The sequence below is a fragment of the Ralstonia nicotianae genome, from assembly GCF_018243235.1.
Taxonomy (GTDB): domain Bacteria; phylum Pseudomonadota; class Gammaproteobacteria; order Burkholderiales; family Burkholderiaceae; genus Ralstonia; species Ralstonia nicotianae.
This window is the reverse complement of record NZ_CP046674.1, coordinates 2,898,220-3,008,552: the sequence shown is the minus strand read 5'-3', so window position 1 is coordinate 3,008,552 and position 110,333 is coordinate 2,898,220. Positions and strand designations below refer to the sequence as shown.

Sequence of the window (110,333 nt, the reverse complement as noted above, 5' to 3'; positions counted from 1 at the left end):
GGCCTTCTGCTTGAGCGTGCGCAGGAACATGCGGGTGTAGAGCATGCCGACGCCCTGGGACAGCGCCGCGCCGCCCGCCATCATGTCCAGTGGGGCGGAGACGGTGGCGGCGGCGCTCAGCTGGCGCGCATCGGCGCCGCGCTCGCCCAGGTGGCGCAGCAGCATGTTGCCGCCCAGCGAGATGCCCACCGCCAGCAGCTTGCGGCCGTGCGGCGCGCAGTGCGTCCGGTAGAGCCGGTCGAGGATCCACGCGATCTCGGCCGAGTCGCCGGAGTGATACATGCGCGGCGCGCGGTTCAGTTCGCCCGAGCAGCCGCGGAAATGCGGCACCACGCCGGGCCAGCGGCGCGCGCGCAGCGCATCCATCATCAATTGGGCGTAGTGGCTGCGCGAGTCGCCTTCCAGGCCGTGGAACAGTACCACCAGCGGCGTGTGCGCATCGGCTTCGTGCGTGGTCCAGTCGAGATCGATGAAGTCGCCGTCGGGCGTGTCCCAGCGCTCGCGCCGGTACGCGATGCGCGGGAAGCGCCACAGCCGCGCCGGGACGATGGTCTGCGCGTTGCCGCCGATCAGCCACCAGGGCGAGCGGAACGCGTGCGGCTCGAACGGGCCGATGAGCAGCGCGCCCAGGTTGAGGTCGGCGGGAGCGGCGGAGCGGAACGGGCGGATCATCGTCTCAGGCAGAGTCACCTGCGCCCGTCGCCGGGCGGGGATCAGTGCAGGGAATGCGCGACGCTGGCGATCGATGCGGCCACGCGCTCCTCTGCCGCCTGGCTGGAGTGGACGTGCGCGATGCGCCAGCCCTCGTGGTTCTGCATCAGCACGTAGGTGGTGTGCACGTACAGGCTGGCTTCGGTGGCGTCTTCGGAGAAGCGCAGGGCCTCGGTCGCCTCGAAGATCGACACGCCGAGCGAGGAGTGCACCTGCTGGTCCAGGCATTCGATCCACACCGGCTGCTTCTCGACGAGGGCGTCGAGACAGCCGCGCAGCTGCTCGTGGCCGTGCAGCCGCTGGCCGTCGGGCAGGATGAAGCTGACGGAGTCCTCGTCCAGCCAGAGCTTGAGTGCGCTGTCGGCATCGCGGCGCCGCAGCGCTTCGCGGTAGGCGTCGAGGATGTCCTCGGCGGCTTCGAACAGTCGGGCAAATCGTGGCATGGCGGCAGGACGTGAAGGGAATGGCTGACGGTGACAGCGTTACACCGGCTGCAGCAGCCGGCGCAATTCATGAAACACCATCTCGGGACCGATGTCGCGCAGGCAGCGCAGATGGCCGAGCGGGCATTCGCGGGCGAAGCACGGGCTGCATTCGAGATGGAGCCACATGATACTCGCAGCGGGTGACAGCGGCGGCGTGTGGCGCGGGTCGCTCGAGCCGAACACGGCCACCTGCGGGCGCCCCAGGGCAGCCGTGACGTGCATCAGGCCCGAGTCGTTGCAGATGGCGGCCTCGGCGCGGGCGAGCAGCTCGATGGCCTCGTCCAGCGAGGTCTCGCCGCACAGGTTGCGCACGAAAGGCGCGCGCTCGGCGATGGCGTCGGCGGTCTCGCGATCCTTGGCCGAGCCGAGCGTGACGATGTGCGCGTACGGGAACGAGCGCCGCAGCATCTGCGCCAGCTCGGCGAAGTGCTCGGCGGGCCAGCGCTTGGCGGTGCCGTATTCCGCGCCCGGGCAGAAGGCGATCAGCCGGGCGTTGCCGGGAATGCCGAACTTGGCCGAGGTGGCGGCCACGCGCGGCAGGTCCACCCGCAGCTGCGGGTCGGGCAGGGTCTCGGGCAGCTTGGCGCCGGGCTTGAAGGCCAGCGCCGCATAGTGCTGCACCATCGGCGGCCGTTCGCGCTTGGGCGGGTTCGGGTAGCGCACGTTGAGCACGCCCAGTCGCGATTCGCCCTTGTAGCCGATGCGCAGCGGAATGCCGGCCAGCCACGGGATCAGCGCGCTCTTGAACGAGTTCGGCAGCACATAGGCGGCATCGAACGATTCCCCCTTGAGCTGCTGGGCGAACATCGTGCGGCTGCCGAGCTGCAGCTTGCCGTGCGCCAGTTCAGTCGGCAGCACGCGCGTGATCTCGGGCATGCGCGCGAGCACCGGCGCCACCCACTTCGGGGCGATGGCATGGATCTGCGCGCGCGGATGCCGCGCCTTGATCTGCGCGAACAGCGGCTGCGCCATCAGCGCGTCGCCGATCCAGTTGGGGGCGACGACCAGGATCTTGCGCATCATCGGAGCGCCGCGGGCAGGGGGCTCGCGGCGTACGGCAGGTCCGGACGGCTCAATGGTGGCCCTTCACTTCGACGCCGGGGGCCAGCTTGTAGACGGTGCCGCAGTATGGGCACTTGGCTTCGCCGGTGTCGGCCACGTCGAGGAAGACGCGCGGGTGGTAGTTCCACGCCGGCGTCTTGCTGGTGGGGCAGTGCAGCGGCAGGTCGTCTGCGCCGATTTCGATGATGGGTGCGGTTTGCGTGGTCATGATGATGAGGGTCAGCGGGCGCGGTCAGGCCAGGGTTAGCCACGCCTTGTACTTTTCGATGGTGCTCTTGCCGTTGACGATGTCGAAGAACGTCGACTGCAGCTGCGTGGTGATCGGGCCGCGCGAGCCCGCGCCGATCACGCGGTCATCCAGTTCGCGGATCGGGGTGACTTCCGCCGCGGTGCCGGTGAAGAAGGCTTCGTCCGCGCAGTACATCTCGTCGCGGGTGATGCGCTTCTCGCGCACCTCGATGCCGAGGTCGCGCGCGATGGTGATGATTGCGTCGCGGGTGATGCCGTCCAGGCACGAGGCCAGGTCGGGCGTGTAGATCACGCCGTTGCGGACGATGAAGACGTTCTCGCCCGAGCCTTCGCTCACATAGCCCTCGGTGTCGAGCAGCAGGGCTTCATCGTAGCCCAGGCCGGTGGCTTCCTGGTTGGCGAGGATCGAGTTGATGTAGTAGCCGCTGGCCTTGGCGCGCACCAGCGACACGTTCACATGGTGGCGCGTGAAGGACGACGTCTTGACGCGGATGCCGCGCTGCATGCCTTCTTCGCCCAGGTAGGCGCCCCAAGGCCAGGCGGCGATCGCCACGTGGACGGTGTTGCCGCGGGCGGACACGCCCATCTTCTCGGAGCCGAGCCACGCCAGCGGGCGGATGTAGCAGGACGCCAGCGCGTTGGCACGCACGACTTCGCGCTGCGCGTCCATCAGCTGCTGTTCCGAGAACGGAATCTGCATCTGGAAGATCTTGGCCGAATTGAACAGCCGGCGCGTGTGCTCGGACAGGCGGAAGATGGCGGGGCCGGCCGGCGTCTGGTACGCGCGCACGCCCTCGAACACGCCCATGCCGTAGTGCAGGGTGTGGGTGAGCACGTGGAGTTGCGCGTCGCGCCATTCGATCAGCTTGCCGTCTTTCCAGATCTTGCCGTCGCGGTCAGCCATGCTGGTCATGGAGGGCTCCTGTGAGTGTCCGGGCTCAAATGCCGACAAAGGCGGAATTGTAAGGGGTGGGGGCAGGGACGCCAACGCCGATCTTGGCGGCGGTTTCCGTGCGTTGCGAATTCGTGTTGCGCGTGTTTTACACGTTAAGCAACTGCTTAACATCAAAAGTATAATCAGATGTTTACTACGAGCCACCCATGTCGCCCCCGCTGTTCCCGCGCCCCCGCTGTTCCCGCGCCACCGCGCGGCCGTGCCTTCCTGGCCGGCCGTCCAAAAAGAGATGATGACGCCACTTGCGAGGGTGCCATGGCGCTAGCCCGCTGGGGCGCGGCGCTGCAGCGCCGGTGGCAGGCCATCGACCCGGCCGAGCGCGCCGGCTTTGTCGCCGGTGCCCGCTTCTATGTCGGCTCGCTGCCGCCGGTGTTTGCCTGGGGACTGGTGACCGGCGTGGCGATGAGCAAGTCGGTCCTGACCATCCCGCAGGCGATCGGCATGACGCTGCTGGTCTATGCAGGTTCGTCGCAACTGGCCGTGTTGCCGCTGATGGCCGCCGGCCTGCCGGTCTGGACTGTGCTGTTGACGGCGTTCATCGTCAACGTGCGCTTCATCATCTTCAGCGCGGGGCTCATGCAGCATTTCAGCCATCTGCCCTTCGGGCGGCGGGTCCTGATCGGTTTCTTCAATGGCGATCTGCCGTTCGTGCTGTTCTCGCAGCGCTACCCGGGGCCGGGCCCGGAGCGCGGCAAGGAAGGCTATCTCTGGGGCATGGCGCTGGCCAACTGGACGATCTGGCAGGTGTCGTCTCTCCTGGGCATCGTCGGCGCGAGCCTGTTCCCGGATGCATGGGGCCTGGCGCTGGCGGGCACGCTGGCGCTGATTCCGGTGATGGTGTCGACCATCCGCTCGCGCGCCACGCTGATGGCCGTGGCGGTCGCCGCGGTGCTGGCGCTGGTCGCCTTCAAGCTGCCGTACCGGCTGAGCCTGGTGATCGCCGTGGTGGGCGCGATGGCGGCCGGCCTGGCCGGCGACGAAGCCACCGCTCGCCTGCAATGGCAGCGCCGCGGCGCGCAGCCGGCGCCGTCCGAGCCGAAGGAGGGGCCGTGAGCACGCTAGATATCTGGCTGACCATCTTCGGCATGACGATCGTGACCATCGTCACGCGCGCCCTCTTCCTGATGGTGGGCGACCGCCTCACGCTGCCGATGCGCGTGCAGCACGCGCTGCGCTTCGCGCCGGCGGCGGCGCTGGCGGCCATCGTGCTGCCCGATCTGCTGTGGAACCACGGCGGTTTCGACGCCAGCTGGACCAATCCGCGCCTGATGGCCGGCATCGCGGCCACCGCGTTCTATGTGGCGACGCGGCGGATGCTCGGCATGATCTGCGTCGGCATGGGCGTTTATACCGTGCTGCGTCTCTGGGGATAAAACGTGTCGGCCCATGTCCGCGGCGGCGTCATCTTTGCCTTCCTGGCCTACACGATGTGGGGCCTGTTTCCGCTGTACTTCAAGCTGCTGAAGGCCGTCACGCCGCTGGAGATCCTGTCGCACCGGGTGATCTGGTCGCTGGCGGTGATGGTGGTGGTGCTGGCCGTCAAGCGGCACTGGGCGTGGCTGTGGGCGCTGCGCCGCCAGCCGCGCGTGGTGGGGCGGCACCTGGCCTGCACCGGCATGCTGGCGCTCAACTGGTGCACCTACATCTGGGCGGTCAATCACGATCACGTGCTCGACGCGAGCCTGGGCTATTTCATCAACCCGCTGGTGGTGGTGCTGCTGGCGCTGCTGGTGCTGGGCGAGCGGCTGCGGCCGGGGCAGTGGTTCGCGCTGGCGCTGGCCGTCGCCGGGGTGGTCTGGCTGACCTGGCAGGCCGGGCACCTGCCGTGGATCGCGCTGGTGCTGGCGACGACCTTCGGCCTGTACGGCCTGCTGCGCAAGACTTCGCCGCTGGGCGCGCTGGAAGGGCTGGCGCTGGAGACGCTGCTGCTGTTTCCGCTCGCGCTGGCCTACCTGGGCTGGCTGGCCGCGCAGCAGCAGAACGTTTTCCTGGTCGCGCCGCCGGGCATCCAACTGCTGCTGGTGCTGGCCGGCCCGCTGACCGCCGTGCCGCTGCTGCTGTTCGGGGCCGGGGCGCGGCGCATTCCGCTGTCGCTGCTGGGCCTGCTGCAGTACGTCAGCCCGACGCTGCAGCTGCTGCTGGGTGTGTGGCTCTACAACGAGCCGTTCGGCGGGCCGAAGGTGCTCGGCTACGCGTTGATCTGGTGCGGCCTGGTTGTGTATTCGGCCGAAGGGTGGCTGCGGCTGCGGCGGCGCGCGCCGGTGGCGGCCTGACCGGCGCGTGCGCCATCCAGCCGGCTTCGCCGCGATGGACGGGCGCGTCAGGTTTCCGGGCGGAAACGCGCGTTCCGACCGGTGGCATCGGGTAAAATCGCCGCTTTCCGTGATTTCTCCGCTGCTGCCATGCCCAACGTCCTGCGTCTGACCGATCTCATCTCCGAAGGCAAGCTTGCCGGCAAGCGTGTCTTCATCCGCGCCGATCTCAACGTGCCGCAAGACGATGCCGGCGACATCACCGAAGACACGCGCATCCGCGCTTCGGTGCCGGCCATCCGCGCCGCGCTCGACGCCGGTGCCGCCGTGATGGTCACCTCGCATCTGGGCCGTCCGACCGAAGGCGAGTTCAAGCCGGAAGATTCGCTGGCCCCGGTGGCCGTGCGCCTGTCCGAGTTGCTCGGCTGTGAGGTGAAGCTGGTGCAGAACTGGGTCGACGGCGTGGATGTCGCGCCCGGCCAGGTGGTGCTGCTGGAAAACTGCCGCGTCAACAAGGGCGAGAAGAAGAACAGCGACGAACTGGCCCAGAAGATGGCCAAGCTGTGCGACGTCTACGTCAACGACGCCTTCGGCACCGCCCACCGCGCCGAGGCCACCACGCACGGCATCGCCAAGTTCGCCCCCATCGCCTGCGCCGGCCCGCTGCTGGGCGCCGAGCTGGACGCGCTGGGCAAGGCGCTGGGCCAACCGGCCCGTCCGCTGGTCGCTATCGTGGCCGGCTCCAAGGTGTCGACCAAGCTGACCATCCTGAAATCGCTGGCCGACAAGGTGGACAACCTGATCGTCGGCGGCGGCATCGCCAACACGTTCATGCTGGCCGCGGGCCTGAAGATCGGCAAGTCGCTGGCCGAGGCGGATCTGGTGGGCGATGCCAAGGCGATCATCGACCTGATGGCTGCCCGTGGCGCCTCGGTGCCCATTCCTGTCGATGTGGTCTGCGCCAAGGAATTCAGCGCTACCGCTGCCGCCACCGTCAAGGACGTGAAGGACGTGGCGGATGACGACATGATTCTCGACATCGGCCCGAAGACCGCCGCGCAACTGGCCGACCAGCTCAAGGCCTCCGGCACCATCGTGTGGAACGGCCCGGTCGGCGTGTTCGAGTTCGACCAGTTCGGCAACGGCACCAAGGTGCTGGCCGAGGCGATCGCGGCCTCGTCGGGCTTCTCGATCGCCGGCGGCGGCGATACGCTGGCGGCGATCGCCAAGTACGGCATCGCCGACCGCGTGGGCTACATCTCCACCGGCGGCGGCGCATTCCTGGAATTCCTGGAAGGCAAGACGCTGCCGGCCGTGGAGATCCTGGAGCAGCGTGCCCAGCGCCAGGAAGCGCTGGCCTGAAGCGCCAGGCACGTCGCCTGCGTCGTCAACGTCCCCCAAACGTCACCGGTACCCCTTGCCCATGACTCGCGCCACCAAGATCGTCGCCACACTCGGCCCTTCGTCCAATACGCTGGAGATCCTGACGCGCATGATCGCGGCGGGGGTGGACGTGGTGCGGCTGAACTTCTCGCACGGCACCGCGCAGGACCACGTGGCGCGCGCCGAGCTGGTGCGCGAGACGGCGCGCGCGGTGGGCCGCGAGGTCGGCATCATGGCCGACCTGCAGGGCCCGAAGATCCGCGTCGGCAAGTTCGAGAGCGGCAAGATCACCCTGAGCCCGGGCGAGCGCTTCACGCTGGATGCCCGCTGCGAGCTGGGCAACCAGGAGCGCGTCGGTCTGGACTACAAGGAGCTGCCGCGCGACGTCGGCCCCGGTGACCTGCTGCTGCTCAACGACGGCCTGATCGTGCTGCAGGTCGAGCGCGTGGTGGGCGAGGAGATCGAGACCGCCGTCAAGGTCGGCGGCGATCTGTCCAACAACAAGGGCATCAACCGCCAGGGCGGCGGGCTGTCGGCGCCGGCGCTGACGGCCAAGGACATGGAAGACATCAAGACCGCGATGGCGCTGGGCGCCGACTACATCGCGGTCAGCTTCCCCAAGAACGCCACCGACATGGAAATGGCGCGCCAGCTGGCCGCCGTGGCCGGCGCGCCGCACAGCCACAAGACCAAGATGATCGCCAAGATCGAGCGTGCCGAGGCCATCCGCCCGGGCGTGCTGGAAGAGATCCTGGCGGCGTCCGACGGCATCATGGTGGCGCGCGGCGACCTCGCGGTGGAGGTCGGCAACGCGGCCGTGCCGGCGCTGCAGAAGCGCATGATCAAGCTCGCGCGCGAGGCCAACAAGCTGGCCATCACGGCCACGCAGATGATGGAGTCGATGATCGTCAACCCGGTGCCGACGCGCGCCGAGGTGTCGGACGTCGCCAACGCCGTGCTCGACGGCACCGATGCGGTGATGCTGTCGGCCGAGACCGCCGCCGGCCGCTACCCGGTCGAGACCATCGAGGCCATGGCCGCCATCTGCGTGGAGGCCGAGAAGTCGCAGCCGGTGCACCTCGACACGGATTTCCTCGACCAGACCTTCAGCCGCATCGACCAGTCGATCGCCATGGGGGCGCTGTTTACGGCCTACCATCTGCAGGTCAAGGCGATTGCCGCGCTGACCGACTCAGGTGCCACCGCGCTGTGGATGAGCCGCCACGGCATCAATGTGCCGATCTATGCGATCACGCCCAACGTCGCGTCGCAGCGCAAGATGGCCCTGTACCGCAACGTGCAGCCGCTGCCGCTGGCCATCAGCCTGGACCGCGACGAGGCGCTGCGGCAGGCCGAGGAACTGCTGGTCGCGCGCGGCGTGGTGCAGCGTGGCGACTTCATCGTCCTGACCGTCGGCGAGCCGATGGGGCAGGCGGGCGGGACCAACACACTCAAGATCGTGCGCGTCGGCATGCACTGACGCGCCACCGGGAATGCCGGTTGCTACCGGCATCCGTGAGACCGAATACAGATCGACCCATAGGAGAAAACCATGCCACTCGTCTCGATGCGCCAACTGCTCGACCATGCCGCTGAAAACGGCTACGGCCTGCCGGCGTTCAACGTCAACAACCTGGAGCAGGTCCAGGCCGTGATGGAAGCTGCCAAGGAAACCGGCGCGCCGGTGATCCTGCAGGCCAGCGCGGGCGCCCGCAAGTACGCCGGCGAGTCCTTCATCAAGCACCTGATCCAGGCCGCTGTTGAAGCCTATCCGGAAATCCCGCTGGTCATGCACCAGGATCACGGTCAGAGCCCGGCAATCTGCCAGGGCGCGATCGACCTGGGCTTCGGCTCGGTCATGATGGACGGCTCGCTGCACGAGGATGGCAAGACCCCGGCCTCGTTCGACTACAACGTCGACGTCACGCGCCGCGTGGTCGACATGGCGCACAAGGTTGGCGTGACGGTCGAGGGCGAGCTCGGCTGCCTGGGCTCGCTGGAAACCGGCGAGGCGGGCGAGGAAGATGGCCACGGCGCCGTCGGCAAGCTCGACCATTCGGCCCTGCTGACCGACCCCGAGGAAGCCGCGCAGTTCGTCAAGGCCACCCAGCTCGACGCCCTGGCCATCGCCATCGGCACCAGCCACGGCGCCTACAAGTTCTCGCGCAAGCCCACCGGCGACATCCTGGCGATCAGCCGCGTCAAGGAAATTCACGCGCGCATCCCGAATACCCACCTGGTGATGCACGGCTCGTCGAGCGTGCCGCAGGAGCTGCTGGCCATCATCAACCAGTACGGCGGCAAGATGAAGGAAACCTACGGCGTGCCGGTCGAGGAAATCCAGGAGGCCATCAAGTACGGCGTGCGCAAGATCAACATCGACACCGACATCCGCCTGGCAATGACCGGCGCGGTGCGCAAGTTCCTGGCCGAAAACCCCGAGAAGTTCGACGCCCGCGAATGGCTCAAGCCCGCGCGCGAGGCTGCCAAGGCGGTTTGCAAGGCACGCTACATCGAGTTCGGTTGCGAAGGCCAGGCCGGCAAGATCAAGCCGATCGGCCTGTCGGTCATCGCTTCGCAGTACCAGAGCGGCGCGCTGGCGCAAGTGGTGCAGTAAGCCGCATTCCGCCCGCAAGAACGGCTGGCCCCGCGCCAGCCGTTTTTCATGGGGCCGGCCACGTATAATGTCGGCCTTCCACATTTTTTCTTCCTCTTTGGGTTTCGCCGTGTCCGCCACCCCCGCCGTGTCTTCCGCACTCTATGAATCGTCGATCACCAGCCTGCCGCTGCTCGGCCGCGGCAAGGTGCGCGAAAACTACGCCGTGGGCGACGACAAGCTGCTGATGGTCACCACCGACCGCCTGTCGGCCTTCGACGTGATCCTCGGCCAGCCGATCCCGGACAAGGGCCGCGTCCTGGCGCAGATGTCGGATTTCTGGTTCCGCAAGCTGCGCCACATCGTGCCGACGCACGAGACGGGCATTGCGCCGGAAGCGGTGGTGCAGCCCGGCGAAGCCGACCAGGTGCGCGGCCGCGCCATCGTGGTCAAGCGTCTCAAGCCGATCCTGGTGGAAGCCGTGGTGCGCGGCTACCTGGCCGGCAGCGGCTGGAAGGACTACCAGGCCACCGGCAAGGTCTGCGGCGTGCAGCTCGCCCCCGGCCTGCGCAACGCCGAGAAGCTGCCCGAGCCCATCTTCACCCCCGCCGCCAAGGCCGACGTGGGCGAGCACGACGAGAACATCTCGTTCGACGAAGTCGAGCGCCGCATCGGCCCCGAGTTGGCCGCGCAGATTCGCGACGTCAGCATCCGCCTGTACAAGGAAGCCTCCGACTTTGCCGCCACGCGCGGCATCATCATCGCCGACACCAAGTTCGAGTTCGGCCTGGACGAGAACGGCACGCTCACGCTGATGGACGAAGCGCTGACCGCCGATTCGTCGCGCTTCTGGCCGGCCGATTCGTACCAGGTGGGCACCAACCCGCCGTCGTTCGACAAGCAGTTCGTGCGCGACTGGCTGGAGGCTGTGCGCATCGACGGCCAGCCGTGGCCGAAGACCGCGCCGGCGCCGCAGCTGCCCGCCGACATCATCGAGAAGACCGCGGACAAGTACCGCGAAGCGCTGACCCGCCTGACCGGCGAGACGCTGCGCTGAGGGAGCAACGACGATGACCGCACCGCAATCCGCACCGCTCGTCGGCGTCGTCATGGGTTCCAGCTCCGACTGGGACGTCATGCAGCACGCCGTGGTCCTGCTCAAGGAATTCGACATTCCGTTCGAAGCGCAGGTGGTCTCGGCGCACCGCATGCCGGACGACATGTTCCGCTACGCCGAGGCCGCACGCGGCCGGGGCCTGCGCGCCATCATCGCCGGTGCCGGCGGCGCGGCGCACCTGCCGGGCATGATTGCCGCCAAGACCATCGTGCCGGTGTTCGGCGTGCCGGTGCCGTCCAAGTACCTGCGCGGCGAAGACTCGCTGCTGTCCATCGTGCAGATGCCCAAGGGCATTCCGGTGGCGACCTTTGCCATCGGCGAGGCGGGCGCGGCCAACGCGGCGCTGTCGGCCATCGCCATGCTGGCGACCACCGACGACGCGCTGTCGGCCAAGCTCGAAGCCTTCCGCGCCCGGCAGACCGAAGTGGCGCGCGGCATGACGCTGCCCGTGCACAGTGCTTAAGTCCTTCGCCCAACCGCCCATGGCCGACGACCTGAATCCGCGCCTCGCGCAGGCCCACACGCCCGAATCCCGCGCGCTGAACGTTCCCGACGCGATCCTGCCCGACAGCTGGCTGGGCATGCTCGGCGGCGGCCAGCTCGGCCGCATGTTCACGCACGCCGCGCAGGCGATGGGCTACAAGGTGTGCGTGCTGGACCCGGACCCGAACAGCCCCGCCGGCACCGTCGCCGAGCGCCACCTGTGCGCGGCCTACACGGATGAGGCCGCGCTGGCCGAGCTGGCCGCGCTGTGCCCGGCGGTCACCACCGAATTCGAGAACGTGCCGGCACAGGCGCTCGACCGCCTGGAGCACCTCGGCGCCTTCGTCGCGCCGCGCGCCCACTGTGTGTCGATCGCACAGAACCGCATTGCCGAGAAGAAATTCTTTGCGCTGTGCGCCGCCCGCACCGGCATCCACCCCGCACCGAGCTGGGTGATCGAGCACGACGCCGACATCGACCAGCTGCCGGCCGACCTGCTGCCCGGCATCCTGAAGATCGCCCGCATGGGCTACGACGGCAAGGGCCAGGCGCGCGTCTCCACGGTCGGCGAGCTGCGCGCGGCCTGGGGCGCGATGCAGCACGTGCCGTGCGTGCTGGAGAAGATGCTGCCGCTGGCCTACGAGGTGTCCGTGCTGGCCGCCCGCGCCGCCGACGGCAGCACCGTCACCTGGCCGCTGGCCGAGAACATTCACCGCGACGGCATCCTGTTCTCCACGGTCATGCCCTCGCGCAGCGTGTCGGACGACATCGCCACGCGCACCCGCGCCGCCGCCGCAATGATCACCGAGGAGATGGGCTACGTGGGCGTGCTGTGCATCGAGTTCTTCGTGCTGCAGGACGGTTCGCTGATCGCCAACGAGATGGCGCCGCGCCCGCACAACTCGGGCCATATCACCATGGATGTGTGCGAGACCAGCCAGTTCGAGCAGCAGGTGCGTACCATGGCCCGCCTGCCGCTGGGCAGCACGCGCCAGCATTCGCCGGGGCGCATGCTCAACGTGCTGGGCGACGTGTGGTTCGAGTACGGCCTGGAACGCACGCCCGCGTGGCACGATGTGATGCGGCATTCCGGCACCAAGGTGCACCTGTACGGCAAGGCCGACGCGCGTCCGGGCCGCAAGATGGGCCATGTCAATTGCGTCGGCACGTCGCCCGAGGTGGCGGACGAGGCGTTCCACCATGCCGTGCAGGTGCTCGGCCTGCAATCGGCCCCGGCCTGACGGCCGCCACATCCGCAGCCATGCACAAGTCGACCACGCCCTTCGTCATGCCTCCCGCCGCGCGCCTCGATGAGGCCGCGCGCCGGCTGGAAGCGGGCGAGCTGGTCGCCTTCCCGACCGAGACCGTCTACGGCCTCGGCGCCGATGCCGAGAACCCTCAGGCCATTGCCCGGATCTACGCGCTGAAGGGCCGGCCGTCGAACCATCCGGTGATCGTGCACGTGGTCGACGGCGCGGACCTGACGTACTGGGCCGACGACGTGCCCGGCATCGCGCTGCAGCTGGTCGAGGCGTTCTGGCCGGGCCCGCTCACGCTGATCCTCAAGCGCGCGCCGCACATCCCGGCGGCGGTCGCGGGCGGGCAGGACAGCGTCGGATTGCGCTGTCCGTCGCATCCGGTGGCGCAGGCGCTGCTGTCGCGCTTCAAGCGCGGTCGCGGCGGCATCGCGGCGCCGTCGGCCAACAAGTTTGGCCAGGTCAGCCCGACCACCGCGCAGCATGTGCGCGACGAGTTCGGCGATGCCGTGTTCGTGCTCGAAGGCGATGGGGTGGATGTCGGCATCGAGTCCACCATCGTCGACCTGTCGCGGCTGGACCAGGGCGTCGGGCCGGTACTGCTGCGCCCCGGCGCCATCACGCCGGAGGACATCGGGCGCGTGACCGGCGTGATGCCGTTGCTGCCCGATGCCGCCGCGCCGCGCGCGTCCGGAACGCTGCGCGCGCATTACGCGCCGCGCACGCCGCTGTATCTGCTGGCCGCTGCCGATGTGCCCGCGCGGCTGGCCGCGCTGCCGGCCGGTCAGCGCATCGTGTGGGTGGGGGCGCCTGTCGACCTGCCGCCCGGCTGCGACCAGCATGCCGCACCCGCCACGCCGGCGGCCTACGCCAATGCGCTGTACGCCTTGCTGCGCGAACTGGATCGCGGCGGCTATCACGCCATCTGGGTGGAAACCCTGCCTGACACCTCCGCCTGGGCGGCGGTCAACGACCGCCTGCGTCGCGCTGCCGCCGCGTTCGAAGCCGGCCTCTAATTCGGGCCGGGCACGGCGCCGCCGCATGGGCGGCAACCTCGCTACACTTGCCCCTGTGCGTCGGCCCGCGTCTGCCTGAATTGCACGCCGGCACCGCAACACACATCAAAAAGCCCACAGGGAGACACACATGAACCTGCGTCAATGGATGGGCGCCGCCACGGCTGCCCTTGCCTTGGGCTTGGCCGCGTGCGGGGGCGGTGGGACCGACCAGAGCGGCAATCCCAATGTCGCCAAGGTGCAGCGCATGGTGGTGTTCGGCGACAGCCTGAGCGATATCGGCACCTACACCCCCGTCGCGCAGGCGGTGGGCGGCGGCAAGTTCACCACCAACCCGGGCCCGATCTGGGCCGAGACCGTGGCCGCGCAACTGGGCGTGACGCTCACGCCGGCGGTGATGGGCTACGCCACCTCCGTGCAGAATTGCCCCAAGGCCGGCTGCTTCGACTATGCGCAGGGCGGCTCGCGCGTGACCGATCCGAACGGCATCGGCCACAACGGCGGCGCGGGGGCGCTGACCTACCCGGTTCAGCAGCAGCTCGCCAACTTCTACGCGGCCAGCAACAACACATTCAACGGCAATAACGATGTCGTCTTCGTGCTGGCCGGCAGCAACGACATTTTCTTCTGGACCACTGCGGCGGCCACCAGCGGCTCCGGCGTGACGCCCGCCATTGCCACGGCCCAGGTGCAGCAGGCCGCGACGGACCTGGTCGGCTATGTCAAGGACATGATCGCCAAGGGTGCGACGCAGGTCTACGTGTTCAACCTGCCCGACAGCAGCCTGACGCCGGACGGCGTGGCAAGCGGCACGACCGGCCAGGCGCTGCTGCACGCGCTGGTGGGCACGTTCAACACGACGCTGCAAAGCGGGCTGGCCGGCACCTCGGCGCGCATCATCGACTTCAACGCACAACTGACTGCGGCGATCCAGAATGGCGCCTCGTTCGGCTTCGCCAACACCAGCGCCCGGGCCTGCGACGCCACCAAGATCAATGCCCTGGTGCCGAGCGCCGGCGGCAGCTCGCTGTTCTGCTCGGCCAACACGCTGGTGGCTTCCGGTGCGGACCAGAGCTACCTGTTCGCCGACGGCGTGCACCCGACCACGGCCGGCCATCGCCTGATCGCCAGCAACGTGCTGGCGCGCCTGCTGGCGGATAACGTCGCGCACTGAGGGGTGTCCGGTCGCGCCATGCAGAATGCCCGCTTGGATCGCGGGCATTTTGCTTTCGGGGGGCGCAACTGGACGGACCGCTGGTGCTCCGACCCGTATTGGGCGCCACGGTCATGCAACCGCGTTCGTCTCCACGAAGGGGATTCCGGTGGTCACGCGTCCTGATCGGCAAGACGGCAGAACGGCCGCAGTTGATGCAGGCCGTCAATGAAGCCATCGACGTGGGTGCGGCTGCGGGATTCACCATGGTGATACCCGTACTTCACCAGCACGACCCGGCAGCCGGCCGCCTTCGCGGCCAGCGCGTCGTTGTTCGAGTCCCCGACCATCAGCGTCCGGGACGGCGCGGTACCGAGTGCCTCGCATGTCCTGATGACCGGTAGCGGATCGGGTTTCTGGCACGGGAAGGCGTCTCCCCCGAACACCACGCTGAAGAAGCCATCGAGCTGTTTCTCCTTGAGCAATGCACGTGCGAACGAACCCGGCTTGTTGGTCAGGCAGGCGAGTTTTATCCCGAGGGCCCGGAGTTCCGCCAGGCTCTCCCCGACGCCGGGATAGACGCGAGCATATTTGCCGTTGATCTCGCCATAGGCCTTTCTATACAGCTGCAGGCAGCGCTCGTAGAGCGCCATGTCGGTACCGGCGTCGCCGAGCGCCGCTCGCACAAGGTGTTCGGGCCCCTTGTTGATCATCCGCTCCACGAATGCCGTCGCGACAGGCGCCAGCCCCAGCTGGTTCAGGGCGGTATTGAACGCGATGGCCAGATCGTCGATGGTGTCGACCATCGTTCCATCGAGATCGATGATGAACGCCTCTACCGGCTGATGATGGAAATGGGTGGACATATTGGGCATGGCATGAACCCGATTGCATTCAGAGTTTGTGCGCGACCCGGCAAACGATATTGGTATTGCAGAAGATGCAGAATACATCGGCGCTGCGCCAATAATCATTTCCCAATTTCAATTTCTTCGAATTATCCAGCCTGACATAGAGCGGCTGTGGCATGTTGCATTCCGGAATTCCGGAAAAAAGGGTCATTGAGATTTTTCGCATCCACAGGGTATTGCTTGCTTCACGGACGATGCCGTCCAGGTTGTACAGGAGCGCTTGTCCGACCTGCGCCACGGATGCAAAACAGTCCGACAGCGACCAACTGTCGTCATGGCTTTCCTGAAAAGGCAGCACAATGGCCGAGGCTGTCAATGCGTTCCGGTTGAGCGTGACATTCTCGATCGATATCGGATTCCTGTTTTCGCCGGTCATCCGCGGCCTGCCTTCTTCCCGCGCCGAGAAAGTGACGTCGACGCTCATGCTGGAGATCTGCGCCCGCAGATGGTACGCCCCGTCCGGCAGCCGGCTGGCCACACCGGTGATCGAGATGGCGTCCAGCGCCTCTTCCACGGGCTCGCTGCCCGCACCAACCAGGAGCTTTCGGATGGACTCCAGAGAAAACTCGCGTCCGCCGAAGACCTGGTGAAAGACCCTGCGCGTGCACTCGGTCGCCAGTTCGATCACATCGATGCTGCTCAGATGCGGTTTTTGCTTTGAATCGCCCTTTGCCGACCATAGGGAAGGGAGTTCCAGTGCCGCGACGCACGAGAATTGCAATCCTGTATCGGTCTCGATGCATTAAAAATCGGAAACGGACCGTGTGGTGTTGATGTATCCGTTTCCAAAATAGCGGGTTTCACGGCGTCCCAGGAGGTCGTCGATCGAATTGTAATAACTCAGTGCCATGTCGATGCGTCTTGCGGGTATTGATGCCTCGCATGTTTTGGCGAGGCCGGGTTTAAAGAGGATCGCCATGCTACCGAGGGTCTGGCCGGTTTTTGTATGAAAAATATTTAAATCATATTATTCGAGGGGCTTTTCGTGCTCTTTTTATGCGAAAAATGCTTTTATTCTGTGTTCTTGCTTAATTGATTAACTAAATCTCAACTTATTCAAATCCATTTGAGATTCGTGATTTTGAAATATTGGATTGGATCCGGCCCGGAATCCGTTTGCCCGCGGTCAAGCCGATCTTCCGCGCGGGGCCGATTGGCATGTTGGCGGAACCGCTGGTTTGCCCCAGGGTTTGGATGGTGCGGCCGGCCGGATCAGGGGCGGACCTGAAGGCCCGTGTGTTCCAGTGTGAACCGGTACACCGCTTCCACATCGTTCAGATCCAGCACCGCCATGCCGCGGGGCACCTCCGTTTCCAGTTGAATCGGCGCATCCGTTGCCACCGCCACCACGCTGCCGATTTCCGGCCACAGCGGCGCCCGGCCCAGCGCGGGCCGGAATACTTCGATCTTGGGGAAGTCGCTGCGCTTGTAGCCTTCGACGATGACGACGTCGATCCCGGGCGACAGCAGCGCGAGCACATCGGCCAGCTCGGGCTCGTGCGCGGGGGCGTATTCGCGCATCAGCACCAGGCGCCGGTCGCCGACCAGCACGACCTCGGCGCCGCCGGCCGCGCGCATGCGATACGAGTCCTTGCCGGGTGTATCGAGGTCGAAGCCGTGATGCGCATGCTTGACCGCGGCCACGCGCCGGCCGTCGCGCACGAAGCACGCGATCAGCTGCTCGATCAGGGTGGTCTTGCCGCTGCCGGAGGTACCGGTGACGCCGACGACGGCGGTCATTGCGGCGCCCCCTGGTAGATCCATTGCAGCAGGGCGTCGTGTGCGGCCTGGCCGCCGCCGGCGTTGGGGTGGTTGATCATGCTGACCACCACGTAGCGCTGGCCGCCTTCGCCTTCCACGTAGCCGGCGATGGCGCGCACGTCGTTGAGGGTGCCGGTCTTGATCTCGGCGTTGCCGGCCACGCCCGCGCGCGTGAGGCGGTTGCGCATGGTGCCGTCCACGCCCACCACCGGCAGCGCGTCGCGCAGGATGGCGCCGTTGGGGTTGGCATCGGCCTGCTGCAGCAGGCGGCCCAGGTTGCGGGCGCTGATGCGCTCGATGCGCGAGAGGCCCGAGCCGTTCTCCAGCACCAGCTCCGGCATGGACAGGTTCTGCCGGGCGAGCCAGCGGCTGATGATGTCCGCCGATTGCTGCACCGACGCGGGCTTGCGGCCGATCTCGGCGCCGATGGTCAGGAACAGCTGGCGCGCCATCACGTTGTTCGAATACTTGTCGATGTCGTGCACGACCTCGGCGAGGGTCGGGCCGTAGTGCGTCGCCAGCAGGACGGCCGGATGCGGCACCTTGCCCTCGCGCAGGCCTGGCGTGGCGCGGAAGGTGCCGCCTGCCTGCCGCCACAGCGCCAGGAAGCCGCCCCAGATGAAGTCGGCATGGGTGAGCGCGGCGACATTGAAGATGCGCTCGCCGCAGGCGCCGGCGTAGCGCCCGTCGAAGCTGGCGCGCACCGTGCCGTCGGCCTGCGTGGCGATGTCGAAGTTGGCATGCGAGCGCCAGTCGCCGCAGTTGCCGTGCGTCACGTGCAGCTGGTTGTCGACCTGCAGCTGGGCCAGCGGCGGCGACACGTCGACGTTGACCGCGTCGGTGGCGGCGTCGGGCGCGAGCGTGAAGGTCAGCGTCTTGAACGCGTAGAGCAGCGCATCGGGCGCGACGTTGTAGGCGCGGCCGGTGTCGCCGTCCAGCGGCGGCGCGTCGGACAGGCCGTTCTCGAAATAGGAGCGGTCCAGCACGATGTTGCCGGCCAGCTCGTCCACGCCGGCGCGGCGCACGTCGGTGACCAGCTTGATCAGCTCTTCGGGAATCAGCTTCGGATCGCCCTGGCCGCGCAGGTAGAGGTTGCCGCTGAGCACGCCGCCCGCCGGAGGCCTGTCGGCGTAGGCGGAGGTCTTCCAGCGGAAATCGGGGCCCAGCAGGTCGAGGCCGGCGAAGGTGGTCAGCAGCTTCATGGTCGAGGCCGGATTCATGCCAGCGTCGGCGTTCCACTGCAGGATGGGCGTGGCGGTGCCGGTGCGGATGACGAACACGCTGACCGCATCGAGCGGGATATGCGCCCGCGCGAACGCCAGCGCCACATTGGCGGGCAGCCCGGCAGGATTGTGCGCGGCCTGCCGCTTCTGGGCGACGGTGGCGGCGGGAGCGGCATGGGCGCGGGCGGGTTTTCTGGCCTGCGCCAGCGGTGCGGCGGTGAGGGCAAGGAGGGCCGCGCAGGCAACGGCACAGCGCGACAGGCGGAGCAAACGGGTCAGGCGGATGATTCGGGCCATGAACGGGGATGGGGCACGAGGAGGGAAGGCACAGGCGTGCGCCGAGTGCGGACGCCCGCATGTTAACGCAGCCATCCCCGGCGCCAGCCGACAAGCTGCGTTGCTTTGCGTGCCCAATTTGCGGTGCTCGGCGCAGGGTGGTGACCGCGTCACCCCTGGCTGATCGAGGCCGGTGCGGCCTCGCGGGCGGCATGTCCGATGCGGCAGCGGGGTGATGGCGGGCCGCAACACATCCGTCGGGGCAGCGCGGTAGCATGGCGGTTTTGTGGCGCACCGGCGCCGCGCGTGCTTTTCTGCCGTGTATGACCTCTGAACTGATCCGATCCGCCGGTGCCATGCGCACGCAGCGTCTGCCGTTGTCGGCGCGCGCGGCCACCATGGCGCTTTTTTTCGTCAACGGCGCAACGATTGCGACGTGGGGCGTCCACATTCCCACCGTGAAGGCGCGCTTCGGACTGTCGGAGGCGTCGCTGTCGCTGGCGATGTTCATGGTGGCGGCCGGCGCCATCGCCGCGATGAAATTCGCCGGCGGCTGGGCGGCGCGGGTGAGCACCCGGCGCGCCAGCGTGCAGGCGGGCGTGGTCTTCGGCCTGATGACCGGGCTGCTGATGCTGATGCCAAGCTATGCGCTGCTGCTGGGGCTGCTGGTGCTGTTCGGCATCGCCAACGCCGGCTTCGATGTGGCGATCAATGCGCAGGCGACCACCGTGGAGGCGCACTCCCACAAGCCGATCATTTCGTCGCTGCACGGCATGTTCAGCCTGGGCGGCATGGTGGGCGCGGCGGCAGGCGGTGTCCTGCTGGACCTGGGCGTGCCGGCGGCCGTGCACTGCGCGGGCATGGGGCTGATCACCGCGGGCATGGCGCTGTGCGCGGGGCCGTTCATGCTGCCCGACCACGTCCATGCGCCCGGCGAGCCGGCGCATCCGACCACCGGCCGCACGCTGCTCGTGCTCGGCCTGCTGGCGTTCCTCGGGCTGGTGGGCGAAGGCGCGATGTACGACTGGACCACGGTCTATATGCGCGAAGTGGCGCAATCGCCCGAGGCACAGGCCAGTGCGGGCTATGCGGCGTTCTCGGGCGGGATGGCGCTGGCGCGCTTCGGCGGGGATGCCGCACGCGCGCGCTGGGGCAATACCAGGGTGCTCGGCGTGAGCGGCGTGCTGGCCACCGGGGGCATCCTGCTCGCCCTGCTGTGGCCCGATCCGGCGGCGGTACTGGCCGGCTTTGCGCTGATGGGCGTGGGCGCGGCGAACATGGTGCCGATCTTCTTTGTCACCGCATCGCGCATGCCGGGGGTGCCCGCGGCCGAGGGTATCGCCGCGGTGGCGCGCTTCGCTTATGTCGGCATGCTGATCGGCCCGGTGTTCATCGGCATGATCGCGCACCATTCCAACCTGCGCTGGGGCCTGTCGCTGGTGGCGCTGACCATGATGCTGATCGCGGTGGCGGGGCCGCGCGCCATCCGTCCGCCGGGCTGAATTCGCGTCATGCGGGGGCCGTTCCTTTGCGTTGACTTTCGCTTGCCGTTGCCATAGCGTACGCGGAGGAGAGGGGGTTCTCCGGCGGATTGGCGCGCGTCGCATCCGGGGTGCGCGCGGTCGGTCGGGATTCGTTCAAATCGAGGCTGTCGATCAGCTCAAACGACCCAAGGAAAGGAGCCGCAGATGCCGTACAACCGTCTCACCCTAGTGGCAGCGACTGTCGTCGTGGCCATCACCGCAGGCGTGGCCCACGCGCAGACAGACGACAAGAAGTTCGACCCGTATTCGCAGGGCGCCAAGTCCGGCGACAAGTTCGATCCCTACACGCAAGGCGCCGACAGCACCGCCAACGCACTGAACCCCGGCGCGCAGCCCGCCAATGTGGAGCAGGGCAAATACGATCCGTACACGCAAGGCGCGAAGGCCGGCGACAAGTTCGACCCGTATTCGCAGGGCGCCAAGTCCGGCGGCAAGTTCGATCCGTACTCCGAAGGCGCCGACAAGGACGGCTCGGGCGCAGCCAAGCAATAGGCCGCCGGGAACAGGCACGGTGCGGCAAGACCTGCCGATCCGCACGCCGATGTACCGCCAGGTGCATCGGCGTTTCTCTTTGTGCGCGGCCCTTCTCGTCGGTCTCGCCCGTCTTGCGCTGCTTGCGCTGGCGGCCGGGGGCCTGGCCGCGCCCGCCCGGGCAGCGGGCTTGTGCACTGCACCCTGGATGCACGACGGCACCCGCCTGCGTCTGGACGGCAACGGCAAGACGCCGATGATCGTCGAGTTCACCCTGCACGACATCAACCGCGACATCGTGGACGGCTGCGAGATCGGCCTGCATATCTACGCCAAGTCGGGCCTGGTGGCGCTGGGCGGGCGGCCGATCGAGACAGTGCAGGATCACCGCCTGATGGTGGACGAGGCCGGCGTGGTCACGCGCGTGGTCAGCACCAACGGGCGGGTGTTCGCGCAAAGCGAGCATGCGGACCTGGTGGGCACGGTCAGTACCGCCATCTCCGGCATGTTCCTCTATGGCGCGGGGCTGGCGCCCGAAGCCGAGATGCTGCCGGGCGACAGCTACGACTCCAGCTTCGATTTCGACGTGGTGTCGCCCCGGCTGGGCATCAGCATCGGGCACATGCAGGCGGCGCATGCGCGCGTGGACGTGTCCGAGCGCGAGGTCGGCCCGCCGCAGACCATCCCGACGCCGGTCGGCCCGCAGCCGTGCCGTCCGATCCGCTATACGCGCACGGCCACGCTGGGCGTGCTGCGGCTGGGCAGCGAAACCCTCGAGCCCGCGCCGACCGTGGCGCACGTCACCGACTGGTATTGCCCGGCCCTGTCGGTGGTGGTGCGGCAGGAGGTCGAGCAGCATGGCGAGACGCAGGTGATCAACGTGGTCGAGCTCCAGCGCTGAGCGGCGCACGTGCGCGATCAAGCCTCCGCGGTCGCCGTCCGCGAGCCGCGTGCGGCGCGGGACGATGGCGGCGAGACCGGGCGTGGCAGGCAAAAACGATTGAATCTGGCCAGGGCAAGCACGCATGGCGTACGATCGGACGAATGCGTGCCAGCGGAGGTTGCGGCATTGTGCCGCAAGCGCGCGCCTGTCCGGTGCGCTGTGCGCCATCTGACGCAGGCGCGGCCCACTCTGAAGTAGGGGGGATGGTCTAGACACCTCAACTTTCCGGACACCCCGGTCGTTATCGGAAGAAACAAGACGGGAGATTGCCCAGGGCGGCCGCCGCCCGGATACCCATATGGACGCCACTTCCACCGGGCGGCCCGGGTCACCCGGTACTCCAGAGGAGTCCGCGGCCCGGCCGTTGCCGCTCGCCGACGATCGCTACGAGGCGCTGGTCCGGCAGATGCCCGACGCGCTCTACATCGTGGCGGATGACATCATCGTTTTCATCAACGAGGCGGGCGTGCGGCTGCTCGGCGCGGACAGCGCGAGCGACATCGTCGGGCACGAGCTGGACGCATTCGTCCACGAGGACTCGGTGCAACTGGCGCGCCAGCGCCGCGAGTGGATGATCGAGCACGGCGCGGGCCTGCCGCCGGTCGAGCAGACGCTGCTGCGCTGCGACGGCACGCCGGTGGACGTGGAGATCCTGTCCGCGCCGGTGCAGCTCGGCTGGCGCACCGCCGTCCAGGTGGTCGCGCGCGACATCCGCCAGCGCAAGCATGCCGAGCAGGCGCTGCGCGAATCCGAGGCCAACTACCGGACGCTCGCCGCCGAGACCGCGCGGGCGAAGGAGCTGCTGCGCTGCGAAAAGACCGTGCTCGAAATGAGCTCGCGCAATGTGCCGCTGCCGGACCTGCTGGCCGAGGTGTGCCACATCGTCGATACCCTGCTCGACGACGGCGCGATGTGCTCCATCCTGCTGTGCGGCGACGGCGAGCACGTGACGCTGGCGGCGGCGCCGTCGCTGCCGTCGGCGCTGAGCAAGGCGCTGGTCGGGCTGACGATCGGCCCGGCCGCCGGGTCGTGCGGCACGGCCATGTTCCGCAATGCCCGCGTGGTGGTCGAAGACATCGAGACCGATCCGCTATGGGACGACTACCGCGCGCTGGTTGTCCCGATGGGCTTGCGGGCCTGCTGGTCGACGCCGATCCGCGGCGACAACGCGCAGATGATCGGCGCGGTGGGCGTCTACTACGACACGCCGCGCGCGCCCACGCGGCCGGCGATGCAACTGCTGGACGACATCACCGACATCGTCGGCGTGGCGGTCCAGAAGGCTCACATCGCGCGCGAGCTGCAGGAAAGCGAAGAGCGCTACCGCCTGGCCGTCGACAACCTGACCGAGGGCATCCTCGTGCAGGCCGCGGACGGCACCATCCTCGCGTGCAACCCGAGCGCGCGGCGCATCCTGCGCGCCGGCGACCAGTCGCCGGTGGGCGCGAGCCACCTGACGCTGATGCGCCGCTCGCTGCGCGAGGACGGCAGCGAGATCCCCTTCCTGGAGCGGCCCACGCGCGTGGTGCTGACCACGGGGCGGCCGCTGCTGGGGCTGACCATTGGCCTGGAGCTGATCAACGGCGACGTGGTGTGGGTGTATGAGAACGTGCTGCCCATCATGCGTCCCGGCGACGCCACGCCCAGCGCCGTGCTGATCTCGTTCAACGACATCGGCCCGGCGCGCGCGGCCGAGCAGCAGCTCAAGTTCCTCGCCCAGCGCGATGCGCTCACGGGTTTGTACAACCGTGCCTACTTCCTGCAGCGCATGCAGGCCGTGCTCGACGAGGCGGTCACCGACGGCCGGCAGGCGGCGGTGTTGTTCCTCGACCTGGACGGCTTCAAGAAGGTCAATGACACCGCGGGGCACGAGGCCGGCGACCACCTGCTGCGCATCGTGGCGCAGCGGCTGTCGGCCTGCGTGCGCCAGACCGACACGCTGGCGCGGCTGGGCGGCGACGAATTCGTCGTGCTGCTCGACCAGGTGCGCTCGCTGGCGGAGGCCGAGCAACTGGCCCGGCGCATCATCGCGGCCATCGCGCAGCCGTTCTCGACCGGCGGCACCGAGTATTACCTGGGCGCCTCGATCGGCATCGCGGTGCATCCCGATCATGGCCAGGACGCGGCCACGCTGCTGCGCTGCGCCGACGCCGCCATGTACAACGCCAAGCAGAACGGCCGCAACCAGCACCGCGTCTTCACCGCGCAGCTCTCGCAGCGGGCGCAGCGGCGCTTCCAGCTGGAGCAGCACCTGCGGCGCGCCCTGTCGGCGCAGGAGCTGTCGCTGCGCTTCCAGCCCATCGTCGATGCCGCCTCGATGGGCATCGTCGGCGCGGAGGTGCTGCTGCGCTGGCACAGCGCCGAGCTGGGCGAGGTGTCGCCCGCCGAGTTCATTCCCGTGGCCGAGGACGCCGGGCTCATCATCGCCATCGGCGAATGGGTGCTGGAGCAGGCCTGCCGCCAGGCGGCCCACTGGCGCCGGACCTGCGCGCCGGATTTCTTCATCGCCGTGAACCTGTCGCCGCGCCAGTTCGGCGACGCCCTGGTGCCCATGTTGTCGCGCTGCCTGGCCGAGAGCGGGCTGCCCGCGTGCGCGCTGGAGATGGAGATCACCGAAGGGCTGCTGATGCGCGACACCGCAGCCGTGATGCCGGTGCTCGACGCGCTGACGGCGCTGGGGGTGCGCATCTCCATCGACGATTTCGGCACGGGATATTCGTCGCTGTCGTACCTGCAGCGCTTTCCGATCGACAACCTCAAGGTGGACCGCTCGTTCGTCTCGGGCATCCCGCGCCACCGGGATTCGGTGGTGATCTCGCGCGCGGTGGTGGCGATGGCGGCGTCGCTCGATATGACCGTCACCGCCGAGGGCGTGGAGACGCTCGCGCAGGCCGAATTCCTGCAGGCGGCCGGCTGCGACAAGCTGCAGGGCTTCCTGTTCGGCGCACCCATGTCGGCTGCCGCCTACGAGGAACGCCTGCGCCGCGCGCAGTTGGGCGGACCGGCGTAGCGGCGCGCCACGCGCGGCGCCGGCGCACCGGTGTCGCGCAACACGTCGACCGGGCGCGCCACGCGGCCCGGCCGTGTCGATCACGATCACCATGGGCAACGGCACCTTCGCGATGATGCAGGACGTGTCCGTGCCGCGCCTTGTCGGCGGCCGCCATTGGGGGGGCTGCGCATGGGCTACAAGGCGACGGTCCAGGCTGCCCGGCGCGCTAGCGCAGCGCGGTCTCCACCGCCCGCCCGACGCGCAGGATGCGCGCATCGTCGTCGGCCAGCCCGCACAGCGACAGGCCGACCGGCAGCTCGCCGGCGGCGTGGATCGGCAGCGTCAGCGCGCAGCCGTCGAGGAAGTTGATCGCGCTCGGGTTGCGCAGCACCCGCGCGTTGGTGTGGAAGAACCGCGCGTCGTCGGCCTCCAGCGGCGCCACTTCGGGCGGCACGACGGCGACGGTCGGCATCAGCCAGGCATCGAGGTTGCCCAGCCGCTTGCGCGCGGCCGCGATCATGCGCACGCGCGCGGCCATCACGTCGAGGTAGGCGGCGGCGCTCATCTGCTCGCCGCGGCGGATGCGCGCGGCGACGCGGCGGTCGTATTGGGCTTCGGCGCGCGCCAGGTGCGGGCGGTGCCAGGCCCAGGCCTCGGCCGCGGGCAGGCCGCCGCCGCCGTTGATCTCGGGCAGCTGCAGCAGCTCGGGAAACTCGAAGCGGACGATGTGCGCGCCCGCCCGCTCCAGCCGTGCCACGGCGCGCGCGAACGCGGTGGCGACGGTGTCGTCCAGGTCCGCGGCCACGTAGTCGCGCGTGAGTCCCAGGCGCAGGCCGGCCAGCGGCACGGCGTCGGTGTCGAGCGCCTGGCCGCTGAGCACGGCATCGACGATGGCGCAGCAGTCCACCGAGTTGGCCAGCGGCCCACCCGAATCGAGCGAGGTGGACAGCGGCACGCCGCCGGCCATCGGCACGCGGCGCGCGGTGGGCTTGAAGCCGGTCAGCGCGCAGAAGGCGGCCGGAATGCGGATCGAGCCGCCGGTGTCGGTGCCCAGCGCGGCGACGGCCATGCCGCCGGCCACTGTCACCGCGCCGCCGGAGGTCGAGCCGCCCGCGGCGCGCGTGCCGTCCGCCGGCGTGCGCGGCGTGCCGTAGTGCGGGTTCAGGCCCAGGCCCGAGAACGCGAATTCGCTCATGTTGGTGCGGCCGAGCAGCACCGCGCCGGCCGCGCGCAGCCGTGCCACGGCGGTTGCGTCCGAGGTCGCGGCGCTCTGGTGCGCCAGCGCGCGCGAGCCGGCGGCCGTCACCTGGCCCGCTACGTCGAACAGATCCTTGATCGACACCGGCAGTCCCGCCAGCAGCGACGGCACGTTGCCCGCGGCGCGCGCGGCGTCGGCGGCGCGCGCCATGTCCAGCGCCGCCCGCGCATCGATATCGATGTAGGCCGCGCCGCCGGCCGCGCGGTGCGACTGCGCACGCGCCAGCGCGGCTTCGGTCAGCGCGATGCTGGTGGTGTGGCCGGCGGCCAGCTCGGCGGCCAGGGCGCGGATCATGTTCGGGCGGGGTGTCATCATGCGGGCGTCTCCGGTGCGTGGGTGACCGTCGGCCTGCGACGGTCGGCGTGCCGACAGCATAGCGGCGTCGCGGCACACTCGCAGTCGCTGGTCGGCTTCGATCCGCCGTTGCCGCGCGGCTGGCCGCCGCTGCCGGGCCGCGCGCGCATGCCGGCCCGGGCCCGCGGCACGCCGCTTTCCCGGCGATGCCGTGAAGAACGGAGCGTCGTCCCGATACGTGGCCGGCGGGTGCACCGCCATCCATAATGGTCGGATTGCCCACGATCGATGCCGCCATGCCGAGCCTGACCCACATCGAAGACGCCTATCCCGCCGTGGCCGAGTCCGGCCACTTCAATCCGCGCATGGAGGACGTGGAGTATGGCGCGCTGGATGGGCTGCTCGGCTACGCGGTGCGGCGCGCCCAGCTGCGTGTCTACGAAGACTTCGTGCGCTCGCTGCAGGCGTGGAACATCACGCCGCCGCGCTTCTCGGCCATGACCGTGATCGCGCACAACCCCGACCTGAAGCTGACCGAGCTGGCCGGCATCCTGGGCGTGGCCCGCTCGGGGGCGGTGCTGCTGGTCGATACGCTCGAAGCGATGGGCATGGTCGAGCGGCTCCCGTCGCCGGTGGACCGGCGCGCCTTCCGGCTGGCGCTGACCGACAAGGGAGCGGCCACGCTGCGGGACATCACCGAGGTCGTGGTCGCTCACGATGCGCGGGTCACGGCCCATCTGTCGGCCGACGAGCGGCGCACGCTGCTGGAGCTGCTCAACAAGCTGGCGCTCGGCCCGGCCTGACGGTTGGCGGATCCCGGCGCCTGCCGGCCCAGGCGCCGCACGTGCGGCAGCCGACCTTAGCGCTTGCCCGCGTCGATCGCCTTCTGCCAGAGATCCTTCTCGGGCGGGTAGAGCGAATCGAAGTATTCGCGCAGCGTGCAGATCTCCTGCACGATCACGAACGGAAAGCCCTGGCGTCCGCCGCGCTCATCGATCTGCAGGCTGTTGAGATAACGCCGGCAGCCGATGAAATCGACCCATTTGGCGGCAATGGTGTTGATGATGCGCGGAAACTGGCGGCCGAGCTCGATCGGCCGGACTTCATCGGGCAATTGCGCGAGCCAGCGAATGGCGTCGCGGTTGAGCGCGAAGTCATTGGTGGACGGCGGCCTGCGTAGGGATGAAGGATCGTGCTGTGCCATATCACCCATGGGTCATTCAATCCAGTGTATGTCGCCGCTGCGCCGGCCGACAGCCCGCCGGACGTGGGTCTCACGGAGCAGGACTTGGTGCGGTGCAGCGAGCCGCCTACCGGGTTGGGCGGAGCGGACTGCACTTTGTCCTGTAAATTTTTCTCAAGTTCTGTCGCCGGGGGCCGATTAGCCAAATGCGGCTCGCCTTGCCAGTGGACCAGAGCACCCATGACGGCAGCGAGGACGGCGCCAGTGTCGGCTGGCATCCCGCATCCCACATTCCATCAAATCAAAACGGACATTGAGCCGAGGCAGGTAGGGTATGAAGCGAATCGATGCGAATCAGCTGCGTGTCGGTATGTTTGTGGTGAAGCTGGGCGGGTCCTGGCTGAAGCACCCGTTCTGGCGTTCGCAGTTCCAACTGTCGAGCCAGGCACAGGTCGACGATATCTGTCGAGCCGGTATTACCGAGATCTGGATCGACCCCGAGCGCGGCGAAGATGTGCTTGCGCCCGCGCTGATGCCGGCGGCGGCGCAGCCCGCTCCGGAGCCGCTGACCCGCGAGACCCTGGCGGCGCTGCCGCCGGTCACGCCGACTTCCCTCAAGGAAGAATGGAAGCATGCCCAGCAACTGGTGCAGAGCGGCAAGGCGACGCTGGGCCAGCTGTTCTCCGAGGCCCGCATGGGCCGCGCCTTGCAGACCGACAAGGCGCTGCTGCTGGTCGACAACGTGTCCAATTCGCTGGCGCGCAACTCGTATGCGCTGATTGCCCTGGCTCGCCTGAAGAATAAGGACGACTACACCTACCTGCATTCGTTCGCCGTCTGCGCGCTGATGGTGGCTCTGGCCCGCACGCTCGGCCTGTCCGAAGACGAGATCCGCGAATGCGGTCTGGGCGGCCTGGTCCACGACATCGGCAAGTCGGCCATGCCGCGCACGCTGCTCGACAAGAGCACCGCGCTGACCAAGGAAGAACTGGCCCTGCTGCAGACCCACGCGGTCGGCGGGCACCACCTGCTGATCGGGACCGGCCAGTTCAGCGAGATTCCGCGCGAAGTGTGCCTGCATCACCATGAGCGCATCGACGGCAGCGGCTATCCGGACGGCCAGAAGGGCGACGAGATCAGCCTGTGGGCCAAGATGGGCGCCATCTGCGACGTGTACGACACGCTCACGTCCAGCAGCCCCTACCACCATGCGTGGTCGCCGGCGCAGGCGCTCAAGTACATGATGGCGCGCACCGACAGCCAGTTCGACCGTACCGTGTTCCAGGCGTTTACGCGCAGCGTGGGCATCTATCCGGTCGGCACGCTGGTCAAGCTGCGCACCAACCGGCTGGGCGTGGTGGTGCACCAGAACGAGTCGTCCGCGCTGCGTCCGGACGTCGTCGTGTTTTATTCCGGCAATACCAAGACGCGCGTGCGCCCCGAGCGCATCAGCCTGGGCCGTTCGGACGACGCCATCATCACGGTGGAGGACGCCTCCACCTGGGGCCTGTCGGAAGAGGAAGTGTCCGACATGTGCCTGGTCTGAGCCCGCATCGCCGGATGGTCGGATATTCCTGACGAGGGGTTCCCCGCGCGCCGGCCGGTCGGGCCGGATGGTGCGGGGCGCCTGCCCGCTGCCGGCCGGGTGGTCTGGTCCGGCGAGTTCGGCTGCGCTCGGCGGGCCGTGGGCGGATCGCGTCGGCTTCGTCGTCGTCCGGTACCCCCCGGAGCGGGGTCGGTGCGGCTTGGCGGACGGCCCGTGCCGGCCGCTAACCCGCATCTTGCGGACCTGGCAAGCCCCCGCGTGCCATGTGTATTTTTCTTAACACAAGGTTAATCAAACTCCACTTCATACCCCCCTGAAGTAGGGTATTGTTGCGCCATTGGTTTCATCGACGTTCACCGGTTGCCGCAGAGCCACGGGAGCGCGCTGAAACTTCTCTCTCAAAACGAACGATTCGGTCTTCCGGGGGGTGACATGAGCGTTTTCACGATACTGCACGCGGTCTCGGACTGGATGGTCCAGTCGCGGGCCTTCAATGTGGTGCAATCCGTCACGCACCACCGCACCGAGCGCGATGCGCTGTCGCATTGGAAGCTCGATATCTGGCACAAGAGCGTGCCGTTCCTGTTCGAGGACAGCCTGGTCGAGCCGGCTCACCAGCTGTATCCCAAGCATCTGCAGCACGCCGACTGGGTGGACGAGCTGCATCACCATCTGGGCAATCTGGTCGGCACGCGCCAAGAGTCCCGCAAGGTGGACATCCGCGAGGTGACGGGGCTGGCCAATTCGCCGTGCTCGGTGCATTCGTTCCCGAGCATGCTGGTATTTGGGCACCAGCACTGCCGCCGCATTCCGCACAGCACCGAGGCCGACTTCGCCAACAATGCGCGCCATGTGTTCCGTTATGCCAATCAGGCCAACGTGTTCCGTGCGTACGACTTTGCCGGCGGCGAGCTGTTCTACATGAACGAATGGGGCGCCCATCACTTCGCCGCGATGGTGCTGCAGGCGCACACGCAGGGGCGCGAATTTCTGGTCGACGCCGAGATCCGCCATGTCCGCTCGGCACCGGGCGTGCGGCGACTGCTCGACGGCTTCCACGTGATCGGCGCGCGGCGCCAGGGGCAGCAGCGCTACGGCACGCGTCTGTCGGATGCGCTGGCCAGCCACCAGGTGCCGCACCGCTGGATGCACGGCCGGCGCGAGACCGAAGGGTTCGAGCTGTGCTTTCTGCCCAAGTCCGACCGTTTTGCCAACCGGGTGGGCGAACAACTGGTGCGCGACGGCTGGTTCGACTACGGTGCCTGGCTCGCCAGCCTGCACGACCCGGCCGAAGTGGGCATGCCGGCACGGCAGGCGGTGGCAACGCCCAAGTCCCGCTCGGGCTGGAAGCGGGTTTCCGTGCCGGGGCTGGGCGTGCCGACCGGCTTCGCGCCGGGTTTCGCGCATACACGGGCGTAATACGGCACGCATAGGGTCGGGGGCTGCACCCGCCGCCCCCTGCCAGGTGGATTGCCGAACGGCGCGGCTGGTGTCAGAATTCGCAACTTAGTTGCATTGGTGCGCACAGTGTCCTCAAGCTGTGCGTCCCTGACCCCGCTGTCTCCACCCATCCGTGCGCCCATTCCGTTCATTGTTTCCGCACCTGCGCTGGCTGGCCTGCCTGCTGGCCGTGCTGCTGCTGTTCGGTCAGCAGGGCGCGCTGCGGCATGCGTTGTCGCACCTTCCGGATGGGCGCGGCGGCGCGGAGATCAGCGCGGCGCGGGCGCCGGCCGGCAAGGCCGCCGAGCGCGCCGGCCACGCCGGGACGGAGCATGCCGCCTGCCTGCAGTGCGCGGCCTTCGCGGCCTTCACGGCGGCGCTGCCGGTGCTGGCGATCTTCCGCCTGCGCAATACGCGGCGCTGGCACTTCCCGTCGGTGGGGGCGGGCGCCTGCGCGCTGGTCTTCCCCGTCCCGGTCCGATCCCGCGATCCACCCTTCAGCCTTTGATGCTTCGTTCGTTCGCCGTCATGCCGCGTTGCGCGTGACGGCTGCTTTTCGCATTCGTTCGCATTCAAAGGTCTGTTCATGATTCCGTTCCAGCCACGCGCGCTGGTGCTGGCGCTCGCCGCCGCCCTGCCATCCCTGGCCGCCGTTTCCGCATCGGCGCAGGACGCCGCCAACCCCGCTGCCGCAGCGGCGTCCTCCACGTCCACGGCGCAAGCCACCGCCGCCAACGTGCGGGACCTGGGCGAGACGCGCGTCACGGCCAAGCGGCTCGATGCCGCCCGCAACGCGCTGTCGCCGGATACCGGCAGCTCGGTCTACCGCTTCGATACCGACGACATCGCCCGCCTGCCGCTGGGCGATGCCACGCCGCTGAACCAGGTGCTGCTGCAGGCGCCGGGCGTGGTGCAGGATTCGTTCGGCCAGCTGCACGTGCGCGGCGATCACGCCAACCTGCAGTACCGCATCAACGGCGTCATCATTCCCGAGCCGATCAGCGGGTTCGGGCAGATGCTCGACACGCGCTTCGCCAACCAGATCAACGTGCTGACCGGCGCGCTGCCGGCGCAGTACGGCTACCGAACCGCCGGCATCGTCGACATCCAGACCAAGGGCACCGCCACCGATGACGCGGGCGAGCCCAAGGCCATCAGCGGCGAGATCGGCAGCGTGCTGGGCAGCAACGCCACGCACGAGGTCAACTTGCAGTTGCAGGGCAGCAAGGACCGCTTCAGCTACTACCTCTCGGGCGTGTTCGCCGAAAACAATCTCGGCATCGAGAACCCCACGGGCAACCGCAACGCCACGCACGACCACACCACGCAGAACAAGTCGTTCGGCATGCTGTCGTACCTGCTCGACGCGGACAGCCGGGTGAGCTTCATGTTCGGCACCGCCAACAGCCGCTTCGAGATTCCGACCCGTCCGGGCCTGGAGCCGCAGTTCACGCTGGGCGGCGTGACGCCGCCCGCTTCGCAGGCGCTCAATGCCAATCAGCGCGAGAAGACCGACTTCCAGATTCTGACGTACCAGCAAAAGGTGTCGCCCAAGCTGGACTACCAGGTGTCGGTGTTCCGCCGCGTGAGCCGCATCGATTATTCGCCGGACCCGGTCGGCGACCTGGTCTACAACGGCGTGGCCTCGGACATCTCGCGCCGCAACGAAGCCTATGGCGTGCAGGGCGATGCCAGCTACAAGCTGAACGACCGCCATACGCTGCGCGCCGGTCTCTTCGCGCAGCGCGAGCGCTTTGCCGTCGACAATGCCTCCACCGTCTTCTCCGCCGACGACACCGGCGCGCAGACCAGCACCACGCCGTTCACCGTGCTCGACAACTCGAGCGGTTCCGGCACCACCCTCGGCGTCTATCTGCAGGACGAATGGAAGCCGACCGACCGGCTCACCATCAACTACGGCGCGCGCTACGACCACGTCAACGCCATCGTCAGCGAGCAGCAGCTCAGCCCGCGCCTGGGCCTGACCTACGACCTGACCAGCCGCACCCGCCTGCACGCCGGCTACGCACGCTACTTCACGCCGCCGCCGACCGAGAAGTTCGATACCACCACGGTGCAGAAATTCATCGGCACCACGAATGCGCTGCCGTCGGATGCCAATACGGCCGTGAAGTCCGAGCGCTCGAATTACTTCGACCTCGGCATCTCGCACCAGCTCACGCCGCACCTGACGCTGGGGCTGGATGCGTATTACCGCGACGTGCGCCACCTGCAGGACGAAGGCCAGTTCGGCAACGCGCTGCTGTTCTCGGCCTTCAACTACGAACGCGGCCGCATCTACGGGCTGGAGGCCAGCGCCAATTACCGCGAGGGCAATTTCGGCGCCTACCTGAACCTGGGCGTGTCGCGCGCGCAGGGCAAGGGCATCGAAACCGGCCAGTTCAACTTCGACGACGCGGAGCTGGCCTACATCAACAGCCACTGGGTCAGCCTCGACCACGACCAGCGCCTGACCGCGTCGGCCGGCGTGTCGTACCAGTACCGGGGCACCACCTGGCTGGCCGATGCGCTGTTCGGCTCGGGCCTGCGCAGCGGTTTTGCCAATACCGACCGCTTGCCGGCGTACTGGCAGCTGAACCTCGGCGCCGCGCGCGATTTCAACCTGCCGCTGGCGGGCAAGCTCAAGACCCGGCTGACGGTGCTCAACGTGCTCGACCGCAGCTATGCGCTGCGCGACGGCACGGGCATCGGCGTGGGCGCGCCGCAGTTCGCGCCGCGCCGCACCTTCCTGCTGTCGGTCAGCAAGCCGTTCTGATGGGACGGGGAGGGCACGCGCATCGCCCGGGCCCTCCCCATGCCGCATCCGGATACACCGCTCACATCGGCGGGGGCGGTCCGTCCTTGCCGACCAGCACCCGCTGGGCTGTCAACGCGCCCTGCGCATCCGCGCGCACGATGCGCAGGGTGCGATACCGACGTTGCAGCAAGGCAGGTGCCGTCGCGCGGCATGCCGTCCGGACCTGTTCGCCGCGGGTACGCGGGTTGCGTCCGGTTTTGGGCGGCAGGGCCTGGCAAGCGCCATGCCATCACCGCAACCCAAGGAGCGTGCCGCATGAAACCGCAGAAGCAGACTGGCCCATCGCGGGCACACGTGTCGCATGATCGCTCGGCCGACGCGGATATCGGCCGCGCCGGGCGCATGCCGATGCAGCCTGGCGCCGAGCGCCCGATGCGCGCGCCGGCCAAGGATGGCCGCGCCATCACGCACGCAGGGCAGCTACCGCAGAACCAGCAGCGGCTCGGCCAGCATCAGAACAGCCGCAAGCAGCCCTGAGCGCTGCAAGGACACCGTCATGTCCAATATGTCCAATCGGAAAGCGCAACCGTCGCGTCCGGGTTCCGTGCCCGAGCGGCCACGGATGCCGCCGCCGGGCGGGGGCAAGCGCCCGGTGGCACCGGCCGTGCCGAGCGAAAGCGCGGTCGGCGAGGAAGATCCGGGCGATTTCGAAGCCGCTTCGCTGCGGCGCGAGCCCGGCGACGAAGCGCGCAAGCCGCCGCCCGGATCCGGCCGCAAGCCGTAGCCCTTGCGGCCTCAGCCGCGAGAGGTCCGGCGCGGCTGCAGGGCGGCCAGCAGCCAGCGGCCGGCGCGGACCAGGCCGTCCGGCCAGCGCGAGGCGGATGACGCCGGCGCCACCAGGCGCAGGTGGAGGCCCACGCTTGCATCCGCGTGCAGGCTCCACCAGCCGGAAGTCTCCAGCGTGTGGGCATGGCCCGCGCCCACGGTGTGACACAGGCGCACCATGTCGCCGGCCAGCCAGCGCAGGGGCGGCTCCAGCATCAGCCGGCCCTCCAGCGTCACGATGATCGTCCCGGCCGGCAGCCAGTGTCGTCGGCTCTGTCCGGCCGGCAGGGCCAGCCGGTCTATGAACGTTGTTGCAGCGGTCATGTCGGTCTCCGAATGTATGGCTGCAGGGTAGGACAGGCCCGTTGGTACCAACAGACACAGACGTTAACGATTGCACCAGAGCAGGGCAGGCGAGGCCGTCATCTGTTACGGTACGCTTTACGCCCGTCTGTATCTGTTCCGATCGACCCGGCCGTCGCAAGATGGGCGACAGCGCCCATTCCGCTCCTGCCGCCATGTCCGTGATCGAGCTGACTCCCGCCCCTGCCGTGCGCCCGCCTGGCGCGCAGCCGCTGTATCGCATGCTGGCCGACCACTACCTCGGCGCCATGCGCAGCGGCGTGCTCACGCCCGGCCAGCGCATGCCGTCCGTCCGCACGCTGATGCGCACGCACAGCGTCAGCCTGTCGACCGCGCTGCAGGTCTGCCGCCATCTGGAGGCCGAAGGGTGGCTGGAGGCGCGCGAGCGCTCGGGCTATTTCGTGCGCCAGCCGCGGCGCGCGCTGCTGGCGCCGGCCAAGGAGCCGGAAGTGGCCACGCCCGACCCGGCCGCCTACGTGGGCGTGCATGCGCGGGTGTCGGCCATCATCGCGCGCGGGTTGCAGGCCCGGGCCCGGGTCGACCTGTCGGGCGCCAGCGGCGCGGCCACGCTGTATCCGTCCGCTGTGCTCAACCGCATCGCCACGCAGATGCTGCGCGCGCGTCCGCTGCTGCTGACGCAGGCCGTCACGCCCAACGGGCATCCGGATCTGCAGAGCGCCGTGGCGCGCCGCGCGCTCGAAATGGGCGTGCAGGTGGCGCCGGACGACGTGGTGGTCACGCACGGCTGCATCGAGGCGGTGAACCTGGCGCTGCGCGCGGTGGCGCAGCCGGGCGATACGGTGGCGGTGGAGTCGCCCACCTACTACGGCCTGCTGCAGGTGCTCGAATGCCTGGGCATGCGCGCGGTGGAGATCCCCACCAGCCCGCGCACCGGCATCTCGCTGGAAGCGCTGGAGATGGCGGTGCAGGCCTATGGCAACATCCGCGCGGTGGTGGTGGTGCCCAATCTGCAGAACCCGCTCGGCAGCATCATGCCGGACGCGGCCAAGCGGCGGCTGGCGGCCTTCTGCGAAGCGCACGCCATCCCGCTGATCGAAGACGATACCTACAGCGCCCTGGGCGACGGCCCCGCGCCGCTCAAGGCCATCAAGGCCTGGGACCGCACCGGCAACGTGATCTACTGCGCCTCGCTCAACAAGACGATCGCGCCGGGCCTGCGGCTCGGATGGATGACGGGCGGCCGCTGGCAAGAGCGCGTGGAGATGCTGAAGTTCGCGCAGTCGCGCCCGAACGATTCATGGTCGCAGGTGACGGCCGCGCGCCTGCTGGCATCCGGCGCGTACGACCGCCATATCCGCACCTTGCGCCAGACCCTGCGCGAGCAGCGCGAGCGCATGGCCGAGGCGATCGCCGGCTGCTTCCCGGCCGGCACGCGGCTGTCGGTGCCGGCCGGCGGCGTGGCGATGTGGGTGGAGCTGCCGGCCAGCGTGTCGTCGATGGCGCTGTTCGAGCGGGCGCTCGCGCACGGCATCCGCATTGCGCCGGGGACGATGTTCTCCAACCTGAACCGCTTCGACCACTACTTCCGCATCTGCTTCGGCCTGCCGTACACGGCCGAGGTGGAGGCGGCGCTGGCGCAGCTCGGCCAGCTCGCGCACCGGTTGGCCGAAGCCTAGCGGCACCAGGCCGGCTGGTCCTTGCCCGGCGTCTCGAGGCTGCGCACGCTCTCCGCGATGCGCTGCGACCACTGCCTGACCACGCCCTGCGTGGCCGTCACCACCGCGTCGATCTCGCCGCCGGCCGGCTCGGCCAGCGTGGTCTGGCAGGTCAACGCGCTGCCCGGCGTGGCCGCGTCGCGCGCCACGCGCCAGGTCACCAGCGCCGACACTTCCCGGGCCGGCCGCGCGTCGAAGCGCTGCACATCGGCGCTGATGCGGTAGAGCGGCACGCCGGCGGGCGCGGTCGCGCCACCCACGTCCACCGCGGACAGCGCATCGGCCAGTTCGGCCGACAGCGCGTCGCGCAGCTCCGAGCCGAACGGGGCCGCCCAGCGTTGCTGCTCCAGTTCCTGTACCTGGCTGTCGGAGGTGCGCAGCACGATCTGCGGCTTGTCGAGCCGCTCGGGCACGCGCACGCCGGACAGCCGGAAGACGCGCTGGATGCGCGCCGCCTCGGGCGCGGGCGCCGCCGCCCGCAGCGACAGCGTATGCAGCGTCGGCTCCGGCGAGGCGCACGCGCCCATCAGGGCGGCGGCACCGGCCATGCCCGCCAGCCGCAGGAAGGAAGAACGGTTTGCTCGCATCATCATTGGGCGTCCTTTGCCTTGCCCCGGATCAGGGCCTCGGGGTGTCGGTCCAGGTAGTCGGTCAGCACGCGCACGGAGGCGGCGGCCTTGGCCACCTGCTCCAGCGTGTCGCGCGCGTTGCGCTGCAGCGGGGCATCCTCGGAGAAGGTCTGGCGCGCGGTCTCCAGCGTGCGGCGGGCCTCGGCCAGCGTGTCCTTCATCTGCGGCGCCAGGTCGTTGTTGACGGTCTTGGCCAACTGCTCGGTCTGCTTGAGCGTCGCGTCGAGCGAGTTCAGGGCGCGGTGCACGTCCTGGCCGATCTGCTCGAACGGCACCTTGTTGAGCTTCTTCACGATGCCGGCGATCTGGGCCTCGATGTCGTCGGTCGGATTGTCGGCGGTCGGGAAGACGTAGGCGCCGCCGCGCTCGCGCAGGCCGAAGCGCGGCGGCGTCTTGCCGCGGTCGGCCGGCTCGACGAAGTCGAGCTGCACGAACTGCTGCCCGGTCAGCAGGCTGGCGCTCTTGAGCTGCGCGCGCATGCCGTTGCGGATCAGCGTGTCGAACTGGGCGCGGGTGTCCTCGGTGGCGTGCGCGGCGGTGTCGTCGCGGATGTCCATGCCGAAGCGCGTCGGGTACAGCACCGCCGTCACCGGCAGCACGAACTCGTGGCGCTCCTTGCTGTAGTGGATGCCGATCGACTTGATCTCGCCCACGTTGATGCCCTTGAACTCCACCGGCGCGCCCACCGTCAGGCCGCGCAGCGAGCGGTGGAAGTACATCACCACGGTCTGCGAGACGTGCTCGGGATCCTTCAGGGCCATCGCCTCGTTGCGCACCAGCTCGAACTCGGTGTTCTGCGGGGCGGGGTCGCGGTCGGCGTCCTCCGGCGACTGGAAGGCGATGCCGCCCAGCGCCACCGTCAGCAGCGATTGCATGTCGACCTTCAGGCCGCTGGCGTCGAGCTTGAGGTCGATGCCGCTGGCGTTCCAGAAGCGCGAGCTGCGCGTGACGAACCGGTCGAACGGCGCGTTGACGAAGATGTGCAGCGTCACACCCTTGCCGTCGGCGTCGATGTCGTAGCTGGTGACCTGGCCGACGCGCACTCGGCGGAAGTACACCGGCGCGCCGGTGTCGAGCGAGCCCAGGTCGTTGGCGTGCAGCGTGAACTGCCTGCCGGGCGTATCGGCGTAGATGGCCGGCGGCGTGTCGAGCCCCTTGAAGACGGACTTGTGCTCCTTGACGCGGCCGCCGTCCACCCCGATGTAGGCGCCCGACAGCAGCGTGCCCAGCCCCGAGATGCTGCCTGCCGCCACGCGCGGGCGCACCACCCAAAGGCGCGTGTCAGCCACCGCGAAGGCCTTGCCGTCGCGCGTCAGCTCGATCAGCACGACGGCGCCGGAGCGGTCGTCGGTCAGGCCGACGGATTTCACCACGCCGATGTCCACGCTCTTGTACTTGACGCGCGTCTTGCCCGCCTCGATGCCCTCGGCCGAACTGAAGGTGACGGTGATCTGCGCGCCGCGCGCCAGGATCACGCGCGTCATCAGCGTGGCCCCCACGGCCAGGGCCACGATCGGCACCAGCCAGATCAGCGAGGGCAGCCAGCGCTTGCGCTTCATGCGGCGGGGCGGGGGGATGTCGCGGGTATCAACGGGATCGGTCATGCGGTGGTCTCTTCGGGGTCGGGCTCGTCGATGGCGTCCCAGATCAGGCGGGGGTCGAAACAGCGGGCGGCGAACATGGTCAGCACGACCACGCCGGCAAAGGGGGCGACGCCCGGGCCGGGCTTGATGACCGCCAGCGTGGACAGGTGCACCAGCCCCGCCAGCAGCGCGATCACGAACACGTCGAGCATCGACCAGCGGCCGACCGCCTCGACGATCACATACAGGCGCGTGCGCGTGCGCGGCTTCCAGCGCCAGCGCTGCCGCACCGACAGGCACAGCACCGCCAGGATGCCCAGCTTGGCCAGCGGCACGAAGAAGCTGGCGATGAACACGATGATGGCCAGGTGCCACGAGCCCGATGTCCACAGGTAGACGATGCCGCTCAGGATGGTGTCCTGCTGGGTGCCGAGCAGCGTTTCCGTGATCATCACCGGCAGCATGTTGGCGGGCAGGTACATGGCGGCGGCGGCCAGCAGCAGCGCCCAGCAGCGCCTGAGGCTGTCGGGCTTGCGCACGTGGATCGGCGACAGGCAGCGCGGGCAGACCGGTGCGGCGGCGGCGTGGTCGGGGGCCTCCTCCTGCGCCAGGGCGGCGCGGGCACCCTCGCGCGCGCCGGGCAGGCGGGCCAGCAGGCCGCAGCGTTCGCAGGTCGCCAGCCCATGCGCGGCGGCGCGCAGCGGGCGGGCCGGCTGCTGCGGTTGTGGCGGCGGGGCGGGCGTGGCGTCGGCGGTGGTCATGGGTGTGCCTCGCCGCTGGCGTTGTCGTTGGGGGGCGCGGCGGCATCGGCGGCATCCGCCTGCGCGGGCGGCCGTGTCAGGCCGAGCTCGCGCCAGAACGGCCGCAGGTCGATCGACAGCGCGATGGTCATGAACACGGTCAGCATGGCGAAGGCCCACAGGCCGGTGTCCGCTTCCAGCGACACCATGTGCGCCACCTTGATCAGCGCCACCACCGCGCCCAGCATGAAGATCTCGATCATGGCCCACGGCCGGATCAGCGCCGCCGCGCGCAGCGCCAGCGCGGCGGACGGATGCCGCCGGCCGCGCGCGCGCGCGATCAGCAGTGGCGCCAGCACGACCAGGTACATCAGCGGGAACAGGCCGGTGGTGAGCGCCACCAGCACCGCCGCGAACGGCATGTCGTAGTTGTACAGCGCCTCGACGGCGTTCCACAGCGTGGTGGCGTTGCGGTTGCCGCCGCCGTCCATTTCGGCGATCGGGAACGCATTGGCGACGATGTAGACGATCAGCCCGGTGACCACCAGCGGCAGCAGCACCGACAGCCGTTCGGTCTGGTTGCGGTAGAGCTTGACGCCGCAGCGTGTGCAGCGCGCCTCTTCATCCAGCGCGATGACTTCGTGCCGGTGCAGCGTGTCGCAGTGCTCGCAGGCGATCCACGCGTCGGGGTCGCCGGGCAGCGGTTCGGCGACCGGCGCGGCGCTCGCATCGGCAGGCGCGCCCGATGCGAGGCCCGGCACGGCCCCGGACAGGGCAGCGCGCCAGGAGGCCGGCAGCGGAAAGGGCAATCTCACGTCGAACCACTCCATCGTCTGGTGGCGATACGGCAAGCGAAGCGCACGCGCCGGCCGCACCGGTCGGCGCATTATACATACAAGCTTGAATGTATAAGCGGGGGCGACGGCGTATCAAGCCGGATCGGATGTCGATGGACGATGCAAGAAGTCCGCCATGTGGGCACCGGAGCCCAGGGGGCCGCGCCGGCCCGGGCGCCGGAATGAACCTTGCTGGCAGGTGCACGCTGTCTGCATTCTTGCGGGAGGTTTTCATGACGTGTCTTCGCGTGCCATCCCGGTTTTCCCCGTGGCTTGCGATGGTGCTGGCTCTGGGCTGCGGCGTCGCCCGCGCGCAATTCACGGGCATGCCATCCGGCAACGGCGCTGACCCGGGGGCGGTCTCGCCCGATGGCGTTTCGGGCCGTCATGCCGGCGCGTGGCATGGCCATCGTGGCGCGCCGCGCGCGAGGGGCGGCGACGGCGCCTTCAACGGTGCCACCGGTCAGGCTGCGCCGCCCGGCCGGTCCGTGGGCGGCGGCGCCGGGAGCCGTCTGGGCGGTTCCATCGGCGCGCCGGGCAATGGCATGGCCGGGGCACCGGGGGACGGCAGGGTCGGCGCCCCAGGCGATGGGCGGGTCGGTGCGCCCGGCGATGGCAGGGTGGGGGCCCCCGGCACCGGCGCGACCACAGGCGACTGGGGCAACCGCTGAGCGCGGCGCCCCCGCTCGCTAGCCGACGCAGCGCAGTTGTGCCGCGTGGTGCCGCAGGTGGTCTTCGATGAAGGTCTGGATGAAGTAATAGCCGTGGTCGTAGCCGGGATGGCGGCGCAGTTGCAGTGGCTGCCCGGCCGCCTCGCACGCGGCGGCGAAGTCATCGGGGTACAGCTGCTCGGCGAGGAAGGTGTCCGCCTCGCCTTGATCGATCAGGATGCCGCCGGGAAACGGGTTGTTCGCCAGTTGCATCAGCCGCGTGGCGTCGTGCGCGGCCCAGGCGGTGCGGTCCTCGCCGAGGTAGCCGGTGAACGCTTTCACGCCCCAGGGGCAGGCCGACGGATGCGCAATGGGCGCAAACGCCGAGACCGAGGCGAAGCGCTCCCGGTGACGCAGCGCCAGCGTCAACGCACCGTGCCCGCCCATCGAATGCCCGAAGATGCCGACGCGCCCCGCCGCCACCGGGAAGGCGACCCGCGCGATGTGGTACAGCTCCTCGACGATGTAGGTCTCCATCCGGTAGCGCTCGCGCCACGGCGCCTGCGTCGCATCCAGGTAGAAGCCGGCGCCGACGCCGAAATCCCAGCTGTCCGCCTCGCCCGGCACGTTGGCGCCGCGCGGGCTGGTATCGGGCGCGATCAGGATCAGCCCCTCGCGCGCGGCGATGCGCTGGGCGCCGGCCTTGATCGGGAAGGTCTCTTCGGTGCAGGTCAGCCCGGCGAGGTAGACCAGCGCCGGGCAGCGCTCGCCGGCCAGGGCCTGCGGCGGCAGGTAGACCGAGAAGCGCATCGGCAGCCCGATCACCGCCGAGGCGTGCCGGTAAAAGCGCTGCACGCCGCCGAAGCAGGCGTGCTCCGAGAGCAGTTCGAGTGTCGGTGATTGGCTCATCGCGCCCTCCTCAGTACAGGACCACCGAGCGGATCGACTCGCCGCGCTTCATCAGGTCGAAGCCCTCGTTGATGCGCTCGAGCGGCAGCGTGTGCGTGATCAGGTCGTCGATGTTGAGCTTGCCTTCCATGTACCAGTCGACGATCTTCGGCACGTCGGTGCGCCCGCGCGCGCCGCCGAAGGCCGAGCCTTTCCACTCGCGGCCGGTGACGAGCTGGAACGGGCGCGTGCTGATCTCCGCGCCGGCCTCGGCCACGCCGATGATGATCGACTTGCCCCAGCCCTTGTGGCAGCACTCCAGCGCCTGGCGCATGACCTGCGTGTTGCCGATGCACTCGAAGGAATAGTCAGCGCCGCCGTCGGTGAGCTGGATGATGTGGTCGACCACGTTGCCGACTTCCTTCGGGTTGACGAAATGCGTCATGCCGAACTTGCGCGCCATCGCCTCGCGCGCCGGGTTCAGGTCGACGCCGATGATCTTGTCGGCGCCCACCATTTTCGCGCCCTGGATCACGTTCAGGCCGATGCCGCCTAGGCCGAACACCACCACGTTGGCGCCGGCCTCAACCTTGGCCGTGTAGACCACCGCGCCCACGCCGGTGGTGACGCCGCAGCCGATGTAGCAGACCTTGTCGAACGGCGCGTCGGGGCGGATCTTCGCCAGTGCGATCTCCGGCACCACGATGTGGTTGGCGAAGGTGGAGGTGCCCATGTAGTGGAAGATCGGCTTGCCGTCGATCGAGAAGCGCGAGGTGCCGTCCGGCATCAGCCCCTTGCCCTGCGTGGCACGGATCGCCTGGCACAGGTTGGTCTTGCGCGACAGGCAGAACTTGCACTGGCGGCATTCGGGCGTATAGAGCGGGATCACGTGGTCGCCGGCCTTCAGCGAGGTCACGCCCGCGCCCACGTCGAGCACCACGCCCGCGCCCTCGTGGCCGAGGATGGCCGGGAAGATGCCTTCGGGGTCCGCGCCCGACAGCGTGTAGTAGTCGGTGTGGCAAATGCCGGTGGCCTTGATCTCGACCAGCACTTCGCCGGCGCGCGGGCCTTGCAGATCCACGTCTTCGATGGTCAGCGGCGCGCCGGATTTCCAGGCGATGGCGGCTTTGGTTTTCATGCGGGGCAGTCTCCAGTGAGGGGGTAGGCACAGCAAACGTTTGGGATTGTACGGCCCGCCCGGGCCTGTTTTCCGGGCCTGGGCGGTAGCGTCACCCAGGCCTCAAAAAAGTTCAAGAAAAGGCGCGGTGGGCCGTTTTCATGGGACGGACTGCGTGGCTGATCCGGCTGCGTGCAGTGCGCTCTACATGGCAGGAACCCATACCGTGCTCAACTCCATCCGTACCCGCATCTTGCTGACCTGCGTCGCCATCGTGGTGGGCGCATTGACCCTCGCCGGTGGCCTCAACTACGTCGTCACCCGCTCCTACAACGACGACGCGATCCGCCAGAACCTGCAGTCCGTCGCACGCGGCCATATCGCCGGCATCGATGACTGGGTGGCGTCCAAGACCCAGATGGTGGTCGCGCTGCAGGATGCGGCGCTGTCGGCCGATCCGGTGCCGGCCCTCAAGACGGTGGCCGCGTCGGGCGGCTTCATCAGCGTGTATGTCGGCTACCCCGACAAGTCGTACAAGTTCGCCGACCCGAGCGGGGTTCCACCCACCTACGATCCGACCGCGCGCCCCTGGTACAAGCAGGCCGCGGAGGCCGGCAAGCCGGTGGTGACGCCGCCCTACGTCAGTGCCAGCACCGGCAAGCTGGTGGTCACGTTCGCCGTGCCCATCCTGCGCGACGGCGGCCTGAAGGGCGTGGTCGCCAGCGATGTGTCGATGGACGCCGTGATCGCCAACGTCAAGGCCATTCACCCGACGCCGGCCAGCTTCGGCTTCCTGGTCAACGCCGCCGGCAAGATCGTCGCCCATCCCGATGACAAATTCACGCTCAAGCCGGTCACCGACCTGTCGGCCGATCTGAGCGACACGACCCTCGCCGCGCTTGCGCAGACCGACAAGCCGTTGCAGGTCAATGTGGGCGGCGCCGCCAAGCTGCTTCATCGCCAGGGTGTGCAGGGCACCGACTGGGGCCTGGTGGTGGCGCTCGACAAGTCCGACGCGACCGCCGGCATGCGTTCGCTGGTGACCACGTCGATCGGCGTGCTGGTGGTGGTGGCGCTGGTGGCGGCCGCCATCGTCGGCGCGATGACGGCGCGCGCGTTCCGCCGCCTGTCGATGATCCGCGACGCGATGGACGACATCGGCTCCGGCAGCGGTGACCTCACCAAGCGCCTGCCCGCCGACGGCCAGGACGAAGTCGCGCAGATCGCCCGCTCGTTCAACGCCTTCGCCGACAAGCTGACCGCGGTGCTGCAGCAGATCCGCCTGGGCAGCGACTCGGTGCGCTCGGCCGCGCAGGAGATCGCCGCTGGCAACGCCGATCTGTCGCAGCGCACCGAAGAGCAGGCCAGCTCGCTGGAGGAGACCGCCTCCAGCATGGAAGAGCTGACCAGCATCGTGAAGCAGAACGCCGACAATGCGCGCCAGGCCAGCTCGCTGGCGGTCAACGCCTCCGACGTGGCGACGCGCGGCGGCAGCGTGGTCGGCCAGGTGGTCCAGACCATGGGCGGCATCAACGAGAGCAGCAAGAAGATCGCCGACATCATCGGCGTGATCGAGAGCATCGCGTTCCAGACCAACATCCTCGCGCTGAACGCCGCCGTGGAAGCGGCGCGCGCGGGCGAGCAGGGCCGCGGCTTCGCGGTGGTGGCGAGCGAGGTGCGTAGCCTGGCGCAGCGCTCGGCGGGCGCGGCCAAGGAGATCAAGGCGCTGATCCACGACTCGGTCGATCGTGTCTCCAACGGCACCGCGCTGGTGGACCAGGCCGGCGTGACCATGGCCGAGATCGTCGAGGCCGTGAAGCGCGTGACCGACATCATGGGCGAGATCTCCGCCGCGTCGGAAGAGCAGAGCAGCGGCATCGAGCAGGTCAACCAGGCCGTCAACCAGATGGACCAGGTGACCCAGCAGAACGCAGCGCTGGTCGAGCAGGCCGCCGCCGCGGCGGAATCGCTGGAAGAGCAGGCGCGCAACCTGAACGACGCGGTCGGCTCGTTCCGCCTGTCGCACTGAGTGCGGCGCCGGCGGGTTTCAGTTCAGGTGGCGACCGCGCTCAGTTCGGCCGCCAGTGCCTCGTCCAACGCACGGGAGCGCTGGATGGCCGGCCGCGCCAGGATGCGGTCGATGTAGGCCCGGAGCACGGGCGTTTCCGGCACCAGCCCGAACCCCACCGTCCAATGCAGCGCAGAGCCCCACAGCACATCGGCGGCGGTGAAGCGCTCGCCCAGCAGGTAGGGGCTGTCTGAGAGCTGTGCATTGATCAGGCTGTTGACCGCACCGAAATCGCCATAGGGCGACCTCGCCGGCGGTGCCGGCGGACGCTGCATCGAGCGGTCCACCAGCGCGGGCTCGAAGCACGAGCCGTAGAACACCATCCACCGCAGGTATGACCCGCGCAGCGGGTCGCCCACCGCCGGCGATAGGCCGGCCTCCGCATACAGTTCCGCCGCGTACATGTAGACGGCCGCCTGCTCGGTGATCAGTACCTCGCCGTGCCGCAGTGCCGGGACCTTGCCCATCGGATTGATCTCGAGATAGGCGGGCGCGCGCTGTGCATTCGTCTTGAGGTTGAGCGGGTGGATCTCGTAGTCCGCATTCAATATTTCGAGCAGCATGCGGGCACCGGCGGAGCGGCTGTGCGGGGCGTGATAGAGAGTCAGATGACGGTTGGTCGGCATGCGATGGTTCTCAGTGGATAGGGGGGGGTTACTCTACTCCCTCGGAAACCGGCTGCCCTGGAAAGCCTTCCTGACGTGGCACACCGCGCGCTGCTTCCACCGATAGCGCAGGCCGTCGTCGAAGTATCCGGCATTGAGCCGGGCGAACGCGGCGGGGCTCAGGCTGGATTGGTTGGCGAGGCGCGAGTCGATCACGGCGCGCAGTTGGTCGATCCGGCCGCGCGTGCGTTCGATGGCGAGGCGTTCGTGGTCGATGAGCCCTCGGCGCATCGCCAGCGCGCCGGTGAAGTGTGAGCCGGGCTCGCGCAGGTCGGCCGCGAGGCGGGCGAAGATCAGGATGCTGGCTGCGCTCGGGCCAAAACGCTTGTCCAGCGACATGGTTGGGGACATGGCCCGGGGCAGGGTGTTTCGCGGACGGCCCCTGCGCGACATGGCACGGTACCCGCACGAGGATGGCACGAGCATTCCCTTTGGCTAACTGCCGGATGCCGGGCTTCCTGACCAGCATTGCGTGCTGGTTGAACCCTGCAAATCGTTAACAAATGAGAAGCGCTTTCTAAGCCAACGAAAAGTGTTGATGGAACCCGAATGTTTCGAATGCGGATTGGCCCCATGGTGTTCGCCAACGCAGCCAGTTTTTCGCTGCGCTGCAGCATAAAATTCCACTTTTGCCGATACTGCGGATCTCCTATTTGAAACTCAGGAGATTGAGATGAGAAGAATCGGCAACTTTTTCAGAACGCGATCGCACGCGTCCGGATCATCCCGCGGCCGGACGCATGAGCGGGAAGAAGGTTCCTCCGGGCGAGCGGCCCGTTCTCCGAGTCCGGCGCTGTCGGACTTGCCCAGCTCACCTCGCAGCCGGCATGTCAGTACGGTCGCCTCGCCGACGCGGTTCGATGACGACGGGAGGGTGACATATCCGGGGCATATCCAGTACCAGACTTCGGAGTCCGAACGCGAGCGCTACCCCGACCTCGCTGAGGCGGTCGGTCATTCGCGGTATACCGGCCCCGGTTCGCCAAGGCCAGAGCGTTTCCCGATCAGCGGTTACTTTCCCGATGGCCAGTACTTCAGCGTGACAGGCCTCCGGGGGCCAGCCATCCGCTCGGGCGACGACGCGGTGATCGACCGCCAGCACGCCAGCCACGTGATCGACCATGGCGAAATGTCCGACGCGCAGGCCGGCCGGTTCATGGATTGGCAGAACCGGTCGATCTATCCCACCTACGAGACAAGCGGCTGGGAATACAGCAACTGCGTGCATGGTCACGCTGAGGTGGGCCGGAGTGTTTTCGGGTGGGATGTTTATCCCGACCAGCACGCCCGGCCGCAGGATCTGGCCGATCAGATGGGGAACCTGAGGGTCCGCAACTACAACAGCGATAGCGATAGCGACGGCTAGTCGTGAATCGGCCGGCGCTCATTGGTATGGCCTCATTGCATCGGGTCATGCGGGGCGCCGCGTCAGCAAGTCCAGCCCCCGTTTCGCCGGTCTTTCCGGTTGGTGACGGGGGCCTGGCTTTTCGCTTCATTGGGTTCCGAGTAAGAAAATCTGGAATGTGAGGAAAAAGTCAAGTATCAATTCTTTGGTGCTAAGTAAATTGTAATGATAGTGATTTCCATTTACGATTCGCCGCTTGTGCGATCGGGGAGGGGGAATCCATTCATGCGCTGCTTGCGTCGTTTTCCGGGCTGGCTGGGGTGGGCGGCCCTGGCTTTGGCGTGCGTGCCCGCGGCCCATGCCGAAGAAAGCCAGTTCGCTTACGTCTACACGACAGACCTGCTGCCCAAGGGCGCCAAGGAAATCGAGCAATGGATGACCTGGCGCCACCAGAAGGTCGGCGGCTATTACGATCAGGTCGAAGGGCGCACCGAAGTCGAGTACGGCCTGACTGACCGGCTCCAGGTGGCCCTGTACGGCAACTACGCCTGGGCGCACGCGTATCACAACGGCCCGTACGGCGCGACCACGCCGCCCGAGCAGTTCGCCGACAAGGATGTCGACCCCGATGCGCGCTGGAGCGGCAAGCGCTTCGTCGGCGTGTCCGCCGAAGCCATCTACCGTGTCCTCAGCCCCTATACCGATGGCGTGGGCCTGGCGTTCTATGTCGAGCCCACGATCGGCCCGCAGTTCAAGGAGCTGGAAACGAAGGTCATCCTGCAGAAGAACTTTCTCGATGACCGGCTGATCACCGCGTTCAATTTCACCTACGCACCCGAGTGGCGCTACCTGGCCGACGACGCGGCCGCCTCGGGCAAGAGTTGGCAGGAAGAGACCGACATCAACTTCAACTTCGCCGTCTCGTACCGCTTCGCGCCGAACTGGTCGGCCGGCGTCGAGTTCGTCAACGAGCGCGAGTACAACAGCTATCGCTTCCGCAATCAGTCGAACGGCGGCTATTACTTCGGGCCGACCATTCATTACGGCGGCAAGAACTTCTTTGTGACGGCCACCTTCCTGGAGCAGCTGCCCTGGGCACATGCGCACTCGGACACGGTCGACGGCACGCTGGTGAGCGGCCGCACCTTCGACAACGACTTCGAGAAGTACCGCGTGCGGATCAAGATGGGCTACTACTTCTGAGCGCGAGGACACGCAATGCAGCACGGACAATGGCTATGGGTGCCCCTGGCGGCGATCTCCACCTCGGTCTATGCGACCACTTATTTCACGACCGAGCAGGCGCAGCAGGCGCTCTTTCCCGGCGAGAAGCTGACGCCCGCGTTCGTCACGCTCACCGCTGACCAGGCGCGCCAGATCGAAAAGGCCGCCGACGTCAACGTCCGCCACAAGGACATCCAGGCATGGAAGGCCGAGCACGGCGGCTGGTTCATCCTCGACGAGGTGGTCGGCAAGCACGAGTTCATCACTTATGCCGTCGCCCTGAACGCCAACGGCAGCGTGCGCCAGATCGAGATCATGGATTACCGCGAATCGTACGGCTACGAGGTGCGCAATCCGGAGTGGCGCAAGCAGTTCGTCGGCAAGACGGCGGCAGACCCGCTGCGCCTGAACGAAGACATCCGCAACATCAGCGGCGCGACGCTGTCGTCGAGGCATATCACCGATGGCGTGAAGCGGGTGCTGGCCACCTATGCCGTCGCCCTCAAGTAAGCTGCGTCGCGCTCGGCCGCTGCTCGGGACGCTGGTCGACATCACGGTCAGGGGCCCGGACGCGACCTTGCAGGCCGCGCTCGACGCGGCGTTCGCGGCCGTCGAGCGCGTGCAGCGCCTGATGAGCTTTCACGCGGAAGACAGCGACGTCTCCCGCATCAACGCCGCCGAGGCGGGCAGCGCGGTCTGCGTCGATGCGCAGACGTACTGCGTGCTGGAGCGCGCTGTGGCGCTGGGCGAGCTGTCCGACGGCGTGTTCGACATCGCCACGGCGGGCGTGCTGGTGGAGCAGGGCTTTCTGCCGCGGCACGCCGGCGCGCAGCCTCCCGCTCCGGGGGCGACCTTCCGGGATCTCATCTTGCAGGCGGACCACCGGGTGCAATGGCGCCGCAAGGGCTGGATCGACCTGGGCGGCATCGCCAAGGGGTACGCCGTCGATTGCGCGATCGCGGCGCTGCGGGCCCATTGCGTGGACAGCGGCATCGTCAATGCCGGCGGCGACCTGCGCTGCTTCGGCCGGGCGGAACCGATCCATGTGCGCCGGCCGGATGCGCCGGCCACGCTGGTGCCGCTGGGGTGGCTGCACGATCTGGCCATTGCGACCTCCGGCGGCTATTTCGCCGGCATCGAGCGCGATGGCCGGCAGATCGATCCGCTGGTCGACCCCGGCCGGCGGACATGCGCCGTCTGGGAGGACAGCATCAGCGTGGTGGCCGCCGACTGCATGACGGCGGATGCGCTGACCAAGGTGGTGCGCCTCGCGCGTCAGCGCGCGCCCGAGATCCTCGATCGCTGCCACGCGCAGGCCGTGGTGGTCGGCGCGCAGGCCATCGGCATGTGCGGCGCTCCGCTGCTGCGTAGGGCCGACGCGCCATGAGTTCGCCTCCCGTACCCGTGTTGCGGCTGCCGGTGCGGCTCAGCCAGCGGCACAAGCGCTGGCTGTATGCGACCGGCGCCGTACTGTGCTGCTCGGGCCTGGGCTGGCTGGTCGCGCATGACCTGCTGGGCGGGCAGGGGCCGTTCGGCGATGCGCCGCATCCGTCCGAGCCCTGGTGGCTGCGCATCCATGGCGCCGCGGCCATGGGCTTCCTGGTGGCGCTGGGCTCGCTGCTGCCCGGCCACGTCGCCCGGGCCTGGCAGATGCGGAGAAATCATCGCTCCGGCCTGTTCATGCTGGTGCTGGCGGCGCTGCTGGTCGCGACCGGATATGGACTGTATTACGCCGGAGACGAACAGACCCGGCCCTGGATCAGCTGCGTGCACTGGCTGCTCGGCGTGGCGGCCGCCGGTGTGGCGCCGCTGCATGTCTATCTGGGGCGGCGCAGCGCCATGGCGGAGAGGGGGCCGGGACCGGGTAGGCCCGCCACCGATGTGCCGGAAGCCGCTGCCGGCGCCGGCGCCGGCGTTGCCGGGCAAGCACCACGCCCGGCCGGGCGCGATGCCGTCCGGCGTGCCTGAGCGCATTCCGGATCGCGGCCGGGCAGGACCGGCAAAGCGGCGATGCCGCCGGTCCTGCCCGCGCAACGGCTGAATGCGCCGCGATGGATCAGGCGACGACCACGGTCGGATCCCAGGTCACGTATCCGGCCAGCACTTGGTTTTCGTTGTTGTCGTCCACGGTGAAGAGCGCGGCGCACGCCCAGAAGTTCTGCGCCGTGCCCTGCGAGCCGACCACCGCATCGCACCTGGAAAAGCTTTCCGGAACATTCTTGAACGGATAGCCGTTGGGGGCCGTCGGCTGCGCGGCGCCTTGCAGCGTGATCACGTTGACATGCGAGGGGTTGAGAACGGAGCCCCCACCCGACAGGGCGTAGATGAAGGCCGCGCTGTCCGAATTGCCGGAGGTGCTGGCGCAGTAGAAGGACAGGGTGTCGTCGACGTGCGCATTGAGCGTGATGTTGCCGGGGTCGCTGCCGGTGCTCCAGCCGCGCGGATCATCGGACACCATGTAGATGTTGGCGTGCCCGATCGCGGTCGGTTGTGTCGGGTCCTTGCTCAGGTTGTTATTGGCGGCCGCGAGGATGGCATCAACGTTCATCGTCGTCATCACGTTGATGGTCAGGTGCTGGCTGGTAGCGGCTGCGGCTTTGCCCCGAGCCGGTGTATGTGCTTCTGCCATGATTGTCCCCTTCGCATTGTTGCCTACTCTGTTTTCCGGTTTTCGGCGACCCCGGGAAAAAACCAGAGAATCCATGCGTGCATGCCGGAAATCGGGCATGCATGTGTTAAAGCCAGTCGATTGCACAGCGAGGACGCAATAGAATCCCGCGCCAGCCGGTGTGACGGATGGTTGAAGAATCGAATGCCGGGGATGGTGATGCTGACGATCCCCCCTCACCTTTCAAATCGAATGCATGTGATGTGCGCGGTATGTTTCCGCGCTTGTTTCCGGTTTGCGGTGCTTTTGTGATGCATGCCGAAAACCGGAGCGCAGCGTTTTGTTTGGCTGCGTGGTGGAGCCTATGTCGGTCTATGCACCGTTGCAAATTCCGGATGCTTAAATCAGCTGTAACCAAGCTGAATTGAGGCGGGGCACCATTTTTTGGGGCGGTTATTGTGCGGATGCGATTCGGCGGCATGCTCGATGTGTGCCTCGAACCGCGCGCAAGGCGTCAAACGAAACGTGGGCCGGCGTGCGAGCCGGCTAGCGGCTTGCTGAGTGGGGCCCGGTCATCCCCCGAGGCACGCCGGCTTTCGGGGCGCGCTCGGCAAATCGGATGGCGACCGACATCAAGGCGATGCCGAACAGCTGCGCACCGTCCAGGCGCTGATCGAAGAACAGCCAGTCGATGACGATGGCAACCGCAGGGTACGCGAACTGGAATACCGCGATGCGCCCGGTATTCAAGCGGGCCATGCCGACATAGATCAGGGTGTACGCCAACCCGGTGTGTATCAACCCCAGGCCCGCCAGCCACATCCATGCCATGCCCCATGCGGGCCAGCCGTGCTCCATCGGCCACACCCACAGCACCAGCGTGCCGACCGCGCATTGCCACCAGGCCAGGATTCCGGCGGGCAGGTCACGCAGGCGTTTGGCGATGAGGGTGACGCACGCGGTGCAGAAGGCGCCGATCAGGCACGAAGCGACCCCTAGCCAATCACCCGGCCGAAGCATTTCGCTCGCGCCGAACAAGGCGGTGTGTTCCGGGATCCCGGTTGCCAGCACCAGGCCCAGCATGGCGGCGCAGACCGAGCCGATGCGCCGCCTGCTGATCGGCTCTTTCAGCCACCACGCGCCGAGTACCAGCACCCACAGCGGCTGGATGTGAAACAGCACGATCGCCACGCCCGCGGAGGTCCGCTCGATCGCGGTGAAGAACAATCCCCAGCCCAGCACCATCAGCACGCCGGCAGACAGGATCCAGGGCCCGGTGGCTCTGGTCAGGCGCAGGAAGCCGGTCTGCCGACGCAGCAGCACCCAGAGCGTCAGGCCAAGCAAGCCGAAGGCGCAGCGAAACCAGGTCGCGGTCAACGGGCCGGCATTGGCCTGGTGCACAAAGACGCCGATGGTGCCAAGCAGCATGTTGCCCAGAAGAAAGGGGCATGCGCCTGCCGCAAGGCCGTTGGTGCGCCCGGCCTTGCCGGGTGCTGCTAAGCCAGATGGTTGGTCCAGGAGGGGCGGGTTCGTATTCATGGCGGCAGTGTGTACCGCCATCGATCCGACGAAAAGCGCATAATTATTGGACCAATCATTCGATAATCGAAAGCGTAAAAAACCGGATGACACCGCAAGATCTGCAGCTGGATTGGCTCAAGTGCTTCGTCGCCGTGGTGGACGCGGGTTCGCTGTCGAGTGCGGCAGGGGAGGTGCACCGCTCCCAGTCGGCGGTCAGCATGCAGCTCAAGAAGCTCGAGGGCGCACTGGGGAGCCGGCTCCTCGAGCGGGATGCGCGCAAGCTTGAGCTGACCCCCGAGGGGCAGATGCTGCTCGGCTATGCGCGGCGCATCCTCGATCTGCATGCCGAAGCCCAGGCCGCGCTCAGCGGCGAGGAACTCACCGGCCGGGTGCGGCTTGGCGTGCCTGACGACTACGCGGCCAAGTACCTGACGCCGGTGCTCAAGCGCTTTGCGCCCAGGCACGGCGGCGTCGAGATCGAATTGGACTGCGAGCAGTCGACCTCGCTCATTCCGCGTGTGGCCAGCGGCGACCTTGACCTCGCCCTGGTGTCCCGCGATCACTCACGGCGCGGCATCCTGCTGTTTCACGAGCCGATGGTCTGGGTGGGCGCCGTGCAGTTCGAGCTGTGGCGGCGGGACCCGCTGCCGATCGCCGTCTACGAAGACACCAGCCTGGCGCGGCGCAGCGCGATCCACTCCCTGGCGCAGCAAGGACGCCGATACAAGGTGGTCTACAACAGCTCCAGCCTGGCGGGGCAGATTGCCGCCGTCGAGAGCGGCCTGGCGGTGGCGGCGCTGACCCAATGCAGCGCACCCGGGCACCTGCAGATCCTGGGCAGCGAGCACGGATTGGGGCCACTCGAACCCATGGAAGTGGCCGTCTACCGCAGCCGCGCCTCGCGCGGCTCGAAAGCGGTGGACAGCCTGCAGAACCTGCTGGTCAGGACGCTGAGGTTGTCGGGGCCGGTCTGAGGCGGAGCTGGGTGCCGAGAAAGGGGCGATGGCGGGGGGCTCGTGATCGATGCCGCGAGGCTTGCCGAGCCGGTCGTTCTACTCGATGCCATGGCGAGCGATCCGGGGGATGATGTCCCGCTTGCGCAGAGGTTGCCGACAGCGCGCGAAGTCGTATCCCTTATCCGCGTGAAGCGTGTCGAGGCGGCATCGCGGACGGCCATTGAGTCCCGGTGCACTCGGGACCGCAATGGCCGTCCGTACGGATGCACGCAAGCCCGGTGATCGGCTGCGACCGCGTTGTGAACCGCTGCGCCGCCGTGAGGTGTGCCGGCGCGGCGGGCGCTAGCGGGACCCGATCTGCGGGGTCTCGTTTTTCAGCGCGGGGTCCCAGTGCTCGTCCGCCTTGCCGTCCACGATCCGCCAGGTGTCGAACCAGGTTGTCGTGTAAGACCCTTGCGGCGTGCTGACCGTCCTCGGATAGACCACGGTGACCAGATCGCCCTCCGCCATCACCGCCACGATGGGTGTGCTGATCGTCAGGGCAACCGGGCGAGGCTTGACTTTCAGCACCTCGGTAAAGAAGCGGACAACGGCATCCCGGCCAGACTGGGCGTTGGGGTTGTGCTGGATGTAGCGCGGCGTCAGATACCGGTCAGCCCGCTCCCAATGCCCTGCTTCAAGCAACTCCCGGATGATCTGGTAGACCACCTGCTTGTTGGCGTGAAGCTTGGGATCGCAGCTGGTGAACAGGGCCTCGGCGTTCGGCGCGGGCAGCACGGCTTCTTGCGCGTGAGCGCAGGCAAGGCCCGCCATCGACAGGACCAGGGAAGCGAATGTGTGACGAAGCATTTTCATGGGTCGGATCGGGAGTGGAACATTCTTGGAGACAAGGCGCTTCGCGCAGAAGCGCGAGCGCCCCGGTTGACCGTGTTCGCCAGCCACGACGATCATCTGCCGTCATTGCGCTGACAACAGTGCGCCCTTCATGCTGGCGGCATGATTGCCTGCAACCCTGGCCGTTTCCGTGGCCCAGCCATGCCAGGACACGGTGAGGGTTCCCTTACTGCACCTTCCAATACTCGGTCGTGTACTTGCCAGGGACCGTGAACTGAACCGTCTTGACGGCAACGCCGCCGCAGGCATCCTTGAAAACGGATGCCGTGAATTGCTGACCGCCCTTGACCTGGCCCAACTTTTTCCCGGTGCGGGCTGGAACATCCTTCTGACCGTTGACGTAGAACCGCACACAGCCGCCAGTGATGTTCTCCCCAACCAGCTCAATGGAGGCGCCCGGGGCGACCGGATAAGGGCCCGCCACGATGCCCGTACCGCTTGCCGCCAGGGCATTGCCTGACCCGGCAATCAGAGCGCCTGCTGCTGCAAAGAAAATGGCCTTTTTATTGATGATGGTTTTCATGCTGATGAATCAGTGTGGGTGACTTGACGCTTTGGATTTGGAAATCCCTGCATATGGCGCCGAGAGACAAGGCGAAATATCGAATTGACCTCTCGGCCCGGCTCGCGAGGTGCTTGATACCGCGGCGTATCGTTCAACGCCTTGCCCAGCGCCCAACCCGATACTCCGTAGTACGCGCCCGCTTTTCCGCCTGAGCCATTAAGCCCCTCGGGGAGAAAGCGGTTACGGATGCAGAATAGGGCAGCCCCTCCCATTCCCTTGTTCGGCAAACGAAATTTGCGGCACGTCCGCGAACGCAAGCGGCCGGCTTTGAGGAATGGACAGCACAGGCCTACCCGTATTTGCTGGTTGATGCCCTCATTGCATGCTTGCACTGCAAGCGTCGGGCAAGTCGGAAACACGGTTTGACAGCAGGGTCGGCGGTCCCGGTTCGACCCTTCTCTGCCGTTCGACTTTGATCCGTCCGAATGGTCGCAATGGGCCGGGAAGCGCCGCCGTCATTTAGAATTGCACACTTTGCCCGTACAGCCATGTGGTTCAAGAATCTTCAGCTTCATCGTCTTCCGGCACCTTGGGCCGTTGCCCCTGATCAGATTGAAAAATGGCTGGCGCCCCACGCGTTTCAACCAGGCAACAGCGTCGAGAAGCAGTGTTCCGGATGGGCATCGCCACGCGATGATGGCGCGCTCGTGTATTCGATCAACCGGCAGATGCTGCTGGTGTTTCGTGCCGAAAAGAAGCTGCTCCCGGCGTCGGTCGTCAATCAGGTGACCAAGGCCCGGGCGCTTGAAGTCGAGGAGCAGCAGGGCTTCAAGCTCGGGCGAAAACAGCTGCGCGAACTCAAGGAGCAGGTGACCGACGAATTGCTGCCGCGCGCGTTCACCATTCGCCGCGATACCCGTGTGTGGATCGATACGGCAAACGGCTGGCTCGTCATCGATGCAGCTGCGCAGGCGCTTGGCGACGACGTTCGCGGCCTGCTCGTGAAATCGATCGATCAGTTGCCGCTCGCCAGCGTTCGCGTGGCGCTTTCGCCGGTCGCCGCGATGACGGATTGGCTGCTGTCCGGCGAGGCGCCGGGCGGATTCACCGTGGACCAGGACGCCGAGCTGCGTTCGAGCGGTGAAGGCGGCGCTACGGTGCGATACGTCGGCCACGCGCTGGAAGCGGACGACATGCGGCGGCACATCGAAGCCGGCAAACAATGCGTGCGCCTCGCGATGACCTGGGATAACCGGATCTCCTTCGTGCTGACGCCGTCGCTGACGATCAAGCGTGTCACGCCGCTGGACGTGATCAAGGAGGCGGCGGACCCAACCGCGCAAAACGACGACGAACGCTTCGAGTCGGATGTCGCACTGATGACGGGTGAATTGGGACGGATGTTGACCGATCTTGTCGATATCCTGGGCGGCGATCGGCACGACTCGATGCATCAGGCCGCAGCAGCCTGAACTTTGTCGGCTGTCGACGCTTAGGCTCATACATTGCCGGCAACAAGGTCATTGTTGGTGAGCGCAACGTCTAAAGCGGCCGACCGAGGTCGGCCAGCAGCCGGCCTCCGTCAACGACCGCACCTAGGAAATTCAGCGGCGACCAAGGCGCTGCAACTCTCGAGTTCCTCAACAACATCCGCAGCTTGTGCGCCCGAAGCCTGTCAGATCTTGCCGTTCCCGTGGGACGTTTCGGCTTAGAGGTTCTTCGCGTAGAACGGAGTCAGCTTGCCAACCACGGCGTCCACATATTTGGGCACCCAGTAGGTCTCAATGTGCGTGGCGCCGTCGATCTTGAACAATTCCCTGTTCTTCGCCCCCGTTGCCTTCGCAAACGCATCTTCGGTCATGTAGAGGCTGTCAGCCTTGCTGCCGGCAATCATCAGCAGCGGCTGCTCGATCAGCTCGATCTGGTCGGTAGCGTCCCAACGCATCAATTCCAGCAGGCTGCTCGTCGTGTACTTGAAGGTAGAGCCGGGATGGGCGTGCGTCCTCCAATAGTATTCGTAGCCCTGCCGGTACATCTCAAAGGGCAGCGCAGCGATCTGCTCGTCGGTCATGTCAGCATCGCCCGAGTAGAGAATCTTTCCCCCAGCCATTTGCTGGGCGCGAGCATCGGAAGCTTGCTTCAGACGTTGCTGGATCGTGGCAAGTTGCGAATCGGAGAAGCCATTGCGACGAACGCGGCCCGAATTGAACATGCTGAGCGTCGCAACCGCCTTGAAGCGCTTGTCGGTCTTTGCCGCGGACATCGAATAGCCGCCACCGCCGCAGATGCCTAGCAAGCCGAGACGTTCGGCGTCGACGCCCGGATAGCCGGTGATGAAGTCCGCCATGCCGTGGATGTCTTCGATGCGGTTTGCGGGCGTGTCCACCGAGCGGGGCTGCCCTCCGCTTCCACCTTGGTATGCGGCATCAGCGGCAATGGTGATGTAGCCGAGCTCCGCCAGCCGTTGCGCGTACAGGCCAGCCGTCTGCTCCTTCACACCGCCGTTCGGGTGCGCAACGACGACCGCAGCGAATTTCTTCTTCGGATCGAAGTTCGCAGGGGTGTAGACGTTGGCGACAATGTCCAAGCCGTTGAGCTTGTATTTCACGGGGTGGATGTTGACCTTGCCTGCTTCGTTGGCGGTGATCGCACCGCCATACACCAGCGTGAAGGGATTCTTCTTGTAGTCGGCCGCTTCTCCGGGGGTGGTCATGGTCATTGCAGGAACTCCAATGGTTGCGATTGAGAGAGCGAGTGCCGTGGTTCCGAGAAACTCTCGCCTCTTCTCGTTAACGACTTCTTGGTTCATTCAACCTCCAGTACTTCGTGCTGCCTGGCCGCACCACGCGGCCAGGCAGAAGGGGTCAATCCAGCTTCTTCTCGGCCAGAAACTTCGAGACCAGGTCGGCAATCTCGACGTTGTTCAGGTCGGACATCAGGAAGTGCGTGTTGCCGTGAATGCCAATCTCCGGCAGGTGTACCAAGCGAGCGTCACCGCCATGCTTGTTGATGGCCTCCACCCACAGTCGAGCCATGGCCAGCCGAACACGCCAGTTGTCCTGACCTCGCTCCGTGGTCGGCTCGACAGGGAAGTTGTCGCCGTAGTAGATGACGATGGGAATGCGGGTGAGCCTCTGGAACTCCGCCGGCGATACCGCCTCGGGCGCCAGCGTGCCGGCAGCACTGGGCATGGCAAGCGGCAGTTCTCCCTGCGGGAAGATGAAGCCGCTGCCAGGCTCGAACGCGACGATGCCTTTGACGTTGGGGCTCTTGATCGCCGTCAGCCAACCGGGACCGCCGCCCTGGGAGTGGGTGAACAGAATCGCCGGGCCAGTCTTGGCGAACAGCGCCGACATGGCGTCAGAAATCACTGCGGTGTCGTAGGGCCCGGTGTTGGGCGTGACCGAGCGAAAGAACTGGTCCAGCGTTTCCGGGCTGCGGTCAAACTGCACGTTGTCAAAATAGCTTGGCCACTTGCCGAGGCGAAACTGGTCGAAGAACAGCTGGTCGTTAGGTGCCGGCTCGACCGATGCCGCGACAGTGCTACTGCCGGCGCGCCCGCGGCGTGGCTGGTCGACCAGATAAACCGGGAAGCCACGGCGCAGGAACAAGGTCTGGAAGCCCTCTCGGCCGTCCGACGTCGTCTCCCAACTGCGCGCCGATTGGAAGGCGCCGTGCAGCATCACGATGGGCAGCGCTCTCGGGTTTTTCGGGAGCTGGTAGAAGGCGTAGAGATGATCGCCGTGGAAGCTCTGCCCCGCAGCCGTCGGCTTGTTGTTGTCGTAGTTGCCTGGGGTCTTCAGTATCGTGCCGCCGACCGCGAAGCTCCCCTGGGCTTGGATCATCAAAGGACCTGAGACGTCATTGCGATGCGTTGCGCAGCCGGTCAGCAGGCTCGTCGTTGCGATGGCTGCGGTCAACACGGTTCGAGTGATGTTCATGCTCAACCTTTCGGTGCAGCGGCAAGTGCCTTCGTGAGTGCTTCATGCGCCCGACTGGCGACTTCGGGGTCGACCCCGTCGGCCAGTGCTTGTGTCAGCTGCCGTAACTGCGCGGCGCTCAAGCCAACGCGCAGGCTGGCCTGCATGTGGGAGCGCAACTGCGCCTCCGCGCCCGGGGTTGCGGCGAGCGCGCCGACGGTGGCCAGTTCGCGGCTCTGCCAGTCGAGGTTGTCCCGCTCGAAGATATCGCCGAACAAATGAGCCTGTAGGAACTGGTTGATGATGGGCGCGAAGTCGAACACGGCGCCTTGAACCGGCCCGCCGGAAATCGCGGTCTGGTTCGCCCTTCCTGCCACGACCAATTCATCGCCCGTGGCAACCGTCCGGCTGGGATCGCGGCCCTGCGCGTCCTGGATGCCGCGCTGCCTGCGTGCCTCCACAACTTTCAGCAGCTCACCAAGTGCGTTGAGGCTTTTCGGGAAACCGGCGTAGGCATAGAGCTGCACCAGAACTTCCTTGGCCTCGCTGATGGTCAATCCGGCATCCAAGCCTTGGTTCAACGCGGCGTTGAGCTTGGGCATGTCGCTGGTCGCCATGGACGCAGCAATCAGCGCAATGGCCCGCTGCTTGGCAGACAGCGTATCGAATCTGGGATTCGCACGTGCTGCCATCTGCGGCTTGTCGCTAGTGTGGACACCGAAACCGGCGCTGGCCAAGGCGGCCTGGTAGTCCTGATCGGTGACCTTGTCTTGCCAGGTCACCGAGATGCCTTCGTCCCGTTCCGCGATGGCGACATGTGTCATTGAGCCGTCGGGACCCGCGCCATGCCAGTGGCGCACATTGGCGGGAATCGTGACAACGTCGCCGGGACGGATGGCCCGAGCAGGTTGCCCTTGCTGCTGCACCAAGCCCAGCCCGGCCGTGACGATCAGCGTCTGGCCCAGCGGATGGGTATGCCACGCCGTACGAGCGCCGGCCTCGAAGCGCACTGTCGCGCCACCGGCTCTTCCAGGCGGCACGGCCTGGAACGGCGAGCTGATGCGTGCGATGCCAGTGAAGTTCTCTTTTGCGCCGGTTGCGACCGGCGCTGACGCGCCTGTGGGCACTTCCACTGCTGGCGGTGCGGCAACGACATGACTGGGAGACTGCGCTCCGGCGGCGGCTGCCGCGCCGCTGATGGCCATACAAAGCAGTGACTTCACGAGAGCGCCTCCTGTGGCTGTGATTGAGCGGCGCGGCTTGGCAAGACGATGAAGGCCCAGGACACGAGCAGCGCCAAGCCGAGCAACAAGGCGCCTACGTCCATGACCGCCGAAATCCGGTGAGCAAGCGCTGCACTGTCTTGTGCGGTGGGGGGCGCCACACTGGCAAAGACGAGTACCAGCAAGCCGAGCCCCAGGGCCCCACCCAGTTGATGTGCAACGTTGACCATGCCTGATGCCGCACCGGCGTCTTCGCGGGCGACCCCCGCCACACCTGCAGCGGTCAGCGGTGCCAGCAGAAGGCCCTGGCCCAGGCCGATGAGAAGCATAGGGGGAGCGACGTGCGCCCAGTAGCTCGCGTCGGCATCGGCCAGACCCAGCCAGAGCAGGCCAAGGCCACCGAGCAGCAGGCCCGCCAGAAGCAGCCGACCGTTGCCGAAGCGGCGAGCCAGCCTGGGCACGGCCATCGCAGAAGCGAAGTTGGGCAGCGTGACTGGCAGGAACGCTAGGCCTGCCTGTAGCGGCCGCAGGTGCAGCACGCCCTGCAGGAACTGCGTCGAGAAGAACCAGAAGCCCACGGCACCGCCAAGGAAGAGCATGCGGGCTAGATACGCTCCCGCACGCTCTCGGCTGGCCAGCAAGCGCAAGGGCAGGATCGGCTGGCGAACGCGACGCTCGATCAACACGAATGCTGCAATCATCAAGACCCCGCCAATCAGGGCGGCCTGCGCCAGGGCGTCCGCCCAGCCGGCATCGGCCGCACGCACCAGGCCGTAGACCAGCGCCGTCATTCCCAGGGTAGAACTGACCGCTCCGCCCAGGTCGAAATGGCCTGGGTGCTTCGGTGTCTCCGAGATGTGCCGTCTGGCCGCGATGATCAGCAGCAGACCAATGGGCAGGTTGATGAAGAAGCCGGCACGCCAGGACACCAAGTCGGCGAACAGTCCGCCCAACACCAGTCCCAGCGTGGCACCTATACCGGCCGCTGCTGCGTACATGGACAGTGCGCGGGTGCGCGCAGGGCCTTCGGCGAAGTGAGTCGACAACAGGGCCAATGTGGATGGCGCAAGAACAGCGGCACCGGCACCCTGGATGGCGCGGGCTGTGAGCAGCCAGCTCGCAGATGGAGCAACACCAATCGCCACCGATGCCAACGTGAACAGGAAGAGCCCCACGATGAACATGCGCCGGCGGCCCAGGATGTCGCCCGCGCGAGCCCCCAACAGCAGCAGACCTCCGAAGGCCAAGGTATAGGCATTGGTCACCCACGAAAGCTGGGCGGCGCTGAAGCCCAGGCTGGCCTGGATGCGAGGCAGGCCGGTGATGACGATGGAGATGTCCACCACGATCATCAGGTAGCTGGCCACGATGATGGCCAGCACGATGCCGGCGTTGCGGGACTGCAGATGGGGCTCGGAGGCGTTCATGGTCTTCGCTCAGATGTCCAGCTTGCGTTCGGACATCCACTTGACGATGGCCGGATCGCGGTGTGAGAAGAAGCTGCTCGTGTTGGTGTCGAGCGCCGCGATGCGAGCCATGTCAGCGTCGTCGAGCTCGAAGTCGAAGACTGCGATGTTCTCGGCCATGCGCTCCTTGCGGACCGACTTTGCAAGGGCAACGATCCCTCTCTGCACCAGCCAGCGCAGCACGACCTGCCCGACAGACTTGCCGTACCGCTCGGCGATGGCCAGCAACGCCTCGTTCTGGAAGAGGCCGTTGCGCCCTTCTGCAAACGGAGCCCAGGCCTCGGCCCGCACGCCGATGTCGTTCATGAAGGGGATGCTCTCCAGTTGCTGCTGGAAGGGGTTCACTTCGACCTGGTTGACTGCCGGTGCAATCTCGTTGAACGCCTTGATGTCCATCAAGCGGTCTGGGTGGAAGTTGCTGACGCCGATGGCGCGGAGCTTGCCGGCACGGTAGGCGTCCTCCATCGCGCGCCAGGAGCCGTGGACGTCTCCGAAGGGCTGGTGGATCAGGTAGAGGTCCAGGTAGTCAAGCTGTAGCCGGCGCAGGGACTTCTCAATGGCCTGCTGCGTGCGCTCGTAGCCAGTCTCCTGGACCCAGAGCTTGCTGGTGACGAAGAGCTGGTCACGCGCGATGCCGCTGGACCGCAGGCCTTTGCCCACCGCCTCTTCGTTCATGTAAGAAGCGGCGGTATCGATCAGCCGGTAGCCGGTTTCGATGGCGTCGGCGACGCTGCGCTGGCACTCATTGGCGTCTGCGATCTGGAAGACGCCATAGCCAACGATGGGCATGTGAAGACCGTTGTTCAGGACGACGTGTTGCATGGGCTGCTCCTTGCGGAAGTTCGTTGGTTTGAACTTTAGGCAGGCCATTGGCATCTGAATAGTGACATTCTGGTTGATTTATTGGCATCCAATTGATGACAATAGGGCCAGTAAGGAGGCTCTCCATGGCGATCAATGAACTTCGATCCATCACGACCTTCATCAAGGCAGCCGAGCTGGGCAGCCTGCGCAAGGCGGCGCAGGAACTGGGCATCAGCCCTCAGGCGGCGAGCAAGGCGCTAGCCCAGTTAGAGGCGCATCTGGATGCGCGCCTGTTCCATCGCACGACGCGCGTGATGTCGCTGACCGATGCGGGACAACGGCTGTTCGAGGACGTGCAGCCGTCCGTGCTGGGGATGCAGCGAGCGCTGCAGACGGCGAGGTCAGGAAGGGACGAGTTTGCCGGCCCCCTTCGTATCACGGGGCCACGCACGACGTTCCAGCCCATTCTTTGGCGTCTGGTTGAGGAGTTCTGCGACATGCATCCGGGAATACAGCCTGACGTGCTGCTGGATGACCGCGTTGGCAACTGGGTGGAGGACCGCGTGGACGTTGGATTTCGCCTTGGTCCGTCCCCACACGAAGGCGTCATTGCGCGGCGACTGTTTCCCGTGCAGTTGCCAATTTGCGGCGCACCCTCGTACTTCCAGCAAAACGGTGTGCCAGGCTCGCTCGCGGACCTTGCCTCGCATCGCTGTAGCGCCTATCGGCATCCGAGCACGGGGAAGGTTCTTCCATGGCACGTGAAGCTTGGCGACCAGGAGGTCGACCAGCCCGTCGTGCCGGCTATCTGCTGCAACGACGAGTTGTTCGAACTGCAAGCCGTCTTGGCAGGCAAGGTGCTAGGCCAGCTCGCGGGTGTGACTGCGGCGCCTTACATTCGGTCGGGTCAGTTGGTCCCCATCCTGGTGGACCACATGCCTAATTACGCCAGCTACTTCGTCTATTTCGGTAGCCGGTCTTCGCAGCCGGCGCGCGCGCGCGCGTTCATTGACTTGGCGGTTCAGCGGCTCGGCGATAGCTCAGAGTATGTGCTCACCGAAAGGGACCTGCAGGTCGGCCGGCGGCGGGGCTCAGTGACAAACCGAATGCAATCCGCAGTCGGGCCCAAGCACAGCTAGGTCATGCGGCGCTCGGTATTCCGACAAACAACAGGAGGATCTCGGTAGACCCTCTACGGGGCTGGCCCCTACTGTGGTGACGCAGATCGCCCTCGACGGCGATCTTGCTACTACATAGGAGCGCGGCTCAGTTGCAGCGGGAATCCCGCCCAACCGGCAAGTTGGGCACTGGACAGAAGTATTTGCGATGAGGCCCGGTCAATTGGAGCCTTTTCGTTTTCCATCGATGGATCGCGCTTACCTTTACCAAGCGGGCATGCCCACCAGTACGGCGCTGTGCTGCCATAGCCGTTTGGCTACAGTGTCCTCATGAGCGAGTGGATTAGGCGAGCGCATCGGCCAGCTCGAGATGCGCGTTCAAGCCGCGTCCCGGCAGGCCATTGCACAGTGCTTTGCTGCTGGCCAATGACGCTGGTGCGGCCTGCGCCAGCCATGGGTGCATTCGCCTCCGTAACAATCGGCAGCAGTGCCATCGCCAAGCGGTGCAGCGCCGGATGCAGAGGGGAGAATGTCGTCGACGAGGGGCCGCCCGAGGGCGGCGCCGGCGTCATTCGTCCATCAACCGAACCCTGACCTTCTTGCCCTTCACCTTGCCTGCGTTGAGCTTGCGCAGCGCGTCGCGCGCGATGCCGCGCTCGACCGCGACGTAGGTCGAGAATTCGGTCGCGTTGATCTTGCCGATCTGGTCGCCGCGAAAGCCCGCGTCGCCGGTCAGCGCGCCGAGCACATCGCCGGGGCGGATCTTGTCCTTGCGTCCGCCGAGAATCTGTAGCGTCTCCATCGGCGGTAGCAGCGGTGCGTCGCTGCTGGCGTCGAGCTCGGCGAGCCGATGCCATTCGACCTCGCGCCCGAGCGCCTGCTCGATGCCGCCGACACGCCCCATCTCGTCCATGCTCGCGAGGCTCAGCGCCCAGCCGTCCTGATCGGCACGGCCCGTGCGGCCGATCCGATGCACGTGCACTTCGGGATCGGGCGTCACATCAACGTTGATCACTGCTTCGAGCTGCGCGATGTCGAGCCCGCGCGCGGCAACGTCGGTTGCGACGAGCACCGAGCAGCTCCGGTTCGCAAACTGGATCAATACCTGATCGCGCTCGCGCTGCTCGAGCTCGCCATGCAGCGCGAGCGCATGGAAGCCTTGCGCACGCAGCACGTCGAGCAGGTTGCGGCATTGCTGCTTCGTGTTGCAGAACGCGAGCGTGCTGACCGGCCGATAGTGCTTCAGCAGCCGCCCGACCGCATGCAGTCGCTCTTCATCGGTCACCTCGTAGAAGCGCTGGCGAATCTTGCTGTCGTCGTGGCGCTCTTCGAGTTTCACCTCCTTCGGATTCCGCAGGATCTGCCGGCTCAGCTTTGCGATCCCGTCTGGGTAGGTCGCCGAGAACAGCAGCGTCTGCCGTTCAGGCGGACACTGGCGCACGACCGTCGCGATGTCGTCGAAGAACCCCATGTCGAGCATCCGGTCCGCTTCGTCGAGCACGAGCGTCTTCAGCGCGCCGAGCGCGAGATTGCCGCGTTCGAGATGGTCCATGATGCGCCCCGGCGTGCCCACGACGACATGCGCGCCGTGCTCGAGGCTCGCCGCCTGCGGACGCATTGGCGTGCCGCCGCAGAGCGTCAGCACTTTCACGTTTTCCTCGGCGCGCGCGAGGCGGCGGATTTCCTGCGCGACCTGATCGGCAAGCTCGCGCGTCGGGCAGAGCACCATCGCCTGCACGTCGAAGCGGCGCGCGTCGAGCCGCGCGAGCAGCGCGAGCGAGAACGCTGCGGTTTTGCCGCTGCCGGTCTTCGCCTGCGCGATCAGGTCGTGACCCGCGAGCGCGATCGGCAGGCTCGCGGCTTGGATCGGCGTCATGTCGGTGTAACCAAGCTGCGCGAGATTCGCGAGTACGGCGGGGGCGAGCGCAAGGGTACTGAAGGGTGGGGCAGTCGGTTCGATGGTCATGTCGTTGTGTTGGGTCACTGGAGCGGCCTGCCTTCGAGTTGCTCGTAGACGACTGTGCCGTCGTCGGCTTCGAAGCGCTCGACATAGTTGCGCGCGCCGCACAGCGCACAGCGGAACAGCAGCCCCTGGCCTTCGTCCTTAATGACGACGTCGGGCAGCGCCCAATGCGTGCCGCAGCTCTGGTTTTTACAAGTGAACACGGTTTCTCTAGATGGATTCGGTTGCGTAACCTTGGTGACGAGGAAGGTGGATCGAGGATGCACCCGCGATCGCGCCCGGCAATGTTAAATAATTCCCGCCCAAACCGGGGCAGGGGAACGCTAGTCTGGTTTTACCTAACTTTTCCCGGTCGATGTTATCAATTCGGCGGCGCGATTCGTAGTGGAGCCGCGAGCGCGAAATCCCTACCAGCCCGCAGGCCCGGGTGACACCCATGGCGCGTTCGGTCATCAATGTCCGGATCGCTTCGCGCTTGGCCTGCGGACTTGCTACTTTCCGACAGCAGGTCCTTCAGCGCTGCGTTGTCGAGCACCGATTCCGTCAGCAGGCGCTTGAGCTTGTTGTTCTCATGCTCCAGCGCCTTCAGGCGCTGCGCTTCGGAGACCGTCATCCCGCCGAACTTCGCCTTCCAGTTGTAGTAGATCGCTTCCGAGATGCCGTGGTTGCGGCACAGCTCCGCCAGCTTCAGGCCCGCCTCGGCTTCTTTGAGCACGCCAATAATCTGTTCTTCGGCGAATCGCTTCTTCATGACCGCTCCTCTTCGGAACGGACGCTGCATCGTCAGCGTACTAATCTCCGGGGGCAGGTTAGGCGACACCCGCCGAATTCGCCCATCAGGCAACGAAAAACGCCTCGACGGACGACTCAACGACGCCGGAAATCTCCACTTCTGGACGGTACCAATTCCGGTGTAGGTCAGCAATCTATCGCGGAGTTCCCGGTACCAGACGGTCACAGATTGATCATGACCTTGATGGCTTGGCGTTCGTCCATAGCCCGGTAGCCATCTGGGACTTCGTCCAAGCCGATAACGCGGTCGAACACACGGCCAGGTTGAATCTTGCCGTCCAGTACGTCGGGCAACAGATCGTCAATGTAGGCGCGCACCGGCGCCGGTCCTCCACCGACAATGACATTCTTGAAGAATGTTGTGTCAGCCGGTATCGCGTTGTAATGCGGCACGCCGACACGGCCCACCGCGCCGCCAGGGCGTGCGATATTTGCAGTCGTTTGCATGGACTGATCGGTACCGACACATTCGAGCACCGAATGCACACCATGGCCGCCCGTCAGCGCGCGCACCCGCTCGATCGCTTCTTCGCCGCGCTCGCTCACGATATCGGTTGCGCCAAAGGCTTGCGCCAGCGCAATGCGGTCCGGATGCCGACCCATGAGGATGATGCGCTCTGCGCCCAACCGCTTCGCGGCGATGACGCCGCACAGGCCCACTGCGCCGTCGCCGATCACAGCCGCCGACGTGCCGGGGCGCACCCTTGCAACGCGGGCAGCATGGTGGCCCGTTCCCATCACGTCAGACAGCGTAAGCAACGAGGCCATCAACGCGCTGTCGACGCCGCCGGGCAACGCGTACAGCGTGCCATCCGCTTGCGGTATCCGAAGGGCTTCTGCTTGGGCGCCGTTGAAACCGCCGTAGCCGAAGAATCCGCCGTGAACGCATGCGGTCTGCAGGCCCTCATGACAGAACTCGCATCGACCGTCGGAATAGGCGAACGGCATGATGACGACGTCGCCGACCTTGATCTTGTTGACGCCACTGCCGATGGCCTCGACCACGCCGATAGCCTCGTGGCCCATGCTCTGGCCGGTCTCGCTGGGTTCCATGGCTCGATAGGGCCACAGATCGCTGCCGCAGATACAAGCTTGGGTGACGCGGACGATGGCATCGGTAGGCTCCACGATGGTCGCGTCCGAGACATTCTCGACACGAACGTCGTGGGCACTGTACATAACAGTTGCACGCATGGATGGATCTCCAGTTTGAGAGGGAATGCCATGTCGATGCGCAGATGACGGCACGCGCAGGTGGATAGCCAACCGCTCGACACGGAACAAACTAAGCCACCATTCTCGTGCCGAGGGTGTCCAGTCGATAGAACGATTCGGGGATCTTCTTGCCTGATCCTCCATTGCCCCGGACTACCATGGTCAACCAAGGCACGCCATGAATTACCATCGCACCAGATAGGTTTGGAGGTTCAGATGGACTCCTCGGGCAGCACACAGCAACACGGCAGCACGCACGTCGCGGCATTGCATGAAGCACTGGCACAGTCCATCGGGCGATGGACCGAGGGGCTGGAAGACTGTTCAACATCGATCCCCAACCTGGGGCTTTTCCGGCGGGACACTGCCGTGGAGCCGTGCGTATGCCTGGTGGAGCCCAGTGTTGTTCTGGTTGCTCAGGGCGCCAAGCAACTACAGGTGGGTGATGAGGCATACACCTATGACATTGAGCGTTTTCTGGTCACATCGCTGGATATGCCCGCCGTTTCGCGCGTATTGGATGCCAGCCCGGAGAGGCCATGCCTGGGGCTGGTGTTCAAGCTCGACTTGCGGATCACCGCGGAGCTGATCGCACAGAGCGGCCTGCCGCCACCGACCGAGCCCGCTGCAGAACGAGGCATGGCGCTGGGTACCCTCACGCCGCTCCTGCTGGAGCCGCTGAAGCGATTGGTTGATTTGCTGGACGAGCCGGAGGCCGTTCCGGTACTTGCGCCGCTCATCCAACGTGAAATTCATTTCCGCCTGCTGATGAGTGACCAGGCGACACGCCTGTGGCAGATCGCGTCGGCAGGCAGCCAGGGACACCGGATTGCCAGGGCAATAGACTGGCTGAAGGTGAATTTCGCCCTGCCGCTTCGAATCGACGAACTTGCAGCACGGGTACAAATGAGTACCTCTAGCCTCCATCACCATTTCCGTCAGCTCACCACCATGAGCCCGCTGCAGTATCAGAAATGGCTGCGGCTAAACGAGGCACGGCGCTTGATGCTCAATGAGCATCTGGATGCGGCAACGGCCGCCTTCCGCGTCGGCTACGAAAGTCCTTCGCAGTTCAGTCGCGAATACAGTCGCCTGTTTGGTCAGCCGCCCAAGCGTGATATTGAGGGACTGCTTCGCAAGGCCGAGGACGCGAGCTATTCGCAAGCGGTGGCCAACGCCTAAGCCCCGATGCTGTTGGAGAATCGGGCAAGAAAGCTGGGGGATCGAGCTATCGAGTTTGCCAGGTGGATCCGCAGAATGCGTGACGGCATTCCTCTGCCCGGAGAAACGAATGATCACGCTCGACATCAATGGCAAGCCGACGCACGTCGATGCCGCTCCTGACACACCAATCCTCTGGGCGTTGCGCGACACGCTTCAACTGACCGGCACCAAATATGGCTGCGGCATGGGGTTGTGCGGTGCGTGCACGGTGCACCTGGATGGCCAGCCGATCCGTTCCTGCAGCACGCCGCTGTCCGCCGCCGCCGGCAAGCAGATCACCACCATTGAAGGCGTGGATCGTGCCCGCGTGGGCAAGGCGGTGCAGGAAGCCTGGCGGCACCTCGACGTCGTGCAATGCGGTTACTGCCAATCCGGCCAGATCATGAGCGCCGTGGCGCTGCTAGAGAGCAACCACCAACCCACCGACGCCGATATTGATGCCGCCATGGCGGGCAACATCTGCCGCTGCGCCACTTACGTTCGTATCCGCGCCGCCATTCACGATGCGGCGAAGCGCCTGGCCTAACTGGAGCGCAGCCATGACGAACAAGACCGCTCATATCGAGAACGCAAGTCGGCGCAACTTCCTGAACGGCGCGATGGGATTGACCCTGGCTATTTACCTGCCAGGCGTAGCAGCGGCGACCGGAGCCGGCAAGGCACGAAGTGCGACGGCTCCCGCGCTGGCGTCCTTTGAGCCGAATGCCTTTGTGCGCGTCGCTGCCGACAGCACCGTGACGGTCATCTCGAAACACATCGAGATGGGGCAAGGCACGTATACCGGGCTTGCCACGATCGTCGCCGAGGAGCTCGATGCTGCCTGGTCCCAGGTGCGGGTAGAGGGTGCCCCGGCCGATGCGAAACGGTACAACAACCTGAAGTTCGGCCCGTTCCAGGGAACGGGGGGCAGCACCGCCATTGCCAACTCTTGGGAGCAGTTGCGCCAAGCAGGGGCTACCGCGCGAGCCATGCTGGTTGGCGCCGCGGCCAAGCAGTGGCAAGTTCCCGCAAACGAGATCCGTGTCGAAGATGGGGTGGTGCTGCACTCGCGCAGTGGGCGTAAAGCCAACTTCGGTCAGCTTGCGCGGGCAGCCGCGCAACAGCCCGTGCCGACCGACGTCAAGCTGAAAGACCCGAAGGACTTCAAACTCATCGGCAAGCGCGCACCGCGCAAAGACAGTGCAGACAAGACCAACGGCAAGGCACGCTTCACGCAGGACGTGCATCTGCCCGGCATGCTGACGGCCATGGTTGCGCACCCGCCGCGCTTTGGCGCCAAAGTGAAATCGTTTAACGCGACCCCCGCCAAGGCGGTACAAGGTGTGGTGGACGTGGTGCGGATCCCGACCGGCGTGGCCGTGCTAGCCAAGGATACCTGGAGCGCCCGTAAGGGTCGCGATGCTTTACAGGTGGAGTGGGACGAATCCGCTGCATTCAAGCTGAGCAGCGACGAGATTTTTGCCCGTTACCACGAATTGGCTAAAACGCCGGGCAGCGTGGCCCGCAAGGAGGGCGACGTCGATGCCGCGTTTACTCAACCCGCACGCGTGCTGCGTGCCGCGTACGATTTTCCCTTTCTGGCACATGCGGCCATGGAGCCATTGAACTGCGTCGTGCAACTCAGCCCGAATGCGTGCGAGATCTGGAACGGCGAGCAATTCCAGTCGATTGACCAGACTGCCGTGGCTGCGTTGCTCGGTCTGAAGCCGGAGCAGGTCACGCTCCACATGCTCTACGCCGGCGGCAGCTTCGGCCGGCGCGCCAGCAAGGACGCAGACTACGTGCTCGAAGCCGTGAATGTCGCCAAGGCGAGCAGCAGCCGCGCACCGGTCAAGCTGGTCTGGACACGCGAAGATGACATGCGGGGCGGCTATTACCGTCCGGCGTTTCATCACGCACTGGAAGCGGCGTTGGATACGCAAGGGCGTCCGATTGGTTGGCGCCATCGGCTGGTGGGGCAATCCATCGTGGCCGATACGGTGTTCGGCGGCATGATCAAGGACGGTGTCGACCCGACGTCGGTGGAGGGCGCGGCCAACTTGCCGTATGCCATTCCGGCCCTGCACGTCGATTTGCGCACGCCGCACGATATTCCGGTGCCCTCGCACTGGTGGCGCTCGGTGGGCTCGACCCACACGGCGTATTCCACCGAAACCTTCATCGATGAGCTGGCCATCGCAGCGGGGCAAGACCCTGTCGCCTTCAGGCTCGCGTTGCTGCAAAAGCATCCTCGGCATGCCGGGGCATTGAAGCTCGCTGCGGACAAGGCCGGCTGGGGCCAGCCGCTGGTACCTGCCGCAGATGGCGCCAAGCGGGCGCGCGGTGTGGCCGTGCACGAGTCGTTCGGGACGGTTGTGGCAGAAGTCGCTGAGGTGACGATCAAGCCCGATGGCAGCTTCAGCGTCGATCGAGTGGTCTGTGCGGTCGATTGCGGTGTCGTGGTGAATCCGGATGTGGTGCGTGCGCAGGTGGAGGGCGGCGTCGGTTATGCGCTTTCTGCTGCGCTACACGGTGCGATCACGTTCAAGGACGGTGCGGTGGAGCAATCCAATTTCCATGACTACGCGCCGATCCGCATCAATGAGATGCCGAAGGTCGAGGTGCACATCGTGCCTTCCGCCGAACACCCGACCGGCATTGGCGAGCCGGGGGTGCCGCCGCTGGCGCCAGCAGTGGCTAACGCCATTGCCGCCGCTACGGGCAAGCGGGTGCGCAGTCTGCCGATCCGCCCCGAAGCGTTGACCGCTTGATGCAAGGCGTTGATCTACAGGTACTGGCCGCCGCACGGCAATGGGCGGCCGAGGGGCGGCGCTTTGCGCTTGTGACGGTGGCACGGACCTGGGGGTCGGCGCCGCGCCCGCCCGGCTCATGGCTAGCCCTGCGCGAAGACGGCTTAGTGCAAGGCTCGGTGTCCGGCGGCTGCGTTGAAGACGATCTGATCGCCCGCATGCGGGACGGGTGTCTCTGCGGCAGCCTGCCGTTTGTCTGCAGGTATGGCGTGACCAAGGACGAAGCAACGCGCTTCGGCCTGCCCTGTGGCGGCACGCTGGAACTCGTGGTGGAGCCCGCGCCGGATGTGGCATTGCTGAAAGCGCTGGCAGAGCGATTGGCCAGGCGAGAGCTGGTTCTGCGTCACGTGGATGTGGCTCGCGGAACCACCTCCATCACAAGCGCGCAGCGCGACAGTGCGCTGACCTGGGACGGTACGCGCCTGACCATGGTGTACGGCCCGCAATGGCGTCTGCTCATCGTCGGTGCTGGGCAGGTGTCGCGCTATCTCGCGCAAATGGCGCAGGCACTGGACTACGACGTTACCGTCTGCGATCCGCGTGAGGAATATGGGCCAACGTGGGATGTGCCTGGCGCGCGTCTGGCGACCACCATGCCGGACGACACGCTGCTCGCCATGGCGCCGGACGCCCGCTGCGCGGTGGTGGCGCTCACGCACGATCCGAAGCTCGATGACATGGTGCTGCTGGAAGCGCTCAGGTCCCCGGCGTTCTACGTGGGTGCCCTGGGTTCCCATTTGAACAGCATGCGCCGACGAGAACGACTTGCGCAGTACTTCGACTTCACGGAAGAGGCGTTGGCGCGCCTGCACGGCCCGGTCGGTTTGCCCATCGGCAGCCACACACCGCCCGAGATTGCCGTTGCCATTCTCGCCGAGATGACGGCCGTGAAAAACGGCGCGGCGTTGCCGGTGACACGAACGACAGCAGCGACACAGACAGATCACGCCTCTGCATGTGACGTGCCTTGACCCACGTTAGCCCCAGGGAGAATAAGCCATGTACAAAACATGTTTGTCGTTGATTCTGGCCTGGATGGGCGCAAGCGCTCAGGCCAGCGACGCGCTGGCATCGCGGTACGCATGTGTTGCCTGCCACCAACCGGCCGTGAAAACCGTCGGCCCGTCGTGGAGCGACATCGCCGCCAAATACGCAGACGGCAGCAAGAGCGCCGAGCAACTGGCCGCTTCCATCAAGCGCGGAGGTTCTGGCAATTGGGGGCCGGTACCCATGCCTGCGCAGCCTGCGCTTTCCGATGCGGATGCCCTGGCGCTTGCCAAGTGGGTGCTTGGCAAGCATCAGCCGAAATCGTGAGCAAGTTGAATGCGACGGGCGGTCAGTCCTGATGTAGGGAACCGTCCATGCAATGGCTAACACCCCGCAAATTGGCCCTGACTCAGATGCGATACACCGCCATCGCGCTATCGGTCGTGCTTTCCCAGGCTCCGCTCTGTGTGGCGGGGGGCGTAACCCAGAAGGCCCGCGCAGCAGAACCCACTGCCGGCGCCGGTCAAGGAGCCATCCACTTGAAGGTTCGCCTGACCACGGTCGACGGCAAGATCATCACTGCGACGCTAAATGACAGCGCGACTGCACAGGACTTTGCCGCGCTGCTTCCGCTGACGTTGTCTCTCGATGACTACGCGGCGACTGAGAAGATTGCCTATTTGCCGAGGAGGCTATCCACGGCTGGCGTTCCTGATGGTTTCACGCCTTCGGTGGGCGACATCACCTATTACGCCCCTTGGGGCAATCTAGCGATCTTCCACAAGGATTTTCGCTACTCGGAGAAGCTCGTCAGCCTAGGCCAAATCGATTCAGGCATGGAGAGTCTGAGGCGGGGCGGGGTGCTTAAGGTGACGATAGAACGCATTGAGAAATAGGAGGCGTTTCGCCTCCAGCCCCCTGCTCGAACGTTGGCGTTCTGCTCCGTCCTGAGGGGGCGTAGATTCTCGCGACTCGGTTATCCGGCGGCGCTGTCGCTCCAATATCTGCTCACGGCGGAAGCCGCCTGGATCGCGTTGCCCCATCCGCCATAGAAGGCAACATGCGCCAGCAGCTCACCGATTGCTTCCTTGGTGACACCGCTTGCCAACGCGCGCTCCAGATAGGTCGGCAACACGTCCGCCTGCCCTTGCGCTGCCAGGGAAGCGATCGTGGCAAGTGCGCGGTCGCGCGTCGCCAGGCCCGGCCTCAGCCAGACCTCGTGATTGAGCAGCGCATCGGTGAAGTGCAGCAAGGCCTGTGAAGCAGGCGCGACGTTGGCCTCCAGGAACGCGGTCCGTTTTGCCGCGCCTGGCAGCGCCTCTTCTGCCGCAAGCAAAGCGGGAGAAACCTCGGGAAGCGCATCGACGGTGATGCCGCGTGCCTCGAAGATGCCCTTGAGCACGGCCACTGCGCCGAACGAGTACGCAAAGCTCGCATAGAACGCCAGGTGGGTCAGCAACTCGGAAAGCTCGCTCGGCTTTAGCCCGCTGTCGAGCGCCTTGTTGAGGTAGTGGTCATAGGCGTTGGACGCGTTTCGGGAAACCAGCACGGAAAGCGTGACGATCGCGCGGTCGCGCGGCTGGAGCCCTGGGCGGTGCCAGAGTTCTTCGACGATCCTGTGCCGGGTGTAAGGCACGAGAACCGGAGAAACCGCGCCGATCATCTGAAACAGCGGATCGGTGCTTGATGATGCGCTTGTGTTCATGTTGTCAGTGTTGTGGTGGACTCGCAAGGGCGTGTGCCCTTGCGGAGTCGATGGTGTCAGGGCTTGTCCGCCGCCAGTGATGACATATCAATGACGAAGCGATATTTCACGTCGCTCTTGAGCAGCCGTTCATACGCTGCGTTGATCTGCTGGATCGGGATGATCTCGACATCCGACACGACGTTGTGCGCCCCGCAGAAGTCGAGCATCGCCTGCGTTGCGGCAATGCCGCCGATGAACGATCCCGCGATGGCCTTGCGGCCGAACACGAGTGCTCTTGCAGAAACCGGCTCGTTCAGCGGTCCCATGTAGCCGACCAAGACCAAGGTACCGTTAAGCGCTAGGGTAGGCAGGTACGGATTGACGTCGTGCTCGTAGGGAACGGTGTCCACGATCAAGTCGAAGCGCCCGGCCACGGACGCCATCTGGCTAGCATCGGTCGACAGCACGACGTGATTGGCGCCGAGACGCCGTGCATCGAGCTCCTTATTGGGCGAACGGGTCAACAGGGTGACCTCTGCCCCGAGCGCTTTGGCCAGCTTCAGGGCCATGTGACCCAGGCCGCCCAAGCCCACAACGGCGACCTGGCTGCCCGGGCCGACTTTCCACTGATGCAGCGGCTCCCACGTCGTGATTCCGGCGCAGAGCAGAGGTGCGGCACCGGCCGGGTCAAGCCCATTGGGAATGCTCAAGACAAACTTGTCCGATACGACCAGCGTGTTCGAGTAGCCGCCGAAGGTTCTCGTGTGGTCATGCCGGTCCGTTCCGTTGTAGGTGAAGACCGGTCCCGCCTGGCAGTGCTGTTCATAGCCCGCGAGGCAAGGGTTGCAGTGCTGGCACGAATCGACCATGCATCCGACGCCAACCGTGTCCCCCACCTTAAAGCGGGTGACTTCGCTACCGACCCGCGTGACGCGTCCGATGATTTCGTGACCCGGCACGACAGGGTAGTTCGTATACCCGCCATGGTTCTTTGCGATGTGGAGGTCTGTGTGGCAGACGCCGCAGTAGAGCACGTCCAGAACGACATCGTCCGGACGTGGCTCCCGCCGCTCAAAGCGCAATGGTACGAGCGCATCGGTTGAAGACGCAGCAGCGTATCCCAGGGCCTGCATGGTTAGGCTCCCTCGGGGACAACCGCTGCGGCGCTGAATTGTCGGGTGATCTCGGCAACGCGCCGGCCGAGATGTCGCGCGGTGCTCAGATCGCTTGCAATGGGCGACAACTCCGGCGATTCGTCGTTCGATTGCGCCATGGCACCGAGCCAGCCGCCGACGCGATTCATATCGTTCGCGGTCTTTCCGGGGAAGAGATCGAGCCCGACCCAGATCATGCCGTGTTGGGCGGCGAAGAGCGCCATGGTCACCAGCGAATGCAGCTTGTCGCCATGCATGGCGCCAGAGTTGGTGAAGCCGGCCGCGATCTTGTTGCGCCACAGTTGCGGCATCCATGCCTTCCGGGTCGAATCCTCCATGAACTTCTTGAAACGCGCGGATACCGAGCCGTTGTAGGTCGGCGAGCCGAAGATGATGGCGTCGCTGCCGGCCAGGGCTTCCCAGTCGATTTCGTCGTTGGCCAGGGCGATCAGAACGGCTTCGGCGCCAGGCGTTTGGCGAACGCCTTCCGCAATCGCCTCGGCTTGCTTTTTGGTGTGGCCATAGCCGCTGTCATAGATGATGGAAACAGACATCAGATTTCTCCTTGATTGGATGCTGTTCCCAGAATGCGCTTCTGGATGTGTCATCAGAAGTAGGGGATTGGTTGTGTCGGCCTCAACTCAAGGTTGATGATGCTGATGTTCCGACGTTCTTGGAAAGAATGCCCAGCTCACGGGAGCGGGGCTTGAAAGCGGCGGGGATGCCGGCTACTTCCGTTGCGCGCAAGAACTGAGTTGGCTGCTGGTCGGGCATCACCGGAAGGTCTTCGGCCAACCGTCCCCGTTCGATTGAGACCGAAAGCCGCACGCCAAGCAGTCGGGCGGAGGATGCCCAGCGAGAGGATTGACCGGAAGTCAGGAATGGGTTGTTTTGGTCTAAACCTGAGGTTGATACTGAGCTGAGTGCTCGGCGTGCTACCTTGCTCGATGATCGGGAGACCGCATGGATTCATCGCACCGGGTACGCGCAATCCTTTCCTTCGTCCAAGCCGCGACTACGGGCAGCTTTGCAGCAGCCGGGCGCGTGCTCGGCATATCGTCTGCTGCGGTAAGCAAGAACGTCGCCGGTCTCGAAAAGGCGCTGAAGGTTCGTCTGATGAACCGGACGACGCGGACGCTCCAGCTCACTGAAGAGGGGGCCGTATTCCTTCGACAAGCGCGGCTGGCCCTCGAAGCGCTCGATGTCGCGGTCGACGCTGTCGCAGCGAAGCGTGACGAACCCACTGGGCGCGTTCGCATATCAACCAGTGCGGCTTTCGGGCAGCAGCAACTCATGCCCATGCTGCCCGGCCTCCTCGCGCGCTATCCCGGCTTATCCGTGCTGGTCGATTTCGATGATCGGATTGTCGATTTGGTTCGCGATGGCTACGACCTTGCGCTACGAGGGGGCCACATGCGGGATTCCGCCTTGGTATCCCGCCCGGTTTGCCGGCTCAATAAGATCCTCGTTGTATCCCCCGGCTATCTTGCCCATCACGCGGTGCCACGCATGATCGAGGATCTACAGCAACACAAACTGGTTGCCCGGCGCTTTCTTGGGGGCGCGGTGGATGCCTGGAGCTTCCAAGCGCAAGACGGCAGTATCACGACGCTTGATCCGTCGGATACAGCGGTCCTCACGCTGTCCGCGCCGGAAGCTGTTGTTGAAGCCGCAGTCGATGGCATCGGTATTGCGCAGGTGGGGGTGCATCTCGCTTGGGACCATTTGGTATCCGGCAAGTTGAAGGTAGTCCTTCGCCGTCAGCTTCACCCTGGGACATACGAGATGGCGATCCAGTATCCCCACCGTGCCCTGATTGCACCACGTGTTCGTGTGGTTGTGGACTACTTGCTGGAAGCGTTTGCTACGAACCGCGCTCTGCATGTGCCGCTGGACTCGCTAGACGAATTCTTGGCCTGAGGCTTGCTCGAACGGCCTCCAATATGGAGATCGCAGCGACGCTCCACATCAGCGTGGAAACAGTAAAGACGCACGTCCGGCAAATTCTCATGCGAATGGGTGCCCGCAACCGCACGGAAATCGCATCGATGTATCAGCTCGTCGTCCAGGCCGATGGGCCGAAAGGCTAAGAGCGACGTCCTTTTACGATCCCTCGATGTCAGTCCAGAAGGCGAGGAGATATGCCCGTCTCGCAGGGCCGGCGGTCCTTGTTGACTGTGGAGCTCGCGGCACCGCAACGCCGATGATTTCGGTACAAGGTCACTGCACCGCCGAGCGCAAATTCTCGAACGTCTTTTCAATCCGCTTGGTGAGCGACTCTTTCCCACCTTCATCAACCCATTCATCGATTGCGGCGCGAAACGCGCCGAGGCCCGCCATCGCCACCATTCGAAGGAGTCCGCGACGGCCGCGCTGCGGCCAAAGCCGGCACAGCGCCTCGAACGCGGCGTTCTCCAGGTTCATGAATTTGGCATGGTTGGCTGCGCGCAGCTGCTCGCTCGAGCGGAGAACCCTCGCGATGTCGATCGCCTTCTCTGCATCAAAGTGCGACGCCAGCTTCTGCAGCGCACCGCACAATGCTTCAAGGGGCGATTGGTCTGTCGCTGCTTGCAGCACCGCGTCGTACAGGGCGTCGACTAGCCCGCCTTGCCAGGCGAGCAGGATCTCGTCTTTCGATGTGAAGTAGTGGAAGAAGGTCCGCCTGGAAATGCCGGCGGCCGCGGCGACGTCATCAAGCGTTGTGGCTTCGTAACCCTTGGCGATAAAGAGATCGAGCCCCGTTTGCGCGATGCGTTGCAGCGTGTCGCGACGCTTCCTTTCGCGCAGTCCGTCCTGCGCACGATCCTCTGACTGACTGTTCATGTTCGGCATGCCCGCATCGTAGCAGCCCCATTGCACTGCTTGCAACATTGCACTCAGTGCATTATTGTGTGCGCTGAGTGCAAATTTTGGGGCGTGCATGAAACGGGTTCAGTTTGATCGTTACGGCAGTGCCGATGCCATGCGCGTCGGAAAGTACGAGGTACGGCAGCCCAAGCGGGGGCAGGTTCTGGTTCGTGTCAAAGCCGCCGCCATCAATCCTTTGGACTGGAAACAGCGTCAGGGGGCCATGCGGTTGTTCATGGACAAACGGTTCCCCAAAGGGATGGGTTCCGACTTCGCGGGGGTGGTCGAGGCAGTCGGCGAGGGTGTGGACACGTTCCACGTTGGCGACGAGGTGCTAGGCACCATGGACGTCAAGCGCCCCGACGCTTTCGCCGAAGCGCTGGTCACAGCCTCTACCAACCTCGTCAGGAAGCCGTCGCAGCTCTCTTTTGAAGAGGCAGCTTGCCTGCCGATCCCGTGCGCGACAGCGTGGGCTGCCGTGTTGCTCAAGGGGCAGGTGTCTAGCCGCAAGCGTGTGTTGATCAATGGATGTACTGGCGCGGTTGGCGCAATGGCGGCACAGCTTGCTATGGCGAACGGCGCGCAGGTAGCGGGCACGTGTAGCCGCACGTCGATGGAGCGCGCAAGAAAGGCCGGTTTGGATCGCATTTTTGATTATGCCGATCCAGATTCCTGGTCCGCGGAGGGACCATTTGATGTGATCTTCGACACCGCTGGCACGCTACCAGTCGGCCACGGGCTATCGATGCTCAAGCCGAGGGGCGTCTTCGTCGACATCAATCCGACACCGCGCCGCCTGCTGCGAGGCATGTTGACTCGTCGCTACAAACTCGTGTTTGCCACGATGGCTTTGCGGCATCTCGCCGAGATCGCGCAACTGGCGGCGCAAGGCACCCTGAAGCCGACTATCGGCCTGGAAAAGCCATTCTCCGACGCCGTGGAAACAATCACGGCGGTCGAGCATGGTTTGCGTACTCCGGGCCGGGTGGTCCTTACTTTCTAATTCGCGCCCGCCCGGGCTCAAGTCAGGCTTCGTGTGGGCAGCACATCCCTTTAGCAAATGGCCGTCGGTCTACCACCGACTTCACGGGTTCAGTCGCCTCTGTGAGCACGGCCCGATTTTCAATGAGGTTTCGAACATGAGCAACCAAACTGAAGACGTGCTGGCCAGTATGTCTTCGATTTCCTGAGTGCGACCGCAAAGGCGAAAGGCTCTAACGACTGCCGCGTGCAGAAGGGGTGTTTGAACTCGGTTCAGCAATCGCTGAATGCCCGCTGGCGACGGATCATTCATCAGACTCGTGTGGAGCCATCGGGCTGCGTCTGATGGCGACGGCAAGTTGCCCCGTGCGAGCAGGTCGCTCCACTGTTGCCCCAGGACCGAAGTAATCAACGCAATAAAATTTGTTTCGCCGTCGGGCAAGCGCAAGCGCGGCACGTCCGCCGTCTAGCAGCAAGACGGGCAAGAGCAGGCGTTGCACGTCCTCTGGTTGCGACTTTGCGAAACCAACAATCTCGGCCAACGACGATCGGCGCCCATAGCGGGCGGCAATTAAGAGCCATGTCAGGCCCTCTCGACGCTCCATGGCGTTTGCCGCTAGGGAGACCGTGAATACGAGCAGGTCATAGAAACGGGAAGGATTGAGTGTGAGGATCGCTTCGACCACAGGTCGCGCCCAATCATGGTCTCCGAAATAGCGGGAACGCTGCTGCGCCAGCATGTCGATGAGAAGAACATCCACGTCTCTTTGAGCGCGTTCCGATAGGATGGAGCGAAGGAGATAAAAATCGGCTATCCCAGCCCGAATGGTTCGATACGCTCGAAACGTCCCGCCGTCCCTCAGCCTTTCAGCCCGTCAGCTAAACTTGCGCGCCGCATCGCGCGCCAGGCCAGAACCGATCCCGCCGAACAGGTCGCCCTCGACGCGCCGCGCCGACGGCAGCACTTGCGCCAGTTGCTCGCGCAGCAACGGCACCCCGCTGGAGCCGCCGGCGAAGAGAATGGTATCGACCGTTTCCGCTGCGACGCCCGCCGTCTTCAGCATCGCCTGCACCGTCGAGACCGTCTTGCCGACCAGCTTCCCAATCGACTGGTCGAAATCCTCGCGCGTGACGGGCTGCTTCAACTCGGGCGCGATGCGCTGCAGGTCGATCTCCGCCACCGGGACGTCCGACAGCGCGATCTTCGCGTCTTCCACCTGGATGGCCAGCCAGTGGCCGGCGCGCTCGCGGATCAGGCGGATTAGGCGGTCGAGTTTTTCGGTGTCGGCGACATCTCGGTAATTGTCCATCACCACCGCCCACGCCTTGCGCGTGTACACGTGGTTGATGGTGTGCCAGCTCGCCAGGTCGAAATACTGGCCGGACGGCATCGCCTTGCCGTTGCGCAGCGTGCTGTTCAGGCCCAGTAGCGGCATCACGTTGGCTAGGCTCAAGGCGCGGTCGAAGTCGGTGCCACCGATGTGAACGCCGCCGTTGGCGAGGATGTCCTCGCGGCGGTCAGGGCGTTTCGCGCGGTCGGGCGACAGGCGCACCAGCGAGAAGTCCGACGTACCGCCGCCAATGTCCGCCACCAGCACAAGTTCTTCACCGCTGATGCCGGCCTCGTAGTCGAACGCGGCGGCGATGGGCTCGTACTGGAAGGCGATCTCGTCGAAGCCGGCGTCGCGCGCGATTTCCGACAGCGTGTCTTCGGCGAGCTGGTCGGCCTTGGGATCTTCGTCGATGAAGAACACCGGGCGGCCCAGCACGGCGCGGCGGAATTCATGGCCGGCGGCGCGCTCGGCGCGCCTCTTGAGTTCGCCGATGAAATGCGCCAGCAGCTTGCGGAAGGGCATGGCCTGGCCCATGACCTCGGTGCTGTCGTCCATCATCGACGTGCCGAGCAGGCTCTTGAGCGAGCGCATCAGGCGGCCCTCGTAGCCGGCAAGATAGTCGGTCAGCGCGGCACGGCCGTAGCTGACCAGCGGGTCTTCGGCGTGAAAGAAGATGACGGAAGGCAGCGTAACCTTGCCGTCTTCGAGCGGCAGCAGGGTGGGTGCGTCCGAGCGCAGCCAGCCGACGGTGGAGTTGGACGTGCCGAAATCGACGCCGCAAGCGTTTGACATCATAGGATTGTGGCTTCTCGAGTGCAGCGGGAGGCATGCGCCTGCACGGGATATCAGGAGCGGGCGCCACCGGCGAAGGGGCGCTATTGTAGTGGCTTTGTGCGACGGATCCCCTCACGGCGCCCGCTGTTACGCGCCGTCATGCGTCAGCGGGCTCGCGACCTGTGATGCTAGTGGGGCAAAGAGAGGCAGAACCGCGAAATGAAACGCAGAGCTCAGCTCGATGCTGGGCTCCGCGTTCCTATGTGAAAGGCTAAGGGCAAGCACGACGTTGGTATGTGAAGAAGGTTATTCCGAACCCGGCCATGAAGCGTCATTCGACACAGGGCAGAATGGCTGACAATCTACGGGCCGACTCTAAATGGAGTGACACATTGGCTAACGCGCTTACCGACCTCAGTTCTTTCTCTTTCGTGCTCGCAGTGCGGGACCTCGAAGCCAGTGCCTCGTACTTTCGTGATGCGCTTGGTTTCCGGCTGGACTGGCCATGACGGCATGGGTTGGAAATTGGCTACCAGAGGGAGTGTGCGCATCATGATCGGACACTGCCCGGATGCGATGCTGCCTTCAGCAACCGGCGACCACAGTTACTTTGGCTACCTCACAGTGGCGAACGCCGACGCGCTTCATGCGGAACTCGTCGGTCGCGGCGCCATCATCCTGCAACCTCCAGCCAACCAACCCCACGGCATGCGCGAGTTTCTTGTGGGGGCGCCGGATGGGCATCGAATGATGATTGGGCAGGACCTGTCGTAACCTGCGCGCAAATAGAATCGGCAGCACAGCGGATCGCGTACAGAAGGCCGGCGTCCGCTATCGGCCAAGAGTGGACGCCGGCATCCCTCTGGGTATACAGACGACAGACGAGAGGTCAACATCGGTCCGCCATTCGGAAAGTGAAACTATTTTTGTGACGCATTAATCTCTTTCGCACCGCTCTGAAGAGCGGCTCGACTTCGCGTGAACTTCGATCGTTGCGAATCCTCGGCCCCTTTCGCGCCAAATCTCCACCATCTCCAATTTCGCTAACCTATTGATGGGAAAGCTGTTTTTTGCCGTGCGGTCAGACAGGCGCAGCGCAGAGTTCAGAGTTGAGCGAACAAAGTTCAGCGTTGAGTGAATCTCGACAACAACCGACAGCTGGTCCCCCCCGTTCTTGAAATAGTCACACCCCGTCCATATAATTGGCACTCGCCTGGAGGGAGTGCTAACAACTTGCTCCCGCCGCCGAAGCTTCCTGAGCGCCGCACTTGAGCGGCGCGTTTTGTGAATAAACACTCACTTTGCATCGAGGAGTTTGTATGAATCTGCGTCCCTTGCATGATCGCGTGATCGTGAAGCGCCTGGACAACGAGACGAAGACCGCATCCGGCATCGTCATTCCCGACGCCGCCGCAGAAAAGCCGGATCAGGGCGAAGTGCTGGCTATCGGCCCGGGCAAGAAAGACGACAAGGGCAACCCGATCGCGCTGGACGTCAAGGTTGGCGACCGCGTGCTGTTCGGCAAGTACGCCGGCCAGGCCGTGAAGGTGGATGGCCAGGAACTGCTGGTCATGCGCGAAGAAGACATCATGGCCGTGGTGACGAAGTAAGCGCGCGCTCGGTCGCAATCGCTTACGCGTAACCCATTCCTCATTGCTCGCGCGGTCTGCGCGGGCAACACCCAAAGTATTCGGAGATTCTGAAGATGGCAGCTAAAGACGTAGTGTTCGGCGATGCCGCACGCGCCAAGATGGTCGAGGGCGTCAACATCCTCGCCAACGCCGTGAAGGTGACCCTGGGCCCGAAGGGCCGCAACGTGGTGCTGGAGCGCAGTTTCGGTGGCCCGACCGTGACCAAGGACGGCGTGTCGGTCGCCAAGGAAATCGAGCTGAAGGACAAGCTGCAGAACATGGGCGCGCAGATGGTCAAGGAAGTGGCTTCCAAGACCAGCGACAACGCCGGTGACGGTACCACCACCGCCACGGTGCTGGCCCAGTCGATCGTGCGCGAAGGCATGAAGTACGTGGCCGCCGGCATGAACCCGATGGACCTGAAGCGCGGCATCGACAAGGCCGTCGCCGCTGCCGTCGAAGAGCTGAAGAAGATCAGCAAGCCGACTACCACCAGCAAGGAAATCGCCCAGGTTGGCGCCATCTCGGCCAACAGCGACGAGTCGATCGGCGCGCGCATCGCTGAAGCGATGGACAAGGTGGGCAAGGAAGGCGTGATCACCGTGGAAGACGGCAAGTCGCTGGAAGACGAGCTGGACGTCGTGGAAGGCATGCAGTTCGACCGCGGCTACCTGTCGCCGTACTTCATCAACAACCCGGAAAAGCAGGTTGTTCAGCTGGACAACCCGTTCGTGCTGCTGTTCGACAAGAAGATCAGCAACATCCGCGACCTGCTGCCGGTGCTGGAGCAAGTGGCCAAGGCCGGCCGTCCGCTGCTGATCGTCGCTGAAGATGTCGAAGGCGAAGCCCTGGCAACGCTGGTGGTCAACAACATCCGTGGCATCCTGAAGACCGCCGCCGTCAAGGCTCCGGGCTTCGGCGACCGCCGCAAGGCCATGCTGGAAGACATCGCCATCCTGACGGGCGGCCAGGTCATCGCTGAAGAAGTCGGCTTGACGCTGGAAAAGGCGACCCTGAACGATCTGGGCCAAGCCAAGCGTGTGGAAATCGGCAAGGAAAACACCACGATCATCGATGGCGCCGGCGATGCCCGCAACATCGAAGCGCGCGTCAAGCAAGTGCGCGCCCAGATCGAGGAAGCCACGTCGGACTACGACCGTGAGAAGCTGCAAGAGCGCGTGGCCAAGCTGGCCGGCGGCGTGGCAGTGATCAAGGTTGGCGCGGCCACCGAAGTCGAAATGAAGGAAAAGAAGGCCCGCGTGGAAGACGCCCTGCACGCTACCCGCGCTGCCGTGGAAGAAGGCATCGTGGCTGGCGGCGGCGTTGCGCTGCTGCGTGCCCGTGCGCTGATCTCCGGCCTGAAGGGTGCCAACGCTGACCAGGACGCCGGCATCAAGATCGTGCTGCGCGCCATGGAAGAGCCGCTGCGCCAGATCGTCACGAACGCTGGCGACGAGGCTTCGGTGGTGGTGGCCAACGTCATCGCAGGCAAGGGCAACTACGGCTACAACGCCTCCACCGGCGAGTACGGTGACCTGGTGGAAATGGGCGTGCTGGACCCGACCAAGGTGACCCGCACCGCGCTGCAGAACGCCGCTTCGGTCGCATCGCTGATGCTGACGACGGACTGCGCCGTGGCCGAACTGCCGAAGGACGATGCAGCTCCGGCAATGCCGGGCGGCATGGGTGGCATGGGCGGCATGGACGGCATGATGTAATCAGCCTTCCGGCAATCCGGGCCCGGCCGCCTCGCGCAGGCGGCCGTTCCGAACAAAAAACCCCGCGGGTGCGAGCCTGCGGGGTTTTTTGTTGTCCGGTGGCCGGATTATTAAGGCCGAGTGAGCAGCGGTACGGGACGCCGTTGGCTACAATCGGCTCGCACCGCCGCGCGGCGGACGAACAACAATCCAAAGGGAAGGGTCATCAGATGAACGACATCGCACGTGAGCCCGTACTGGGCGGCGCCCCGGCTCCGGCCGTCCCGCAACCGTTGAGGGTGCGTTTCTGCGGCAGCGGCTCGGAGTACTTCCGTATCTGGATCGTCAACCTGCTGTTGACCATCGTGACGCTGGGCATCTATTCGGCGTGGGCCAAGGTGCGCACGCTGCAGTATTTCTACCGCAACACCCAACTGGGCGGTGCGAGCTTCGACTACCACGGCAGCCCGACCGCCATTCTCAAGGGCCGGGCGATCATCTTTGTGCTGGCGCTGGCGTTCAACCTGTCGGGCCAGGTGTCGCCGGTGCTGACGCTGCTGCTGCTGGCGGCGATCGGGCTGGTGTTTCCGTGGTTGCTGGTGCGGTCGCTGCGCTTCCGCATGGCGAATTCCAGCTACCGGGGCCTGCGCTTCGCCTTCACCGGCAAGGACGCGCAGGCGTACAAGGTCTTCCTGCTGTGGCCGGTCCTGACGGTGTTCACGTTCAATCTGCTGGCGCCGTTCGCGCATCAGCGCTTCAAGCAGTATCAGCACAGGAACACGCGCTTCGGGACCACGTCGTTTGATTTCTCCGCGACGGCCGGCCAGTTCTACGGCGTCTATCTGCGCACCTTCGGGATGGCCATCCTGGCGGTGATGGCGGTGGGCGTGGTGGTCGTCCTGGCGGGCGTTTCCGCGGCAGCCGGCGCGGCGTCCGGCGGCCGGGCCATCGCGGTCAGCCTGATGGTGCTGGCCATGTATGCGGCCATGCTGTTTCTCGGGCCGTATTTCCTGGCGCGGCTGCAGAACGTTGTGTGGAACCACACCACGCTGGGCGCGCACCGCTTCCAGAGCCAGGTGAGCGCGGGCAAGCTGTTCTGGATCTTTATCTCCAATGCCGCGCTGCTCATCGTCACGCTGGGCCTGTTCACGCCCTTCGCGCGCGTGCGCTCGGCCCGCTACAAGCTGGAATCGGTGACGATGCTGGCCGCGGGCTCGCTCGACACCTTCGTCGCCGGCGAGTCTACCCGGGTGGGGGCGCTGGGCGATGCGGCGGTCGACTGGTACGACATCGACATCGCCCTGTGAGGCCGGCGGGATGAGGGCGCGCGCATGATTCTCGCCACGTATTTCGATGGCCGCACGTCCCGTGCGCAGCCGGTGCGTCTGGCGGTCGAGCAGGGCGAGGCGGTCCTGTTCGACCCGGAGGGCGTGCCGGTGCGCCGTGCGCCGCTGTCCGCGCTGCGGGTGTCGGAGCGCGTCAAGCATGCGCCGCGCCTGGTCACGTTCGAGGATGGCGCCTTCTGCGAGATCGCCGATCCGGCCGAGCAGCAGGCATTGAATGCGCTGCTGCACCGGACCGGCTACCGCGAAGGTGCGGTGGTGCGGGCGCAGAACAGCTGGCGGCTGGCGCTGGGAGCGCTGGCGCTCACGCTGGCCGTGCTGGTGCTGGGGTATCGCTATGGCTTGCCGTGGGGCGCCAAGGTGCTGGCCGGCATGGTGCCGCAGCGGGTGGAGGCGCAGCTCGGCCACGCCTCGCTGGCGGCCTTCGACCAGCACTGGCTCGAGCCCAGCAAGCTGCCGCAGGCGCAGCAGGTGCGCATCCGCGCGCGGTTTGCCGCGCTGCGCGCGCCCGATGCCACGCATGCCTACACCATCGCGTTCCGCGACGCGGGCAAGCTCGGCGCCAACGCTTTCGCGCTGCCCGGCGGCGACATCATCGTCACCGACGCGCTGGTCAGGCTGGTGGGCGAGGGCGACGGCCTGATGGGCGTGCTGGCGCACGAAGCGGGCCACGTCGAGTACCGGCACGGCCTGCGGCAGCTGATCCAGTCGTCCGCCATCGGCGCGACGGCGGCGCTGCTGTTCGGCGATATCTCCACCATCCTGGCCGGCGTGCCGGCGACCATGCTGACGCTGCGCTACTCGCGCGATTACGAGCGCGACGCCGACCGCTATGCCGCGCGGATGCTGCAGTCGAACGGATTGTCGGTGGCCGCGTTCGCGGACGTGCTGCAGGCGCTGGAAGACAGCCATGGCGGCGCGCGCGGCACCGGCAGCGGCGCCGGCAGGAAGGAGGAAGACCGCGATGATGCCTCCGGATTCTTCTCGTCCCACCCGCTCACGCGCGAGCGCATCGAAACCCTGCGCCGTTTCGACCGCACGCACGGCGGCAGCGATGCGGATTGACGCACCGGGTCCGGACGCGCCTCCCCGACCTGGGTATTTCGATTTCGGTTTGGCGTCTCGGGAGGCATCGCCGCTGGCGTGCATGTGGCCGGGGCGATGCGAGTCACCGGTTTGGCACCGGGCATCTATCACTATCGTTCCCATCGGCACGAGTTGTCCGTCGTCAGGCGTGGCTTTGATTCCGAGCAGCTCGGGCCGCTGCTGTGCGCCCAGAATTTCGCGAACGATCTCTCGTATGGCGTGTTCGTAACGTCGCGATTCGACAAGATGTGGTGGAAATATCCGCACTCTCGCGCATACCGCGTGGCGCTATTGGACATCGGTTGCTTGACGCAGACATTCCCGCTCGTGTGCACGGCAAAGGGCATTCAGTCCTGGCCGACAGGCTACTTCATCGATCACGAAATCAATCCGCTCCTGGATCTCGATACCAATGTCGAGTCGGTCATGTTTTTCCTGGGGGCAGGCAAAGGGGATGGCGCAGTGGCGCGAGCGGCGCTCAGCACATTGCGTGGACTGGCGACCCGGGAGCCATGATGCGTTTGCTGGCGATGAAACCCGGCCATGATGGAAATCTGGCCTACATTGCAAACGGGCAGCTCGAATTTTCGTTTGAAGCGGAGAAGGATTCCGGCAATCGCTATGCGCCGATCGGTGCCACCGAGCTGATTGAGGCGATGCGGCACACATCCGAGATACCCGAGGCGATCGTCATCAGCGGCTGGTCTGCCGGCGTCGATCCCCTGGGGCGACCGATTGGCGCCGGGTACATGGGGCTGGACGGCTTCGTCGTCGAAGGCGTCCTGTTCAGCCGTGAACAAGGCGGATCCAACCCTATGGTTATGGTGAGTGCATGACGATGTTGAGCAGCGTACCGGGATACCGGGCATTGATGGCGGCCCGTGTGCTCAGCTCGGGCATCGTCTGGGTGGACTTCACGCTGATTTTCTCGCTGCTCAGCTATCACTGGCACGCCGACGCCGTCATGATCGGCGTGGCGTCCGCCCTGTACGGCCTGCCGGGCTTGCTCCTCGGCCCGTTTTTCGGGGCGCTGGCGGATCGTCTGAACCCGGTCACGATACTGATCGTCAGCTATCTGGCGCGCTGCCTCAGTTCGGTGTTGCTGATGGTCGCCCCGGACGTGAACCTCTTCGTCCTGCTCGTCCTGATCAAGGGCTTGGCCAACCTTGGGGCCGCCCCGGCGGAGCAGGTCGTGGTGCGCTCGATGCTGTCGAAGGCGCAGTTCGTCTCCAATGCCAGCATCATGACGACCATCGATCAACTGACAAAGATTTGCGCACCGCTGCTGGGTGCGGGCATGGCCAGCCTGCATCATCCGGTCGCGGGGTTCGGTTTGTCCGCGGGATTGGGCTTGGCCGGCACCCTCTGTGTCGGCCTCCTGCGCAAGCAGGTGGACATGTCCAAGCGCGATGAGGCGAGCCGGCAGGCTCCGCGCCATCTGCAAGCGCTGCTGTCCCTGGTCCGCGACAACGCAACGTTCAGGATGGCATTCATCGCCGCCATCGCGCAGACCGCGGTGCTCGCCCTGTATGACCCCCTGCTGGCGCTCTTTCTCAAAGGGAAAGGCATGCCCACGGCGGTTTTCGGCATGATCGTTAGCAGCACCGCCGCCGGTGCGATTCTCGGCGCATTGGTGTTCAAGCGGGTCCACTCGAGAAGCGCGCAAGGGACGGCAACGATGGGTCTGGCCGCCTTTGGATTGACCGTGGCGATACCCGGGGTGCTGGCGGTCGCCGACATCGCCATCCCGGCCGGGGTTCTGCTGGCGTTCTGGATAGCGAACGGCTGCTTCTATGGCCTGACGGCCATGAGCTTCGGCGTCACGATGCAGCAGCAATGCCCACCCCAGGCAATCGGAACGGTGAGCGCAACCGCCCGAAGCGTTCAGCTTGCCGTCCTGGTCCTGGGGCCTTTGGCTGGTGCGGCGCTATCCGGCCTGGTGGGCATCCCCTTCGTCTTCGTTTTGAGCGGCGTGCTGGCGATGCTTGTCGCGGGTGCTTTGTGGGGTGGCTCTCAGGTCGGGGCGATGCGGCCTTTCCAGCGATTGGCCATCAGACGAAAGCGTCCATAAGGCGGTATGCAGCCGCACGCTCCGGCATTGACCGCATTGCTCCTGCAGGAAGAGCAGGGCTGAATCGAGTTGCCGCCACCGTCTGATGCCGCCGCGCACGGTGGCCAGCCCGTACCGCTGATCCCCGATGGTGAAATGTACGGTCCAGTAACCCTCCTGGTCGGACCGGACATCAACGTCATAGCTGCATTGCAGGACGCCGATCACACGGTTCAGTTCGGGGATGGTAATGCGTACCTCCGCTGGCTTGAGCGGGATCCGTGGCATCGCGGTGACCTCCAGTCGAGACAATGTTAGCGAACATTTCCCCCGGAGCAGTGCAACGGAAACCGTTTGCGCGGAGTTGTTGATTGGTGCCCTGCCCAGTCTTTTGGTTCCCACGGGAAGCGTGTCCAACCCACCTCCAGCATGACGATTGAACTATCCGGCGGAGTGTGGCGCTACGCTTGCCGCCCGCTCGCGCAGGCTTGGCGTGCCGGGTCGCGGCGCTTCACCTGATCGACCGGGCGCTTCCTGCCCTCGCCGTCGATGCGGGCGACGTACTCCACCACGCCCAGGCCGATCGACTGTGGCCCGCCAAAGCACAGCAGCATCGACGCATGCCCCGGCACCACCACGCCGGACACGAGGGTGCGCGCAATGCTGAACGTGCTGTTGCAGAACGAGAGCGTGGCCACTGCCGGAGCGATATGCGTCCGGCTTCGCAAGGCAAGCGTACTGAGGCTGGTGGTGCCTTCCGGCGTGAAGTGCCGCCGCCGGCCGAAGCCCTGCGAGCGGCCCGCGCGGTGCTGCCCGCGCGACTGCGAGCGCATCGAAACCCTGCGCCGTTTCGACCGCACGCACGGCGGCAGCGATGCGGACTGATATTGGATAGGCCAGGGGAAAAAAACACGGCCGGCCCGTCGGGGGGACCTTGCCGGCCGTGTGGCGGCTGCTACTCCGCAACCGCAAGCGGCGGCGCTATTGCGCCAATCGAGGCGGCACGTACGCGCCGTAATAGGGGCCGGTTCCGCCCCCGCTATTGGAGACTTTCCAGTTCGAGATAAAGGAGGCCCAGATGGTGGAGTTGGTCCCGCAGCAGACGACCTTGGTGATCTGGATGCCGGCGAAGGCGTAGATCGGCTCGCTGGCCCCCGGACTCAGCGGATTCACCACTGGAATCGTCACGTTCAGCGGCGTGCTGGGGATGGCCATGTAGACGCTGCTCTTGACCCCCGAGGCCAGCGCGGTGTTGATCATGTTCCCGATGCTGAGCGTCGAGGTGTTGCCGTTCTGGACCAGGCCCTTGAGCGTGGATGCATCCGTGGGGCCGTTGAACCCGGTCCACTCTCCGCTTGTGCAATTGGATGAGGACGGGTAGCTCGTGTTGATCTGGAACACGTAGGGCTTGCCGGTGGACGGGTCGATCTTGGGCTGTCCGGTGGCGTAGTTCCAGTACAGGTCATACAGGCACTTGCTGATGGCAAGCGGGAACAGCGCGCCCGGCCCCGCGCTGCCGGGCGCGGCGATGACCGCCACCGCCGTGGCCGAGGAGTTGGCCGACAGCGCGCCGAAGATCGGCGCCAGCAGGGTGGCGACCGGGCCGCCGTTGTTGCCCGCGCTGCGGTTGATGGTGACCTGCACGGCGGGCACGTCGTTGGCGCCGGGCGTGATGGACTGCGATTGCAGCCCGGCCGGCGTGCCGGTCAGGTTCCAGTAGCCGGCCTGGACGGTGCCGCTCACCAGTTGCACGTTGCTGGATTTGTTCAGCTTGACGGCACTGGTGCCCTGCGTGACACCGTTGCTCCAGTTGGGCGTCGGGTTGGTCGGATACAGGCCCGCGGCGCCGGCCAGGGCCGCCGCGTCCGCCGCGTTCTGCAGTTCATTGCGCACCACGATCAGGCGCGCGACGTCCACCGCCAGCGCGCCGACCGAAAAGATCGCGATCAGCATGGCCGGCATGATGAGGCCGACCGCGCCGCGCTGGCGGCGCGCGCCTGTCCTGCTTGTTTCTTGGGTTGTCATCGCACACCTCGTCTTGTGGCGGGAATCCGGAGCGGGGCCGTGTCATTCGCACAGCATCGTGGTGGTGGCGTTGATGGTCAGCGGTCCGGTGAACGGCGCGATCATCGGGCCGAGCACCAGGCCGTTGAAGGTGTAGGCCACCTGCACGGTCAGCTGGTTGCCGCTGACGGAGCAGGGCGTGATGGTGCCGGGGAACGAGCAGTTCGAGGCCTTGCCGTAGGTCACCAGCTTGTTGGTGCAGTAATTCGAGGCCACCGTCTGGATCTGGCCCGAGGTGAGCGAGGGCGTGTGCAGCACCACGCCCGCCCGCGCGGCCTCGCGGCTGGCGTTGGTGACGACGGACTTGTCATAGAGCGCGGTACCGAACTCGATCACGCCGAACACCACGAGCAGCAGCAGCGGAAAGACCAGCGAGAATTCCACGGCGGCGGTGCCGGCCATTCTGCGAGCCGTGCGACGGTTGGATTGGGAATGCATGGCAGTCTCCTTGGGCTCGATGGATCAGTTGCCGCCGGGCGCGCCCAGCGCCGCGATCATCTGGAGCGCGGCCGGCCCGAGCAGCACGACGTAGAGCGAGGGGAAGATGCAGAAGATCAGCGGGAACAGGACCTTGGTGCCGATCTTCGCGGCGCGCTCCTCGGCCAGCATGTGCCGCTTGGTGCGCAGCATGTCGGAGTGCACCCGCAGCGAGTCGGCCACGCTGGTGCCGAAGCGGTCGGCCTGGATCAGCATGGCCACCAGCATGCTGACGTCGTCCACGCCGGTGCGCGCGGCCAGGTTGCGCAGCGCCTTTTCGCGGGACAGGCCGGCGCGCAGCTCGAGCGTCAGCAGTTCGTACTCCTCGGCCATGACCGGGCGTGCCGTGCGCATGTCGTCCACCACGCGCAGGATCGCGGCATCCAGGCTCAGGCCCGCCTCCACGCACACCATGATCAGGTCCAGGCTGTCGGGGAACGACTCGAAGATCTCGCGCTGCCGATACTTGATCTTCAGGCTCAGCAGCACGTTCGGCAGGTAGAACCCGACCACCGCGGCGCCGAACAGCAGGCTCATGAACTGCGACTGCTGGTCTGCGTTGAAGCGGCCGACCAGCCCGGCCCACAGCAGCAGCGGCAGCCCGAAGGTCAGGATCGTCTTGATGCCGAAATAGACCGCGATCGCCTCGGGTGCCCGCCAGCCGGCATGGACGAAGCGCTGGCGCAGCGACGAGCCCTCCCAGCCCTCCTTGGGCAGCGACGCCTTGGCCAGCGGCTTGGCGAGCTGCTCGAGCCGGCGCAGCCACGCGCGGTCGCGGCCGTCGTCGCGCGGCTGCGCGCGCGGCAGCTCGCGGTCGATCTGGCCCAGGCGCCGGTCCAGCGTGCTCGGGCGAAGCAGTGTCAGGGCCGCCAGGACCGCGCCGAAGACGATGGCGAAGGTGCCGGCCAGCAATACGATGTGTACGGTGTGCATGGTCGTCGCGGGTTGTCCCGCCTCCGTGCTGTGCTTGCGTTGTCGTTCAGATGTGGATGCGCACGATCTGGCGGATCCAGATCACGCCCACGCAGGTCATGGTGATGGCGTACCAGAGCATCTTCAGGCCGGTGGGGTCCTTCCACAGCGTCGAGATCAGGTCGGGATTGAGCTCGTAGACGATGACCCCGACCACCGGCGGCAGCAGCGTCAGGATCCAGCCGCCCATCCGGCCCTCGGCCGACAGCACGCGCACCTTGTCCAGCAGCTGCAGGCGCTTGCGGATCAGCGAGCCGACGTTGTCCAGGATCTCGGCCAGGTTGCCGCCCGATTCGCGCTGGATCAGCACGGCGATGACCAGGTAGTGCAGGTCTTCGATCGGCACCCGATCGGTCAGGCCGGCGAGCGCGTCGTTCATCGGCACGCCGTAGTTGATCTCGCTGAAGACCAGCGCCAGCTCGGCGCCGATCGGGGCCGGCAGTTCGCTGCCCGCCATGTCGAGCGCGCTGGGCAGCGAATGGCCCGCGCGCAGCGCGCGGCTGAGCAGGTCGGCGGCCTCCGGCAGTTGCTCTTCAAGCCTGAGCAGGCGTTTGGCGCGGCAGCGCAGCACGTAGAGCAGCGGCAGCGACGCGCCCATCAGCGTGATGGACAGCTGCGCCACCCACAGCGGGTGCAGCAGCCACACCAGGCCGCCCACGATCGCCGCCGACGCCAGCGACAGGCCGAGCAGGCGGCCCACCGACCAGTCCAGCCCCGATTGCAGCAGGAAGCGGTCCACCATGTCGATGCGCGGCAGGCGCTGCAGCAGCCGGGCGAACTCCGGCGAGTCGCTCAGCACGCGCTGCTTGAGGATGCTGGCTTCCTTGTTGTGGCTCGCGCTGTTGAGCAGGGCGGTCTCTAGCCGGTGGCTGAGGCGCCGTGCGGTCTGGCTGCGGTGCGTGCTCCACCACTGGTAGGCGCCGAGCACGCCCAGCGCGATGGCGACGAAGACCGAGAGCAGGAATCCGATCATCAGGGTGTTCATGGCCGGCTCCCTAGACTTCGTGCATCACGGTGGGGTCGAACAGCGCTTCCGGCAGCTGGATGCCGTACGACTGCAGGCGCTCCGAGAACTTGGGCCGCACGCCGGTGGCGCAGAAATGGCCCTTGATGCGGCCATCGCGGTCCACGCCGCGGCGCCGGAAGGTGAAGATCTCCTGCATGTTGACGATGTCGCCCTCCATGCCGGTGATCTCCTGCACGCTGACCAGCTTGCGCCGCCCGTCGGTCAGGCGCGTGACCTGCACCACCACCGAGAGCGCCGAGGTGATCTGCTGCCGCATGGTCTTGGTGGGCAGCTGCAGGCCCGACATGCTGACCATGTTCTCCAGCCGCGTGAGCGCGTCGCGCGGGGTGTTGGCGTGGATGGTGGCGAGCGACCCCTCGTGGCCGGTGTTCATCGCGTGGAGCATGTCGAGCGCCTCGGCGCCGCGCACTTCGCCCAGGATGATGCGGTCGGGGCGCATGCGCAGGGCGTTCTTCACCAGCGAGCGCTGGGTGATCTCGCCGCGGCCCTCGATGTTGGGCGGGCGGGTCTCCAGCCGCAGCACGTGCGGCTGGCGCAGCTGCAGTTCGGCCGCATCTTCGATCGTGACCACGCGCTCATCGACCGGAATGTAGCCCGAGAGGATGTTGAGCAGCGTGGTCTTGCCGCTGCCCGTGCCGCCCGAGATCAGGATGTTGAGCTTGGCCTGGACCATCGCCTCCAGCAGTTGCGCCATCTGCGGGGTGAGGGTGTTGTACTCGATCAGGTCCTTGACCGTGAGCGGGTTGACCGCGAATCGCCGGATCGACAGCAGCGGCCCGTCGATGGCCGAGGGCGGAATGATGGCGTTGATGCGCGAGCCGTCGGGCAGGCGCGCATCCACCATCGGGCTCGACTCGTCGATGCGCCGGCCCATGCGCGAAACCATCTTCTCGATCACGCGCATCAGGTGCGCGTCGTTGTGGAAGGTCACGTCGGTCAGCTCCAGCTTGCCGCGGCGCTCCACGTAGACCTGCTTGCAGGTATTGACGAGGATGTCGGAGATGGTGGGGTCGGCCAGCAGCGGCTCCAGCGGGCCGTAGCCGAGCATTTCGTCCTGCACGTCCGAGACCAGGCGGTGGCGCTCGGCCTCGTTGACCGGATGGTTGCCTTCCTCGACGATGCGCTCGACCAGCTGCGCCAGTTCGCGCCGGACCTGCTCCGGGGTCAGCTGCTGCAGCCGGCTCAGCTCCACGCGGTCGATGATGGTCTGGTGGATCTCGATGGCCAGTTGCTGGTAGGCCGGGCTGGCGCCGCCGCAGCCGTTGGCATGCGCGACGCGCTGCGGCATCGATTCGCCCGCCTGCTGGAAGAGTTGTTCTCGCAATGACATGATGCACCCCCCGTTCGAATTCGAATCCTGGTTGTTCCGGTCATGCGCGCGCCGTTGCGGGCACTTGGCCGCCTTGTCCGAACAGCTTGCGCAGCAGGCTGTCGCGGCGCGGCGCGGTGTCGGGATAGAGCTGGCTCGCCATGTCGGCCAGCGCGCGCGCGATCGGGCTGTGCTCGGCCAGTTGCAGCACCGGCACGCCCTGGCTGCTCGCATCGCGCACGGGGCCCCGGTCGTTCGGCAGCAGATGGGCGGCGTGCAGGCCGAAGGCGTTTTCCAGCGTGTGCAGGTCGACCGGCGTGTGCTTCTCGTACCGGTTGATCACCAGCCGCAGGCGCTCGGCGTGGTAGCCGAGCGAGTGGCAGATGTCCAGCAGCCGCCGCCCCGCGCGCAGATGGGGCAGGGTCAGCTGCAGCACCGGGTAGATCACGGTGCTGTGGTCCAGCACCACGATCGAGGCCGGGTTGATGTCCTGGCCGACGTCGAAGATCACCACGTCATACAGCGGGCTGATGAGCGTCAGAATGCGCTCCAGGTGCATCGCCTTGATCTCGCCGGCCTTGACCGGATCGCCGGCGGCGGGCAGCACGTCGAAATTGGGGCAGACGTGGGTCAGGCAGGCGTCGAGCAGGGCGGGGTCCAGGCGCTCGATCTGCTGGCAGACGCTGGCCAGCGTGGCCGGCGGTGCCTGGTCGGTCACCAGGAAGGCCGCGTCGCCGTACTGCTGGCTGAGGTCGATCAGCAGGACCCGCTTGCCCTGCCTGGCGGCCAGCGTGTAGCCGAAGTTGGCCGCCGTGAACGTGGTGCCGCTGCCGCCCTTGCATGACAGGAAGGAGACCACCTTGGCCTCGCTGCGATGGCCGGAGAGCGCGTGGCTGGTGCAGCGCTGCACCTCGTCGCGAAACTCCTGCGCATCGGGCGGCCACGGCAGCACGCACTGCACGCCCGCGCGCATGGCGCGCATCAGCAGCTCGGCCGAGGGGTTCTCGGTCAGCAGCATGCACAGGGTGTCCTGCTGCTCGGCGGTGAGGCGGCGCAACTGGTCGATGTCGTCCGCGGTGAAGTTGCCGGCTTCCAGCACCAGCAGGTCCGTGCCCAGCGTCAGCCCGGGCTGGGCCAGCGCCTGCGACGGCGTGGTGCGGGCGCGCTGCACGACATGGTTGGCGGCCTGGGTGACCAGTCCCGCGAGAAACTGCAGGTGCGACTCGTCGGCGGATACTACGGCGATCTTTGCCATTGCCTTGCTCCTGTAAGCGTCATGCGTGCAGCGACGTGCCTGCCGCGGTTGCGTTCATCGGCCCATCGAGCTCAGGGTGTTCGACGAGCCGACGCCGACCCGGTACGCGTTGGCGTCGCGCTGCGGCGTCTGGAACGACGTGTCGTACCGGTCCATGGCGGCGGTCGCGGAGCGGCCGTCCATGCCGAACACCGGGTCGGTGTTGGCCGCCGCCCTGGGATTGAGCGTCTGCATGGAGGTGACGGTGCGCACGGCTTCGCCGAAGTGCTTGTCGTAGACCGGCGTGGTGGTCATGCAGCCGGCGAGGAGGGCGGCGAGCGCGCTGCAGAGTCCCGCGCGTGCCAGTGTCGAGGTGATCTTCATGATGTGCTCCTTGAGCGTCCGGTGTGCGGTCGGTCAGTTGCCGGCGTGCGAGTCGTCCGCCACGCGGACCAGGCGGCGGGGGGCGGGCGTGGCGGCAATGGCGGTGTCCTTGGGCGCGATGCCGGCGCTCGGCGCCTTGGGCGCGGCCGGGGCCGGCGCGGGATCGGAGGCGGGCTTGGCCGGTGCCGCGATGGCGGAGGCCGCGGAGGCCGGTCCCACGGCCGCAGCCGGGACGGTCACCACGGTCTTCTCGACCGGCGCCGCGGCGGGCGGCGTGGCCGGCTCGGGCACGAAGCTGCCTTGTGTGGGCGCCGGTGCCGGGCGCGAGGCGGGATGGCCTTCCATGTTGCCGTTGAGATAGACCTCGCCCTGGTTGACCGGGCCGAAGCTGTCGGTCGGCATCGGGTAGTTCGCCGGCAGCGGCTTGACCAGGTGCGGCGTCACCACGAACAGCAGTTCGGTCTGGTCCTGCTGGAAGCTGGTGCTGCGGGCCAGCGCGCCGATGACGGGCAGTTCGCCCACGCCCGGGATCGCCTTGAGGCTGCCCGTGACGTTGCTCTTGATGAGGCCGCCGATGGCGAAGCTCTGGCCGTCGTGGACCTGCAGCGTGGTCGAGGCGCGGCGGGTCGTGATGAGCGGCAGGATCGACGTGCCCGACACGTTGGGCGCGGTCACCGCCACGCCGGTCGGCGAGAGCTCGGAGACCTCCGGCGCGACCTTGAGGTTGATGCGGCCGTTCTCCAGCACCGTCGGCGTGAAGCGCAGCCCGACGCCGAACGTCTCTTCCTGCAGCAGGATGGTCGTGGTGCCCGTGCCGAAGCTCTGCGGCACCGGGATGTAGACCTTGCCGCCCGCCAGGAAGCTGGCTTCCTGCCCGCTGATCGCCATCAGGTTGGGCTCGGCCAGCACCTTGACCAGGCCGTCGCCCTTCTGCGCATCGACCCGGAGCTGGAAGGGCAGCTTGTTGGCCTTGTCGGCGGAGAAGATGTCGGGGGCGCCGGACAGGAAGTTGGCCAGCGCGCCGAAGGTCCAGCTGCCGAAGCTGCCGTTCAGGTTGAGCGCGGCGCCCATCTGGTTGATCAGCGTCTTGGAGACTTCCGCCACCTTCACTTCCAGCATCACCTGCTGCGGAGCCTCCACCGACATCATGTTGATGATGCGGGGGTTGCGCACCGCCTCGCCGGAGCCGGAGCTGGCGGTGGCGGCGTTGCCGGTCGACATGGCGGTCATGCCCTGCATGCCCATCGTGCCGGCCTGCCCGCTCTGCGCGGGCCCGCGGGTCTCGCGCATGACGAAGGCGTTGGCGATGTCTATGATCTTCTGGGCCTGGACCGAATCGCTCACCGTGCCGCCCAGCACGAGGCTGTCCGCCGCGGCCGATACGCGCACGCGGCTGGCCTCGGGCATCAGCGCATGCAGGGTCGCCTGCAGGCCGCCGGGGTCGGCGCCCACCGACACGTCGATCACGCTGCACGAGCCGCTGCGGCCCTGCACGATCATGTTGGTGGTGCCCACGTCCTGGCCCAGCAGGTAGAGCGTCTGCGGCGACACCAGCATCGCCTGCACGATGTTGGGGTTGCCCACTGTGCGGCTGCGCACGGGCTCGGTCAGCTGTACCATGGTCGACTTGCCGACCGGCACCGTCACCTCGCTGTGGTCGCGCATCGGCCCGGTGCAGTTCGGCCCCTTGACTGTGTTTTCGCGTGCGGTATCGGCGCGGGCGCTGCCGATGGTGAGCTGGATCGGGCCATTGGCGGCCATGCGCAGCGGCTTGGTCGGCGCAGCCATGTTGCTGGTGACGATGGCGCTTTCCACGCCGGCCTGCGCGTGCGCCGTGCCCAGCCACAGGCCGCTGAGCGCGGCGGCGGCCAGCGCGGTTGCTCTCAGGTGCGGTCCGACGCGGCGCTGCTTGCCGCAATGGTCAGTGAATCGGTCCATGATGTTCCCCCAGACGGTTATCCCTGCATGGCAGGACTTGTGACGGCTTCAGCTTCAGTGCCTTTTTCCGAGCCCGTTGTTCAGAAGCATTCCTGGTTGTGCTGCATGCCGCTGATGACGCCGATGCACGTGCCGGTGGCCTTTCTCTCCACGGCGGCGACGCGCTTGACGACTTGCACGGTCTTCACGACCGGCACGGCCACGGTGGCCACCACCGGTTCCTTGAGCAGCGTGCTCTTGGTCGCGCCGGCGGTATCGACCGGACGCGGATCCACCTGATTGCGCAGCACCAGCGAAAGCGTGCCCACGCTGCGCGCCAGGTCGAGCTTCTCGGCCTCATCCGGCGTCACTTCCAGCGTGACGGCGTTGACGACCTTGGGCTTGGTCTCGTCGCGGTTGACCTCCTGAGCCACGGCCAGCACCAGGATCTTCTCGAGCACGATCTTGGAGATCGAATGCTCTTCGCGGTCGGCCTGCGCACCCTTGGCGGGCTTGCCGTCCGGCGTTTCCTGCTGCGTGTTGACGATGATGTCGACGTAGCTGCCCGGCAGCGCGAAGCCGGCCACGCCCACCACGTCGTTCACGCGCACGGTGATGGCGCGCTTGCCGTCGGCGATCACCGCCGACAGCCCGCCCTTGGTGCCGACCGGCGTGAGCTTGGATTCCAGCACCGGTTCGCCGGGCGACAGGCTGGTCCGGGTGACCCGGCCGTCGATCGCGTGCTCGTCCGAGATCGCGCCCGGCGGCAGGCTGGCCGCGGGCCAGTCGACCAGTCGGATGAACTCCGGCGACAGGCGCTGGCCCAGGTTGACGTCCACGGCGGCCACGGCCACCTTGGTGGTGCCGCTGTTGCCTTGCTGGATCAGCCAGCGCGATGCGAAGAGCATGGCGGCCAGGCCGGCGATGGTGGCGATCAGCAGCATGGAAAGAATGCGCAGGTTTTTCATTTCCAACTCCCCCTCGTTCATGGAAAGGCCCGACGCGCGATGCAGCGGCAGGTCATGGGTATGCAGGCGCGACCGGCACGGCGGTCCGTCCCTTGGCTTGATTTCGGTGGCGGATGCCAGTCCGGGCGCGGTCCGCATTCGTGGCGACGCGGTACCGCGCTGGTCCTGGCCTGCCCGCTCGTGCGTGTGCACTGGCGCATTTCACTTCCCCCCTTTTCCGGGCCATCGGCATGCCGGGCCCTGTCTCCCCACCTGCTCTTGACCTCGTGACGGTGCGCGTTCCGCGTCTTCCGTGTCCGGCCGTACCGCTGCCCTAGAGCACTCCCCACTTCACCAGCAGCGTGCCTGCCGCGAACGCCACCGCATACGGCAGCCGGATCGCGTTGCCGCGGCGCACACTTTCCTTGGGCTGCGTCTGCCTGTCGGCCACCGGTGCCGAGAACAGCAGCGCCATCCCCATGTTCTTCCTCGCGTCGAGGGCAACCATCGCGACCGCCAGCACGCCGCCGGCCACGCAGCTCGCCAGCCCGACATGCAGGGCAGCCAGCGGTCCCGTGAAGGCACCGATCGCGCCCATCAGCTTGACGTCGCCCGCGCCCATGCCGCGCAGCAGGTAGAGGCCGATGCACAGCCCCATGCCGGCCGCGGCGCCGCCCAGCCAGGCCAGCGCGCCGGCAACCGGCCCGAGCATCGCGCACTGCGCGATGAGGGCGGCCGCCAGGCCCGCGGCTACCAGCCGGTTGGGAATGCGGCGGGTCCGGACGTCATGCACGGCGGCGGTCACCACGAGCACGAGCAGGCTCAGGTTGGCCAGGGCGGTCGGTGTGCTCATGTCGGTTTCTCTCGTCGTGCGTTGTGTTCGCTGTTCTTGTTGCTTGTCTTCGCGGCCGTCCTAGAACGCCGCGGCAATCTGGCTCCAGGCACTCTTCACGGTGCCCTGGAGGGCATCGCCGTAGGCGAGCATCACCAGCGCCACGAAGGTCACCAGCAGTGCGTATTCGGTGCTGGCCGCGCCGTCTTCATTCCGGATGAAACGCTGGACTACGGTGTTCATGGCGATCCCCTCGAGCGATGTTCTGTTTCGCCTTTCTGTTTCTGCGCCGGCTCACGCAGGCGGACGTGGGCCGGGTCGTTAGGCCGGATCAGGTCCTGCAGCGGACCCGATCCGGGACCCGGACAACTGCCGGGCAATTCACAAGGCGGCGGAGATTGCGCTCCAGATGCCGTCGACAGCCGCCTTGACCGTGCTTCCGTACGAGACCATCACCCGCGCGCCGAAGACCGGCAGCCGCGCATGCTCCGCGCGCGCCGCATCGTCTTCCTCGCGCACGAGGCGCCGATCGCGGGGTTCATGCCTGTGCCTCCATGCCATGTCCCACGCGCCGGAGCCATCGCCCGATGCATCGGTCTACAGCGCGTTGGCGATGGAGTTCCAGACGCTCCCCACGGCTGTCTTGACGGTGCTGCCGTAGGTGACCATCACCAGTGCAACAAAGGTCAGCAGCAGGGCGTATTCCACGCCGGCCGCACCGTCTTCTTCGCGCACGAAACGCTTGATCATGGCTTTCATGTCTTCCTCCTTCGGTCATCCGGAACCAGGACCCGGAACAGTCGTTGATGGGGCTACAGCGCGGTGGCGATGGAGTTCCAGATGTTCCCCACGGCCGTCTTGACGGTGCTGCCGTAGGTGATCATCACCAGCGCGACGAAGGTCAGCAGCAGGGCGTATTCCACGCCGGCCGCGCCGTCTTCTTCACGCACGAAACGCTTGATCATGGCTTTCATGGTCCTTCTCCTTGACGTCATGGTTTGAGGAAGCGCGCACCCGCTGAAGACCGGGCGCGAGATTTAAGCCGGGCAGGCCGGCTAGGGCCGATCGGGGGTTCCGGGAAATCGCGTGCGAGTGCCGGCGCCATGCCGATGCGGATCGGCACGTTCCGGAACGCAACGTGACAAGCTGGCTCCCCCGACTTCACCGTTGATCGAGGACACCGCCGGCGGTTGGGCCACCGGCGGCGTCTCACCGGACGCATCGCCGCGGGTGCGGCGGCTGCGCCATGGGTGCCGCGAATCGATCCGGTCGATCTTCAGGAATCGCTTCGCGCCCGAACGTGCTGCAAAACCACTGCTCACGGTCCGCCGGCAACTGCCCCGGCTTTCCGCGCCGGACCGGCATCCATTGGCGCCGGCCCTGTTCTGAACTTCCCCGCAAGGCGCCATGCGTCATTGGCTTGGAGCACTTGCCTGGCTGTTCCGCCGTGGCCTGGCAGCGCTGGGCTCCCATGACACGCTATCTCCTTGCAGAACAGCCGCTTGCTATCTTGGCCCGGACACCAGAGCGACGAGCGTGCCATCTTTGCTAAGTCGTTGATTTTTCGTGGGATGAGGCGCGAAGGGCATGTCGGCCCAGGCAGGGAGCCGGAAGATGTTTCCCCGCCGTTACGGAGATCCGGCCCGTGGAGGGGGCATGCAAACGATCACGTCCGGCCGATTTGCGCAAACGCGGAACCGAAAGTGATGCATGCGGCTTGTGCATTGCACAAACCCAGGGAAACCCCGCAGGCGGCGCGGGTGGTATGTGTTGCTGCATCTGTGAAACGACAGCCGGCCTGTCGCGGCGGCAAACCGCGTGCGAGGGTGGGGCGGCCGCAGGCCGGTCCGCTCCGCTTTCACGGGAATGGTCGAGCCCCGGTTCCGCAAGGTGGGCTACAGCCAAGCTGCCTTCTGAGGTCGATGCACGATGGTGCGGCCGCATCCTGCCCCCCGAATGGATTAGGGAGCCTACTGACGGCCCGGGCCGCGGAAAGGCGCGCGAAATGGTTGCAGCGATGAAACATCGCCGGGTGAAGATGGCCGGTGCCCCGGCAGGCGTCCGGCCGCGCCGTCAGAGCACGAGCGGCTTGTCGGCGAGTTCGTTGGCGCGCGGCGCGCCGTCGGACGGGAAATGTGCGGCGAGCATCGCGTGGATCTGTCCGAGCGCTTCGAGTACCGGCCCGATGGCGACGCCCTGGGCGAAACCGTGCGTGATGGTCTCGCAGATGGCGCGCCACGCGTGCGGCTCGACGCGAGCGGCGATCCCCCGGTCGGCCAGGATTTCGACTGCGTGGTCGGCCAGGTTCAGGTAGAGCAGCACGCCGACATGCTCGTGCGTGTTCCACACCTCCAGCAGGCCGAACAGCGTGCGGGCGCGCTGGCGCGGCGTCACGCCGGCCCACGCGTCGCGCACCGGCAGCGAGGCTTCGATGACGATGCGCACTTCGCCGCGATGCCGCCGCTCGCCCTCGCGCACGGCGGCTTCCAGCTGACGGAGATCGGCCGGCGAGAAGGCACGGCGCGCGTGCGCGGTGGTCGTCGTCAGGTGGCGCAGGGCGCGGCGGGCGCCGCGATGGTGTCGGGTAGAGGTCATGGTCGCGCTCGCCGGTTACCAGTTGCCGGAGGCGCCGCCGCCGCCGAAATCGCCACCGCCGCCTCCACCGAAGCCGCCGCCGCCATCGCCGCCATCGCCGCCGCGTCCCCAGCCGCCGCCGAGTCCGCCACCGAGCCCGCCGATGGCGCCCGGCCCCCAGCCGCGGTTGCCCATCATCACCCGCGAGCCGGGCCGGCCCGGCAGGCTGCCCGCGACGCGGCCGCCCGAGCGCATCGCCGCGCTCAGCACAAAGAACACGATGATGGCCAGCGGAAACAGCACCGGCAGCCAGGTGCCGATGCCGATGCCGGAGTTGGTGCGCCGGGCCCGGCCGCGTTCGGCGGGCGGCAGGTTCTCCTGCGCAATGACGGTCTGGATGGCCGAGATGCCCGCCGACAGCCCGCCGTAGAAATCGCCCTGGCGGAAGTGCGGCGCCATCACATCCTGCAGGATGCGCTTGGATTGCGCATCCGTCAGCGAGCCCTCCAGCCCGCGCCCGACCTCGATGCGCATCTTGCGCAGCGAGGCCGGGTTGTCCTTGGCGATCAGCACGATGGCACCGTCGTCCACGCCCTTGCGGCCGGCCTTCCAGGCCTCCGCCACGCGGATGCCGTAGGCCTCGATCGGCTCGGGCGCGGTGGAAGCCACCATCAGCACGAAGATCTGGCTGTCGCGCTGCTGCTCGTAGTCGGCCAGCACCTGCTCGAGCGCGCCGCGCTGCTGCGCCGTCAGCGTGCCGGTCAGGTCGGTCACGCGGGCGGCCAGCGGCGGTATCGCGGCCAGGTCGGCCTGCGCATGCGCGGGCCAGGCGGCCAGCCACAGCGCCATCGTCACGAGGCTTGTCAGCAGGGCGCGCATGCGGAGCGACATGGCTTCAGGCGCTCAGAACTTTACTGCCGGCGCGGTCGAGATGCCCTTCTCGTTCTCTACCGTGAAGCTGGGTTTGACCTCGTAGCCCATCGCCTTGGCCGTCAGGTTGGTCGGGAAGCTGCGGGCCAGCACGTTGTAGTCCTGCACCGCGCGGATATAGCGCTGGCGCGCCACGGTGATGCGGTTCTCGGTGCCCTCCAGCTGCGATTGCAGGTCGCGGAACGACGCATCGGCCTTGAGCTGCGGATAGTTCTCCGACACCGCCATCAGCCGCGACAGCGCGCTGGAAAGCTCGCCCTGGGCCTGCTGGAATTTCTGGAACGCGGCCGGGTCCTTGAGCGTCTCGGGTGTGACCTGGATGCTGGTGGCGGCGGCGCGGGCGCGCGTCACGGCTTCCAGCGTCTCGCGCTCATGCGAGGCATAGCCCTTGACGGTGTTGACCAGGTTGGGGATCAGGTCGGCGCGGCGCTGGTACTGGTTGACCACCTCGGCCCACGCGGCCTTGGTGGCCTCGTCCTTGGCCTGAAAATCGTTGTAGCCGCATGCGGACAGGAACGGCGCGGCCAGCACCGCCAGCGCCAGGGACAGCCAGCGCAGCACGGAGAAACGCATCGGACGCAAGCTCGGGGCAGAAGTCATGGATACCTCGGATCGGACAATCGGTGTGGCATGAGACCGACATCGTCTCACGGTGTTCCGTCGGAAATGCCAGACAGCGCTAGCTTACCGCTTGACGCTCCCGGCGCTCGCCCGTTACGGTGTGGGGACGCTTTTGCCGATTTCCATGCGCACCGCTCCGCTTGCCTCGTCGATCCGCTGCGTGCCGGCCCCGCTGCCGGTCGCGTCGACACGCGTGTGCGCCAAACAAGCCTCCAAACAGCCGCTCGTCTGACCGGAGCACTGTTCCGTCAGATGGGCGACGGAACAGCGGCCAGCCGGCACGGTTGACCTCTTCCCCGGTACAGCGGGGCCACCCTCCTGACGGTTCTTGATCGGTCGTGATTCGTCCAGGAGTCGTCATGCTTGAACACCCTTCCGCAACCCTGCCTGCGCCATCCCGGGTGCGGCCTTCCTACGCCGGCATCTGGGTGCCCATCGTCACCCCGTTTCTCGACGATGCGGCGCGCTCGGTCGACTATGGTGCGCTGTATGCCCTGGTGTCGCGCTACCGCACCGAGGGCATCGCCGGTTTCGTCGCCTGCGGCAGCACCGGCGAAGCCGCGGCGCTGACCGACCAGGAGCAGGCCGATGTGCTCGACACGGTACGTGCTGCGGCGGATGGCCTGCCGGTGGTGATGGGGCTGTCGGGCAGCGCGCTGGCGCCGGTGCGCGAGCGCATGTTGCGGCTCGCCGGGCACCATCCGGCGGCCTTCCTGGTGTCCCCGCCGTCGTATGTCCGGCCGTCCCAGGCGGGCCTGCTGGAGTATTTCGCGGTGCTGGCCGATGCCTCGTCCGTGCCGCTGCTGTTGTACGACATTCCCTATCGCACCGGCGCGACCCTGGCGACCGAGACCCTGCTGACCCTCGCCGGGCACTCTGGCATCCACGGCATCAAGGACTGCGGCGGCGACGCCGACAAGACCCAGCGCCTGATCGCCGATGGCCGCCTGCAAGTGCTGGCCGGCGAGGACGCGCAGGTGTTCGGCACGCTGTGCCTGGGCGGGGTCGGCGCGATCATCGCCTCCGCGCATGTGCGCACCGCATTGTTCGTGGAGATGGCGCGGGCGATCCGCGAACAGCGCCTGGACGACGCGCGGCGCTTGCATCATGCGCTGGCGCCGGTGATCCGCCTGCTGTTCGCCGCGACCAATCCGGGGCCGCTGAAGGCCTGGCTGGCGGCGCAGGGGCTGGTGCGGAATGTGTTGCGGGCGCCGATGACGGTGGCGCCCGAGGGCTTGCAGGCGGCGTTGGCGGAGGCTGTCGCGTCGGTTTGAGTGCTTGGGGGCCGGGACAGGCCTTGTTCCGGTGCCGTGTCCCGGCGTTCCGTCTCCTGCCGGGACCGGAACACGGGACGGCCCCCCAAGACCCCAAAAAACTCAAACAGCCTTGAACGCCCGCCGCGCCGCTTCGAACGTCGCTTCCAGCACAGCATCATCATGCATCGACGACACGAACCCCGCCTCGAAGGCCGACGGCGCCAGGTAGACCCCTTCGGCCAGCATCGCGTGGAAGAACGCATTGAAGCGCCCCACGTCGCTCTGCGTGACTTCGGCAAAGCTGGTCGGCACGCCTTCGCGGAAGTAGAGGCCGAACATGCCGCCCACGCTGTCCGCCGCGAACGGGACGCCGGCATCGCGCGCGATCCCAGCCAGCCCGTCGACCAGCTTGCGCGTTTGCGCGGCCAGGCGGTCGTGGAAGCCGTCCGCGGCGATCAGCCGCAGCGTGGTCACGCCGGCGGCCACCGCCAGCGGATTGCCCGACAGGGTGCCGGCCTGGTACACGCTGCCCAGCGGCGCGAGGAAGCCCATGATGTCGCGCCGGCCGCCGAAGGCCGCCGCCGGCATGCCGCCGCCGATGACCTTGCCCAGGCAGGTCAGGTCCGGAGTGATGCCGTACAGCGCCTGCGCGCAACCCAGCGCCACGCGGAAGCCAGTCATCACTTCGTCGAAGATCAGCACGGTGCCGTGCTCGGTGCACAGCGCGCGCATGGCCTGCAGGAACGCGGTCGTGGCGCGCACCAGGTTCATGTTGCCGGCCACCGGCTCGACGATGACCGCGGCGATCTCCTTGCCGTGGCGGGCAAAGGCCTCGCGCAGGGCATCGGCATCGTTGTACGGCAGGACCATGGTGTGCTTGACCACATCTTCCGGCACGCCGGCCGAGGAGGGCGCGTTCTGCGTGGTATCCGCGAAGGTCAGCAGGCCCGAGCCGGCCTTGACCAGCAGGCTGTCGGCATGTCCGTGGTAGCAGCCCTCGAATTTCACGATGAGGTCGCGGCCGGTGAAGCCGCGTGCTAGGCGCAGGGCGCTCATCGTCGCTTCGGTTCCGGACGACACCAGCCGGACCTGCTCGATGGAGGGCACCAGCTCGCAGAGGGTCTCGGCCATCACCACCTCGGCCTCGGTGGGCGCGCCGAACGAAAAGCTGTCGGCCGCGACCTGCTGGACGGCGCGCACCACCTCGGGGTGCGCGTGGCCGACGATCATCGGGCCCCAGGAGCCGACGTAGTCAATGAGGCGGGTGCCATCGGCATCCCACAGGTAGGGGCCGGCCGCCTTCGCAATGAAACGCGGCGTGCCGCCGACCGAGCGGAACGCCCGCACCGGCGAATTCACGCCGCCGGGGATGGTTTTCTGGGCGCGTTCAAACAGGGAGACACTACGGGACGGGCTGGACATGGACGATCGTGGCGGGAAGGCGCGCCGCGCAGACCTGCGCGCGGACACGGTTGGTTGGAGTTCTTGGCCGGTTTGCCGCAGAAGCCGCGCGTTGGCCGCTGCTTGCAATCAAACAGAACGCCCGCGCAGCGCTTGTTCTGGCGCGGGCGGGCGCGATTCGGTACCATCTGGCCTGCCATTTTAATAGACGGACCCACCAAAGCTTTGCCTTATGGAACAGCAGATTGAATACAAGACGTGGATGTGCCTGATTTGCGGCTGGATCTACGACGAAGAACAGGGCGCTCCGGACGACGGCATCGCGCCCGGCACCAAATGGGAAGACGTGCCCATCAACTGGACGTGTCCGGAGTGCGGCGCGCGCAAGGAAGACTTCGAAATGGTGCAGATCTGATCCGCTAACTAGTCAAGTGGGCGGTCACCCTCGCGCCGAAAGCGCAATAGCAGGAAGTGACGATTCCATGAATATTCTCGTCGCTTCCATGCCACAGGCGGCGCGCTCGGGCGCGACGCCATTGACGGCGAATAGGTGACTTGTCACACTTCGACCCATTCTGAGCTTCACAACTTCATAAGCGGGCCGGGGGGCGTAGTTTTGAAGTCGTTGCCAGCGTGGCCGTCGGGCCCACGCTGCGTGGCGATTTGCCGCGTTCCATCCGGTCGGAATGTCGTGGCGACCCGTCCGTGGTCGCGCAACGCGAGAACATGATGCAATCCGCGCGGGTGGAACAACTGACCAATTCCCAACCGCTGGCGAGTTCGCTTGCCGGCCGTAAAGTGCTGGTGATCGACGATTCCAGTACCATCCGCCGTACCGCGCAGATTTTCCTGTCCAAGGTCGATTGCCAGGTCGTGCTGGCCGAAGACGGGTTCGATGCGCTGGCCAAGCTGGGTGACTTCAAGCCGGACATCGTCTTTTGCGACATCCTGATGCCCAAGCTGGACGGTTACCTGACCTGCTCACTGATCAAGAAAAGCCCGAAGTTTCATGCCACGCCCGTGGTCATGCTGTCGTCGCGCGACGGGGTGTTCGACCGCGCGCGCGGCAAGCTGGTCGGGGCGGTGGACCACCTTGCCAAGCCTTTCTCGCGGGAAGCGCTGCTGGAGGCGGTCCAGGCGCATCTGCCGGCAGCCGCTGGCGCCGCGCAATGACGGCACCTCTTTAGAAAGAAGGACTGTTTGTATGGCAATCAAAAAGATTCTGGTGGTTGATGACTCCCCCACCGAAGCACTGTTCCTGTCGGAAATCCTGAGCAAGAACGGTTTCAAGGTGTCGGTCGCGGCCGACAGCGACCAGGCCATGGCCAAGCTGGAAGGCGAGCCTTTCGACCTGGTCCTGATGGACGTGGTGATGCCCGGCCAGAACGGCTACCAGGCCACCCGCGCGATCAAGAAGGACGATCGCTTCAAGGACATCCCGGTGATCATCTGCACCACCAAGGGCCTGGAGACCGACCGCGTGTGGGGCATGCGCCAGGGCGCGTCGGACTACATCGTCAAGCCGGTCAAGGCAGAAGAGCTGCTCGAAAAGATCGCCAAGCTGCCGCAGTAACCGCGCGCAGATGTTTAACCCGCGCGACGCCTGACGGCGCGCAACGACCGCATCCGACATGAGCGAGACGCGCACCAACCTGACTTCCCGCCAGCGGCTGCATGAGTACCAGGCGATGCTGGCCCGCCGCCTGCAAGAGGCGCGTGCCAAGGCATCGATGGACAGCTTCCTGGGCGTGCAGATCGGCGACCGTCATTGGCTGCTGTCGCTCGGCGACACCGGCGAAGTGCTGGACTATCAGCCGCCGGCGCGCGTGCCGCTGACGCAGCCGTGGTACCTCGGCCTCGTGAACGCGCGCGGCACGCTGCTGGGCGTGATCGATTTCGCGCTGTTCTCCGGCGAGGCGCCGACGGTGGGTGGCGTCGGCGCCAAGATGGTGGTGCTGTCCAAGGATCCGCAGCGCGCCTGCGCGATCCTGGTGCCCCGCGTGGCGGGCCTGCGCAGCCTGTCCGACCTGCAGGCCGTGGAGGCCGGGCAGGAAGATGGCCTGCCGTGGCAGAACCGCGCCTGGCGCGATGCGCAGGGCACGCTGTGGCGCGAACTGAGCGTGCGCCAACTGCTGGCCGATCCGGCATTCCTGCAGGTGGGCCGCAGCCGCGCCTGACGCGCCGGCACCAGGCGGGACACCGGGCCGTGCACGATCGGCCCGGCAACGAAGAACACATGGGCGCCCCCGCAACGGGAGCGGTGGCGCTCAAGAGCAAGACAGCGGCATGCGGCACGGCAAGGGGACGGGCCGCAGCTGCCGCTGGAAGGTGCGGACCTCGCTGATCACATGGGCGCGGCCGCGGATGGGAAATCCATGCCGTCACTCTCGACAAGGCGGCATCGACAAGACAAGAGGGTCCTATGGGGTTCAAGTGGTTCAACGCGGGTCGCCGTGCCGGGGGTGAGGCAGAGGCGCCGGAAGTTGCAGCGGAAGGCGCCGGGGTCGCGGCCGTGCAGTTGGATAGCGCCCAAGTGGACGAGATCGATCCTGCTGGTCCGCCGTCGCAACTCAGCCACGGCCCGATCGACAAGGTGGTCGGCTGGATCGAGCGGGTGCCGTTCGTGGCCCAGCAGCGCGTGTTCACGGTCGGCCTGCTGGCCGGTCTGGTGGCGCTGCTGGCCTCGATCTACTTCGATAACCGGCAAGCCAACAACGGTTCGCTGCAGATCGAAATCGCCGGTGACACGCTGATGCACTCGCAGCGTCTGGCCAAGGCAGTGCCGGTGGCGCTGCTGGGTAACGAGAGCGCCTTCACGCAGCTCAAGGAAAGCCGTGCGCGGCTGCAGAGCAACCTCGAAGCGCTGAAGACCGGTAGCGCCGACCGCGGCTTGAGCGCCACGGCCGGCGGCGAAGCCCAGGCGCTGCTCGACAAGTCCATCGAAGAGTGGAAGCGCAGCGAGAAGAGCGCCCAGGCGGTGCTGGCCCAGGAAAAGACCCTGGTGTCGGTGGGTAAGACGCTGAACGTGTTCAACGCCTCCAACCCGGAACTGCTGGAAGAAGCCGAGCAGATCTCGTCGATGAAGCTGCAGACCAACGCGCCGGCGCGTGAAGTGGCCGCGTCGTCGCAGCTGGTGATGCTGACGCAGCGTCTCGGTAAGAACATGAACGAGTTCCTGGCCGGTGAAGGCGTCAACCCGGAAACCGCGTTCCTGCTGGGCAAGGACACCAACACCTTCCGCGAAACCCTGAACGGTCTGCTCAACGGCTCGGAAGCGCTGCGCCTGTCGGCAGCCACCGATCCGGAAACCAAGGGCTATCTGCAAGAGCTGTCGACCCGTTTCGACAACGTGCAGAAGACCACGCAGATCATTCTGGAGAACCTGCCGGGCCTGATCGCCGCCAAGCGCGCCCAGCAGCAGATCTTCAACGACAACGAAAAGCTGCGTGCCGACCTGTCGGACCTGCAGTCGGCCTATTCGGGCAGCGTGCGCAGCCGTCCGCTGACGCTCGGCGCCGTCGTGCTGTCGGCCATCCTGACGGTGGCCTGCCTGGCCGGTCTGGCGGCCCTGTACCTGCGCGACTCGCGTGTGCGTGCAATGGAAGCAGAAGCGCGCCAGCGTGAAGCCGAAGAGCGCCGGATGGTGGAAAAGCGCAACAACGATGCCACCCAGGCCGCAATTCTGCGTCTGATGAACGAACTGCAGGACATCGCAGACGGTGACTTGACCAAGCAGGCCACCGTGTCGGAAGACATTACCGGCGCGATCGCCGACTCGGTGAACTACACCGTGGAAGAACTGCGCGAGCTGGTCGGCCGGGTGCAGCAGACCGCCGAGCAGGTGACGCAGGCCTCGTCGGCGGTGCAGACCACCTCCGACAAGCTGGTGCTC

The 110,333-nt window shown here is 66.4% G+C and carries 115 protein-coding genes and 1 pseudogene (2 of these 116 only partly in view); 57 read left to right on the top strand and 59 right to left on the bottom strand.

What is annotated here, in order from left to right:
- The 5 genes in view from GO999_RS13805 to GO999_RS13785 are tightly spaced (at most 49 nt apart) and all read right to left on the bottom strand, a layout consistent with a single transcriptional unit that may run on beyond the window.
- Positions 1-672, bottom strand: the 5' portion of a protein-coding gene (locus tag GO999_RS13805) for a YheT family hydrolase (protein WP_211906788.1). 444 nt of this gene lie to the left of the window's left edge; only the first 672 of its 1,116 coding nucleotides appear in the window; the start codon lies at positions 670-672; its stop codon lies off the left edge, out of view.
- A gap of 41 nt (positions 673-713) precedes the next feature.
- Positions 714-1,154 carry a nuclear transport factor 2 family protein gene (locus tag GO999_RS13800; RefSeq protein WP_003278969.1) on the bottom strand — a complete coding sequence of 147 codons (441 nt, stop codon included), beginning with the start codon at positions 1,152-1,154 and terminating at the stop codon, positions 714-716.
- A gap of 39 nt (positions 1,155-1,193) precedes the next feature.
- Positions 1,194-2,219: a lipopolysaccharide heptosyltransferase II gene (gene waaF / locus GO999_RS13795; RefSeq protein WP_011000523.1), complete on the bottom strand. Its 1,026-nt coding sequence runs from the start codon at positions 2,217-2,219 to the stop codon at positions 1,194-1,196.
- 49 nt (positions 2,220-2,268) lie between these two features.
- The gene (locus tag GO999_RS13790; RefSeq protein WP_011000524.1) at positions 2,269-2,466 is read right to left on the bottom strand and encodes a zinc-finger domain-containing protein; all 198 of its coding nucleotides are present in this window, start codon (positions 2,464-2,466) and stop codon (positions 2,269-2,271) included.
- Between the two features lie 24 nt (positions 2,467-2,490).
- Positions 2,491-3,420 (bottom strand): branched-chain amino acid transaminase, encoded by a 930-nt coding sequence (locus GO999_RS13785; protein ID WP_016723970.1) that lies wholly within the window; start codon positions 3,418-3,420, stop codon positions 2,491-2,493.
- Positions 3,421-3,717: 297 nt separating this feature from the next.
- Between GO999_RS13785 and GO999_RS13780 the strand changes: the two genes are divergently transcribed.
- The 11 genes from GO999_RS13780 to GO999_RS13730 all read left to right on the top strand — a co-directional run bounded on the left by GO999_RS13780 (position 3,718) and on the right by GO999_RS13730 (position 14,739).
- Entirely contained in the window at positions 3,718-4,515 is a 798-nt protein-coding gene (locus tag GO999_RS13780) for an AzlC family ABC transporter permease (RefSeq protein WP_011000526.1), read from the top strand.
- Entirely contained in the window at positions 4,512-4,835 is a 324-nt protein-coding gene (locus GO999_RS13775; protein ID WP_011000527.1) for a branched-chain amino acid transport AzlD family protein, read from the top strand. The genes GO999_RS13780 and GO999_RS13775 overlap by 4 nt, the downstream gene beginning before the upstream one ends.
- A 3-nt stretch (positions 4,836-4,838) precedes the next feature.
- Positions 4,839-5,735 carry an EamA family transporter RarD gene (rarD, locus tag GO999_RS13770; protein ID WP_011000528.1) on the top strand — a complete coding sequence of 299 codons (897 nt, stop codon included), beginning with the start codon at positions 4,839-4,841 and terminating at the stop codon, positions 5,733-5,735.
- A 129-nt stretch (positions 5,736-5,864) separates the two neighbouring features.
- A complete protein-coding gene (locus tag GO999_RS13765) occupies positions 5,865-7,076 on the top strand; it encodes a phosphoglycerate kinase (protein ID WP_071011475.1) in 1,212 nt (403 codons plus the stop codon).
- 61 nt (positions 7,077-7,137) lie between these two features.
- Positions 7,138-8,577 carry a pyruvate kinase gene (pyk, locus tag GO999_RS13760; protein ID WP_211906316.1) on the top strand — a complete coding sequence of 480 codons (1,440 nt, stop codon included), beginning with the start codon at positions 7,138-7,140 and terminating at the stop codon, positions 8,575-8,577.
- Between the two features lie 72 nt (positions 8,578-8,649).
- A complete protein-coding gene (fba, locus tag GO999_RS13755) occupies positions 8,650-9,714 on the top strand; it encodes a class II fructose-bisphosphate aldolase (RefSeq protein WP_011000531.1) in 1,065 nt (354 codons plus the stop codon).
- 127 nt (positions 9,715-9,841) lie between these two features.
- A complete protein-coding gene (locus GO999_RS13750; RefSeq protein WP_011000532.1) occupies positions 9,842-10,750 on the top strand; it encodes a phosphoribosylaminoimidazolesuccinocarboxamide synthase in 909 nt (302 codons plus the stop codon).
- 13 nt (positions 10,751-10,763) lie between these two features.
- Entirely contained in the window at positions 10,764-11,273 is a 510-nt protein-coding gene (gene purE / locus GO999_RS13745) for a 5-(carboxyamino)imidazole ribonucleotide mutase (protein ID WP_016723966.1), read from the top strand.
- Between the two features lie 19 nt (positions 11,274-11,292).
- Complete coding sequence (locus tag GO999_RS13740) at positions 11,293-12,534, top strand: 5-(carboxyamino)imidazole ribonucleotide synthase (protein ID WP_011000534.1); 1,242 nt, start codon at positions 11,293-11,295, stop codon at positions 12,532-12,534.
- A 20-nt stretch (positions 12,535-12,554) separates the two neighbouring features.
- Positions 12,555-13,565, top strand: a complete 1,011-nt coding sequence (locus tag GO999_RS13735) for an L-threonylcarbamoyladenylate synthase (RefSeq protein WP_019717578.1) — start codon at positions 12,555-12,557, stop codon at positions 13,563-13,565.
- A gap of 130 nt (positions 13,566-13,695) precedes the next feature.
- A complete protein-coding gene (locus GO999_RS13730) occupies positions 13,696-14,739 on the top strand; it encodes an SGNH/GDSL hydrolase family protein (protein WP_011000538.1) in 1,044 nt (347 codons plus the stop codon).
- Positions 14,740-14,891: 152 nt separating this feature from the next.
- On the opposite strand, the gene GO999_RS13725 is transcribed toward GO999_RS13730, so the two are convergent.
- From GO999_RS13725 to dacB, 4 genes are all read right to left on the bottom strand, one after another.
- Entirely contained in the window at positions 14,892-15,593 is a 702-nt protein-coding gene (locus GO999_RS13725) for an HAD-IA family hydrolase (protein ID WP_211906315.1), read from the bottom strand.
- 19 nt (positions 15,594-15,612) lie between these two features.
- Positions 15,613-16,350 (bottom strand): AvrD family protein, encoded by a 738-nt coding sequence (locus GO999_RS13720; protein ID WP_248171890.1) that lies wholly within the window; start codon positions 16,348-16,350, stop codon positions 15,613-15,615.
- 491 nt (positions 16,351-16,841) lie between these two features.
- Positions 16,842-17,369, bottom strand: a complete 528-nt coding sequence (mobB, locus tag GO999_RS13715; RefSeq protein ID WP_016723961.1) for a molybdopterin-guanine dinucleotide biosynthesis protein B — start codon at positions 17,367-17,369, stop codon at positions 16,842-16,844.
- Entirely contained in the window at positions 17,366-18,910 is a 1,545-nt protein-coding gene (gene dacB / locus GO999_RS13710; protein ID WP_019717582.1) for a D-alanyl-D-alanine carboxypeptidase/D-alanyl-D-alanine endopeptidase, read from the bottom strand. The genes mobB and dacB overlap by 4 nt, the downstream gene beginning before the upstream one ends.
- Positions 18,911-19,212: 302 nt before the next feature.
- Here dacB and GO999_RS13705 point away from each other — a divergent pair, with 302 nt between their 5' ends.
- The 4 genes from GO999_RS13705 to GO999_RS13690 all read left to right on the top strand — a co-directional run bounded on the left by GO999_RS13705 (position 19,213) and on the right by GO999_RS13690 (position 24,857).
- Positions 19,213-20,391 carry an MFS transporter gene (locus GO999_RS13705; RefSeq protein ID WP_016723959.1) on the top strand — a complete coding sequence of 393 codons (1,179 nt, stop codon included), beginning with the start codon at positions 19,213-19,215 and terminating at the stop codon, positions 20,389-20,391.
- 186 nt (positions 20,392-20,577) lie between these two features.
- Positions 20,578-20,925 carry a hypothetical protein gene (locus GO999_RS13700; protein ID WP_011000544.1) on the top strand — a complete coding sequence of 116 codons (348 nt, stop codon included), beginning with the start codon at positions 20,578-20,580 and terminating at the stop codon, positions 20,923-20,925.
- Between the two features lie 49 nt (positions 20,926-20,974).
- A complete protein-coding gene (locus GO999_RS13695; protein ID WP_016726681.1) occupies positions 20,975-21,805 on the top strand; it encodes a hypothetical protein in 831 nt (276 codons plus the stop codon).
- A gap of 340 nt (positions 21,806-22,145) precedes the next feature.
- Positions 22,146-24,857: a sensor domain-containing protein gene (locus tag GO999_RS13690; protein ID WP_211906314.1), complete on the top strand. Its 2,712-nt coding sequence runs from the start codon at positions 22,146-22,148 to the stop codon at positions 24,855-24,857.
- A 208-nt stretch (positions 24,858-25,065) separates the two neighbouring features.
- Here the strand turns inward: GO999_RS13690 and GO999_RS13685 are convergent, their stop codons facing one another.
- Positions 25,066-26,412 (bottom strand): amidase, encoded by a 1,347-nt coding sequence (locus GO999_RS13685; protein ID WP_058908375.1) that lies wholly within the window; start codon positions 26,410-26,412, stop codon positions 25,066-25,068.
- Positions 26,413-26,657: 245 nt separating this feature from the next.
- Here GO999_RS13685 and GO999_RS13680 point away from each other — a divergent pair, with 245 nt between their 5' ends.
- A complete protein-coding gene (locus tag GO999_RS13680) occupies positions 26,658-27,194 on the top strand; it encodes a MarR family winged helix-turn-helix transcriptional regulator (RefSeq protein WP_029240217.1) in 537 nt (178 codons plus the stop codon).
- A gap of 56 nt (positions 27,195-27,250) precedes the next feature.
- Here the strand turns inward: GO999_RS13680 and GO999_RS13675 are convergent, their stop codons facing one another.
- On the bottom strand, positions 27,251-27,604 hold the full coding sequence (locus GO999_RS13675) for a hypothetical protein (protein WP_019717586.1): 354 nt from the start codon (positions 27,602-27,604) through the stop codon (positions 27,251-27,253).
- Positions 27,605-27,908: 304 nt separating this feature from the next.
- Between GO999_RS13675 and GO999_RS13670 the strand changes: the two genes are divergently transcribed.
- The 6 genes from GO999_RS13670 (at position 27,909) to GO999_RS13645 (ending at position 34,102) form a co-directional block, all read left to right on the top strand.
- Positions 27,909-29,120: a cyclic di-GMP phosphodiesterase gene (locus GO999_RS13670; protein ID WP_011000550.1), complete on the top strand. Its 1,212-nt coding sequence runs from the start codon at positions 27,909-27,911 to the stop codon at positions 29,118-29,120.
- Between the two features lie 432 nt (positions 29,121-29,552).
- Positions 29,553-30,539 (top strand): DUF6685 family protein, encoded by a 987-nt coding sequence (locus GO999_RS13665; protein ID WP_011000551.1) that lies wholly within the window; start codon positions 29,553-29,555, stop codon positions 30,537-30,539.
- A gap of 172 nt (positions 30,540-30,711) precedes the next feature.
- The gene (locus GO999_RS13660) at positions 30,712-31,068 is read left to right on the top strand and encodes a hypothetical protein (protein WP_165591768.1); all 357 of its coding nucleotides are present in this window, start codon (positions 30,712-30,714) and stop codon (positions 31,066-31,068) included.
- Between the two features lie 78 nt (positions 31,069-31,146).
- Entirely contained in the window at positions 31,147-33,336 is a 2,190-nt protein-coding gene (locus GO999_RS13655; RefSeq protein WP_016726685.1) for a TonB-dependent receptor, read from the top strand.
- A gap of 297 nt (positions 33,337-33,633) precedes the next feature.
- A complete protein-coding gene (locus GO999_RS13650) occupies positions 33,634-33,855 on the top strand; it encodes a hypothetical protein (protein ID WP_011000554.1) in 222 nt (73 codons plus the stop codon).
- Positions 33,856-33,874: 19 nt separating this feature from the next.
- A complete protein-coding gene (locus tag GO999_RS13645; protein ID WP_135006021.1) occupies positions 33,875-34,102 on the top strand; it encodes a hypothetical protein in 228 nt (75 codons plus the stop codon).
- 11 nt (positions 34,103-34,113) lie between these two features.
- On the opposite strand, the gene GO999_RS13640 is transcribed toward GO999_RS13645, so the two are convergent.
- Positions 34,114-34,467 (bottom strand): hypothetical protein, encoded by a 354-nt coding sequence (locus GO999_RS13640; protein WP_011000556.1) that lies wholly within the window; start codon positions 34,465-34,467, stop codon positions 34,114-34,116.
- Positions 34,468-34,661: 194 nt separating this feature from the next.
- On the opposite strand from GO999_RS13640, the gene GO999_RS13635 reads away from it, so the two are divergent.
- Positions 34,662-36,143 carry an aminotransferase-like domain-containing protein gene (locus GO999_RS13635; RefSeq protein WP_019717592.1) on the top strand — a complete coding sequence of 494 codons (1,482 nt, stop codon included), beginning with the start codon at positions 34,662-34,664 and terminating at the stop codon, positions 36,141-36,143.
- Here GO999_RS13635 and GO999_RS13630 read toward each other — a convergent pair.
- Genes GO999_RS13630 through GO999_RS13615 form a run of 4 tightly spaced genes read right to left on the bottom strand, consistent with a single transcriptional unit; the run spans position 36,140 to position 39,964 of the window.
- The gene (locus tag GO999_RS13630; RefSeq protein ID WP_165591592.1) at positions 36,140-36,775 is read right to left on the bottom strand and encodes a PqiC family protein; all 636 of its coding nucleotides are present in this window, start codon (positions 36,773-36,775) and stop codon (positions 36,140-36,142) included. The genes GO999_RS13635 and GO999_RS13630 overlap by 4 nt on opposite strands.
- A complete protein-coding gene (locus GO999_RS13625; RefSeq protein ID WP_019717594.1) occupies positions 36,772-38,415 on the bottom strand; it encodes a PqiB family protein in 1,644 nt (547 codons plus the stop codon). The genes GO999_RS13630 and GO999_RS13625 overlap by 4 nt, the downstream gene beginning before the upstream one ends.
- On the bottom strand, positions 38,412-39,155 hold the full coding sequence (locus tag GO999_RS13620) for a paraquat-inducible protein A (protein ID WP_011000560.1): 744 nt from the start codon (positions 39,153-39,155) through the stop codon (positions 38,412-38,414). The genes GO999_RS13625 and GO999_RS13620 overlap by 4 nt, the downstream gene beginning before the upstream one ends.
- Entirely contained in the window at positions 39,152-39,964 is an 813-nt protein-coding gene (locus GO999_RS13615; RefSeq protein WP_211906787.1) for a paraquat-inducible protein A, read from the bottom strand. Before GO999_RS13615 ends, GO999_RS13620 begins: the two co-directional genes overlap by 4 nt.
- A 284-nt stretch (positions 39,965-40,248) precedes the next feature.
- Between GO999_RS13615 and GO999_RS24965 the strand changes: the two genes are divergently transcribed.
- Entirely contained in the window at positions 40,249-40,641 is a 393-nt protein-coding gene (locus GO999_RS24965; RefSeq protein WP_277615470.1) for a hypothetical protein, read from the top strand.
- 18 nt (positions 40,642-40,659) lie between these two features.
- On the opposite strand, the gene fghA is transcribed toward GO999_RS24965, so the two are convergent.
- Complete coding sequence (gene fghA / locus GO999_RS13605) at positions 40,660-41,529, bottom strand: S-formylglutathione hydrolase (RefSeq protein WP_211906313.1); 870 nt, start codon at positions 41,527-41,529, stop codon at positions 40,660-40,662.
- A 10-nt stretch (positions 41,530-41,539) separates the two neighbouring features.
- Positions 41,540-42,646 (bottom strand): S-(hydroxymethyl)glutathione dehydrogenase/class III alcohol dehydrogenase, encoded by a 1,107-nt coding sequence (locus GO999_RS13600; protein WP_011000563.1) that lies wholly within the window; start codon positions 42,644-42,646, stop codon positions 41,540-41,542.
- A gap of 205 nt (positions 42,647-42,851) precedes the next feature.
- Here GO999_RS13600 and mcpA point away from each other — a divergent pair, with 205 nt between their 5' ends.
- Positions 42,852-44,654: a methyl-accepting chemotaxis protein McpA gene (gene mcpA, locus GO999_RS13595; protein WP_197346148.1), complete on the top strand. Its 1,803-nt coding sequence runs from the start codon at positions 42,852-42,854 to the stop codon at positions 44,652-44,654.
- 23 nt (positions 44,655-44,677) lie between these two features.
- Here mcpA and GO999_RS13590 read toward each other — a convergent pair whose 3' ends face one another.
- Together GO999_RS13590 and GO999_RS13585 are read right to left on the bottom strand one after the other, a co-directional pair.
- The gene (locus tag GO999_RS13590) at positions 44,678-45,319 is read right to left on the bottom strand and encodes a glutathione S-transferase family protein (RefSeq protein ID WP_211906312.1); all 642 of its coding nucleotides are present in this window, start codon (positions 45,317-45,319) and stop codon (positions 44,678-44,680) included.
- A 33-nt stretch (positions 45,320-45,352) separates the two neighbouring features.
- Positions 45,353-45,697: a hypothetical protein gene (locus GO999_RS13585; protein ID WP_197369475.1), complete on the bottom strand. Its 345-nt coding sequence runs from the start codon at positions 45,695-45,697 to the stop codon at positions 45,353-45,355.
- 334 nt (positions 45,698-46,031) lie between these two features.
- Here GO999_RS13585 and GO999_RS13580 point away from each other — a divergent pair, with 334 nt between their 5' ends.
- From GO999_RS13580 to GO999_RS13560, 5 genes are all read left to right on the top strand, one after another.
- On the top strand, positions 46,032-46,724 hold the full coding sequence (locus GO999_RS13580; RefSeq protein ID WP_011000566.1) for a hypothetical protein: 693 nt from the start codon (positions 46,032-46,034) through the stop codon (positions 46,722-46,724).
- Positions 46,725-46,988: 264 nt separating this feature from the next.
- Positions 46,989-47,906 carry a DUF6662 family protein gene (locus GO999_RS13575; RefSeq protein ID WP_211906311.1) on the top strand — a complete coding sequence of 306 codons (918 nt, stop codon included), beginning with the start codon at positions 46,989-46,991 and terminating at the stop codon, positions 47,904-47,906.
- A 15-nt stretch (positions 47,907-47,921) separates the two neighbouring features.
- Positions 47,922-48,437 (top strand): FMN-binding protein, encoded by a 516-nt coding sequence (locus GO999_RS13570; protein WP_011000568.1) that lies wholly within the window; start codon positions 47,922-47,924, stop codon positions 48,435-48,437.
- Complete coding sequence (locus GO999_RS13565) at positions 48,418-49,314, top strand: FAD:protein FMN transferase (RefSeq protein ID WP_071011493.1); 897 nt, start codon at positions 48,418-48,420, stop codon at positions 49,312-49,314. The genes GO999_RS13570 and GO999_RS13565 overlap by 20 nt, the downstream gene beginning before the upstream one ends.
- Positions 49,311-49,895 (top strand): hypothetical protein, encoded by a 585-nt coding sequence (locus tag GO999_RS13560; protein WP_071093578.1) that lies wholly within the window; start codon positions 49,311-49,313, stop codon positions 49,893-49,895. Before GO999_RS13565 ends, GO999_RS13560 begins: the two co-directional genes overlap by 4 nt.
- An 88-nt stretch (positions 49,896-49,983) precedes the next feature.
- Here the strand turns inward: GO999_RS13560 and GO999_RS13555 are convergent, their stop codons facing one another.
- Positions 49,984-50,556, bottom strand: a complete 573-nt coding sequence (locus GO999_RS13555) for an inclusion body family protein (RefSeq protein WP_016723487.1) — start codon at positions 50,554-50,556, stop codon at positions 49,984-49,986.
- A gap of 525 nt (positions 50,557-51,081) precedes the next feature.
- On the bottom strand, positions 51,082-51,963 hold the full coding sequence (locus tag GO999_RS13550) for a DMT family transporter (RefSeq protein ID WP_328517101.1): 882 nt from the start codon (positions 51,961-51,963) through the stop codon (positions 51,082-51,084).
- Between the two features lie 197 nt (positions 51,964-52,160).
- On the opposite strand from GO999_RS13550, the gene GO999_RS13545 reads away from it, so the two are divergent.
- Positions 52,161-53,030: a LysR family transcriptional regulator gene (locus GO999_RS13545; RefSeq protein WP_016726698.1), complete on the top strand. Its 870-nt coding sequence runs from the start codon at positions 52,161-52,163 to the stop codon at positions 53,028-53,030.
- Between the two features lie 81 nt (positions 53,031-53,111).
- On the opposite strand, the pseudogene GO999_RS13540 reads toward GO999_RS13545, so the two are convergent.
- The 3 genes and pseudogenes from GO999_RS13540 to GO999_RS13530 all read right to left on the bottom strand — a co-directional run.
- Positions 53,112-53,258, bottom strand: a pseudogene (locus tag GO999_RS13540) (IS5/IS1182 family transposase); the annotation flags it as partial.
- Positions 53,259-53,354: 96 nt separating this feature from the next.
- Positions 53,355-53,867: a nuclear transport factor 2 family protein gene (locus GO999_RS13535; protein ID WP_016727088.1), complete on the bottom strand. Its 513-nt coding sequence runs from the start codon at positions 53,865-53,867 to the stop codon at positions 53,355-53,357.
- A 205-nt stretch (positions 53,868-54,072) separates the two neighbouring features.
- Positions 54,073-54,429: a signal peptidase gene (locus GO999_RS13530; protein ID WP_118872395.1), complete on the bottom strand. Its 357-nt coding sequence runs from the start codon at positions 54,427-54,429 to the stop codon at positions 54,073-54,075.
- A 530-nt stretch (positions 54,430-54,959) separates the two neighbouring features.
- Between GO999_RS13530 and GO999_RS13525 the strand changes: the two genes are divergently transcribed.
- The gene (locus GO999_RS13525; protein WP_019717605.1) at positions 54,960-55,883 is read left to right on the top strand and encodes a recombination-associated protein RdgC; all 924 of its coding nucleotides are present in this window, start codon (positions 54,960-54,962) and stop codon (positions 55,881-55,883) included.
- 236 nt (positions 55,884-56,119) lie between these two features.
- On the opposite strand, the gene GO999_RS13520 is transcribed toward GO999_RS13525, so the two are convergent.
- From GO999_RS13520 to GO999_RS13500, 5 genes are all read right to left on the bottom strand, one after another.
- Positions 56,120-57,130, bottom strand: coding sequence for an alpha/beta hydrolase (locus GO999_RS13520; protein ID WP_205570643.1), 1,011 nt, complete (start codon positions 57,128-57,130; stop codon positions 56,120-56,122).
- Positions 57,131-57,275: 145 nt separating this feature from the next.
- Positions 57,276-58,352, bottom strand: a complete 1,077-nt coding sequence (locus tag GO999_RS13515) for an alpha/beta hydrolase (protein WP_029240222.1) — start codon at positions 58,350-58,352, stop codon at positions 57,276-57,278.
- 2 nt (positions 58,353-58,354) lie between these two features.
- Positions 58,355-59,554, bottom strand: coding sequence for a (R)-mandelonitrile lyase (locus GO999_RS13510; protein ID WP_071011499.1), 1,200 nt, complete (start codon positions 59,552-59,554; stop codon positions 58,355-58,357).
- Positions 59,551-60,981 carry an MFS transporter gene (locus GO999_RS13505; RefSeq protein ID WP_020831353.1) on the bottom strand — a complete coding sequence of 477 codons (1,431 nt, stop codon included), beginning with the start codon at positions 60,979-60,981 and terminating at the stop codon, positions 59,551-59,553. The genes GO999_RS13510 and GO999_RS13505 overlap by 4 nt, the downstream gene beginning before the upstream one ends.
- 9 nt (positions 60,982-60,990) lie before the next feature.
- Positions 60,991-61,842: an aldo/keto reductase gene (locus GO999_RS13500; protein ID WP_019717610.1), complete on the bottom strand. Its 852-nt coding sequence runs from the start codon at positions 61,840-61,842 to the stop codon at positions 60,991-60,993.
- A 125-nt stretch (positions 61,843-61,967) separates the two neighbouring features.
- Here GO999_RS13500 and GO999_RS13495 point away from each other — a divergent pair, with 125 nt between their 5' ends.
- A complete protein-coding gene (locus tag GO999_RS13495; protein ID WP_016723476.1) occupies positions 61,968-62,963 on the top strand; it encodes a LysR family transcriptional regulator in 996 nt (331 codons plus the stop codon).
- Positions 62,964-63,510: 547 nt separating this feature from the next.
- Here the strand turns inward: GO999_RS13495 and dbpA are convergent.
- The 4 genes from dbpA to GO999_RS13475 all read right to left on the bottom strand — a co-directional run bounded on the left by dbpA (position 63,511) and on the right by GO999_RS13475 (position 66,891).
- Entirely contained in the window at positions 63,511-64,908 is a 1,398-nt protein-coding gene (gene dbpA / locus GO999_RS13490) for an ATP-dependent RNA helicase DbpA (protein WP_020831356.1), read from the bottom strand.
- Between the two features lie 14 nt (positions 64,909-64,922).
- Positions 64,923-65,108 (bottom strand): hypothetical protein, encoded by a 186-nt coding sequence (locus GO999_RS13485; RefSeq protein WP_011000581.1) that lies wholly within the window; start codon positions 65,106-65,108, stop codon positions 64,923-64,925.
- Positions 65,109-65,266: 158 nt separating this feature from the next.
- Entirely contained in the window at positions 65,267-65,656 is a 390-nt protein-coding gene (locus tag GO999_RS13480) for a transposase (protein ID WP_162903499.1), read from the bottom strand.
- Positions 65,657-65,859: 203 nt separating this feature from the next.
- Complete coding sequence (locus tag GO999_RS13475) at positions 65,860-66,891, bottom strand: zinc-dependent alcohol dehydrogenase family protein (protein WP_249215035.1); 1,032 nt, start codon at positions 66,889-66,891, stop codon at positions 65,860-65,862.
- A 237-nt stretch (positions 66,892-67,128) separates the two neighbouring features.
- Here GO999_RS13475 and GO999_RS13470 point away from each other — a divergent pair, with 237 nt between their 5' ends.
- The 6 genes from GO999_RS13470 to GO999_RS13445 all read left to right on the top strand — a co-directional run bounded on the left by GO999_RS13470 (position 67,129) and on the right by GO999_RS13445 (position 72,808).
- A complete protein-coding gene (locus tag GO999_RS13470; protein ID WP_016723472.1) occupies positions 67,129-68,094 on the top strand; it encodes an AraC family transcriptional regulator in 966 nt (321 codons plus the stop codon).
- Between the two features lie 109 nt (positions 68,095-68,203).
- On the top strand, positions 68,204-68,662 hold the full coding sequence (locus GO999_RS13465; RefSeq protein ID WP_019717613.1) for a (2Fe-2S)-binding protein: 459 nt from the start codon (positions 68,204-68,206) through the stop codon (positions 68,660-68,662).
- A gap of 13 nt (positions 68,663-68,675) precedes the next feature.
- Positions 68,676-70,886: a xanthine dehydrogenase family protein molybdopterin-binding subunit gene (locus tag GO999_RS13460; protein ID WP_211906310.1), complete on the top strand. Its 2,211-nt coding sequence runs from the start codon at positions 68,676-68,678 to the stop codon at positions 70,884-70,886.
- Positions 70,886-71,896, top strand: a complete 1,011-nt coding sequence (locus GO999_RS13455; RefSeq protein ID WP_211906309.1) for an XdhC family protein — start codon at positions 70,886-70,888, stop codon at positions 71,894-71,896. The genes GO999_RS13460 and GO999_RS13455 overlap by 1 nt, the downstream gene beginning before the upstream one ends.
- A gap of 28 nt (positions 71,897-71,924) precedes the next feature.
- Positions 71,925-72,239 carry a c-type cytochrome gene (locus tag GO999_RS13450; protein ID WP_019717616.1) on the top strand — a complete coding sequence of 105 codons (315 nt, stop codon included), beginning with the start codon at positions 71,925-71,927 and terminating at the stop codon, positions 72,237-72,239.
- Between the two features lie 212 nt (positions 72,240-72,451).
- Positions 72,452-72,808, top strand: coding sequence for a cyclophilin-like fold protein (locus tag GO999_RS13445; RefSeq protein WP_029240226.1), 357 nt, complete (start codon positions 72,452-72,454; stop codon positions 72,806-72,808).
- Between the two features lie 80 nt (positions 72,809-72,888).
- On the opposite strand, the gene GO999_RS13440 is transcribed toward GO999_RS13445, so the two are convergent.
- Genes GO999_RS13440 through GO999_RS13430 form a run of 3 tightly spaced genes read right to left on the bottom strand, consistent with a single transcriptional unit; the run spans position 72,889 to position 75,307 of the window.
- On the bottom strand, positions 72,889-73,617 hold the full coding sequence (locus tag GO999_RS13440) for a carboxymuconolactone decarboxylase family protein (RefSeq protein ID WP_011000589.1): 729 nt from the start codon (positions 73,615-73,617) through the stop codon (positions 72,889-72,891).
- Between the two features lie 56 nt (positions 73,618-73,673).
- On the bottom strand, positions 73,674-74,732 hold the full coding sequence (locus GO999_RS13435) for an NAD(P)-dependent alcohol dehydrogenase (protein ID WP_011000590.1): 1,059 nt from the start codon (positions 74,730-74,732) through the stop codon (positions 73,674-73,676).
- A 2-nt stretch (positions 74,733-74,734) separates the two neighbouring features.
- Positions 74,735-75,307: a flavodoxin family protein gene (locus GO999_RS13430; RefSeq protein WP_011000591.1), complete on the bottom strand. Its 573-nt coding sequence runs from the start codon at positions 75,305-75,307 to the stop codon at positions 74,735-74,737.
- Positions 75,308-75,716: 409 nt separating this feature from the next.
- Here GO999_RS13430 and GO999_RS13425 point away from each other — a divergent pair, with 409 nt between their 5' ends.
- Positions 75,717-76,673, top strand: coding sequence for a LysR family transcriptional regulator (locus tag GO999_RS13425; RefSeq protein WP_019717617.1), 957 nt, complete (start codon positions 75,717-75,719; stop codon positions 76,671-76,673).
- 23 nt (positions 76,674-76,696) lie between these two features.
- Positions 76,697-76,843: a helix-turn-helix domain-containing protein gene (locus GO999_RS13420; RefSeq protein WP_211906308.1), complete on the top strand. Its 147-nt coding sequence runs from the start codon at positions 76,697-76,699 to the stop codon at positions 76,841-76,843.
- A gap of 130 nt (positions 76,844-76,973) precedes the next feature.
- Here the strand turns inward: GO999_RS13420 and GO999_RS13415 are convergent, their stop codons facing one another.
- Positions 76,974-77,585, bottom strand: coding sequence for a TetR/AcrR family transcriptional regulator (locus GO999_RS13415; RefSeq protein ID WP_249215034.1), 612 nt, complete (start codon positions 77,583-77,585; stop codon positions 76,974-76,976).
- 88 nt (positions 77,586-77,673) lie between these two features.
- On the opposite strand from GO999_RS13415, the gene GO999_RS13410 reads away from it, so the two are divergent.
- On the top strand, positions 77,674-78,603 hold the full coding sequence (locus tag GO999_RS13410) for an NAD(P)-dependent alcohol dehydrogenase (RefSeq protein WP_211906306.1): 930 nt from the start codon (positions 77,674-77,676) through the stop codon (positions 78,601-78,603).
- A 283-nt stretch (positions 78,604-78,886) separates the two neighbouring features.
- On the opposite strand, the gene GO999_RS13405 is transcribed toward GO999_RS13410, so the two are convergent.
- Both GO999_RS13405 and GO999_RS13400 read right to left on the bottom strand, forming a co-directional pair.
- Positions 78,887-79,342, bottom strand: a complete 456-nt coding sequence (locus tag GO999_RS13405; protein ID WP_135006017.1) for a hypothetical protein — start codon at positions 79,340-79,342, stop codon at positions 78,887-78,889.
- Between the two features lie 114 nt (positions 79,343-79,456).
- Positions 79,457-80,710, bottom strand: a complete 1,254-nt coding sequence (locus GO999_RS13400) for an Hsp70 family protein (RefSeq protein ID WP_075465225.1) — start codon at positions 80,708-80,710, stop codon at positions 79,457-79,459.
- A gap of 522 nt (positions 80,711-81,232) precedes the next feature.
- On the opposite strand from GO999_RS13400, the gene GO999_RS24745 reads away from it, so the two are divergent.
- The 8 genes from GO999_RS24745 (at position 81,233) to GO999_RS13360 (ending at position 88,517) form a co-directional block, all read left to right on the top strand.
- Positions 81,233-81,463, top strand: a complete 231-nt coding sequence (locus GO999_RS24745; protein WP_231137490.1) for a VOC family protein — start codon at positions 81,233-81,235, stop codon at positions 81,461-81,463.
- 545 nt (positions 81,464-82,008) lie between these two features.
- The gene (locus GO999_RS13390; RefSeq protein WP_011000598.1) at positions 82,009-82,299 is read left to right on the top strand and encodes a co-chaperone GroES; all 291 of its coding nucleotides are present in this window, start codon (positions 82,009-82,011) and stop codon (positions 82,297-82,299) included.
- Positions 82,300-82,394: 95 nt separating this feature from the next.
- Positions 82,395-84,038 carry a chaperonin GroEL gene (gene groL / locus GO999_RS13385; protein ID WP_011000599.1) on the top strand — a complete coding sequence of 548 codons (1,644 nt, stop codon included), beginning with the start codon at positions 82,395-82,397 and terminating at the stop codon, positions 84,036-84,038.
- Positions 84,039-84,247: 209 nt separating this feature from the next.
- Positions 84,248-85,324 (top strand): YjgN family protein, encoded by a 1,077-nt coding sequence (locus GO999_RS13380; protein WP_011000600.1) that lies wholly within the window; start codon positions 84,248-84,250, stop codon positions 85,322-85,324.
- Between the two features lie 24 nt (positions 85,325-85,348).
- The gene (locus GO999_RS13375) at positions 85,349-86,425 is read left to right on the top strand and encodes a M48 family metallopeptidase (RefSeq protein WP_211906305.1); all 1,077 of its coding nucleotides are present in this window, start codon (positions 85,349-85,351) and stop codon (positions 86,423-86,425) included.
- A gap of 96 nt (positions 86,426-86,521) precedes the next feature.
- The gene (locus GO999_RS13370) at positions 86,522-86,962 is read left to right on the top strand and encodes a SagB family peptide dehydrogenase (protein ID WP_016723460.1); all 441 of its coding nucleotides are present in this window, start codon (positions 86,522-86,524) and stop codon (positions 86,960-86,962) included.
- Complete coding sequence (locus GO999_RS13365; RefSeq protein WP_016727095.1) at positions 86,959-87,282, top strand: hypothetical protein; 324 nt, start codon at positions 86,959-86,961, stop codon at positions 87,280-87,282. The genes GO999_RS13370 and GO999_RS13365 overlap by 4 nt, the downstream gene beginning before the upstream one ends.
- Positions 87,279-88,517, top strand: a complete 1,239-nt coding sequence (locus tag GO999_RS13360; protein WP_211906304.1) for an MFS transporter — start codon at positions 87,279-87,281, stop codon at positions 88,515-88,517. Before GO999_RS13365 ends, GO999_RS13360 begins: the two co-directional genes overlap by 4 nt.
- A 440-nt stretch (positions 88,518-88,957) precedes the next feature.
- Here GO999_RS13360 and GO999_RS13355 read toward each other — a convergent pair whose 3' ends face one another.
- From GO999_RS13355 to GO999_RS13285, 15 genes are all read right to left on the bottom strand, one after another.
- Positions 88,958-89,329, bottom strand: a complete 372-nt coding sequence (locus GO999_RS13355) for a hypothetical protein (RefSeq protein WP_211906303.1) — start codon at positions 89,327-89,329, stop codon at positions 88,958-88,960.
- A 148-nt stretch (positions 89,330-89,477) separates the two neighbouring features.
- Entirely contained in the window at positions 89,478-90,521 is a 1,044-nt protein-coding gene (locus GO999_RS13350; protein WP_211906302.1) for a TadG family pilus assembly protein, read from the bottom strand.
- A 42-nt stretch (positions 90,522-90,563) separates the two neighbouring features.
- Positions 90,564-90,998, bottom strand: a complete 435-nt coding sequence (locus GO999_RS13345) for a TadE/TadG family type IV pilus assembly protein (protein ID WP_011000606.1) — start codon at positions 90,996-90,998, stop codon at positions 90,564-90,566.
- Positions 90,999-91,022: 24 nt separating this feature from the next.
- Positions 91,023-91,970, bottom strand: coding sequence for a type II secretion system F family protein (locus tag GO999_RS13340; protein WP_016723456.1), 948 nt, complete (start codon positions 91,968-91,970; stop codon positions 91,023-91,025).
- Positions 91,971-92,016: 46 nt separating this feature from the next.
- Positions 92,017-92,994 (bottom strand): type II secretion system F family protein, encoded by a 978-nt coding sequence (locus GO999_RS13335; RefSeq protein WP_011000608.1) that lies wholly within the window; start codon positions 92,992-92,994, stop codon positions 92,017-92,019.
- A 10-nt stretch (positions 92,995-93,004) separates the two neighbouring features.
- Complete coding sequence (locus GO999_RS13330; protein WP_011000609.1) at positions 93,005-94,366, bottom strand: TadA family conjugal transfer-associated ATPase; 1,362 nt, start codon at positions 94,364-94,366, stop codon at positions 93,005-93,007.
- 40 nt (positions 94,367-94,406) lie between these two features.
- Positions 94,407-95,600 carry a CpaE/TadZ family protein gene (locus GO999_RS13325; protein ID WP_011000610.1) on the bottom strand — a complete coding sequence of 398 codons (1,194 nt, stop codon included), beginning with the start codon at positions 95,598-95,600 and terminating at the stop codon, positions 94,407-94,409.
- A gap of 54 nt (positions 95,601-95,654) precedes the next feature.
- A complete protein-coding gene (locus GO999_RS13320; RefSeq protein WP_011000611.1) occupies positions 95,655-95,963 on the bottom strand; it encodes a hypothetical protein in 309 nt (102 codons plus the stop codon).
- Between the two features lie 33 nt (positions 95,964-95,996).
- Positions 95,997-97,901 carry a type II and III secretion system protein family protein gene (locus GO999_RS13315; protein ID WP_211906301.1) on the bottom strand — a complete coding sequence of 635 codons (1,905 nt, stop codon included), beginning with the start codon at positions 97,899-97,901 and terminating at the stop codon, positions 95,997-95,999.
- Positions 97,902-97,981: 80 nt separating this feature from the next.
- Positions 97,982-98,848, bottom strand: a complete 867-nt coding sequence (cpaB, locus tag GO999_RS13310; protein ID WP_011000613.1) for a Flp pilus assembly protein CpaB — start codon at positions 98,846-98,848, stop codon at positions 97,982-97,984.
- Between the two features lie 313 nt (positions 98,849-99,161).
- Entirely contained in the window at positions 99,162-99,680 is a 519-nt protein-coding gene (locus tag GO999_RS13305) for an A24 family peptidase (RefSeq protein ID WP_011000614.1), read from the bottom strand.
- Positions 99,681-99,740: 60 nt separating this feature from the next.
- On the bottom strand, positions 99,741-99,902 hold the full coding sequence (locus GO999_RS13300) for a Flp family type IVb pilin (RefSeq protein WP_011000615.1): 162 nt from the start codon (positions 99,900-99,902) through the stop codon (positions 99,741-99,743).
- A 138-nt stretch (positions 99,903-100,040) separates the two neighbouring features.
- Entirely contained in the window at positions 100,041-100,178 is a 138-nt protein-coding gene (locus GO999_RS13295; RefSeq protein WP_011000616.1) for a Flp family type IVb pilin, read from the bottom strand.
- A 78-nt stretch (positions 100,179-100,256) separates the two neighbouring features.
- Positions 100,257-100,418: a Flp family type IVb pilin gene (locus GO999_RS13290; protein WP_011000617.1), complete on the bottom strand. Its 162-nt coding sequence runs from the start codon at positions 100,416-100,418 to the stop codon at positions 100,257-100,259.
- Between the two features lie 53 nt (positions 100,419-100,471).
- On the bottom strand, positions 100,472-100,633 hold the full coding sequence (locus GO999_RS13285) for a Flp family type IVb pilin (protein WP_016723452.1): 162 nt from the start codon (positions 100,631-100,633) through the stop codon (positions 100,472-100,474).
- Positions 100,634-100,826: 193 nt separating this feature from the next.
- On the opposite strand from GO999_RS13285, the gene GO999_RS13280 reads away from it, so the two are divergent.
- Positions 100,827-101,048, top strand: a complete 222-nt coding sequence (locus GO999_RS13280) for a hypothetical protein (protein WP_127592001.1) — start codon at positions 100,827-100,829, stop codon at positions 101,046-101,048.
- Positions 101,049-101,732: 684 nt separating this feature from the next.
- Here the strand turns inward: GO999_RS13280 and GO999_RS13275 are convergent.
- From GO999_RS13275 to GO999_RS13265, 3 genes are read right to left on the bottom strand one after another with little or no spacing between them, the layout of a single operon-like run.
- On the bottom strand, positions 101,733-102,254 hold the full coding sequence (locus GO999_RS13275) for a TPM domain-containing protein (protein ID WP_019717630.1): 522 nt from the start codon (positions 102,252-102,254) through the stop codon (positions 101,733-101,735).
- Positions 102,255-102,269: 15 nt separating this feature from the next.
- Positions 102,270-103,124, bottom strand: a complete 855-nt coding sequence (locus tag GO999_RS13270) for a TPM domain-containing protein (protein ID WP_211906300.1) — start codon at positions 103,122-103,124, stop codon at positions 102,270-102,272.
- Positions 103,125-103,136: 12 nt separating this feature from the next.
- Positions 103,137-103,763 (bottom strand): LemA family protein, encoded by a 627-nt coding sequence (locus GO999_RS13265; RefSeq protein WP_016723449.1) that lies wholly within the window; start codon positions 103,761-103,763, stop codon positions 103,137-103,139.
- A 380-nt stretch (positions 103,764-104,143) separates the two neighbouring features.
- Here GO999_RS13265 and dapA point away from each other — a divergent pair, with 380 nt between their 5' ends.
- A complete protein-coding gene (dapA, locus tag GO999_RS13260) occupies positions 104,144-105,058 on the top strand; it encodes a 4-hydroxy-tetrahydrodipicolinate synthase (RefSeq protein WP_028852677.1) in 915 nt (304 codons plus the stop codon).
- A gap of 102 nt (positions 105,059-105,160) precedes the next feature.
- Here the strand turns inward: dapA and hemL are convergent, their stop codons facing one another.
- Entirely contained in the window at positions 105,161-106,462 is a 1,302-nt protein-coding gene (gene hemL / locus GO999_RS13255) for a glutamate-1-semialdehyde 2,1-aminomutase (protein WP_111374466.1), read from the bottom strand.
- Between the two features lie 211 nt (positions 106,463-106,673).
- On the opposite strand from hemL, the gene GO999_RS13250 reads away from it, so the two are divergent.
- The 5 genes from GO999_RS13250 to GO999_RS13230 all read left to right on the top strand — a co-directional run.
- Positions 106,674-106,856, top strand: a complete 183-nt coding sequence (locus tag GO999_RS13250; protein WP_003261842.1) for a rubredoxin — start codon at positions 106,674-106,676, stop codon at positions 106,854-106,856.
- 290 nt (positions 106,857-107,146) lie between these two features.
- Positions 107,147-107,614, top strand: coding sequence for a response regulator (locus GO999_RS13245; RefSeq protein ID WP_016723446.1), 468 nt, complete (start codon positions 107,147-107,149; stop codon positions 107,612-107,614).
- A gap of 31 nt (positions 107,615-107,645) precedes the next feature.
- Complete coding sequence (locus GO999_RS13240; protein ID WP_003269243.1) at positions 107,646-108,014, top strand: response regulator; 369 nt, start codon at positions 107,646-107,648, stop codon at positions 108,012-108,014.
- 58 nt (positions 108,015-108,072) lie between these two features.
- Positions 108,073-108,618 (top strand): chemotaxis protein CheW, encoded by a 546-nt coding sequence (locus GO999_RS13235; protein WP_011000625.1) that lies wholly within the window; start codon positions 108,073-108,075, stop codon positions 108,616-108,618.
- A gap of 245 nt (positions 108,619-108,863) precedes the next feature.
- Positions 108,864-110,333 carry the 5' portion of a methyl-accepting chemotaxis protein gene (locus GO999_RS13230; protein ID WP_011000626.1) on the top strand. The gene runs 762 nt beyond the window's last position, so the window shows 1,470 of its 2,232 coding nt (coding positions 1-1,470); the start codon lies at positions 108,864-108,866; the stop codon falls past the right edge of the window.

Bases quoted from the DNA above. Each gene is read 5' to 3' on its own strand.
- GO999_RS13800 (WP_003278969.1), bottom strand. From the start codon at position 1,154: ATGCCACGATTTGCCCGACTGTTCGAAGCCGCCGAGGACATCCTCGAC.
- waaF (WP_011000523.1), bottom strand. From the start codon at position 2,219: ATGATGCGCAAGATCCTGGTCGTCGCCCCCAACTGGATCGGCGACGCG.
- GO999_RS13790 (WP_011000524.1), bottom strand. From the start codon at position 2,466: ATGACCACGCAAACCGCACCCATCATCGAAATCGGCGCAGACGACCTG.
- GO999_RS13785 (WP_016723970.1), bottom strand. From the start codon at position 3,420: ATGACCAGCATGGCTGACCGCGACGGCAAGATCTGGAAAGACGGCAAG.
- GO999_RS13780 (WP_011000526.1), top strand. From the start codon at position 3,718: ATGGCGCTAGCCCGCTGGGGCGCGGCGCTGCAGCGCCGGTGGCAGGCC.
- GO999_RS13765 (WP_071011475.1), top strand. From the start codon at position 5,865: ATGCCCAACGTCCTGCGTCTGACCGATCTCATCTCCGAAGGCAAGCTT.
- pyk (WP_211906316.1), top strand. From the start codon at position 7,138: ATGACTCGCGCCACCAAGATCGTCGCCACACTCGGCCCTTCGTCCAAT.
- fba (WP_011000531.1), top strand. From the start codon at position 8,650: ATGCCACTCGTCTCGATGCGCCAACTGCTCGACCATGCCGCTGAAAAC.
- purE (WP_016723966.1), top strand. From the start codon at position 10,764: ATGACCGCACCGCAATCCGCACCGCTCGTCGGCGTCGTCATGGGTTCC.
- GO999_RS13740 (WP_011000534.1), top strand. From the start codon at position 11,293: ATGGCCGACGACCTGAATCCGCGCCTCGCGCAGGCCCACACGCCCGAA.
- GO999_RS13735 (WP_019717578.1), top strand. From the start codon at position 12,555: ATGCACAAGTCGACCACGCCCTTCGTCATGCCTCCCGCCGCGCGCCTC.
- GO999_RS13730 (WP_011000538.1), top strand. From the start codon at position 13,696: ATGAACCTGCGTCAATGGATGGGCGCCGCCACGGCTGCCCTTGCCTTG.
- GO999_RS13725 (WP_211906315.1), bottom strand. From the start codon at position 15,593: ATGCCCAATATGTCCACCCATTTCCATCATCAGCCGGTAGAGGCGTTC.
- mobB (WP_016723961.1), bottom strand. From the start codon at position 17,369: ATGACCGCCGTCGTCGGCGTCACCGGTACCTCCGGCAGCGGCAAGACC.
- dacB (WP_019717582.1), bottom strand. From the start codon at position 18,910: ATGGCCCGAATCATCCGCCTGACCCGTTTGCTCCGCCTGTCGCGCTGT.
- GO999_RS13705 (WP_016723959.1), top strand. From the start codon at position 19,213: ATGACCTCTGAACTGATCCGATCCGCCGGTGCCATGCGCACGCAGCGT.
- GO999_RS13700 (WP_011000544.1), top strand. From the start codon at position 20,578: ATGCCGTACAACCGTCTCACCCTAGTGGCAGCGACTGTCGTCGTGGCC.
- GO999_RS13695 (WP_016726681.1), top strand. From the start codon at position 20,975: ATGTACCGCCAGGTGCATCGGCGTTTCTCTTTGTGCGCGGCCCTTCTC.
- GO999_RS13690 (WP_211906314.1), top strand. From the start codon at position 22,146: ATGGACGCCACTTCCACCGGGCGGCCCGGGTCACCCGGTACTCCAGAG.
- GO999_RS13685 (WP_058908375.1), bottom strand. From the start codon at position 26,412: ATGATGACACCCCGCCCGAACATGATCCGCGCCCTGGCCGCCGAGCTG.
- GO999_RS13680 (WP_029240217.1), top strand. From the start codon at position 26,658: ATGGTCGGATTGCCCACGATCGATGCCGCCATGCCGAGCCTGACCCAC.
- GO999_RS13675 (WP_019717586.1), bottom strand. From the start codon at position 27,604: ATGGGTGATATGGCACAGCACGATCCTTCATCCCTACGCAGGCCGCCG.
- GO999_RS13670 (WP_011000550.1), top strand. From the start codon at position 27,909: ATGAAGCGAATCGATGCGAATCAGCTGCGTGTCGGTATGTTTGTGGTG.
- GO999_RS13665 (WP_011000551.1), top strand. From the start codon at position 29,553: ATGAGCGTTTTCACGATACTGCACGCGGTCTCGGACTGGATGGTCCAG.
- GO999_RS13655 (WP_016726685.1), top strand. From the start codon at position 31,147: ATGATTCCGTTCCAGCCACGCGCGCTGGTGCTGGCGCTCGCCGCCGCC.
- GO999_RS13650 (WP_011000554.1), top strand. From the start codon at position 33,634: ATGAAACCGCAGAAGCAGACTGGCCCATCGCGGGCACACGTGTCGCAT.
- GO999_RS13645 (WP_135006021.1), top strand. From the start codon at position 33,875: ATGTCCAATATGTCCAATCGGAAAGCGCAACCGTCGCGTCCGGGTTCC.
- GO999_RS13640 (WP_011000556.1), bottom strand. From the start codon at position 34,467: ATGACCGCTGCAACAACGTTCATAGACCGGCTGGCCCTGCCGGCCGGA.
- GO999_RS13635 (WP_019717592.1), top strand. From the start codon at position 34,662: ATGTCCGTGATCGAGCTGACTCCCGCCCCTGCCGTGCGCCCGCCTGGC.
- GO999_RS13630 (WP_165591592.1), bottom strand. From the start codon at position 36,775: ATGATGATGCGAGCAAACCGTTCTTCCTTCCTGCGGCTGGCGGGCATG.
- GO999_RS13625 (WP_019717594.1), bottom strand. From the start codon at position 38,415: ATGACCGATCCCGTTGATACCCGCGACATCCCCCCGCCCCGCCGCATG.
- GO999_RS13620 (WP_011000560.1), bottom strand. From the start codon at position 39,155: ATGACCACCGCCGACGCCACGCCCGCCCCGCCGCCACAACCGCAGCAG.
- GO999_RS13615 (WP_211906787.1), bottom strand. From the start codon at position 39,964: ATGGAGTGGTTCGACGTGAGATTGCCCTTTCCGCTGCCGGCCTCCTGG.
- GO999_RS24965 (WP_277615470.1), top strand. From the start codon at position 40,249: ATGGTGCTGGCTCTGGGCTGCGGCGTCGCCCGCGCGCAATTCACGGGC.
- fghA (WP_211906313.1), bottom strand. From the start codon at position 41,529: ATGAGCCAATCACCGACACTCGAACTGCTCTCGGAGCACGCCTGCTTC.
- GO999_RS13600 (WP_011000563.1), bottom strand. From the start codon at position 42,646: ATGAAAACCAAAGCCGCCATCGCCTGGAAATCCGGCGCGCCGCTGACC.
- GO999_RS13590 (WP_211906312.1), bottom strand. From the start codon at position 45,319: ATGCCGACCAACCGTCATCTGACTCTCTATCACGCCCCGCACAGCCGC.
- GO999_RS13585 (WP_197369475.1), bottom strand. From the start codon at position 45,697: ATGTCGCTGGACAAGCGTTTTGGCCCGAGCGCAGCCAGCATCCTGATC.
- GO999_RS13580 (WP_011000566.1), top strand. From the start codon at position 46,032: ATGAGAAGAATCGGCAACTTTTTCAGAACGCGATCGCACGCGTCCGGA.
- GO999_RS13575 (WP_211906311.1), top strand. From the start codon at position 46,989: ATGCGCTGCTTGCGTCGTTTTCCGGGCTGGCTGGGGTGGGCGGCCCTG.
- GO999_RS13570 (WP_011000568.1), top strand. From the start codon at position 47,922: ATGCAGCACGGACAATGGCTATGGGTGCCCCTGGCGGCGATCTCCACC.
- GO999_RS13565 (WP_071011493.1), top strand. From the start codon at position 48,418: ATGCCGTCGCCCTCAAGTAAGCTGCGTCGCGCTCGGCCGCTGCTCGGG.
- GO999_RS13560 (WP_071093578.1), top strand. From the start codon at position 49,311: ATGAGTTCGCCTCCCGTACCCGTGTTGCGGCTGCCGGTGCGGCTCAGC.
- GO999_RS13555 (WP_016723487.1), bottom strand. From the start codon at position 50,556: ATGGCAGAAGCACATACACCGGCTCGGGGCAAAGCCGCAGCCGCTACC.
- GO999_RS13550 (WP_328517101.1), bottom strand. From the start codon at position 51,963: ATGCTGCTTGGCACCATCGGCGTCTTTGTGCACCAGGCCAATGCCGGC.
- GO999_RS13545 (WP_016726698.1), top strand. From the start codon at position 52,161: ATGACACCGCAAGATCTGCAGCTGGATTGGCTCAAGTGCTTCGTCGCC.
- GO999_RS13535 (WP_016727088.1), bottom strand. From the start codon at position 53,867: ATGAAAATGCTTCGTCACACATTCGCTTCCCTGGTCCTGTCGATGGCG.
- GO999_RS13530 (WP_118872395.1), bottom strand. From the start codon at position 54,429: ATGAAAACCATCATCAATAAAAAGGCCATTTTCTTTGCAGCAGCAGGC.
- GO999_RS13525 (WP_019717605.1), top strand. From the start codon at position 54,960: ATGTGGTTCAAGAATCTTCAGCTTCATCGTCTTCCGGCACCTTGGGCC.
- GO999_RS13520 (WP_205570643.1), bottom strand. From the start codon at position 57,130: ATGACCATGACCACCCCCGGAGAAGCGGCCGACTACAAGAAGAATCCC.
- GO999_RS13515 (WP_029240222.1), bottom strand. From the start codon at position 58,352: ATGAACATCACTCGAACCGTGTTGACCGCAGCCATCGCAACGACGAGC.
- GO999_RS13505 (WP_020831353.1), bottom strand. From the start codon at position 60,981: ATGAACGCCTCCGAGCCCCATCTGCAGTCCCGCAACGCCGGCATCGTG.
- GO999_RS13500 (WP_019717610.1), bottom strand. From the start codon at position 61,842: ATGCAACACGTCGTCCTGAACAACGGTCTTCACATGCCCATCGTTGGC.
- GO999_RS13495 (WP_016723476.1), top strand. From the start codon at position 61,968: ATGGCGATCAATGAACTTCGATCCATCACGACCTTCATCAAGGCAGCC.
- dbpA (WP_020831356.1), bottom strand. From the start codon at position 64,908: ATGACCATCGAACCGACTGCCCCACCCTTCAGTACCCTTGCGCTCGCC.
- GO999_RS13480 (WP_162903499.1), bottom strand. From the start codon at position 65,656: ATGAAGAAGCGATTCGCCGAAGAACAGATTATTGGCGTGCTCAAAGAA.
- GO999_RS13475 (WP_249215035.1), bottom strand. From the start codon at position 66,891: ATGCGTGCAACTGTTATGTACAGTGCCCACGACGTTCGTGTCGAGAAT.
- GO999_RS13470 (WP_016723472.1), top strand. From the start codon at position 67,129: ATGGACTCCTCGGGCAGCACACAGCAACACGGCAGCACGCACGTCGCG.
- GO999_RS13465 (WP_019717613.1), top strand. From the start codon at position 68,204: ATGATCACGCTCGACATCAATGGCAAGCCGACGCACGTCGATGCCGCT.
- GO999_RS13460 (WP_211906310.1), top strand. From the start codon at position 68,676: ATGACGAACAAGACCGCTCATATCGAGAACGCAAGTCGGCGCAACTTC.
- GO999_RS13455 (WP_211906309.1), top strand. From the start codon at position 70,886: ATGCAAGGCGTTGATCTACAGGTACTGGCCGCCGCACGGCAATGGGCG.
- GO999_RS13450 (WP_019717616.1), top strand. From the start codon at position 71,925: ATGTACAAAACATGTTTGTCGTTGATTCTGGCCTGGATGGGCGCAAGC.
- GO999_RS13440 (WP_011000589.1), bottom strand. From the start codon at position 73,617: ATGAACACAAGCGCATCATCAAGCACCGATCCGCTGTTTCAGATGATC.
- GO999_RS13435 (WP_011000590.1), bottom strand. From the start codon at position 74,732: ATGCAGGCCCTGGGATACGCTGCTGCGTCTTCAACCGATGCGCTCGTA.
- GO999_RS13430 (WP_011000591.1), bottom strand. From the start codon at position 75,307: ATGTCTGTTTCCATCATCTATGACAGCGGCTATGGCCACACCAAAAAG.
- GO999_RS13425 (WP_019717617.1), top strand. From the start codon at position 75,717: ATGGATTCATCGCACCGGGTACGCGCAATCCTTTCCTTCGTCCAAGCC.
- GO999_RS13420 (WP_211906308.1), top strand. From the start codon at position 76,697: ATGGAGATCGCAGCGACGCTCCACATCAGCGTGGAAACAGTAAAGACG.
- GO999_RS13415 (WP_249215034.1), bottom strand. From the start codon at position 77,585: ATGCCGAACATGAACAGTCAGTCAGAGGATCGTGCGCAGGACGGACTG.
- GO999_RS13410 (WP_211906306.1), top strand. From the start codon at position 77,674: ATGAAACGGGTTCAGTTTGATCGTTACGGCAGTGCCGATGCCATGCGC.
- GO999_RS13400 (WP_075465225.1), bottom strand. From the start codon at position 80,710: ATGATGTCAAACGCTTGCGGCGTCGATTTCGGCACGTCCAACTCCACC.
- GO999_RS13390 (WP_011000598.1), top strand. From the start codon at position 82,009: ATGAATCTGCGTCCCTTGCATGATCGCGTGATCGTGAAGCGCCTGGAC.
- groL (WP_011000599.1), top strand. From the start codon at position 82,395: ATGGCAGCTAAAGACGTAGTGTTCGGCGATGCCGCACGCGCCAAGATG.
- GO999_RS13380 (WP_011000600.1), top strand. From the start codon at position 84,248: ATGAACGACATCGCACGTGAGCCCGTACTGGGCGGCGCCCCGGCTCCG.
- GO999_RS13375 (WP_211906305.1), top strand. From the start codon at position 85,349: ATGATTCTCGCCACGTATTTCGATGGCCGCACGTCCCGTGCGCAGCCG.
- GO999_RS13370 (WP_016723460.1), top strand. From the start codon at position 86,522: ATGCGAGTCACCGGTTTGGCACCGGGCATCTATCACTATCGTTCCCAT.
- GO999_RS13365 (WP_016727095.1), top strand. From the start codon at position 86,959: ATGATGCGTTTGCTGGCGATGAAACCCGGCCATGATGGAAATCTGGCC.
- GO999_RS13360 (WP_211906304.1), top strand. From the start codon at position 87,279: ATGACGATGTTGAGCAGCGTACCGGGATACCGGGCATTGATGGCGGCC.
- GO999_RS13355 (WP_211906303.1), bottom strand. From the start codon at position 89,329: ATGCGCTCGCAGTCGCGCGGGCAGCACCGCGCGGGCCGCTCGCAGGGC.
- GO999_RS13350 (WP_211906302.1), bottom strand. From the start codon at position 90,521: ATGACAACCCAAGAAACAAGCAGGACAGGCGCGCGCCGCCAGCGCGGC.
- GO999_RS13345 (WP_011000606.1), bottom strand. From the start codon at position 90,998: ATGCATTCCCAATCCAACCGTCGCACGGCTCGCAGAATGGCCGGCACC.
- GO999_RS13340 (WP_016723456.1), bottom strand. From the start codon at position 91,970: ATGCACACCGTACACATCGTATTGCTGGCCGGCACCTTCGCCATCGTC.
- GO999_RS13335 (WP_011000608.1), bottom strand. From the start codon at position 92,994: ATGAACACCCTGATGATCGGATTCCTGCTCTCGGTCTTCGTCGCCATC.
- GO999_RS13330 (WP_011000609.1), bottom strand. From the start codon at position 94,366: ATGTCATTGCGAGAACAACTCTTCCAGCAGGCGGGCGAATCGATGCCG.
- GO999_RS13325 (WP_011000610.1), bottom strand. From the start codon at position 95,600: ATGGCAAAGATCGCCGTAGTATCCGCCGACGAGTCGCACCTGCAGTTT.
- GO999_RS13320 (WP_011000611.1), bottom strand. From the start codon at position 95,963: ATGAAGATCACCTCGACACTGGCACGCGCGGGACTCTGCAGCGCGCTC.
- GO999_RS13315 (WP_211906301.1), bottom strand. From the start codon at position 97,901: ATGGACCGATTCACTGACCATTGCGGCAAGCAGCGCCGCGTCGGACCG.
- cpaB (WP_011000613.1), bottom strand. From the start codon at position 98,848: ATGAAAAACCTGCGCATTCTTTCCATGCTGCTGATCGCCACCATCGCC.
- GO999_RS13305 (WP_011000614.1), bottom strand. From the start codon at position 99,680: ATGAGCACACCGACCGCCCTGGCCAACCTGAGCCTGCTCGTGCTCGTG.
- GO999_RS13300 (WP_011000615.1), bottom strand. From the start codon at position 99,902: ATGAACACCGTAGTCCAGCGTTTCATCCGGAATGAAGACGGCGCGGCC.
- GO999_RS13290 (WP_011000617.1), bottom strand. From the start codon at position 100,418: ATGAAAGCCATGATCAAGCGTTTCGTGCGCGAAGAAGACGGTGCGGCC.
- GO999_RS13285 (WP_016723452.1), bottom strand. From the start codon at position 100,633: ATGAAAGCCATGATCAAGCGTTTCGTGCGTGAAGAAGACGGCGCGGCC.
- GO999_RS13275 (WP_019717630.1), bottom strand. From the start codon at position 102,254: ATGACCTCTACCCGACACCATCGCGGCGCCCGCCGCGCCCTGCGCCAC.
- GO999_RS13270 (WP_211906300.1), bottom strand. From the start codon at position 103,124: ATGTCGCTCCGCATGCGCGCCCTGCTGACAAGCCTCGTGACGATGGCG.
- GO999_RS13265 (WP_016723449.1), bottom strand. From the start codon at position 103,763: ATGACTTCTGCCCCGAGCTTGCGTCCGATGCGTTTCTCCGTGCTGCGC.
- dapA (WP_028852677.1), top strand. From the start codon at position 104,144: ATGCTTGAACACCCTTCCGCAACCCTGCCTGCGCCATCCCGGGTGCGG.
- hemL (WP_111374466.1), bottom strand. From the start codon at position 106,462: ATGTCCAGCCCGTCCCGTAGTGTCTCCCTGTTTGAACGCGCCCAGAAA.
- GO999_RS13250 (WP_003261842.1), top strand. From the start codon at position 106,674: ATGGAACAGCAGATTGAATACAAGACGTGGATGTGCCTGATTTGCGGC.
- GO999_RS13240 (WP_003269243.1), top strand. From the start codon at position 107,646: ATGGCAATCAAAAAGATTCTGGTGGTTGATGACTCCCCCACCGAAGCA.
- GO999_RS13235 (WP_011000625.1), top strand. From the start codon at position 108,073: ATGAGCGAGACGCGCACCAACCTGACTTCCCGCCAGCGGCTGCATGAG.